Source organism: Arthrobacter sp. THG-b23, from assembly GCF_059091265.1.
Map to the genome: position 1 here is coordinate 336,898 of NZ_JBNHGM010000001.1, position 112,250 is coordinate 449,147.

The following is a 112,250-nucleotide window of genomic DNA, read 5'->3' on the forward strand; positions in this document are numbered from 1 at the left end:
GTCTCATGCCGTGAGCGTAACTCACTTCACATAACCGGCCGGACGGTACAAGATGGGAAGCGGAGACGGCCGCGCCGCCGTCCCGCTGCTATGTCATTATCTGAAGGAGATCAGGGCTGTGACCACCACTTCCCACGCCGCTTCATCCACCCAGCCGGGCTACCGGGTCCAAAACCCGTCCACCGGCGAGGTGGTCGAGGAGTTCCCCACCGCCACCGACGCCGAGGTCAAGGACGCCCTCGCGAGGTCCCAGGCCGCCTACACAGCGTGGAAGGCCACGCCGATCACGGACCGCGCCAAGGTGGTGTCCCGCATCGCGGAACTGTTCACCGAACGGGCCGACGAGCTGGCCGCGATCATCACCGAGGAAATGGGCAAGCCGTTGTCCGAGTCCAAGGGCGAGGCCGAGTTCTGCACCGACATTTTCAGCTACTTCGCCACTGAAGGCCCCGAGCTGGTGGCGGACCAGGAAATCAAGGCCATCGGCGGCGGCCGCGCCATGATCCAGAAGCTGCCGGTCGGCCCGTTGCTGGGCATCATGCCGTGGAACTACCCCTACTACCAGGTGGCCCGCTTCGCCGCGCCGAACCTGATGCTGGGCAACACCATCATCCTCAAGCACGCCGAGACCTGCCCCCGCTCGGCCCTGGCCATCCAGAAGATCATGGACGACGCCGGTGTGCCCGACGGCGTCTACATCAACCTCTTCGCCAGCCACGAGCAGATCGCGGACATCATTGCCGACCCGCGCGTTCAGGGCGTCTCGCTGACCGGCTCCGAACGGGCCGGCGCCATCATCGGCGAGCTCGCCGGCAAGAACCTGAAGAAGGCCGTGCTGGAACTGGGCGGTTCCGACCCCTATGTGGTGCTGGACACCGACGACGTCAAGGCGGCTGCCGCCCAGGCGTGGGCCACCCGCATCGAGAACACCGGGCAGGCCTGCAACTCCAACAAGCGCATGATCGTCATGGAGGACATCTACGACGACTTCGTGGCGGAGCTGACCAACCTGGCGAAGGATCTCAAGCCTGGCAACCCGGCCGAAGAAGCCGAGGGCACCTTCGCTCCGCTCTCCTCCCGGGCCGCGGCCGAAGGGCTGGCCGAGCAGCTCAAGGACGCCGTCAACAAGGGCGCCACCCTGCACGCCGGCGGCACCCTGCACGATGGCCCCGGCGCCTACCTGGCCCCTGCCGTCCTGACCGGCGTCACTCCGGAAATGCGCGCTTACCGCGAAGAGCTCTTCGGCCCGGTGGCCGTGGTCTACAAGGTCAGCAGCGACGAGGAAGCCCTGGAACTGGCCAACGACACCGATTACGGCCTGGGCGGCGCTGTCTTCTCCACCGATGAGGAGCGCGCCCGCAAGATCGCCCAGCAGCTGGAGGTGGGCATGGCCAACGTCAACGGAGTCGGTGAAGGCGCCGACATTCCGTTCGGCGGCGTGAAGCGCTCCGGCTTCGGCCGCGAGCTCGGGCCGCTGGGCATGGACGAGTTCGTCAACAAGCGCCTGTTCTACATCGCCGACTAACCGGTCCGGCATCGACTAATCAGCGGGCCCCTTCCCACGCGTGGGAAGGGGCCCGCTGATTTGTGATCGTCTAAAGTCCACCGACGCTTGCGACAACGCCCCGAGAAGCGCGGCAGCGGTCGCTTGCGGCGAAGCAATAAAAAACTTTGGCCCCGGATGGCGGCCCGGACGGCACTCAGCGGTGACATCCTGGCGCAGCGGCGGTAAGTTCACAAGACTGGTGCTGAAGCTTTACGGCCGGCTGCACCGACGTTATCAACCCGCCGGACGCAAGGCATGTCATGGACTTTCAGCCCAAGCCCCAGACCAATACGGCTCCCCAGCCCAATTTCGCTCGCGAACCAGCTCGCCCGTCCCGCGCGCCCAACAGTATCGCGGCCGGGTACCTGGCACTCATGGCCCGCATGAAGTCCGCCGGCCTGCTGACCCGCCGCAGGGGCTACTACATCACCCTCTTCGCAGTGCTCACGTTGCTGCTGGCCGCGGCCTGGACGGGATTCTCGTTGCTCGGGAACAGCTGGTTCCAGCTTCTGATCGCGGCCGGCATGGGAATACTGTTCACACAGTTCGCCTTTATTGCCCATGAAGCGGCCCATTGGCAGGTTTTCAAGACAAAGCGGGTCAACGAGTGGGCTGCCCGCCTAGTTGGCACCTGCCTGGTGGGCATTAGCTACGCCATGTGGATGCGCAAACACACCAAGCACCATGGATTTCCCAACACCGTGGACAAGGACCCGGACATCAGGACGGGGTCTATCGCCTTCCATCCGGATGCTGCTGCCGGCCGCCGCGGCGCCATGGTCCGTGTCACGCGGCTGCAGGGCTACCTGTTGTTCCCGCTGCTGCCGTTCCTGGGCTTTAGCCTCTATGCGGATTCCTTCAAGTACCTGATCCGGCAGGGCAAGGTGGAGCACCGCTGGCTGGAGTTGGGCATCCTCGTGGCCCGCGCCGCGGTGCTGCTCACGGTTGTCTTCTGGTTGCTCCCCTTGGGGCAGGCGTTCGCGTTCATCGGCGTGCAGATGGCGGTGTTCGGCTTCTACATGGGCGCGTCGTTTGCGCCGAACCACAAGGGCATGCCGATCTATTCCAAATCCAGCCGGCCGGACTTCGTCACCCGCCAGGTGACGTCCTCCCGCAACATCCGCGGCGGCTGGATCATGGACCTGCTGATGGGCGGCCTGAACCGTCAGGTCGAACACCACCTATTCCCCGACATGCCCCGTCCCTGCTTGAGCAAGGCGGCGCCGATGGTTCGCGAATACTGCCGCGAGCACTCGATCCCGTACACGGAGACCAGCCTGCTGGCATCCTATGCGGCCATAGTCCGCTATCTGGGCGCGGTAGGCATAGCCGCTTCCGATCCCTTCCAGTGTCCGGTGGCGGACATCTACCGCCGGGTTTAAAGCTCCACAGGCACGTCTCCCGCCGGGTCTCCAGCCGTCAGCACACCCATCGCCGGCCAGCGGCCTGCAGGCGGGTGAACCAGCCGAGTTCCGCATGCCGGCAGGGTTTCCTTCCCGTTTCCGCGTCCTCCGTGTCCGCGGGGTCATGGACACTGGCTGGGACAGCACCGAGAATGGGCGCATGGACCTGCCCGTAATGCCGCCCGTTCCCCCCATGCTGGCCAAAAGCGTGGCCAAGATCCCCGACGGCGGAATGACGTACGAGCCGAAGTGGGACGGCTTCCGTTCGATCATCTTCCGCGACGGCGACGAAGTTGAGATCGGCAGCCGAAACGAGAAGCCCATGACGCGTTACTTCCCCGAACTGGTGGACGCGTTCCGCGAGCAGTTGCCGGAGCGTTGCGTGGTGGACGGCGAAATCATCCTGGTGGGCGAAGGCGGGGACCGGCTGGACTTCGAGATGCTGCAGCAGCGCATCCATCCGGCGGCCAGCCGGGTCAAGCTCCTCGCGGCGGAGACACCGGCCCGGTTCGTGGCCTTCGACCTGCTGGCCCTCGGCGACGACGATCTGACCTCCCGTCCCTTCGAGGAAAGGCGGGCCGCGCTGGAGAAGGCGCTCTCCGCCGTCGTCAATCCCATCCACCTGACCCGGGCCACCACCGACCCGGCGGTGGCCGAGAAGTGGTTCGGGGAGTTCGAGGGCGCCGGGCTGGACGGTGTGGTGGCCAAGCCGCTGGACGGAAAGTACCAGCCGGACAAGCGGAGCATGTTCAAGATCAAGCACGAGCGCACCGCCGACTGCGTGGTCGCGGGCTACCGGGTGCACAAGAGCGGGCCCGGCCTGGTGGGCTCGCTGCTGCTGGGCCTGTACAACGACGGAGGAACCCTGGTGCACGTGGGGGTGGCGGGGGCGTTCAGCATGAAACGCCGCCAGGAGCTGTTCGAGGAGCTGCAGCCGCTGATTGCCGATTCGGACGGCCATCCCTGGAACCGTGAGCAGCACGAGGCCGGCAAGCGCACACCCCTGACGACAGAGGGCAGCCGCTGGAGCGGCGGCAAGGACCTGTCCTTCGTGCCGCTGCGGCCGGAGAGGGTGCTGGAGGTCAAGTACGACCACATGGAGGGCGAGCGCTTCCGGCACACCGCGCAGTTCGTCCGCTGGCGACCGGACCGCGACCCGGAGTCGTGCACCTACGGGCAACTGGACGAGCCGGTCTCCTACGACCTGAACGACGTGCTGCTGTAGCGCGTGGGGCCGGGTCCCAGCGCCAGCCGGCCCGGATGACGTCGCCCGGGTCTCAGCGCCAGCCGGCGGCCGGTGCCACGTGCCGGACGATGTTGTCCAACAGCTTGGTGTTGTACGCAACGCCCAGATAGTTCGGCACCGTCAACAGCACCGTATCTGCCGCCTGCACGGCTTGGTCCTTGGCCAGGTCTGCGCCTATCTTGTCCGGCTCCCCGATGTAGCTCTTGCCGAACCGCGAGCGGGTGCCGTCCAGCATGCCGACCTGGTCGTGCTGGTCGGCCTGGCCGCGCAGCCCGAAGTAGCGGCGGTCTTCGTCGTCGACAATTGGCATCACGCTTCGGCTGACCGACACCCGCGGAGCATGGGCGTGGCCGGCCTTCTGCCACGCCTCGTGGAACAGGTGGATCTGCTCGGCCTGCAGTTGGTCGAAGGAAACGCCGGTGTCCTCGATCAGCAGGGTGGAGCTCATCAGGTTCATGCCCTGCTCGGCGGTCCACACCGCAGTGGCTCGGGACCCGGCACCCCACCAGATGCGCTCCGGCAGCCCGGGAGAGGTGGGCTCCACCGGAAGCATGCCGGCATGCCTGCCCTGGAGGTGGTTCGGGTCGGCGGGAACCATGCCCGCACCCGTGATGGCCCGACGGAACACCGCGGTGTGGCGCCGGGCCATGTCCGCCTCGGTCTCGCCCTCGGCCGGCCGGTACCCGAAGGCTGCCGCACCGTTCAGCGCCGGCTCGGGCGACCCGCGGCTGATGCCCAACTGCAGCCGGCCGCCGCTGATCAGGTCCGTGGCCGCGGCCTCTTCCGCCATGTAGAGCGGATTTTCATAGCGCATGTCGATAACGCCGGTGCCGATCTCGATCCGGCTGGTCCGTGCGGCGATCGCAGCCAGCAGCGGAAACGGCGAGGACTGCTGCCGCGCGAAGTGGTGCACGCGGAAATACGCGCCGTCCACTCCAACCTCCTCAGCCGCAACGGCAAGGTCGATGCTCTGCAGCAGCCCTTCGCCGGCGGTGGGAACCGGCGAGCCGACGGCGGGGCTCCAGTGGCCGAAGGACAGGAAACCGATTCGCTTCATATCCGCCACAACCCCGCCGCCGGTACTTCAATTCCCTAGCTCCCGTGCGGGACCACCACGGCGCGGCCGCTGAGTTCGCCGGCCTGCAGCTTGCGGTAGGCCTCCAGCGCATCGTCCATGCTGTAGCGCTCGATCTCCGGAACGATCTGCCCGGCCTTGTACATGTCCACCACCTCATGCAGGTCCTCGATGGTGCCCCAGTAGGTGTTCGTGATGACGGACTCGTACGGGTTGGTGAAGAAGCTCCACTCCAACGTGCCGCCGGCGATCCCCACCACCGTCAGCCTGGACAGCCGGGCCATGGAAGCGTGGGCAGTCTTAACGGTCGGGCCCACGCCCACGAAGTCGAACGCGGCATCGACGCCGCGACCGCCGGTGATTTCACGGATCCGCTCAGCCTGTCCCTCGCCGCCGGGAACGGTCACGGCGCCGGCCTCTTCGGCCTTGCGCATCGCCTCTTCCTTCATGTCGGTGGCGATGACGGTGGCGCCGGTCAGCGCCTTGAGGATCTGCACGGCGATCTGGCCCAAGCCGCCCAGCCCGATGACCAACGCGTACTTGCCGCCACCGGCCAGGTGCGGCAGCGACTGCTTGATGGCGTGGTACGGAGTCAGCGCAGCATCGGCCAGCGGCGCCGCTGCCACCGGATCGGCGTCGCCCAGCGGCACGAGGTTCCGCGCCGGCACGCTGACGTACTCGGCCATCCCGCCGTCGCGCCCCAGTCCCACGCCGAGGTAGGGCATCTTGGCCGCGTTTTCGCAGTACGTGTCCTGGCCGCGCGAACACGCCTTGCAGTGCCCGCAGCCGATCGGCCCGTACACCAGGTAGGCGTCGCCGGCGTTGAAGCCTTCCACGCCCTCCCCGAGCTCCTCGACCCACCCGGAGTTTTCATGGCCGAGCGTGAACGGCGGCGGCACCGCTCCCGGCCCGCCGGCCTCGAAGTCGTTGTAGATCGCCACATCGGAGTGGCACGCTCCGGCGCCGGCGACCTTCAGCAGCACCTCCCCGGCCCGGGGCTTTGGCCGCTCCACATCCTTGATGGTGGGGAAAGTCTTGAAGTCCTCGAACACTACAGCGCGCATGATTCACTCCTGCCGGTTGACTCTGCGATAGCTACACACGCCACCCTACGCACTGCCGAAAATGGTCAGCAAGCTGTCTATCAAGTTGTCACCTTTCACCAGCGTGTGTAGCGTAGGCAACGAGGCCACCTCGAGGGGCGCAACAGCGGCCCTGGCCCGATTCCAAAGGAGGCAACTGATGCAAACCGTGGAAGAAACCATTGATGTAGCCGTTCCGGTCCGCACAGCGTACGACCAGTGGACGCAGTTCGAATCCTTTCCGAACTTCATGTCCGGCGTTGAGTCCGTGACCCAGCTGACCGACACCACCAACCATTGGAGGACCAAGGTCGGCGGCGTGGAGCGCGAGTTCGACACCGAGATCGTGGAGCAGCAGCCGGACGAGCGCATCGCCTGGCGCAGCGTCGACGGCAAGTCCCACGCCGGCGTCGTCACGTTCAGCCCGCTGGGTGCCGACAGCACCAAGGTCTCGGTGCGCTTCGAGTGGGATCCCGAAACCTTCACCGAGAAGGTCGGCGCCGCCCTGAATATCGACGACAAGCAAGTGAAGTCGGACATGCGCAAGTTCAAGGAGTTCATCGAAACCCGCGGCACCGAGACCGGCGCCTGGCGCGGAGAAGTGAATGACAGCGGCCCCATCGGCACGCAGCTCTAAACCCCCAAAACCACAATCACGACGGCGGTGGGCCAGCTCTTGGAGCCGGCCCACCGCCGTCGTCATAGCCTCACGGCTCCAGGTTGAAGAAACCGGCCCGCCCCCAAGACCACGGCGGCGTTCCGGCCTCCTGCTTGATGCCCGTTCCCCGGGCTCCTTCAGCCGACAGCGGGCCGGCGGCGCCGGGAAGGCATTTCAGCACTTCCCCGACCAGGATGACGTGGTCGCCGCCGTCGTATATGTTCCATGGCGAGCACACAATCGTGGCTGCGTTTCCGCTCAGGACGGGAACGCCGTCGGCGTAGCGCCAGCCGGTAGTGAGAGCGGCTCCCCCGGCAAAGTCGTGCGACGCGTCGGCCGGCACGGTGGGGAGTACATTGACCGCGAACTTGGCTTCGTCCGCCAGTCTTCTGGCGCCGGGACTGCGCCACAGGGTCACTTGAAGCAACGGAGGATCCTGAGAGACGGGTCCAGCAGCGCTGGCCCCGATCCCGCAGGGTATCCCCTCGCGGTCGACGGCGGTGACCACCGATCTCGCAGCGCCCAGCCGGGCGAACAGGTCCGTTACCACCCCGGCGTCCGGACCGGACAGGGAAGAGTGCGGCGACACGCCATCCTCCTGACCGTCAGCCGGCCGGGCTAGGACTCGGGGTCCAGAACGAAGTCGTACGTGGTCTGCACGCTTTGGCCGTCTGCGGTTGGCTGGATGTCGAGCATCAACTCCGGCTTGGTCGCCGTGGCAATATCGTCCTCATTGTGCGGGTCGCCCGGGAAGTACAGCTGGGCGGTGAGCAGTTCATAACCCGGGGCCGAGACCTTCAAGTGCAGGTGGGCCGGGCGCCATGCGTGCCACCCCGCCGCGGCGATCAGCTGGCCGCAAGCCCCGTCGGTCGGGATCTGGTAGGGCGCCGGCTGCATGGTGTCGATGTGGAAGTTGCCCTGCTCGTCGGCAATGAAGGTGCCGCGCAGGTTCCACTCCGGAATACCCGGTGCGAACTGCGAGTAGAAGCCTTCCTCGTCCGCGTGCCACAGCTCGATTTTGGCGTTCGGCAGCGGAGAACCGTCGGTGGAGCGGACCTGGCCCTGGAAGAGCAGCGGGGTGCCCTTCTCGTCCGGACGCATGGAAATCTTGGCCGGCGACTTCTGCTCCGGGGAATTGGGGATGTAATACGGACCTTCAATGGAGCCCTTGTTGCCTTTGCGGTGGCTGGTGGCGACCTCCTCGACGGAGTGTTCGACCCAGACGTCGAGGAAGAGCGGCCATTCGCCGTCTTCGCCCACCTTGATCAGCCACGCCTTGAAGGCGTTGTACTCGTCGTAGGTCACGTGCTCTTCTAGCACGATGTCATTGACGGCCTTGACCAGCTTGCTGGCGAGCAGGTCAACCCGCTCCTGGGATGCCTCGACAGCGGCGGTCTTGCCGGACTGGCGAAAACGGTCGGTGGCGGCGTTGCCGGAGGCAGCCGCGGTGGCATTGGTTTCGGTGGACATGGCGCTCCTTTGTGCGATGTACGGTCGGCTGGGCCTACTGCCCGAAGCCAGTGGTTGAAGTGGCGGAACCATTCAGGCGGAGGTGATGTGCCTCCCAATCTAGAGGCCGGTACAACCCCGAGGGAAATACCTAAATGGCCCCTATTGAGAGGGCAGAGGTCTCAATGGCGTCGCATTCATTTGATTGAGTTCGGGTGCTTCGCCAGCGGGGTGACCTTGATCTTCATGTACGGATACATCGGAAAGCCGCTGAGGATTTCGTGCAGTTCGTCGTTTGAGGCGACGTCAAACAACGAATAGTTGGCGTACTCGCCCACCACGCGCCAGATGCCCGCGAACCGGCCATCCCGCTGCAGTGCTTGCGAGTACTCTTTTTCCAGTCCTTGGAGCCGGGATATTTCTTCCGGTTCCAGATGTGCCGGAAACTCGACTTCCATGCGGGCCAGGAACAGCATGTGATTTCTCCTCTATTCGTGGGTCATATCCGGCGGGCCGGACGGCCGGGCTGCGGCTAGGACAGGCGGTACCTGTTGAGCTTCTCCTCGTCGATCTCCGCGCCGACGCCCGGCATGTCACGGACGGTGATGGTTCCGTCTTTGATGCGGATCGGCTCTGCCAGCAGGTCGTCGGACATGTCGAGGAAATTGGACAGCTCTCCGGCACGCCGGCTGGTCGCCTCGTGGGCAGCACCGAAGGTCACCGTTGCCAAGGAGCCAATCTGGGTATCAATCTGGTTTCCCATCGTCACGTCGACACCCAGTCCGGTGCAGAGGCCCAAGATCTGCTGTGCCTCGGTGAAGCCGCTGCGGGCAGTCTTGATGCAAATGGCGTTGCAGCCTCCCGAAAGCAACTCCCTCGAGACGTCACCCGCCGTCGGAACCGACTCGTCGCCCACGACCGGGATGGGGGACTTTTCCACCAGGCGGCGTCGGCTCATGGTTTCTTTGGCGTCGCATGGTTCCTCCAGCAAGGTCAACCCGAGGCCGTCGGTCCGGCGCAGGACCTCCAGCGCTTCATTCGCGGTCCAGCCACGGTTGGCGTCTAGGTAGATCTCAACGTCGTCCCCCAAGCCTTCCCGCAGCACATGACAGGCTTCCACATCCAAGGCGAGCGGCCGCCGCCCCACTTTCAGCTTGAACGTGGTGACGCCGTACTCCTCGCCAAACCGGAGTGCCTCATCCAGCAGCTCCCGTGCCGGCCTGAAGCCGAGCATGTGGCTGACACGCATGTGGTCGGTGTAACCGCCGAGCAGCTTGTGCACAGGCGTGGACAGTGCCTTGCCCATGAGGTCCCACAGCGCAATGTCCAAGGCTCCCTTGGCCACCTGGTTGTGGATCGTGCGGTTCAGCACCGCATGGATCTTGCCGCGGTCAAGCACGTCCAGGCCCGTCACTTGTGGGCTGAAGACCTGTTCCACGATGGAGACAATGGACGTCTGCGTTTCACCATACGTATAGGGGCGCGGGGGCGCGTCCGCGATCCCGACCAGCCCGTTGTCCGCATGGACCCGCAGCAGGACGTGGTCCGCCGTGGCCACTTCGCCGCTGGCAAACTTAAGCGGGTGCGTGTAGGGGATCGCGTAGGGAATGGCTTCAATCCGCTCAATCTTCACGGGCGGTTCCTTCCGGGGCAGTGGATGTATCGAATAGGTCGAGGAAATTGTTGATCAGCTGCGACGTGTTCCCCTTGCGCCAGGCGAGGGCGAGATCGACCGCGGGGGCATCGCGCAGCGGCCGCAGCACGGTCCCCTGCAGCGCAAAGACACGGCGCGTCATCGGCACCAGCGCCAGCCCCATGCCGGCGGCCACGAATGCGAGCAGGGTGGAGGTCTCGCGTGCCTCCTGCACGATGCGCGGCCGAAAGCCGACGTGGCGGCAAGCATCCATGAAAATGCCGCACACTGCAGAATTACGTGGATAGGAAACAAACTTCTCAGCGGCAAGGTCGGACAGGTCCAAGAAGCTTTGGGAAGCCAGCGGGTGGTCTTCGGGAAGCGCGACGACCAGTTCGTCCTGCTCCAGGAACTTGAGCTCGAGGTCGCCGGAGCGGACCGGCGGCCTCAGCACTGCCACGTCGATCCGGTTTTCTTCCAGCGCCTCTTCCAGTTGCGGCGTAAGCATCTCACCCAGCACGTGGAGCTTCAGCCCCGGCAGCCGGCGTCCGGCCGCATCTACAATGCGCGGCATCAGGCGGTAGGTGGCGGAGCCGACGACGCCAACGCGCAGCACGCCGCTGGCGCCTTGCCCCACCAGCTTCACATCCTCGCCCAACTGCTCAATCTCCGCCAGCAGGCCGCGGGCGCGGTCCAGCAGTAACTCGCCCGCGGGCGTCAGCTCCACCTTGCGCGTGGTGCGGACCAGCAGTTGCGTGCCGAGTTGCTCTTCGAGCTGCCTGATCTGGTGCGAAAGCGGCGGCTGGGCCATGTGCAGGCGCTGCGCCGCGCGGCCGAAGTGGCGTTCTTCAGCAACGGCCACGAAGTAGCGCAGCTGGCGCGTCTCCACACTGGCCTCCTGTCCGTGTCCGGACGCAGCCATTGCGGCGTGCGCTCGCACCCACTTTAGGCGCCGTCATTAGTGAGAGGAAATACTTGATTTCAACCTATTGAGACTTCCCGTGTATCAATTGGGTCGACGCTGCCGCTGCCATCCCTGCTACGGGCCACGCCGGCAAGCATCCGCGTGCCGGCTCGCAGAACGCTACCGGGGACCCTTGACACCTCGTCCCATCGGCGTATGTTTAAGGAACTACTTACATAAGGAGTTGCTTACATGGCAGGGGCCGCGGACGAGCTGAGCCTGGTCTTCGCCGCACTGGCCGACCCTACCCGCCGGGCCATCCTGTCCCGGCTGCGGCAGGGTTCCGCGACGGTCGGCGAACTGGCAGAGCCGTTCCGGATCAGCCGGCCCGCTATTTCGCAGCACCTGCGGGTGTTGCAGAATGCCGGGCTGATCGAGCGCACAGCCACCGCACAGTGGCGCACCTGTACTTTGCGCACCGAGCCCCTGGACGACGTTTCGGCCTGGATCGACCACCACAGAGGTCTCTGGAACGAGCGCTTTGACCTATTGGACGAGCGGCTCCGCCAACTCAAGGAAGAAGCCGGAAATGACTGAGCAAACCACGACTCAGGACAAGCAATTCACCATCACCCGCATCTTCGACGCCCCGCGCGAAACCATCTGGCGCGCGTGGACCGATCCGGACGAAGCCGCCCGCTGGTGGCACCCGCGCGAAGTGGACAGCCCGCGCGAGTTCGTCAGGATCGACGCCCGCGTCGGCGGCACCTACGAGTACAAGATGATCGCGCCGGACGCCAGCGAGTACCCCACCGCCGGCGAGTACCTCGAAGTTGTCGAACCGGAGCGGCTGGTCTTCACCTGGGCCTCACCCGGCGACCGCCGCGAAGACTCGCCGGTGATCACGGTGGAGCTGGCCGAACTGGAGGGCGGCCGCACCGAGATGACCTTCCACCTGCGCGGCATCGAAGGTTTCGCCGGCGACAACAACGTCCACGATGGCTGGAGCGAAGCCTTCGACATTCTCGCGGAGCAGCTCCGCTAGCAGCGAGTTTCCCCATAACGGCGGCGGGGCGCGGCTTGTCGGGCCGCTCCCCGCCGTTCGCCGCACGTACGGGCCCGCGGCCGAACCAGCCAGCGCTCCTAACGCGTCGCCGCTATTGACACTCCCCCGCAGGACAGCATGATTGGACACCATCAGCTTCCGCGTCCCAGCGAAGGAGTCCGCCATGGCCCGCCCCGTGCACTTTGAGATCCAGGCAGAAGACCTGGAACGAGCGAAAAACTTCTACGCAACCGTGTTCGGCTGGACGTTCGAGGACTATTCACAGGTCACCGGCACTCCCTACTACGGCGTCGTGACCGGCCCGGAGGACCAGCCCGGCATCAACGGGGGCCTCATGCAGCGCCCCGCCCCGACCCCGGGCACCGGCCAAGGCACGAACGCCTGGGTGGTCACCATGGAGGTGGATGACTACGACGCGACCGAACGGAAGATCCTGGATGCGGGCGGCCAAACGGCCCTGCCGAAGTACGCGTTGCCGGGAATGGCGTGGCAGGGCTATTACCTGGACACGGAAAACAACACCATCGGCATCCATCAGCCCGACGAACAAGCCGGGATGTCGTAACCAAACCCGAACCAGCGGCGAGGACAGCTATCGTCCGACTCCGGCCGCGACCGACTCTAGGACAGCACGTCCTTGGTGCTGAAACGGCCGTAGGCGAGGGCGCAGGACACGGCGATGTAGCCGCCCTGCAGGAGGGCGTTGGCGCCGAAGGCGTCCCAGGAGATGGGCTGGCGCAGCAAGTCGGCGAAGCTGAGCCAGTGGTGGGTGAACAGCCACGGGTGCAGCCATTCCAGCTGCGGCAGGGCGCCGACAATCTGGGCGACGACGGCGATCACGGCGGTCGCCGCCATGGCGCCGACGGGGACCTCGGTGAGGGTGGAAATGAAGAGCCCGATGGCCGCCAGCCCGGCCAGCGACAAGGCTACATAGGCCGCCACCAGCAGCAGCCGAGCGAAGGACTCGCCGACGCCGATCGTGTCGCCGGACAGCAGAGTCACCGGCCCGATGCCAAAGAGCAGGCCGCCAATCAGCGCACCCGTGACCGCGATGGCAAGCGCCGCCGCAGCACAGAAGGCTACCGCCGCACCGTACTTGACGGCCAGCAGCCGCAGCCGGCCGGCCGGCGCGCTGAGCAGGTAGCGCAGGGTGCCGTGGCCCGCCTCCCCGGCGATCGTGTCCCCGGAAACGACGCTGACTGTCAGCGGCAGGAACAACGGGATGGACACCACCAGCCCGGTCAGCGCCACGAACAGCCCGTTCTCCGTGATCCGGTTGAGGAACGGCGGCCCGCCGCCTGGCCCGTCCTCGTCCGCAGCGAACCGGACCACCACCGCGATGAGCGTCGGGACAGCGGCCAGGGCCAGCAGCATGGCCCACGTCCGACCGCGGCGGAAGAGCACGCTGAGCTCGGAACCGAAAAGGGCCCAACCGGCGGACTTACCGCCTTCGCGTCCCTCGGCCGGAGGTGCCGCCGAAGCGCCGGGGCTTTCCTCGGCGGGGTCCTCGACTTCCACAATCTCGGGCCCCACCCGGCGGTGGCCGCCCGTGCCGGGCTGCTGCTCACTGGACAACGTCGAAGCCCTCCCCCGTCAGCTCCACGTACCGGTCCTCGAGGCTGCTTGCCTCCACGGAGAACCCGCGGATCCGCACGCCGTCCGCCACGAGGGCGGCGGCGATGTGCTCGGGCAGCAGTCCGCCCTGGTTCATCGGGGCGTTCACGTGTCCGTCGAGTGCGGCGCTCGGGACCTCGGGTTCCAGGCCCAACCGGCGCAGCACGCCGCGCGCCGCCACGACGTCCGGGGTCTGGACGCTCACGTGGGTGAGGCCCGCCCTGCGCACTTCATCCAGGGCCCCCTGCGCAACCAGCTTGCCGGCGCGCATGACGGCCGCATGCGTGCAGATCTGCTCCACCTCGGAGAGCAAGTGGCTCGAGACGAAAACCGTGGTGCCCTCCCCCGCCAGCGAACGGACCAGGCTGCGGACTTCGCGGGTGCCCTGCGGGTCGAGCCCGTTGGTGGGCTCGTCCAGCACCAGGAGCTGGCGCGGCATCATCAGGGCGTTGGCGATGCCCAGCCGCTGCTTCATGCCCAGCGAGTAGGCGCGCACCTTCTTGTCCGCGGCGTGGGTCAGGCCGACACGCTCCAGCGCCCTGCCGATCCTCTCCCGCCGGGTGTTTGACGGTGCATGGCGGTCCGCGGTGTCCAGCCGGTGCAGGTTCGCGGCGCCGGACAGGAAGGGGTAGAACGCCGGGCCTTCGATCAGGGCTCCGACCCGCGGAAGCACGTCCCGCAAAGAGCCGGGCATGTCCTGGCCGAAGATCCGGACGCTCCCGCTGGTGGCTGCGGCCAGCCCGAGCATGACCCGGATGGTGGTGGTTTTCCCCGAGCCGTTGGGTCCCAGGAAGCCGAAGACGGAACCGTGCGGGACGGCCAGGTCAAGGGAGTCGACGGCGGTTTGCCGGCCGAAGCGTTTGGTCAGTCCGGAGGTCTCGATGACCAGCGCGGCAGGGTTGCCGCTGCCGCTCACCGGGCCTCCGCGGCTGCCTGCAACGACTCGAACGGGACGGACCCGGCCAGAACGCGGCCATCGTCGGTCAGGTACACGTTGACCAGGGCGGTAGAGATCAGCCGGCCGCCGTCCACCGCTTCGGTGGCTTGGGCGAGCAACGGCGAGTCCTCCCAGCCCTCCGGCAAGGCCCCTGCGGGGGCTTCCGCCACGGTCTCCCAACCGGAGCCGTGCAGGGTGACGTCATCGCTCAGCGCGGCAGCGCCGTCGTCGTGCTGGCCATGGCGGCCGGACGGTGGCTGTTTTCCGTGCCGCGGCACGGCTTTTTCGGTTACGCTGGCACCGGCCGGCGGGGTGAACTCGAACAGGCCCTGGTCCGGGGCCTCGAGGCTTAGCTTGCTGAAGCCCAACTGGAACGCCGGATCCTGCTGTCCCCGCGCGTTGACCCGGAGGCTGAGCGGCAGGCCGGTCTCGGCGTCGACGGCGACGGTCACGGATCCCACCAGCGTGGCAGTGCTGTTCGGCTCCACCAGCAGCTGATAGGCGCTGCGGCCGGCGACCTCGGTATCGGCGCCGACGGACACCTTCGTTTCCGGGCCGATCTTGGCCAGCAGGTGATCGGCGAGTTGTTCGGGGGTGTAGGCGCCACCCGGGTGGTGTGCACCGCCGTCGCGTTTCTCACCGGCGTCCGCGCAGGCGGGCAACGTCAGGTGGATCGCCTCGTTCTCCTTGGAACTGTAGACCCAGGCCTCGGTGCCATTGCGGATCACGTCGCGCTCCGCAAAGCGGTCGAAGAGCTGCAGGCGGGCCTGATCCGGCCCGTCCAGGTAGACGCGGGCGGTGCGGGAACCGGTCAGCAGCTCCAGCGCCGCGGCCACGTCGCCGCCTTCGTCGGCGGGCAGGTCCTCGGGAAGTTCCGGAAGCCCCAGCGCGGAGTCCTGTTCCAGCGTGCCGGAGAGTGCGCGGACGTCGCTGTCCGCCACCAGTTCCAGCAGCTGCTGCGGGGTCTTGTCCGGCAAATCGGTTGCGGCGTTGGCCTGCAGGGAACCGGTGAGCACTCCGCCGGCAATCACCGCGGGTACGACGGCGGCGGGCAGCCAGCGCTTCCACGTCCGGTCCATGGCACATCACCTTTTTTCTGCTGCTGCAGGACTCGCTTCCCAGCCTACGCTTCCCGCCTCCCGCGGTCACCCGTCAAAGCACACTGCCCTGGAGGATCCCGACCGTCGCCGATGTCCAGCGGCTGCTCCTGCTGCCTGGCAGCGCCGTCCGACCGGCCCGGACACCCGCTGGAGACCCGCCCGCACACTCGCCGGGGATCATGCTTGTCAGGCCCCTGTTGCCGTGTTGTAGTTGACTCACGCAATGACATGGACGCACCGCAGCGTCCCGGCGAACCCGGCCTGGCTGCGGCAATCCAGGCGCCGGTCCGCACCCAGGCCGGTAGCCGGAGGAGTGAGTGGCGATGGTTGTGCAACGGTTGTTGCCGACGGAGGAAGCACAGGACCTGATCGAGCTGGTCCGCGACATCGCGGACCGCGAGCTGCTGCCGCAGGCGGCCGAGGCCGAGGCCGCCGAGCGGTTCCCGCGCGAGGTCTTCCGGATGCTGGGGGAAACCGGGCTGCTCAGCCTGCCGTACCCGGAGGAGTTTGGCGGCGGCGGCCAGCCGGCCGAGGTCTACCTGCAGGTCCTGGAGGAACTCGGCGCCGCATGGGGCAGCGTGGCGGTGGGCGTCAGCGTCCATGCCCTCTCCTGCTTCCCTCTGGTGCATTTCGGCAGCGATGCGCAGCGCAAAACATGGCTGCCGGACATGCTTTCGGGCGACACCTTGGGGGCCTACTGCCTCTCCGAATCGCACGCGGGCTCCGACCCGGCGGCGATGCGTACCCGCGCCATCCGGAAGGGCGACGGCTATCTGATCCGCGGTGCGAAGGCCTGGACCACGCACGCCGGCGAAGCCGATTTCTACACGGTCATGGCCAGGACGTCCGACGATCCGCGGCACGGTGTTTCCTGCTTCCTGGTTCCGGCCAACACCGAAGGCCTGAGTGCGGCCCCGCCGGAGCACAAAATGGGGCTGACCGCCTCCACCACGGCGACGATGAACTTCGACGACGTGTACGTTCCGGCCAACCGCCTGATCGGCGAGGAAGGCCAGGGCCTGGCGATCGCCTTCGCGGCGCTGGACTCTGGCAGGCTGGGCATTGCGGCGGTGGCTGCCGGGCTGGGCCAGGCCGCGCTGGACCTGGCCGCCTCCTACGCCAACGAGCGCGAGGCCTTCGGCAAGCGGTTGATCGAGCACGAGGGGCTGGCCTTCCTGATCGCCGACATGGCGGTGGAGGTGGAAACCGCGCGCGCCATGTACCTGGCGGCGGCCCGGCTGAAGGACGCCGGCCTCCCCTACGGCCGGGAGGCCTCGATCGCCAAGCTGGTGGCCACCGACAACGCGATGAGCGTGACGACCAACGCCGTACAGGTGCTGGGCGGGGCCGGCTACACCCGGGACTTCCCGGCCGAGCGGTACATGCGCGAGGCCAAGGTCATGCAAATCTTCGAGGGGACCAACCAGATCCAGCGGCTGCTCATCTCCCGCCACTTCATCCGCTGACTGGACGGGGCGGACGAGACCCGCTGACCCGTCCGCCCGGCCGCGGCACGCGCCGGACGGTGCCTAACGGCCGGGGCGGCACGGTCCGGACGTTACCTCCGGTGCTTGGTCCGCGCGGTGGCCGGCGCGGTCCACGGATCCTCCGGCCACGGGTGCTTCGGGTAGCGGCCGCGCATCTCGGCGCGGACCTGCGCGTAGGGACCGGACCAGAAAGACGCCAGGTCATCGGTCACCGCCAGCGGCCTGCCCGCGGGCGAGAGCAGGTGGAACAGCACGGGGACGCGCCCGCCCACCAGTCGGGGCGTGTCCGCCCAGCCGAAGCACTCCTGCAGTTTGACCGCCACCACCGGGCGCTCTCCCCCGTCTCGTTCCGGGTAGTCAATCCGCACCCGTGAGCCGCTGGGAACCTCCAGCCGCTCCGGCACGAGCTCATCGAACCTGGCCGCTTCCGGCCAGGGCAACAGCCGGCGCAGCGGCTCGGCCAGGTCCACTGCGGCGGCCGGCTTCCCGCCGGCCAGTGCCTCCAGTTCCGGCGCCAGCCAATCGGCCAGCCGTCCCAGCAAGGCTGCGTCGGCGACGTCCGGCCAGGGCGCGCCCAGTTCGCGGTGCAGCAAGGCCAGCCGGCGGCGCAGCCCCTGGGCTGCCTCCGACCAGCCAAGAATGCCCAGCCCGCCGTCTTCCAGGGCCCGCGCTACCGCCTCCCGGCCCTCATACCGCGACGGCCGGACCGGGGCCGAGGAGAGCACGATGGCGCCAAGCCTGCGTTCCCGGCGGGCCGCAAGTTTGCCCGACTCGAAGCGCGCCTCCACCCGGTCGGTCATCAGGTGCTGGGCCGCCGTTGCCGCCGTGTCCCCCGCCAACGGTGCGGCGGCTCGGATCACCGCTCCGGTGCCTGCCGCGTCGCGGCCCTGCGCCCGGGACACCTCGGCCACAGCCAGCCACTCCTGCCCGGCCAGGGGACTGCAGGACGGCAGCCCGGCCCGGGTGCCGGACGCCAGCAGGTAGGTTTGCCCGGGACCGGGCACGCGGCGAGCGACCCGTTCAGGGAAGGCCAGCGCCACCACGAAGCCCGGATGCTCCGACCCGCCCACATCGCCGGTGGAAGGGACGACGGCGGTGCCCTCCTGCCGTACGATGCCCTCCAGCCGCCGCGCCTCCTCCCGCCAGCGCCGGGCGGCCGGGTCGCTGCGGCCTGCCGAACGCAGCCGGGACTGCAGCACCGTGAGGTCGGCCCCGGGCGCCCGCTCCTCGCCGGAGACCATGGCGACTACTTCGGCGGCAACCTGCTCACCCACTACCGCCGCGCCGTCCAGCAGCGCCCGGCCCAGCCGGGGGTCGGCCGGGACCCGGGAGAGAACACGCCCCAGATCGGTGGCGCGGCCGCCGTCGTCAACAGCCCCGAGCTCATGCAAAGTGCGCACGGCGTCCGCCATGGCCGACGCCGGCGGCGCGTCCGGAAGCTGCAGCCCCTCGCCGCCCGGGGCACCCCAGCAGGCCAGGACCAGGGCGGCACTGGTGAGGTCGGCGACCGCGATCTCCGGGGTGGGATGGGCGGGCGCGGCGCCAAGGGTTTTCGGCTCGTAGCAGCGCACCACGGTGCCCGGGCCCTGGCGGGCGGCGCGGCCGGCGCGCTGGTCGGCGGAAGCGCGGGAGGCTGACACCGTCACCAGCCCGGACATGCCGCGGGCCGCGTCCCGGCGGGGTTCGCGCGACAGCCCGGAGTCGACGACCAACCGCACGCCCGGCACGGTAAGCGAGGACTCGGCCAGCGAGGTGGAGACGATGATGCGCGGCGCCCCGCCGGGCTCCCGGCCGGAAACGGCGCGGTCCTGTGTGGCCGTGTCGGCCTGGCCGTGAAGTTCCAGCACCTCGGTGCCGGTGCCGCCACCGCCGGTGCCGCCGCGGACCCTGTCCCGGATCAGCGCGGCCACCTGCTGCACTTCCCAGGCTCCCGGCACGAAGACCAGGGCGTCCACCGAGGGGTCGTCCGCGAGCGCCGCGGCATGTGCGGCCGCCGCGGTGGAGGCAACGTGGTCCAAAAAACCGCGGGCAACTCCCCGCCCGTCCAGCCGTGGCACGGAGGCAGGAGCCCACCGCACCTCCAAGGGATGCAGCGCCGAAGGGCAGTCGACCACCGGGGCCGGCCCGGCGCCGTCGTCCCCGCCGATCAAGGCGGCAAAGCGCGGCGCGTCCAGGGTGGCCGACATCGCCACCAACGTAAGATCCCCGCGCAGCTGGCGCACCTCGCCGAGCATGCCGACCAGCAGGTCGGTCTCCAGGCCGCGCTCATGCACTTCGTCCAGGATCACCGCGTCCGTCCCGTCCAGGCCGGGATCGGTCAGCAGCCTGCCCAGCAGGATTCCCGGCGTGACGAATTCGATCAGGGTCTGCGGACCCGTCCGGCGTTCCCCGCGCACCGTATGGCCGACGCGGCCGCCAAGCTGGCAGCCATCCAGCGCTGCCAGGCGCCTGGCGGCTGAACGGGCCGCGACCCGGCGGGGCTGGGTGACCACGATGCGCGGCCGGCGGTCCGGTGCGCTGCCGGCCACCAGGTTGGCCACCAGCGGCGGGACCAGGGTCGTCTTGCCCGTGCCCGGCGGAGCCTGCACGACGGCGGTGCCGGCCCGGGTGCCGGTGGTTGCCGGCCCGCCGGCCGCCCCAACCGGGCCGCCCGTCAGGGCAGCGGCCAGGTCGTCCAGGGAATCGGCGAAGACCAGGCCCGCACCCATCGCGGCCAGGTCGAAAAGGACGTGGCGGTGCGCGGGTTCCTGCGGGGCTGACTGGCTCACCCTTCCATTGTGCCGGTGCCTGTTGCGTCCTCCGGCATCGCGAAGGTTCGCCGACGGCAGGCGGCTGCTCCGCCGTCGTTGTTCCCATTTCCACAGGCGCCGCATCTCCCTTGGCAGCGTCGGGGAACTGTGCCACGTTGGAGGTGGAGTGGCGAACAATCCTTTCTGAAGGGACGTGGTCCAGATGCCGAAGACGACGAAGAGCGGCAAGCCGAAGCAGAGCGAATTGCCCAGCACACTGCGGCGGTCGGGCAAGAAGGCCCAGGACACTTTCGCGGAGGCCCACGATTCCGCGGCCGAAACGTACGGCGACGAGGAACGTGCCCACCGCGTGGCCTACAGCGCGCTTAAGCACACGCACGAGAAGGTGGGCGACCACTGGGAGCCGAAGGAAAAGAAGGGCCCCTCCGACCCGCAAGCGGAGGGCGGCGCCGGCACTTCGCGGGAGACCAAGGGCGGGGTGGACGCAAACGCCTCCAAGCAGCACCTCTACGATCTGGCCAAGAAGCTCGATGTCCCCGGCCGGTCGAAGATGGACAAGTCAGAGCTGGTCGAGGCGCTGCGCAAGGCCAACGACAGGGAGACCAGAAAGTCGCGGTAGCCGTTGACGGCTACCGCTCCTGCCGCTAGCGTCTTGGCTCCGTCTTCCAGTATCCATCCGTGATCGAGGAGCACTCCATGGCACACGTCAGCGTTATCGGTACCGGAAAGATGGGCCAGGCCATTTCCGGGGTCGTCACCAAGGGCGGCAACACCGTCGAGATGCTCGGCCACTCCGACGAGGACAAGCCGGTCACCGGTGACATCGTCGTCTTGGCCGTGCCCTATCCCGCCCTGGCCGACATCCTCGGCAAGCGCCCCGCGCAGCTATCCGGCAAGGTGGTCGTGGACATCACCAACCCGCTGAACTTCGAGACCTTCGACTCCCTCACCGTGGCGGCGGACAGCTCCGCGGCCGCGGAACTGGCCGCCGCGCTGCCGGACTCGGCGGTGCTCAAGGCCTTCAACACCACCTTGGCCGCCACGCTGGCTGCCGGGACGGTCGGCGGGTTGACCACCACCGTGCTGGTGGCCGGCGACGACGCAGAGGCCAAAACCATGCTGGCCGAGGTCGTCGCCGCCGCCGGACTCCGTGTTATCGACGCCGGTGCCTTGTCCCGGGCCCGGGAACTGGAAGCCATGGGCTTCCTGCAGATCACCTTGGCCGCCAGCGAGAAGATCGCTTGGAGCGGCGGCTTCGGCGTGGTGCCCTGACCTCAGCTGGCGCCGGCTCCATGGCTGGGGGTGGCCCGCGGACAGCTGCCGCCCGCCCGGGGTTTGGATCGTCACTGCCCCGCCAACTGTGGCCGAAAACAACCGCGGACGGCCGCTCCTATTAGGCTGGGGCACATGGACCTGGAGAGCGCGGCACGGGAGCTGTACGCGCTGTTGCCCGGCGAATTCACCGCGGCCCGCAACGCGAGGGCCAAGGAGGCAGCCCAGGACGGCCACAAGGAACTCGCCGGGCAGATCAAAGCGCTGGCGAAACCGTCGGCCGCGGCCTGGTTGGTCAATCTCCTGAACCGGCACCGGAGCGCGGACATCGCCGGGATCGTGGAACTGGGCCACGCCATGAGCGAAGCCCAGGAGCAGCTCGATCCGCAACAACTGCGCCGGCTGGGCGACCAGCGCCGGGAACTGCTGGCCGCCGTGGCGGCAGAGGGCCGGAAACTGGCCGATGAGCTCGGGCAAAAGGTGAGTGCCGCGGCAGTCGCCGAGGCGGAGCAGACGCTGCATGCGGCGATGGCAGATGCCGCAGCGGCGGCGGCCGTAACCAGCGGCCTGCTGACCGAGTCGCTCTCATCGAACGGGATTGACCCGGTGGACCTGGACGGCCGCGTGGCGCTGCCCGGGGCGGGCGCTCCCCCGGAGGCAGGTGCCGAGCCGGCGCCACCGCGCCAGCCGAAGCGGTCCTCGCGGGACGAACTCGCCGAGCGCCGGGCCGCCAAGGCCGAACGGGCCGCCACGCAGGAAGCCGAAGAGGCCGAACGACGGCGCCGGCAGGCGCAGGCGGCGCTGGACAAGGCGGAGCAGCGCAAGCAAGACGCCGAAGCATCGGAACAGAAGGTGCTGGACAAGCTGGACCAACTGCAGAACCGACGGGACGAACTCGTGGGCGAGCTCGCCGAACTGAAGCGGCGTATCGAGGACCTGGAACGTGAGGTCGCCTCGACGGACCGCAAGATGGAAGCTGCCGAGGAAGACCTGGTTTCCGCGGCCAAGACCGCCGACCGGACGCGCAAGGCCGCCGCCGCCGCCCGCCGCGAGCTCGACGGCCAGGACTAGCCGCCCGGTGGTCACCGCGGGGCCGGCATCGGCGTGAACATGTAGCCTAGGTCTCAGGTCCGGCGGGCAGAATGCCCGGACCGGCCGGAGCCGACAGGGGGGGCCAACATGTGGCGCATTGATGCGGCCAGGACCGCGCTGCTGATGATCGACATGCAGAACGATTTCGTGCTGGAAGGCGCGCCGATGGAAGTGCCGATGGCCCGCCACCGACTGCCGGAAATGGTGACCGCCGCCGCGGCTTGCCGGCAGGCAGGCATCCCGGTCATCTATACCCGACACGTGCTGCTGGAAACGTTCGACGTTTCGCCGCTGGAGACCACCTACAACCAGCGGCTGCGGACGGCCGGCATGCGCCGCGGAACCAGCGGAGTTGAGATCGTCGAGGAACTCAAGCCCGAAGCCGACGACTACGTGCTGGACAAGCACCGCTACGACGCCTTCCACAACACGCAGCTGAAGAGCGTCCTGGCTACCATCCGCGGGCTGAACACCGTGGACACCGTGATCATCGCCGGCACGTTGACCGAGGTCTGCTGTGAATCGACCGCGCGCAGTGCCTACGTGAACGACTACAAAGTGGTGTTCCTGTCGGACGCAACCGGCGGCCGGTCGGAGGCAGCGCAGTCCGCCTCCCTGGACGCCATCGGCACCTTCTTCGGCCGGGTGATGAGCTCGGTCGAGATGGAACGGGAGATCGGCACCACGGCGTAGGGACTTTTCCTCCGCAGTGAAACGTTGAACAAGTGACACATCAACATAGCCGGCAAGACCGTAAGGAGCATGGCAATGAAGATCAATGCGCTGGTAGTCGAAGAAAAGGACGCGCCGTTCGTCCCCGAGCAGCTGGAGCTGGACGAGCCCGGGCCGGGCGAAGTGCTGGTTAAGGTCGCCGCCGTCGGCCTCTGCCACACCGACCTGATCACCCAGGCCGGCGACATGCCGCTGCCGCTGCCCGGCGTGCTGGGCCATGAAGGCTCCGGCGTGGTGGAGGCCGTCGGGGACGGCGTGACGAATGTTGCCGTGGGCGACCACGTGATCATGGGCTGGGCTTACTGCGGCGAGTGCAAGAACTGCCTGCGCGGCGAGCACCGCTACTGCCTGCGGCTGGGCGAGGCGCTGGTGAGCGGCGCACGGTTCAAGGGGCCGGACGCGGGGAAGTCCGCATACACCCGGGCCGACGGCAGCAAGGTCTCCGGCCACTTCTTCGGCCAGTCATCCTTCGCCGACTACTCGCTCGCACTGGCGTCGTCGCTGGTGAAGGTGGACAAGGACATCCCGCTGGAACTGCTCGGGCCGCTGGCCTGCGGTATTACGACGGGTGCAGGCGCGGTGTTCAACACCGCAAAGCCCGAACCGGGCCAGTCGCTGGTGGTGTACGGAGCCGGCGCCGTGGGTCTGGCCGCGATCATGGCCGCGAAGAACACGCCCGCGGCCACCATCATTGCCATCGACCTGCATGATTCGCGGCTGAAACTGGCGCGCGAACTGGGTGCCACCCACACCATCAACTCCGGCAACACCAGCGCCCTCGAGGAGATCCAGCGCATCTGCGGCGGCCCGGCCGACTACGTGCTGGAATGCACCGGCAACATCAAGGTGGTTGAAGAAGCTGCGGACGCCGTGGGCTTGCTGGGCACACTGGTGCTGATCGGCGGGGCGCCGGCTCAGGCGCGGTTCTCGGTGGACCACCTGCGCACGCTCTGGGGCAAGCGGATCATCGGCACCCTCGGCGGTTCCAGCACCTCCGCCCAACTGATCCCCGGGCTCATCGCCCTGTACAAGGCCGGACGGTTCCCCTTCGACAAGCTGGTGAAGTACTACGGGTTCGACCAGATCGACGCGGCCATCGCCGATTCAGCCGCCGGCGGGACCATCAAGGCCGTCTTGAAAACCGCCGGCTGAAACCCTTCTCGCACGGCCGCGCCGCTGCGGCCGGTACAACCATGCAATCAACCTGAAAGGACGGGATATGTCCCTGCTTGATGCCTCCCTGTGGGAGGGCAAGATTTATGTCAACGGCTGGCGCGACGGCGGTGCCGGCACCGCCGCTTCGGTGGAGCCGGCCACCGGCGAGACCCTGGGCACCTACGGCCTGGCCTCGGTCGAGGACGTGCACGAGGCGGCAACCGTTGCCGCCGCCGCGCAGAAGGAATGGGCCGCCCGCAAGCCGGAAGAACGCGCCGCCGTGCTGCGCCGCGCCGGCGCGCTGTGGGAAGAACACGCCGAGGAAATCCAGTCCTGGATCGTCCGCGAATCCGGCGGCATCGGCCCCAAGGCCGGCCTGGAAACCCACATCGCCGCCAACGAATGCTACGAAGCCGCAGCGCTGCCCTCGCTGCCGGCCGGCGACGTGCTCACCTCCAACGAGGACCGCTGGTCCTTCGCCCGCCGCCGCCCGGTCGGCGTCGTGTCCGTGATTGCACCGTTCAACTTCCCGCTGATCCTCTCCATCCGCGCCGTCGCCCCCGCCCTCGCGCTGGGCAACGCGGTGCTGCTCAAACCGGACCCGCGCACCGCTGTGTGCGGCGGCGTGACCCTGATGCGCGTCTTCGAAGAAGCAGGCCTGCCCGCCGGGCTGCTGTCCCTGCTGCCCGGCGGCGCGGACATCGGCGCCGCCGTGGTCGAAGCCCCCGAGGTCCGGGTCATCTCCTTCACCGGCTCCACCGCCGCCGGCCGCAAGATCGGCGAATCCGCCGCCCGGAACCTCAAGCGCGCGCACCTGGAACTCGGCGGCAACAACGCCATGATCGTGCTGCCCGGCGCGGACCTGGCTAAGGCCGCATCCGCCGCCGCGTTCGGCTCGTTCATGCACCAGGGCCAGATCTGCATGACCACCGGCCGGCACATCGTCCACGAGGACATCTACGAGGACTACGTCGCCGCGCTGGCCGAAAAGGCCAGGAACCTGCCGGTCGGCGACCCCAAGACCGGCACCGTCGCGCTCGGCCCGATCATCGACGAGAACCAGCTCAAGCGCATCGACTCGATCGTGCAGGACGCCGTCGCCGCCGGCGCCCGGCTCGCCGCCGGCGGCACCAACGACGGCCCGTTCTACTCCCCCACCGTGCTGGCCGACCTCGACCCGGCCAACACCGCGTGGAAGGACGAGATCTTCGGCCCGGTCGCCCCGGTGATGAAGTTCTCCACCATCGACCAGGCCGTGGAACTGGCCAACGCCAACGAGTACGGACTCTCGCTGTCCATCCTGGGCGAGGTCGGCCTGGCCATGCAGATCGCTGACCGCGTCGACTCGGGCAAGGTCCACATCAACGAACAAACCGTCTCCGACGAAGCCAACTCCCCGTTCGGCGGCACCAAGAACTCCGGCAACGGCTCCCGCATCGGCGGCCACCAAGCCAACATGGACTCCTTCACCGAGACCCAGTGGCTCACCGTCCGCCCGGACATCGCACAGTACCCGTTCTAAACCCCGCGGGTACCAACGACGGCGAGCGGCTGGCAGCCAGCCGCTCGCCGTCGCGTGGATTCAACTCCCAGACCAGGCTGCAACGTGCCGCCCGTAGGCGTGGGGAAGGCGCCGCGGTCACCCGGCGGAGAACCGCCCGTACCGGGTTCACTGAAGGCGTAGCGGCAGCAGGATCAAACCTGCCCATTCTGCGGTTCCATGGAGAGCAAGCAAAGCTCCCGGAGGTGGGCCGTGAACACAATCCCGGAACCGCATGCCGAACCACAGCCCGCGGACACCATGCAGGACCCGCTGGACTCGTATTCGGCGTCCGTGGTGCGCGTAGCCGAGACCGTCACGCCGCACGTGGCGGGTATCCAGATGGAAGTACGACGCCGGGACAGGACCTTCCCGTCCGGCGGCGGCTCCGCTGTGGTCTTCACCGAAGACGGCTACCTGCTCACCAACGCGCATGTGGTGGCCAACTCCGACGGCGGCCGTGCGGCCTTCGCGGACGGGTCACGCACGGACGTTGACGTGGTCGGCGCAGATCCACTCTCCGACCTGGCCGTGCTGCGCGGCCGGCTCACGGTGCCGCGCCCGGTCGAGCTGGGCGATGCTTCCAAGCTGCGCGTGGGCCAGTTGGTCGTCGCCGTGGGCAGCCCGCTGGGCCTGTCCGGCTCGGTGACGGCAGGGGTGGTCAGCGCGCTGGGGCGCTCAATCCCGGTCGCCGCGGGCAGGAACCGGAGGGTGATTGAGGACGTCATCCAGACGGACGCCGCGCTGAACCCGGGCAATTCCGGCGGCGCCCTGGCCGACGCCTCCGGACGGGTTATCGGGATCAACACCGCCGTCGCCGGGATCGGGCTAGGCCTGGCCGTGCCGATCAACGCCACGACCCGCCGGATCATCTCCGCGTTGCTGGCCGACGGGCGCGTGCGGCGCGCCTACCTTGGCCTGGTGAGCACGCCGGTGCCGCTGTCCCCGCGGGACATCATGCGTACCGGCGAGCGAAACGCGCTGCGGGTGGTCGAAGTGCTGCCCGGCTCCCCCGCCGAGCAGGCCGGACTGCGACCCGGCGACCTGGTGATCCGGGCCGCCGGCCAGCCGGTGGCAAACGCGCAAAGCCTGCAGCGGCTGCTCTTCGCAGACGCCATCGGCGTGGAGTTTCCGCTGGCCGTGCTGCGCAGCGGGTCCGTGCTGGAGCTGATCGCCTGGCCGGTGGAAATGTCAGCCGGTTAGATTCGGGGCACCGCCGGCTCTTGCCCCGCCGGCACGGTGCCTGGGTGAGGATAACCCGGACCCGAGACACCGCCGTCGTTGTATCTGAATGGGCCCAGGTCCTACGGTTGGAGAAACCGCGCCGAACCAGCCGGCCCTCACGTCGGGCCGGCGGACCAGGAGGGGTAAAACATGGCGATCACGGACGGCCTCGCCGGCTCACTGGAGCAAGAGCTGGGCTGGCAACGGGACCTGTACAAGGACCTGCACCGGAACCCCGAGCTCAGCATGGAAGAACATAACACCGCCGATCGGATCGCATCAGAGCTGACCGGCTTCGGCTACGGGGTCCAGCGGATCGGCGGGACGGGCGTCGTCGGGGTCCTGGCCAACGGTTCCGGCAGCACCGTGCTGGCTCGGGCGGACATCGATGCGCTGCCGGTCGCCGAGGCCACCGGCCTGGACTACGCCGCGGAGACCACCACGAAGCTTCCCGGCGGCGGTACCACCGGCGTCATGCACGCCTGCGGCCACGACATGCACATCGTGTCCCTGCTGGGCGCGGCGAAGCTGATGGCCGCGCACCGGGACGGCTGGGCAGGCACCTATGTGGCACTCTTCCAGCCGGGAGAGGAGACTGCCGCGGGGGCCCAGGCAATGGTCGACGACGGCCTTGCCACCAAGGTTCCCAAACCCGACGTCGCCTTCGCCCAGCATGTGATGCCCACCGAGGCCGGAAAGATCGGCACCACGGCCGGCCCCATCCTCTCTGCCGGCGACTCCCTGAAAATTACGGTCTACGGGCGCGGCGCCCACGGCTCCATGCCGCACAACGCCGTGGACCCGGTGGTGCTGGCCGCGTCGATCGTGCTGCGGCTGCAGACCATCGTGTCCCGCGAGACCAAGCCGGGCGAATTCGCAGTAGTGACCGTCGGCGCCTCCAATGCGGGCACCAAGTCCAACATCATCCCGGACCGTGCGGAGCTGCTGCTGAACCTGCGCACGTACGATCTGGCCCTGCGGGAACGGATCATGGCATCGATCGAACGGATTGTCCGCGGCGAGTGTGCGGCCGCCGGATCGCCCCGCGACCCGGAGTTCGAGTACTACGACCAGTTCCCGTTGACCAGCAACGACGCCGAAACCACCGAACGCATCACGGCGGCCTTCACGCGGCACTTCGGGGAAGACCAGGTCTACCACGCCGAACCGGCCACGGCCTCCGAGGACTTCAGCCGGATTCCGGATGCCCTCGGGGTGCCCTATACCTATTGGACGGTCGGCTCCGTTCCGGCCGACGTCTACCGGAAAGCCGTGGAGAACGGAACGGTCTCCGAAGACATTCCGGCCAACCACTCACCCTTCTTCGCTCCCGCCATCGACCCGACGCTCTCGGTCGCCACCCAAGCGCACGTCTTTGCAGCGCTGGAGTACCTGGCAAAGTAAGGGGTCGTTTGCCATGACCGAATCCACCACGGCCACCGTCCGCACGGACTGGAAACCTACCGACAAGTGGCTGCTGGGCATCGTCCTGGCCGTCATCAATTTCTGGCTCTTCGCCCAGACTCTGCTCAACGTCATCCCGGGCATCAGGGACGAGTTGGGCGTTGAACAAACGCTGGCCAACCTGGCAGTCTCGATCACGTCGCTGTTTTCGGGCATCTTCATCGTCGTCGCGGGCGGACTCGCCGACCGGCTGGGCCGGGCCAAGGTCATGTACGCCGGGATCTACCTCAGCATTCTCGGCTCCCTGCTGATCGCGCTGACACCCGAAAACCTCGGCGGCCTCACCGACTTTATGCTGCTGGGCGGCCGCGCGATCCAAGGCCTGTCCGCCGCGTGCATCATGCCTTCGACCATGGCGCTGATCAAGAGTTACTACGAGGGCAAGGACCGGCAGCGGGCACTCTCGTATTGGTCCATCGGTTCCTGGGGCGGCTCGGGCTTCTGCGCGCTGTTCGGCGGGCTGATGGCCACCTCCTTCCTGGGCTGGCGGTCCATCTTCTGGATCTCGATCGTGCTGTCAGTGCTGGCGCTGTTCCTGCTCCGGGGCACGCCCGAGTCGCGGGCGGCCGCCGATCCGGAGGCCGCCGGGCACCGCTTCGACTGGGGCGGGCTGGCCTGCTTCATCGTCATGCTGGTGGCCATCAACGTGTACATCTCCCAGGGGCCGGCCATCGGCTGGTTCAGCTGGCCGGGGGTCGCGCTGGTGGCCGCTTTCGTGGTGTTCGGCCTGCTGTTCCTGCAGATCGAAAGCCGTCGCCACTTCGCGTTTGTGGACCTGAAGCTCTTCAGAAACGGCACCTTCACCGGCGCCACCCTGTCCAACTTCCTGCTCAACGGCGCCGCGGGAACGCTGATCGTTTCGCTGGGACTGGTGCAGGTGGCCGCCGGGTTGAGTTCGCTGCAATCGGGCCTGCTGACGCTCGGCTACCTGATCGCCATCCTCGCCACCATCCGGGTGGGCGAGAAGCTGCTGCAGCGCTTCGGTCCAAAGAAGCCCATGCTGTGGGGCAGCATGATCACCGGTGTTGGCATCCTGTTGTGCTCCGCGACCTTCCTGCACATCGAAGAGTACATAGTGCTCACCGTCATCGGGTTCACCCTGTTCGGCGTCGGCCTGGGGTTCTACGCCACCCCGTCCACCGATGCCGCCCTGTCCAACGTCCCGGACGCCCAGGTGGGTGCGGCGTCCGGCATCTACAAGATGGCGTCCTCGCTGGGCAATGCCATCGGCGTGGCCATCTCCGCGGCACTGTACGTGGCCGCGCAGGCGGTGAACCCAGAGCTCATCCAGTCCTGGGGCCTGTTTATCGGCCGCCAGGACAACGTGGCGCTGCGCTTCGGCGGGGCGGTCGGGCTGTTGTTCAACGTCTTCATGGTCGTGGTCGCAATCGCCTCGATTATCGTCACGGTCCCCGCCACCAGGAGCAAGGATGAGGAGGAGGCCAGGCCGGACGAAGTCGCGCCGCCGGCCTTCGGGAACTAGAGCGTCGTTGACCGCAGCCGTGACCCGGAGTATAAATGGCCGTTCAGGTCGCCGTTCGCCAATCCTTCAGTGGAGGCACTGCCATGTCGGTCCATGCATCCAGCGGTTCAAGCATTCCAGGCTACGGGTACGGCACGGTGGCCCACTCACCGGTTACTCTGGCCGAGCTCGAGGAGCTCAAGGCAAGCGCCATGTTCGGCGAGGAGGACGCCGCCGTGCTGCGCCGTGCCGGCGAGGTCCTCGACGGCCAGGTGGAGGACGTGCTCGACGTCTGGTACGGCTTTATAGCCGGGCAGCCGCATCTCGTGGCCCACTTTTCCCGGCCCGACGGCCCGCCGATCGAGGACTACCTGGGGGCAGTCCGCCTGCGGTTCGGCCAGTGGATCCGGGACACCTGCACCAAGCCCTACGACCAGGAGTGGCTGGACTATCAGAATGAGATTGCCCTGCGCCATACTCCCGAGCACAAGAACGACACGGACCATGTCGGGTCGACGCAGGTGGTCCCGCTGCGGCATCTCATCGCGCTGATCGGGCCCGTAGTCACCACGATGCGGCCGTTCCTGGCACGCGGCGGAGCTTCGGCCGAGGACGTGGACGCCATGATGCAGTCCTGGCTGAAGGCCGTGGTCCTGCAGATTGCGTTGTGGTCCCGGCCCTACACGCTCCCTGGCGAGTGGTAACGGCCCCGGGCAGAAGGCTCAGCGCCGGGGCCGCTCCGGTACGGCGTCGGCCGCTGGCAGCCAGCGCCGTGCTGCGGCGATAAGCATCAGGACCAGCAGGATGAGCAAGGCACCGTCGGCCGCGATATAGAAATAATGCAGCGCGGAACCACCGTCGTCCGTGCCTGCCAGCACCATGTCGGTCCGGCGGTTAAGCAGCGGCCGGACCACTATCACCTTGGCCAGCAGCACGACGACGGCGCCGCCCACCAGCGCCCAAAACCGACGGTCTACGCGCTGTCCCACCAGCGACAGCACCAGCAGCGCGGCCAGGACGAGTTCCGCGATGTTCATCGCGGTGAAAACCAACCGGCCGATACCCAGCCCCAGCGGAATGGTGATGCCGGGCGCCTGAAACTTCAGCGGCGCCTCGATCAGCGAAATGCCGACAATGAGGCCCAACCAAAGGGCCGGCAGCACCAGCCGCGCCGCCATGCGCAGGCGAACCATGTTGTACCTCCAAGTCCACCCTCCATCCTACGTTTCCGCGCGAGCGGCACGGGCGCGCGCGCACGTTTCCTCAGGATTTGCTCAAGGATGCGTGCCCGCGACAAATTGCTATCGACAAGGCCCAGCGGTGTCCATACACTCCAAACTCTAGTGACTTACTAGAGTTTCGAGGAAAGGCACACAAGATGCGCAATCTGTTCCTCATGGCCATCGTCGGCCTACTCGCCCAAATGGTCGACGGCTCGCTCGGCATGGGATACGGCGTGACCTCCTCCAGCCTGATGATTGCCGTAGGCATCGCTCCCGCTGCGGCCAGCGCAGCAGTCCACCTCTCCGAGGTCGGCACAGCGCTGATTTCCGGTTTCGCCCATCACAAGTTCGGCAACGTCGACTGGCGCATCGTCGGGATCATGGCTGTCCCCGGGGGCATCGGCGCCTTCATGGGAGCCAACTTCCTGGTCAGCCTGCCGGCCGACGCCGCCAAGCCATGGGTTGCTCTGCTGCTCTGCCTGCTCGGTGGTTACGTCCTGTTCCGGTTCCTGATCCTGTCCGGCCGGAGGCCGCAGTTCAAGGGTCGGGTCAAGGCCGCCTTCCTGATGCCGCTTGGCCTCGTCGCCGGAACGATGGACGCCATCGGCGGTGGCGGCTGGGGGCCTATCGGCACCACCTCGCTGCTGTCCACCGGCAAGATTGAACCCCGCAAGGTTATCGGCTCGATCTCCGCCACCGAATTCATCGTTGCGGTCAGTGCGTCATTGGGCTTCCTGCTCGCACTCGGACGGGAGGGCATCAACTTCGCTTGGGTTCTGGCCCTTCTGGCCGGCGGCGTCATCGCGGCCCCCGTCTCGGCGTGGCTGGTACGGCACCTGGCCGCAGCGGTCCTCGGCGTAGCAGCCGGAAGCCTCATTATTCTGACCAACGCCAAGACCATGATGGAGACTTGGGGCGGGGCGGAAAAGAACTCCGACCCGGTCTGGCTCACGCTGGCCGTCCTGGGGGTCGCGGCCGGCCTGTTGATCACGCAGGCCGTCCGCAAGGAGTCGCGCCGCCGCCATGAGGAGGAGCCCGAGCGGGAGCTCGCCGGCGCCTGAGACAATGGGGTGGTGCACATCACCGCCAAATCCGACTACGCCCTGCGCGCCCTGATCGTCATCGCCCGGTCGTCCGAGGCGCAGACCGGAACGCTGGCGGCCGAGGCCGTAGCGGCCGCCCAAGACATCCCGCACAACTACTTGCTGTCGATCCTTGCCGACCTGCGGCGCAGCGGCATTGTGCGCAGCCGTCGCGGCCAAGGCGGCGGCTGGCACCTGGCCCGCACGGCAGCTGAGATCACCGTCGCGGACATCATCCGTGCGGTCGACGGGCCCCTGGTGAGCGTGCACGGAGTGCGGCCCGAAGCGGTGCAATACGAGGATGCGGCAGCGGTTCTCCAGCCGGTCTGGATCGCCGCGCGCAGCAGCCTGCGCGAAGTGCTGGAGTCGGTTACCCTGGACCAGCTCGCCTCCGGTCAGCTGCCGGCTGAAGTCACCGAGCGCAGTGCGCGCGACGACGCGTGGGAGCCCAGGTAGCCACGCCTCGGCGGCCTCCCCCTCGCTGCGGGTCACCGACCGACGGCTGGGCTCCCGGCTTGCAATCGGGCCCGGCGAAGTCGGCCGCTCTCTATCTCGCCAACCCAGTACCCTCGGTGCCGGCTGAAGGAGTCTTCGACGGCACCGTGGTGTCCACGCGGTAGAGCGGTTTCCTGCGCCGGCCACCGGCCCCGGGCGGGTCCTCGATGTTCCTGGGCCCGTTGATCATGACGGCGCCGACCAGCATCACCACAATGCAGGCGCCCAGCATGGCGAAGGAAGCGTTCCAGGACCCGGTGGCTTCGTGCACCACGCCGAACAGCAGCGGGGCGATGCCTGCGCCGGCGTAGCCGATGCCTTGGCTGAAGCCGGACAGGACCGCCGAGCCGTGCGTGGTGCGCGAGCGCAGGTTCACCATCAGCAGCGCGGTGGCGAAGGTGCCCTGGCCCAGCCCGGAGAGGGTCATCCACCACCATGTGCCGCTCTCCGGCGAGAGCAGCAGGCCCAGATGCCCGCCGATCCAGCAGGCGGTGAAGACCAGGATGGCGGCGATGGGGTGCTTCAGCCGGGGCACGATCAGTGGCACGAGCAGGCTGGCGGGCAGGCCGAGGATGGCGAAGTACGCCAGGGCCGAACCCGCGGTCGCAGAGTCGATGCCGTGTTCGGTCAGGTAAGGCGGCAGCCAGGAGAAGTACACATACGTCTGCGCGGAGTTGCCGGCCAGGAAGATTGCCAGGCCCCAGGCGACCGGTGAGCGCCACGGGTTCAGCTTCGCCGGCACCGCCGGAGGTTCCGGAGCGCGAACGGCAGGCCCCTTGCGGCGGATCGGCCCGAGGGCGTCCTCGTCCGCACGCTGTTTGGGCGAGGCAGCCGCCGGAGCATGCCCCCCGGCGTCGTCCGTCCTGCCCTTGCGGCGATCCCCTACCGCCTGGACCGCCCACGGGATCAGCACCACGGCGCTGACCGAGGCCCAGAGCGAGATCGAGGTCCGCCAGCCCGCGGCGTCCGCCACCGGGACAGCAAGTTGCGGACTCATCGCCGTGCTGACCGCAAGCAGGGTCACATAGCCTGCGGTCACCACGCCCACCCGGTCCGGGAAGTATTTCCGGACCAGCGGCGGCAGCACGACGTTGCCGATTCCGTACCCCGCCATCACCACCGCGCTGAGGGTAAGGAACGGCCACACGCCGCCGGCGGCGGCGCGGCCCAACTGGCCGACGACCGCCAGCAGCACGGCGGCCACCAGCACCTTTTCCAGCCCGAGCCAGCGGATCAGCGCCGGGGTGCCCAGGCCGGCGGCGGCGAACACCAACGGCGGCAGCATCGCCAACACTCCGATGGTGGTGGCGTCGAAGCCGAGTTCGGGGCCGAGCTCGCCCAGCAGCGGCCCGACGGCGGAGACCGCGGCGCGCAGGCTCAGCGCCATCAGCAGGATGCCCAGCAGCGCGCCGATCCGCCCGGTCCACGGCCTGCGGAGAAAGTAGTTCACCCGCCCACCCTAGCGGCGGCAGGCCCGCTTACCCGGCCGGATACGGTTCGCGGCGCAGCAGCCGGGCCAGATGAACGGCGTTGCGCGCCGCGGTCGCCGTCGTCGTCACCGTCACTTCCGGGGTTTCCGGCAGGTCCTGGAAGTCGGTACCGTGCATCGCCTCGCCCACCCAATAGGTGGACCCCTGCGCTGGCAGGCTGAAACCGACGTCTCCCAGGCCCTGGTACAGCTCGGCCGTGACATGGTGGGCGCCGTCCTCATTGCCGACGACGGCCACCAGCGCGACTTTGTCGAACATGCTGGGCCGCCCCTGCTCGTCGGTTTCGGATAGCTCGGCGTCCAGGCGTTCGAGCACGAGTTGCGCCAGGCTCGCGGGGTGGCCCAGCCAGATCGGTGTCGCAAGCACCAGGATGTCCGCGGCCAGGATCTTGGTGCGAATGGACGGCCAGGCGTCGCCGTCGCCCATGTCGGTCTGCACGCCGGGTTTGACGTCGTGGTCCACGACCCGCATGAGGTCACACGTGACGCCGTGTGCCGATAATTGCGTGATCACCTGCCGGGCCAGCAGTTCGCTGCTGGACGGTTTGGGCGACGGCGTCAGGGTGCAGACCAGTGCCAGTGCGTTGAGTTTCGTCTCCTCCATAGCGCCATTCTGCGGCTTCGCCATGCCGTCGGGAAGGGGAGGCAATGAGTGGTGCAGCTGTGACTGCCGAATCTGGTGTTCGGGAAGGCGGTGTTCCGCACCTCGAGCATCGACGCCCGGAAAGGAGACGGTCGCCGTCGTTGTTCGCTTCCGTTGTAACCGACTTCCGGGCGGTGACGCGAGCCACCGTAAGATGGTGCTGGCGCCCTTCCCGTGCGGCGCCGCGACCGCAAAACCGCCCGCCAGGGGCGGCTGCGACCTCGCGAAGAACTAGGAAGTGGTGCCAAGGATGCTTGACCCGTCAACGATCGAGTCCATCGCCGACGAGCTGGTGGAAGCCGGACGGACCCGGACGCCGGTGAAACGGCTGACCGCCCGCTACCCGGAGATGACCATTGAGGACTCCTACAAAGTGCAGAACCTCTGGCGCGAGCGCAGCGAGGCCGCCGGACGCACGCTGGCAGGCCGGAAGATCGGCTTGACGTCCAAGGCGATGCAATACGCCACCGGCATCAGCGAACCGGACTACGGGATCATCTTTGACGACATGATCCTGGAGAACGGCTGCACGGTGAAGTGGGACCAGTACACCCACCCGCGCATCGAAGTCGAACTCGCCTTCGTGCTCAACCGCGACGTCAAGGGACCCAACGCCACCATTTTCGACGTCCTGAATGCCACCGAGTACGTGGTTCCCGCGCTCGAAATCCTGGACTCGCGGATCGAGATGGAGGGCCGCACCATCGTGGACACCATCTCGGACAACGCCGCCATGGGCGCCATGGTGATCGGCGGCAACCCGGTCCGCCCGCAGGACGTGGACCTGCGCTGGATCTCCGCCATCCTGTACAAGAACCAGACCGTGGAGGAAACCGGCGTCGCCGCCGGCGTGCTCAACCACCCGGCCGCGGGCGTGTACTGGCTGGCCAACAAGATCGCCCCGCACGGCGACCACCTCAAGGCCGGCGAAACCATCCTCGCCGGCTCCTTCACCCGCCCCATGTGGGTCCACGAGGGAGACACCGTCTTCGCCGACTACGGGCAGCTGGGAACCATCACATGCCGTTTCGAGTAGAGCCCGATCGGTCCTTCAAGGACGCCCTGTCCGCCGCCGACCGCCCGTTGGCCGGCATCTGGGTCTGCTCCGGCTCGCCGCTGGTGGCCGAACTGTGCGCCGGGGCCGGCTTCGACTGGATCTTCATCGACGCCGAGCACTCCCCCAACGGGCTGGAGTCGGTGCTGGCCCAACTGCAGGCCGTGCGCGGCTACCCCGGCATCCCGGTGGTCCGCCCGCCGGTCAACGACACCGTGCTGATCAAGCAGTACCTGGACCTGGGCGCGCAGTCACTGATCATCCCGATGGTGCACACCGCCGAACAGGCCCGCGCCGCCGTCGCGGCCACCCGCTACCCGCCGGCCGGCGTGCGGGGGGTCGGTTCCGCGCTCGCCAGGTCGGCCCGGTGGAACCGCATCCCGGACTACCTCACCCGCGCGGAGGAGACGCTCACGCTCGTTGTCCAAATCGAGTCCGCCGAGGCCGTAGAGAACGCCGCGGAAATTGCCGCGGTGGACGGCGTGGACGGCGTATTCATCGGCCCGTCCGACCTGGCCGCCTCGATGGGCGTGATTGGCCAGCAGGAGCACCCGGACGTGGTCGCCGGCGTGGAGAAGGCGTTAAAGGCGGCCAAGGCGGCCGGCAAGTTCGTGGGGGTTAACGCCTTCGCCGAAGCCTCCGCCCGCCGCTACATGGAGTGGGGCGCCGATTTTGTCGGCGTCGGGGCCGACGTGGCGCTGCTGGCCCGCGGCTCCGAGGCCCTGGTGGCCAAGTACATCCCCTCGGACGGGGACGGCACGGCCGGCACCCCGGCCAGTTACTGATCCTCCGTAGAACGACGGCGGTGCTTGGGTGGGTTTCGCAGCCCACCCGAAGCGCCGCCGTCCTGCGCGGCGAGGTGGAGCAACTGCGGGTTGGGGAAGCGTCCTTCGGCTAAAAATGCTAAGACTTGACCATGGCTGGTTCTTTCAAGGTTGGCGATAGAGTGCGCTGGAACTCAGAGGCCGGCGAAATCCACGGCAGAGTCACCAAGGTCCACACCAAGGACTTCGAATTCCGGGGCCGCACGAGGCGCTGCTCCGAGGATGAGCCCCAGTACGAAGTCCAGAGCGACAAGACGGACAACTTGGCTGTCCACAAGGGCTCGGCGCTGCGCAAAGCGGGCTAATCGGCGACGCCGCCGAAGGCTCTCGGGCCTGGGACTCCACCGACGTTTGAGGCTCCGCACCGGTTCCAGGAGGTTGAGACGTGGCAGCTGCAGCTAACCGGACTACCGGCCCGCTGCACCGGGCTCCCGCCCTGGCCCGCGTCACCCAAGAACCGGGCGGCGTCGGGTTGATCGAGCACACGCTCCGCGCTCCGGGTGCGGACGAGCTGGAGCTGCAGATCGGCCTGTGCGGGCTGTCCGGCTCGGACGTGATCGTCTACCGTGCGGATCCGGCAGCGGCTTCGGTACCCAACGGCATGGTGCTGGGACACGAATCGGTCGGGACCGTGACCTCCGCCGGGCTGCTGGCCCCGGAGGGCCTCTCCCCCGGCACAAGGGTGGTACCGATGTCCACCGTTGGCTGCGGCCACTGCGACGCCTGCCGGGCGAACCAGCCGCACCTGTGCCGCCGGCGCTCGATCCTGGGCCTGACCCAACACGGTCAGGCGGCCGCCAGCGCCCTTGTTCCGTGGCGCAACGTGGTTCCCGTACCGGATGCCGTTCCGGATGCAACGGCGGTGCTCACCGAGCCCGCGTCGGTCGCTTGGCGTGCCGTGACGACCGTGGGCCAGATCAGGCCCGGGGAACGCGTGGGGATATCCACCACCCGCAGCATCGGCCTGCTCGCCGGCCTGATCGCGCAAGGCGCAGGTGCCGAGGTCACCATGATCGGGCGCGAGGGGCCGGGGCATGCCGCCCGGGTCCGGCTGGCCGACAGCCTCGGGCTGCCCAGCTCCACCCGGGAGCGTCCCGACGGCTACGACGTATGGATCGAAGCCACAGGCGCGGGCACTCACCTGGCACGGGCCGTGCAGGAGCTGCGTCCGGGCGGTCGGCTGGTCATGGTGGCCATGTACGCCACCGGTTCCGCCGCTCCGGCGGTCCGGACGCGCAAGAACCTGGCTGTCCTGGACAGCTTCATCTCCACCCGCCCGGACTTCGAGCAGGCCCTCGAATTCCTCGCCGGCTTCCCCGATCTGGGCCAGCGGCTCATCACGACCTATCCCCTGGACCAGGCCGTCGAAGCGCTGCGGCTGACAGCCGAAGCCAGCACTGACGCCGCGGGGCGGCCGCTGGTCAAAGCCGTCCTGGACCCCAACGGCTGAGCGGAACCCTCGACATGTGACCGATTGGTCACCTATGATGCTTGCATGGATGCCGTGTTCAAGGCCTTGGCGGATCCCACCCGGCGCGGGCTGCTGGATGAACTGTTCCGCGAGGACGGGCAGACCCTCACCGCACTCGAAGCGCGGTTCGGCATCACGCGCTTCGGCGTCATGAAGCACCTGAAGCAACTGGAAGAGGCCGGCCTGGTGGTTACCCGCCGCCGTGGCCGCGAGAAACTCCACTTCCTGAATCCGGTGCCCATTCGGCTCATCCACGACCGCTGGGTGAGCAAATATGCACAACCATGGGCCGCTGCCCTCAGCGACCTCAAATCCCGATTGGAAAGTCCCATGGAAAAAATCTTCGAGATCTACATCCGCACCACTCCGGAACAGCTTTGGGAAGCCATCACGGACAGCGAGATCAGAAGCAAGTACCAGTTCGGCAACCGGATCGAGACCGACTGGACGCCGGGTTCCGGGTACGCGGTGACCAACCCAAAGGCCGATGCGCCGCTGAGCGAAGGCGAGAACCTGGAAGTCGATCCGCCCCGCAGGCTGGTCCAGACCATGCGCGCGCTGTGGGGCGAGGACGTTGTGGCCGAAGGCACGTCCCGGGTGACGTGGGAGATCGAGCAGGTGGAGGATTCCTGCCGCCTCACCGTCACGCACGACCAGCTGCGCGAGGGGGCCAACGAGCAGGTTTACGGCGGCTGGCCAATGGTCCTGTCTGGCCTCAAGACGTGGCTGGAGACCGGGGAGAAACTCACCACCCCCGGCTCGCTGATGTACACCTGATACCGGCCAGGCGGAACCCTGGCGCTTCGTGCGGGCGCAGCCACGCGAAGCCCAACCGCCCGCGGAAACAGAACAGCAGGTGCCCTCGTGAGGGCACCTGCTGGCTTAGGTGGACGACGGGTCCGAAACCTGCGGAATCAGGACAGCTTGGACGCCACCAGGGAGGTCAGGTCCACCAGGCGGTTGGAGTAGCCCCACTCGTTGTCGTACCAGCCCACGACCTTGACCTGATTGCCCATGACTTTGGTGAGCCCGGAGTCGAAGATGGCCGAGGCTGGGTCCGTGACGATGTCCGAGGAGACGATGGGGTCCTCGGTGTAGGTCAGGATGCCGGCCAGGCGGGGATCTTCGGCGGCCGCCTTGAACGCGTCGTTGACTTCCTCGACCGTCACGTCGCGGCCGACCGTGACCGTCAGGTCCGTGGCCGAACCGGTGGGCACCGGCACACGGATGGCAAACCCGTCCAGCCGGCCCTTAAGCTCCGGCAGCACCTGCCCGATCGCCTTCGCGGCCCCGGTCGAGGTGGGGACCATGTTGATCGCAGCGGCCCGGGCCCGGCGCAGGTCGCGGTGCGGTCCGTCCTGGAGATTTTGGTCCGCGGTGTAGGCGTGGATGGTGGTCATCAGGCCCTGCTCGATCCCGAAGTTCTCGTGCAGCACCTTCGCCAGCGGTGCCAGGCAGTTGGTGGTGCAGGAGGCGTTGGAGACGAGGTGGTGTGTGCCGTCGTCGTACTCGCCGTCGTTGACGCCCATCACGACGCTGAGCACATCGCCCTTGGCGGGTGCGGAGATGAGGACCTTGCGGGCGCCGGCGACCAGATGCTTTTCGGCATCCGCAGAGCTCGTGAAGAGCCCGGTGGATTCGATCACGATGTCGACGCCGAGCTCTCGCCAGGGGAGGTTTCCGGGATCGCGTTCGGCAAGCACCTTGATGGTCCTGCCGTCGACCACCAGGTTGCCGTCGGCGACCGTGACGTCCGCGCCAAGCCGGCCGACGACGGAGTCGTACTTGAGCAGGTGCGCCAGGGTCTCCGGCGAGCCGAGGTCGTTGATGGCCACGATCTCGAGGCCTGAGCCAATCTTTCCCTGTGCCATGGCCGCCCGGAAGTAGTTGCGGCCAATGCGCCCGAAACCGTTGATGCCAATCCGTACTGCCATGGGAACTCCTTTTATTTAGCCTCTAAATTTATGTTCCATTATTATTATCCTGATACTGCCGGACAAGGTCAAGGGGATCGATGTGAGCACCACAGCCACCACTCCGCAGGTCCTGCGGCTGACCAACCTGAAAGCCGTGCTGTCCGTGATGCGGGAGAACGGCGCGGTGACCGGGAGCGACCTGATCGAGGCGACCGGGCTGACCCGTGCCACGGTCATCGCGGTCTGCGACGACCTGGTGGCCCGCGGCTGGGCCCGGGAGGTGGCCGGCGAACGCGTTGTCGGCACGGCGAAGGGCCGGCCGGCCCGGCGGTTCCAATTCAACCCCGGTGCGGGCTGCGTGCTGGGGTTGGACGTCGGCATGGCCACCGCCACCGTGCTGGTGGCGGACTTGAACGGCCTGGTGCTGGCCCGCATCTCCGAGCGGTTCGAGAAGCCGCCGGCCACGGCGGAGTCACGCCGCTCCACCATCAAGCAAGCAGTCGCGTCAGCCCTGGCCGAGGCCGGACTCCAGCCGGCCTCGGTACTGGCCACGGCCATCGGCGTATCCACCGTCGTCGACCGCCACGGCAACGTGGCACCCGGACATGAACTCTCCGAGCACTTCGACATCGGCCTGCAGACCGAGGTCTTTGCCCGCTACGGCTGGCCGGTGCTGCTGGAGAACGACGCGAATCTGGCGGCCCTGGCGGAGCGCTGGAGCGGCGCCGGCAAGGGCGTCGACGACCTGGCCGTCATGCTGGCCGGCGAACGGCTGGGCACCGGCCTGATTGAATCGGGCCGGCTGCTGCACGGCTGCAACGGCGGCGCCGGCGAAGTGGGCACCCTGGAACTGGTGGACGGGGTGGGCAGCCAGGACGGCATCGCGCGGCTGGCCCGCTATTGGGGCAACGAGGCCCTGGCGTCCGGCCGGCCCACCGTGATCCGGGAGCTGGTGGGACCGGGCACCACGCGCGTGTCGGCCCGCTTCGTCTTCGAAGCCGCCGCCAGAGGCGACGGGGTGGCGCAGGAAATCCTGGAGCGCATCGGCCGGCGGATGGCCCGCGTGGTCGCGATACTGGGCACCTTCCTCAACCCGGAGCTCGTGGTGATCGGTGGCGCGGTGGCAGCCTCGGCGTCGGCCCTGCTGCCCACCATCACCCGGGAGCTTCCCCTCCTCACCGCGACGCCTCCGCGGGTGGCGGTCTCCGGCTTCGGCGACGCGATCGTGGCCACGGGGGCCGTCCGGCTGGCGCTGGACTACGTGGAGGAGCATGCCATGGAACTTGCCCCGGCCGGGATGCCGGCGAGGTAGGCGGGATCCCGTGGGGCACCTTTACGAAGCCCGTCGGAAAGGACGACGGCGGGGCGCGCCGCCGCCGGTCAGGTGAGGGTGTTGATCGGCGCCCCGTCGAGGTAGGCCAGGATGCCCTCGAGCATCTGCGTGTACCCCAGCCTGTGGGCCTCCTCGGTGACGAAGCCGACGTGCGGGCTAAGGATCAGGTTGGGCACGCTGCGCAGCGGGCTGTCCTGCGGCAGCGGCTCCACGTCGTAGACGTCGAGCGCTGCGCCGGCGATCCGCCGCCCGGCGAGCGCTGCCACCAAGGCGGCCTCGTCCACCAGCGGTCCCCGCGAGGTGTTGACCAGCCGGCCGCCGGGACCGAGGAGGTCCAGCTCGGCGGCGCCGACGATCCCGCGGGTGGACTCCGCCAGCCTCAGGTGGACGCTGACGATGTCCGAGCGCCGGAACAGGTCCTCCTTGGACACTAGCTCCACCCCGTGGCCGGCGGCGCGCTCCCGGGTCAGGTGCGGACTCCACGCCAGCACGTCCATCCCGAAGGCCTGCGCGTAGCGGGCCATCAGCTGGCCCAGTCGGCCCAGGCCCAGTAGCCCGAGGGTGGAACCGGCCAGGTCGACGCCCATCCGTGCCTGCCAGATTCCGGCCCGCACGTCCCGGTCGTTCTGCGGGATCTCCCGGGCCACGGCCATCACCAGCGCCCAGGCCAGTTCGGCCGGAGCCTGCGTGCTTTTCCGGGTTCCGCAGACGGTCACCCCGCGGGCGCGCGCGGCGTCCAGATCGATCGAGGCGTTGTGCATGCCGGTAGTGGTCACCAACTTAAGGCCGGGCAGCAGGTCCATCAGCTCGGCGGTGATGGGAGTCCGCTCGCGCATGGTGACCACCACGTCCGCCCCTTTCAAGCGCTCGGCGAGTGCACCGACGTCGTCAACATGGTCAGTGAAACGCTCGACGGCGATGCCCGGCGGCAACTGCTCCCACGGGGCGCTGGACAGTGCTACGTCCTGGTAGTCATCGAGGATGGCGATCTTCACGATGCCAGCGTATCCGCCCGGAACACGGGAACCCGGCCCCACGGGCGGGGCCGCCGCCGGCTCCGAGCAGTTCCGGATCAGCGCCGTTGCCCCACGGCGTTAACGCAGCAGGCAGGGCCCGGAGAGGATCCGGGCCCTGCCTGTGTGGCGCGTGGCTAGTTGGCCGGCAGCACGAAGGCCGAGTCGACCGTGATGGTGACCTTGTCGCCCACCAGCACGCCGCCGGCTTCCAGGGCGGCGTTCCAGGTGATGCCGAATTCCTTGCGGGAGATCTGCGTGGTGGCGGAGAAGCCGGCGCGGGTGGCACCGAACGGGTCAACCGCCATGCCGCCGAATTCGACGTCGAAGACCACCGGCTTGGTGGTGTCCTTGATGGTCAGCTCGCCGGCCAGCTGGAACTCTTCCGGAGTGCCTTCGACGCTGGTGGCCTTGAAGGTCATCTCCGGGTACTGCTCCACATTGAAGAAGTCTTCGCCCTTCACGTGGGCGTCGCGGTTGTCATCGTTGGAGTCGAACGAGGCGGTCTTCACGACGGCCTCGACGGAGGAAGTGGCCAGGCTGTCGCCGACCACGAGGGTGGCATCGGCCTCGGTGAACTGGCCGCGCACCTTGCTGATGCCGGCGTGGCGGACGACGAAGCCGACCTCGGTGTGGGACTGGTCGAGATTCCAAGTTCCTGGAGTGAGCTGAACGGCCATTAAGTGCCTCCTGGTTGAAGTTAGGATGTGAAGCTCGGGTGAACTCCATGCTTATGCATTTATCGTAGCACGCTGATAGTTGAAGAGTCAACCAATAGCCGGTGAACGGCGGGGCAACAACTATCAGCCCCGCGCGGCGCGGCTCGAGGCGGTCAGGCGTGGTTGTCCTACGGCCTGCTTCAGGTAGATGATCGGACCAAGGGCACAGTGCCATCCTCCGGAGACACATAGCCCGTCGTCTAGCGAAGGACAAGGTCGGCATGGCAGCACCGCCAGCCACGAAGGCCGCGTTGACCGGGTGGATGCCGGCCATGCTGGCGGGCGTCGTGTCGGCAGCCGCCCTCTTTGCAACAGCGGAACTGGCGGCCGCGTTTTTCGGCCCGGCCGCCTCCCCCTTCGGCTCGGTAGGTGCCGCCGTCGTGGAGCTCTCGCCGATCTGGCTGACCGAATTCGCCATTTCCACATTCGGGACAGCGGACAAACTGGTGCTGTACATCGCCATGGGGATTGTTGCGGCGCTGATCGCCGCCGCGGCCGGCCTGCTCGCCGCCCGGCGCTGGACCGCCGGCGCGCTTCTGGTGGTGCTGCTCGCGGCGGGCATGGCGGCCTGCGTGCTCACCCGCGCCGGGGCGGTGCCGGCCGATGCCATTCCGACGGCGTTGGGAACCGCGGCAGGCCTGCTCGGCCTGCGCCGGCTGATCAGGCTCTTGCCCCGGCCCGCGGCCTTGTCCGTTGGCGGCGCGGCCGTCTTGCCGGGGGATCCGGGCCGCCGCCGCTTTCTGGCGAACGCCGCAGCAATGGCGGGTGTCGCCGTCGTCATGGGGATCGCCGCCGGCGCCGTTTCTGCCGCGCGGAACACCGCACGGCAGGTGCGGCAGGCACTGGGGCTGCCTGCGCCCGCGCGGCCGGCCGGGCCGTTGCCGGAGGACGTGCAGGCACCGGTGGACGGGGTGGTTCCCTTCGTGACCCCTAACGATGAGTTCTATCGCATCGACACCGCACTGATCGTCCCGTCGGTGGATCCGGGGCAATGGCAGCTGCGCGTTCACGGACTGGTAGAGGAAGAATTCAGCATTAACTTCCAGGAGCTGCTGGAGGCCAAACTTGTGGAGAGCTACACCACGCTGACGTGCGTTTCGAATCAGGTGGGCGGGGAACTGGCCGGCAACGCCCGCTGGCTCGGCTATCCGCTGCGGGACTTGCTGGCCCGTGCACGGCCGCTTCCGGAGGCGGACATGGTCCTGTCCACCAGCGTCGACGGCTTCACTGCTTCAACCCCTTTGGAGGTGCTCACCGACGGGAGGGACGCGCTGCTCGCGATCGGGATGAACGGGGAGCCCCTGCCGCTGCAGCACGGGTTCCCCGTGCGGATGGTGGTGCCGGGACTGTACGGATACGTGTCCGCGACCAAGTGGGTGGTTGACCTGGAGCTCACGCGCTTTGTGGACAAGGCGGCCTATTGGACCACCCGAGGCTGGTCGGACCGTGGCCCGATCAAGACGGCCTCAAGAATCGAGGTGCCTCGGCCCGGAGCCCGCCTGCCCGCAGGGCCCATGGCCTTTGGGGGAACGGCATGGGCCCAGCACCGGGGCCTCTCGAAAGTCCAGGTGCAGTTGGACGACGGCGACTGGGTGGACGCGCAACTGGCGGCGGAGGCTTCCGTGGATACCTGGCGCCAGTGGTACTTCGTGCAGGACAATGTTCCGGCCGGGCAGCACCGGCTCCGGGTGCGTGCCTGGGAGGCGGACGGCACGCTGCAGACCGAGGCCGCGGCGCCGCCTGCTCCGGATGGCTCCACCGGCTGGCACAGCGTTGAATTCACCGTTGATTAACCGCCGGGTCATCTTCGTCACAGGGCCTGGGCATCAAGCCCGGGATTCCGCCACCGACCTGCAGGAGGCGCCCAGCTTCGGTTGCTATGCTCAACACCCCGCCTCCCGCAGCCGCAGGCGGCTGCCCGTTCCCAAGGCGGCACCGCCGTCGTTCCCGGCGGCCCCATTTCCCTACCGTTCACCTTCCCTTCCCTCCAGGAGACCCGCACCCCGATGACCAGCCCGGCAGTATCCGATCAGCACAAGGACCTCATGGACCGCAGGTACGATTCCGGCGTCGCCGACATTAACCGCCTCTGCGACGAACTGCGGGACCTGAAGCCGGGTACCGAGGTCCCTTACGTGGATCCGATCCACGACGCCGACGAATGCCGGATCGTGTCGCTCTACTCCAACATTGGGCAGGCATCCGACACCGGTTTCATCTGGCCCGGGGACCAGGAGGCAGCGACGCGGATGCTCGGACTGCAGTGGCAGCTCGGCCTGCGGCCCCAATATGTCATGCCCTGGAATGTGCACCCCTGGTTCACGCCGGGCCAGGCGAACGGCAAGCTCACCCCGGACCAAATCAGTGCCGGCCTCAAGCCGCTGCTGAAGATGTTGGCACTGGTGCCGCGGGCCTCGGTGCTCGTGGCCCACGGAACCGAAGCCCAGCGGCTGGCCGGGTTGCTGCTGAAGACCGAGAACCCGCTGCTCTGGCGGCGTGGCTTCAAGACGTACAAGGTCAGGGCACTCAGCGGCCGGGCGTTCGCGGGTTCGCCGGCCCGCCAGCAGGAATGGCTGGATGCCATGCATGAGGCCTACGCAGACGCGATGGCGCGCACCGGGTTGGGCCGGCCCGCCAAGTAGCCCTTCGGCACCCAGGCATCACCGACGCCCCCAGCGTCCATCATTGGCGCATCAGCGCCTCTCCCGCCATGGCAGCTGCGCCTCCCCGCGGCTAGCCTGAGCCTGGACGGGAGGAACAGCCATGCCGTTGTGGATGACCGCGTTTACCGTAGGGGCGATGGGCGGTGCCGCGCTGGTGCTGGGATGTGCCATCGCCTGGAAATGGGCCATTCCCGTCAAGGTTGTCTCGACGGTCATGGCCTTCGGCGCCGGCGTCCTTATCTCGGCGCTCGCCTTCGAACTCGTCGACGAAGCGGTAATGACCGGCGGGATCGGAGCGACCGTCGGAGGTTTCCTCGTCGGTGCCTCTCTCTTTGTGGGCACCAACGCGCTGCTGGCCAGAAGAGGTGCCAAACACCGCAAACGGTCGGGCAATCAACAGCCGGCCGAAGGAGATACCCCGGGCAGCGGCCTGGCGATCGCCGCAGGCGCCCTGCTGGACGGTATTCCTGAGTCCCTCGTGCTGGGCCTCGGCCTCGTAGCCGGGGGAACAGTCAGCCCTGCGATGTTGGGCGCGGTGTTTATATCGAACATTCCCGAAGGGCTCTCCAGCAGCGCCGGCATGAAGAAGGCCGGGCGGGGCGCGGGCTACGTTTTCGGCGTGTGGGGCACTATCGCTGTGCTCTCCGGAGTCAGCGCCCTGATCGGTTACGTAGCGCTGCAAGACGCACCGGAAGAACTCGTGGCCTTCATCAACGCGCTGGCGGCAGGCGCCATCCTGGCCATGATCGCCGACACCATGATCCCTGAGGCCTTCGAAGAGCATCACATCCTCACCGGCCTCACTGCAGCGCTCGGATTCGTCACGGCCCTGAGCCTCGATTCGCTGTAACCCGGCCACTGCAACAATCCCCCAGCCCGCCGACAACCAGGACCAATCGTGGTAATAAACCGCCCGTCAGTCGTCGCGGACTGAATCCGGAATTCGGCAAAACAGCGCTCGTTCCCGGTCAATGACGGATCTATACTGTGGAAGCGCCCCACGACAGGGCCCCGGGCAACGGGGCCCGCCCGGCCGGGGCGACAGGAGAAATCGGTGCGCTGGTCGCTCGAACATACGGTCCCGGCTGTTGTCCCGAGGCCGGCTCCCCCGCCGCCGCTTCGCAGTGCGCTTAACCGCTGGCTGTTGATGGACAAAGTTCCGCCGGTGGGCCGCGAAAGCGCCCCGCGCGGCACGCCCCATCCCTGGTGGAAAGTCGTATGCCTGACCGGCGTTGACTACTTCTCGACGCTCTCCTACCTGCCAGGAATTGCCCTGATCGCTGTGGGACCGCTGTCGCCGCTGGCAACGCTGCTCATTGTGGGGCTCACCTTGCTGGGCATGCTCCCGCTGTACCGGCACGTAGCGGCGGAGAGCCCGCACGGCGAAGGCTCGGTAGCCATGCTCGACCGGCTCCTGCCGTTTTGGAAGGGGAAGGTTGTTATCCTCGTCCTGCTCGGTTTCGTTGCCACCTCGTGGATTATCACCATCACGCTCTCGGCCGCCGATGCAACGGTGCATTTGCTCGACAATCCCTACGCTCCCGGCTTCTTGCAGGGCCATTCGGTCCCTGTCACCGTCGTGCTGCTGTTGGTCCTCGGCGGTATTTTCCTGATCGGATTCGGCGAGGCTGTAGCCATTGCCGTGCCCTTGGTGGCCGCGTTTTTGGTCCTGAATTCGGCCGTCATCATGGCCGGCCTGTCGCTCATCGCACAGGACCCCGGCCGCATCGGCGACTGGGCCCAGGCCATGGCCGCTGCCAGCCCCGGCCCGGGCAACCTGGCCTTGTCCCTGCTGCTGGCTTTTCCTCTGCTGATCCTGGGCCTGTCTGGATTCGAAACGGGCGTGAGCATGATGCCGCTCGTGGCGTCCGAGGGGCACACTCCCGCGCAACGGCTGGCGTCACGGGTCCGCAACAGCAAGAAGATGCTGACGTGTGCTGCGGCTGTCATGAGCGGTTTCCTCATGGGCAGCAGCTTCGTTACGGCTGTCCTCATCCCGCCCGAGGCCTACGCCGCGGGCGGCCCCGCGGATGGCCGGGCCCTCTCCTATCTTGCGCATGGACTGTTTGGCGAGGGGTTCGGCACGATCTACGACGCGGCAACGGTCTTGATCCTGTGGTTCGCAGGTGCCTCGGCGATGGCCGGGCTGATCAACATCGTCCCGCGTTACCTGCCCCGCTTTGGGATGGCCCCCGAATGGACCACTGCGATCCGGCCCGTCGTTCTGGTCTACACTGGCGTCAGCATCCTGCTCACCGTGGGTTTCGGAGCCGACGTCAACGCCCAGGCCGGAGCCTATGCCACAGGCATCCTGGCCATGATGGTGTCGGCGGCCGTCGCTGCCACCTTCACGACTGCCCGCCGTCACAAACACCGGACCGCTGCCGGGTACGGCGCACTCAGCCTGGTGCTGCTTTATGCACTGCTGGCCAACGTTCTGGAAAAACCCGACGGCATCAGCATCTGCGGGCTGTTCATCCTCGGCATGGTCGGTGTCTCGCTCGTCTCCCGCGTCGCCCGGACCATAGAACTCCGCGCCGAACGTATCGAATTCGATCACACTGCCCGGCGGTTCATCAGCGATTCCTTGGACAACGACGGCTCGCTGAACATCATCGCCAAGCGCCGCCCCGGCAACCACGACGATTACAGTGCCAAGGAAGACGCCCAGCGGCACATGAATCCGGTCCCGGGGACAGCGGACGTCCTGTTCCTCGAAATCGACATCGTGGATCCGTCGGCCTTCGCCAAGGTGCTTCGCGTCCGCGGTATCGACGTCGGCGGGTACCGGGTGCTTCGCGCGGAAAGCCCCGCGGCCCCGAACGCGATTGCCGCCATCCTCTTGGCCGTGCGGGACGCAACCGGTGTCCGTCCCCATGCCTATTTCGAATGGTCCGAGGGCAATCCGCTCGGCCACCTCTTCCGCTACCTGCTGCTGGGACAGGGAGACACGGCTCCGGTGGTGCGCGAAATCATCAGGCAGAATGAGCCCGATCCCGGCCGCCGGCCCGGGATCCATGTGGGCGGATAGCGGCGGCGGAAGCCCGCTTCGACGGCGGGGACACCGCCCGCCGCCGTCGTTGTGCGCACGGTAGCCGGAGGGCCGCTACGCCTGCGGACGAGCATTGCGGTGCCGCCGGGGTGCGACTACATTACTTGCATGTCTCATGAACCAGGGATGGGGGCGCCTGGAGCTCAGGGAACCGGGGGGATGTCCGGCGAACCGGACCGTCCTGCGCCGCCGCGTCCGCAGATGTCCGACCGTACGCCCCCGCCGATCGCAGGCATCCTGGTGCCTCCGCCTGCAGTCAAGAGGGTCCGCTTCTTGTGGATCCTCAGTTTTGTTTCAGGGCTGATTGCAGGGATATTCGCGTACTTCGCCCAGGACGAGATCCTCGAGCACCTGCGCGGGCTCATCAACGGCTTGGAGCAGGGCGCCGACGAGGAGACCGTGGAAGCCATGGCGATGCTGGTTTTCTGGGGGACCTTGGGCATGCTGGCGCTGGTCATTCTGATCGAGGCCCTGCTGCTGCGGGCCCTCATGCGCCGCCATGGCAAGGTGCGCTTCGCGCTGCTGGCCATGCTGTTCGTCCACGGGGCAGTGACCCTGTTGGCCGACGAATTTTTGGCCGCCCCCGGTGATCAGGCATTGGGCATCAGGATCATGCTGGTTCTGCAGCTGGTGCTAGCCGGCGCGGCGGTAGTCGCCAGCGTCCTGCGCGGGGCCAACCGATGGTTCCGCGCCGAGCACCAGGGGCGACGAGGCCGGACCGCCTGAAGCTAGCTGCATGCCGGCCAGTAGTTCCTCGCAGCTGCGAATGACGGTCTGGCAGACCTCGGCAACGGCCCGGCCGCGCAGCGGATCGCCCGCCACGGCGTGCCAACGTCGCAGGCACGCCACGGCGGTCTCCCGCAGGACCTCGTCGGGTGTGTCACGGGGCAGTCCCAGGCGTTCGGGTGCCGAGACGCCGTCGCCGCCAATCATCCGTTCAGCTTCGGTGGCCAGCTCCGGTTCCAGCGGCAGGCCGGTGGTGCGGGCAGCCGCCAGCAAGCGCAATTCGCGGAAGGCGTGCGCGCTGGCGAGCAGCCGTTCCAAGCCGGCCGCGACTCCGGCGGTGCCCGGGCGGGGATGGTCGTTCAGCAGCTTTTCGATGCCGACCAGGGCCGTGCGGGCTTTGAGCTGTCCGGCCCGGGCTTGGAACTGCCCGGTCATCACGGCCAGCAATTCGTCCAGCCCGCTGCGGCGGGCCAGTTCGTGGGCCAGCACGGTCGGTTCGGAGATTCCTCCACGGAGCAGCGCCGCTGCCAGCCGGAGCCCGAAGAGCCCGAACCGGTCCAGCAACCTCGCCCGCGCTTCCGGCGGGGCGGACAGCGGCCCCCCGGGCCGGACGAAGCGGTCGGCGGACAGCAGGAGCCGCTCCCGTTCCCGCCTGTCCAAGGAAGAGAGCTCGGCGAGGACGGAGTATTCCCCCTGCCGCAGGCTGCGCGCCGACTGGGCCAGCAGGCCCGCGATCGGCACTACCCCGAGGGCCAGTGAACGCAACGCGCCGTCATGGCGGTAACGCGCCGCGATTTCCCGGGCGGAGAGCATGGCGTCGATCCGACCGGACCCGACTTCGTCCGCGCGGGACAGCACCGCCAGCGCGTTGACGGTACCGCTCTGGCCGGCCGCGGTATCACGGAAGGACTCCAAAAAGCCCAGGTCGGACGCGTGCAGGTGCCGCAGCAGGTAGAGGATCGCGTCGGCCTCCGAGGGTGCGTCTGCCGGCGTCAGGAAATCGGTGGAGCGGGCCGACACGTCCCGGGAGAGCGAGGCGATGCCCGGCGTGTCGATCAACGTCATGTCGCGCAGGGTTCGGGACGGCCAGTCCACCACGAGCCTGTCGACTTCCTCTGCCTTGATCCCGCCGAACTCGAAGACCAACCGGCCGTCGGTGCGCTTGGTCGGAAGGTCCCGGGGCGCTCCGGCGCGCGGGTACAGGGTGATGCGCGGAGTGTCGCCGTAGCGGTACCAGGTAACCACCCGGGTGCACTCTCCCGTGTCGGTCGGGGCAATCTCCTCGCCGATAATGGCGTTGAGCAGTGTCGACTTGCCGGCTTTGATCATCCCCGCAATGGCTACCCGCAGCGGCTCGTCGAGCCGGCGCGCATACTCCTCCAACACCCGACGCACCGCCGGGTCGTCGCGGTAGGCCTCGATCGCTTCCCGGACCAGCCCGCGCGCCGCTTCGACGTCCGCTCCGGCTGCCGCGGGGTTCATGCCTGTCCCGCCGGTTGCGGTGCAGCAGCGTCCAGCGCCAGCGCCTGCTTGCGCAGCGACTCGACAAGCGCGAGGGACGCCTTGAGCTCCTTGATCCGCAGGTCGCGTTCCTGGTGGAAGCGGCTCGCCGCCTTCTGTGCCGCCAGCACCGAATCCGCCAGCGAACGATGGTGCTCCTCGGCCAGCTCAGTGAAATGGTCGCGCGTGGCCCGCTGCACGATCCTGAGCCGGTCCTTGAGCTGCTTGCCCACTTGGAACACCACCTCGTCAACTTGTTTCCGGACCAGGGCCTTGGCCTCCGACTGGCGGCGCTTCAACCGGGCCTCCTTGTCTTCGCGGTAAGCCTTGCCGCCAAGCAGCAGGCCGGCTCCGACCGAGATCGGGTTGATCAGCGCCATGCCCACGATCCCGGTGAGGAGGCCGAACATCAGGACACCGCCATACGAGCCACGCATGCCGATCAGTATTTTCTGGACCGGTCCCAGGCGGCCCGCATCCAGGCCCGGGATCTCCTCGACCGGGTCGAGCACGTTCTCCGTGGAATCGACCTGCAGCAACGGCAAGGTGACGTCGTCCTGGTTGAAATGCTCGGCGACCTTTTCCGCCAGCCACAGCGACCGTTCGTTCGTCCACACGAAGGTGTCGGACACGGCAGCGGCCACCCGCTGTTCAAGCCAGTGCACGAACTGCTCCCACTGCGGACCGGGGTCCCCGGCATCGATGGACTGTTCCGCATCCCGCAAAATGCTGCGCAGCCGGTCGCGCAAGTCGTGTTCCATGTCGGAGATGAGATCGCTCATGCCGTCATTGAGCGTGACCTGCCAACGGGAAGAACGACGGCGGAGCTCGTCGGCGCGTTCCTTGGCCGCCTCCAGCTCGGCCAGCATCTCGGGTGTGCCGTCCGGATTCTCCAGCGCGCTGAGTTCCGACTTCAGCGACAGCCGCAAATGGTCCACGGCCGAAATGAGGTCCTGCGCCACGGAGCGCCGCTGGAGCCGCTCGGTCTGGCCCAGGATCTCGTGCCGGAGGTAAGCCACCAGCTCCGGAAATCCTGATTCGGCGTTCAGTTCGCTGTCACGCATTTCGGCCGCCCGCAGGCGAAGTTCCGAGGAGATTGGAATCAGCGGCATATCTGCCCCGATCCGCTTCAAATGACTTCTGTCCAGTTCGGCCACCTGCCGCCACTGCGGGTACAAATCCGTCTTGGACAGGACGCCGGCCACATTAGGGCAGATGCGTTGCGCCTGCCGCAGGAACCGGATCTCCGGTTCGGTGAATTCCTGGGACGCGTCCGAGACCAACAGCATGGCGTCCGCCGTAGGCAACGCTGTCAGCGTGGTGAGAGTATGGGCCGAGTCCAGCCCCCCGACCCCCGGCGAGTCCACCAAAGCAAGCCCGCCGTGCAGAACCTTCCGGGGCAGGGAGACTTCCGCGGCAGCGAGCCGGCGCTCGTTACCCGGATTTCCCCGTTCCGAAACGTGCTCGGCAAGTTCGTCCAAGGCGATCGGGCGACGCTCCAGTTCAACTTCCCCGTCGTTGGAGTCGGCGCCTTCCTTCGGCACCAGGATCACGGCTGAGGCAGGCTCTCCGTGCTTCACCACCGTCGGCACCGAGGTGGCGACGTCGTCGTCAATGGGACAAACCGGCGCATTCACCAGCGCATTGATGAGCTGACTCTTGCCCTGCTTGAATTCACCGACGACGATCACTCGGGTAGTCGGGTCCTGCAATCGCTTGCGGGTCTGCTCCAGGCGCCGCTGCAAGTCTGCGCGCTCACCCTTCTTGGCCAATTCCAGGCCCTGATCCACCAGCTTGACGAGCTCGACCACCGTATCCCCTTGTGACTTCCGGCCCAGCGGCCGGACCGTGACACTGTCCAGCAGGAGGTCCCCCGGCCTCCTGCTGGACAGCTGATCTGTCGTGATTCAGTTATCAGATCGGTTAGAGGTTGACCTCTTCGGCAACAACGCTGTCTTCGATTTCCACTTCGTTCTCCGCGATGATGACGGAGTCGTTCACCGAGTTGTCCGTGAATTCGGCATCGATGTCGGCGTCCACCTGCACGTCCGTGTTCGTGGAGTTGTCGTTGAACGAATCCTCGACCTCGACCTCGTTGAACGAATCCTCGATCTCGACCTCCTCGTTGAACGAATCCTCCACGTTGATGTCGGTGGTGGAGTTGTCCTCGTTGAACGAATCCTCGACCTCGATCTCGGTGGTGTTGCCGTTGTACGAGTCCTCGATTTCCACCGAGTTGTCGGTCGAGTTATCCGTCGAGTGGTCGGAGTTGTCGTTGAAGGAGTCTTCCACCTCGACGTCCAAATCGACATCTGTGTTGTAGGAATCCTCGTTGTAAGAGTCCTCGTTGTAGGAATCCTCGTTGTAGGAATCCTCAACGTTGAAGGAGTCCTCCACGGAGATGTCGGTGGTATTCCCGACTGCCACATCGCCCTCAATGTCACCGGTGGTTACGGTTGTGGAATTATCGGTGGAGTAATCCTTGGAGTTGTCCGTCGAGTTATCCAGGGTGGCGTCGCCGCCGGCTGCAACAGAGCCGTCGCCCGAGGCAATCACGGCGTCATTGTCGAACCACTGGTTGACGTCGCCGTCGGCCCAGATGTTCTGGTTGACGGACTGGTCCGTGATGGTGTCCCGATCGTCGATCGTCGAGGTGTACGAGTAGTTGTTCACGATGTGCGTCAGCTGCTGAACAGCATGGGCGTGGTCATCGTGGTCGTGGTCCCTGCCGCCGCCGTGACCGTGGTCATCGTCGTCATGACCGCCACCGTGACCTCCGCCGTGACCGTGGCCGCCGTCACCGTGGCCACCGCCGCCGCCCCAGCCACCGCCATTGTTGCCGGAGTTATCGCTGGACCAGTCGCCGGTGTCGCCGCCGGAGTGGTTGCCGCCGGTGTTGTACTCGCGGTCGAAGGACGAGCTGGCATCCACGGGAGCGTAGTCGAGGATGACCGGCATGATGGCGTCCACATCATCGGAGCACACGTCGCCCAGGCCGGCCTCGGCGAGCGCGGCCTCCGGGTCCGCTTGGAATTCCGCGGCGGCGCGCGGATCACGGAGCAGGTTCATGATGAATTCGAGAAGAGAGCTTGCGAGCGTAGGCATTATATGAATCCCCATTCTTTTCCTACTGGATCTGGCCAAATTATGGATGGTGGCCCGCCGAGCTGAGCTGCTTGGCTTGATTCAAAACTACGGTCGGGCTGCTCCGCCCGCATCGGGGCTTCCTCCCCCGCCTCCCGGCCCCTGAAGGGGGATCGCGGTATCCGGGGACTAGGTAGGGAGGGGTCCCAAGGCCGGAAGTCCGCGGAATTACTGCCCTTGGGAACCGTCTTCGCCGAGCGCAAGCCGCAACTGGGTCAGCAGTTCGGAGCGGTTCGAAGCCCCTAACCGGCGGCGGATACGCGCAATGTGGTGCTCGGCGGTACGCGGCGAAATAAAAATTGCGGCACCGATCTCCCGGTACGTCTTGCCCTCTAAAACCAACCGGGCAACTTCGCGCTCCCGCTCGCTCAAGACAGCCCCCTCCTGACCGTGTGCTGCTCCGGCGGGGACTGGTTTCTGCCCTTCGTGCTCCACGGCAGCTGTCTCGGCCGGCGCGTCCATGGTCCCGCGCGTACCGGGATGAAGGTCCCTGGCGCAGGCCAGGAGGCGGCTCATGTCCTTGCGCTCGTCCGCGTGCGCTGCCGCGTGCCCGGCGAGCCGCGCCCCGTCCCACGTGAGGCCGACGGATGCGAGCGCGCGGGCGGACTCCTCCACCAACCGCGGATCAATCCGGCCGGCCAGCACCGTCACCCACGCCCGGCCCGCCGCCGCAAGCACGCCCGCCAGCCGGTACGTCCCCGAGGCGCGCACCAGCGCCGAGGCATGCGGGGCGAGCTCATTGGGGCTATCCGCCAAGAGGGCTGCCTGGACCGCGTACCAATGCAGCGACGTAGACCACAGCGCCGGTTCGCCCAACCTCCCCAGCAGCGCCCACGCCTCGGTCAAGTGCGGCTGTAGCCGCGCGGAATCCCGCAGGCGGGCAGCGGCTACTGCCAGTTCCCCCAGGGGCAACAGACTGTAGAGATCGACGGCGACGTGCAGCAACCGGCCCCGCGCGCGGTCCCAGGCGCGCACCAAGGCGGCCGTGTCATCGGTTCGGCGCGCCAGCCCGACCCGTAGTGCGTCCAGCAACAATCCATCACGTGGGGTGGGAGGGATTCCGCTGGCGGTCGCCTCTGCAATGGCTGCTCCTGCGCTGTCCGGGTGGTCCTGCAGCATGGAGACCCAGGCCCGCAGGAGCAGCAGCCTCAACCGGGCCGCCGGACCTCCCTGCCCTCCGCGCAGTGCATCGTCGAGGATGGATTCCGCTACTGAAAGCTCACCGCTGTGCAGGGCCACCAATGCCGCAAGGGCAGCCGGGCTGTCCGGCAGCGGAATCGCGGCGCCCGAGGCGGTCAGCATGTCGGAGGCCCGTACCAAGGCGGGCAGCGCCTGCTCGGCGTGCTCGCCGATGGACTCGGCAATGCCTTGTCCCATCAGCGAGACGGCCACGTTCGTCAGTGTTGGCGAGTTGTCGGAACGGCCGCCTGCGAGCAGGCTCCGGGCCGCGTCGGGCTCGCCCGTACCGATCATGACGACGGCGGCCAGCGCCCTGGACGCCTCCGTGGCGGGAGATCCGAGCCACCGGTAGACCTGTGCGCTGCGCGCCAGCATGCCGCGCTGCGCCCACAGCGACGCCGCCACGTCCGCTCCGCGGAGCCTGTCGGGCGCGTCCGGGTGAGCCAGCACCCGGTCAAGGATGCGGCCGGCTGTTTCGAGGTCTCCGGAGGCCAGGGCCGCTTGGGCCCGGCGTGCCGCTGTTGCCACCCCGTCGGCTCCGGCTGCCGCCGCTTCGTTGTAGAGTGTCGCGGCCACTAGAGGCTCGGAAGCCAGGGCGCCGTCGCCTGCATCTTCGAGGACGCGGGCGACGCGTGGGTCCTGGAACCCGCCCCGAACCAGGCCGCGGGCCACGTCCAGGGGCGCCTGTGCGCTGTTGTTGGCTAAACAGTCCGCCAAGGCCCGCTGGACCGCCCGCACATCATGCAGCGGCGTGACGTGAAGCAGGACGCTGCGCATGAGGGGAGCCAGGATTCCCTCGGGCAGGATCAGCCCTGCGGCCGCTGCCTGCGACATCAGCGGCCCGATTCCGCCAGGCAGTTCCCGCAGTCCGGAAGGCAACGGCCCGGTTGGATCAAACCCGACCGCTAGAGCCAGCAGCAGCTCCCGAAGGTTTGGTTCCAGCCGTTCGAGTTCGTAGCCCACATGGTTGACCAACCCACCGAACTTAACCGGATCTGATGGTATTTGGCGGGCGTCATCCGTCGCTTCCAACACATGCTGGACCAGCCAGGGCAGGCCCCCGGTGAGCCGGAAAATTTGATCAATAGCCGGCGCAGGAAGCCGTTCCGGGCGGGCAGCCGCTGCATGGCGGGCGATATCGTGACGGGTCCAGGGCCCCAACAAGACCGGCCGCCGGTGCGCCTCCAACACCGCGGTCAGCCGCTGCAGGGCCGGCAACTGCGGCCACGTCCGATACGCGACCACAAGATTCACGTTCTGCTCGTCGGCCAATCGGTGGACGCGCTCCAGTTCGGCGTCGTCCAATTGGTGGGCATCGTCGATCAGTACCGTGGTGCCTTCGTCCACCGGATCTTGCCCCAGTGCTTGCCTGCCCGAGCTGACCGGGACTCCTGCTTCGTCATATGCTGCCGCCAAGTTCTCCAGCAGAAGGCTCTTCCCCGAACCTCCCGGACCGGACACGGTAGCCAGTAAACGCGACGTGGGCTCCGCCGCGGCTTCCGTCAGCAGTTGCGCGGCATCCCGGTTCACCAAACGACGTGCCGCCGGCTGCGCCGGTGTCGCACCTGTCATGCCGGCCCCGGAGCAGGCGCATCGGTGGGGTCACCCGACGGAGCTGGCGGCTGCGTCGGATCCATCAAGGCCGGCGCGGTCGGCGGAGGATCGACAACAGCCGTCTCTGACGGTGCCGATGAAGGCTCCGGCGCTGGCTCCGGGTCAGGTTCCGGCGCGGGCGCGGGCGCGGGAGACGGAGGCGTCTGCACCGGATCCGGTTCCGGTGCCGTTGTCGGTGCAGTTGGAACACTCGGTTCCGGCTCCGGGACGGGAGGTTGGGGAGTCGTGCCTGGCTGTGGCGTCGCGGGCGGCACGGGCGCTCCGGTGGTTCCCGGAGCAGGAGTGTTGGTGCCGTTGTCCGGGTTCGATCCCGACCCCTGCCCGGAATCGCCGGCCGGCGTAGACGCGCGGCCTGTGCCCGTGGACGGGGTGCCGTCCGGCGCCGTCGTCGCCGTTCCCGTTGCCTGATCCTGCGCGAAGCCCAAGTCGCCGCCAAACCCTGGTGAGCCTTCCGGGCTGGGAGTCACCGCACCCGGGGACGTCGCAGCCGGGTTTTCCCAGAAAACCACAGGACTCATGCCAGGCTGCGACGGCTCAGCAGCCATCACGGAATTGGCCGGTCCGGCCCCTTTACTCCCCTGCGGCGCTCCCCCCGGTACGTAGCCGTTCCGTTCCGCTGCGCTGCCCTGGGCAACTCCAGGCTGGGAGCCGAAGAGGCCGAATTCGTGGGGGCTCTGCGCGGCGGTTGCCGTCAAGGCCGTGAGGGCCGCGACCGCCACCGTAACGGCGGCGGCGCGCATGGCCAGCACGGGTTTCCGCGCGCCGCCGGCGCCTTCCACCGCGGACGCCGCATGGGCGTGGAAGTGGGGTGGCGGAAATGCGCGACCTTCGGCGGGGACCGATTCCGGCTTCGGCTCCGCTGCATCTTCAGGTGCCAGGGCGAGCCGGTTTCGCGCAGCGAAGTACGCGGCGCCCAAGCTGATCGAGGCCTTCGGATCCGCATCCACGGCGAGGGGACGGTTCAGTTCGGCGGACAGCAATTGGGCGACCAGAGGGATGCGGGAGGAACCGCCAGTCAAGAGGACCGCGGTGAGGTCCTCGGCAGCTACTTCCGCAGTTTCGAGGGACCGGCGCAGGGAGTGGATCGTATCGCGCACCAGTGGGTCAATCATGCCCTCAAACTCGGACCGCACCAGGCGGACGCCTGTCTGCAGATCCGGCAGCAACACAGGGATCGTTGCCTCTGAATCGGCCGAAAGAGCTTCTTTGGCTTCAACGCACTCCCGGCGGATGCGGTCCAGTGCCACGCGCGTTTGCATCGAGCCGGGGTCCACGGCGCTGAGCCCGCCGTCCAAGCTGTCGACGACGTGGGCGAAGACAATGTCGTCCACATCCGCTCCCCCCAACCGCTCCAAACCTTCCGGTTTGGCCAGCAGCGTGAACGTGGACGTGTCGTTCTTGTGCAGAACTGCCGCGTCGAAGGTACCGCCGCCAAAGTCATAGACCGCGACCAGGCTGCCCGTGCTGACGCGGGTCTGGGAGGCGTAATGGAGCGCGGCTGCTTCCGGCTCGCTCAACAGGATGACGTCGGCCAGCTCGACGCCGGCCATGGCATCACGGATCAGGCCGGTTTTGTAGTCACCCCAGCCGGCCGGATGCGACACCACTATGCCTTCCGGAGCTTCGCCTTCACGTTCGTGGGCGCGGTCTACGACCCACCGCACCACGGTGGCGAATATGTCCTCAGGCGTGACGAACAGGTCTCCGACCATGATCGGCACCGAGTCGCCGATCCGCCGTTTGAATTCACGAACCACCCGGTCAGGAGAAGTCGTGCCGCGGCGTTCGGCTGCCTCGCCGACCAGGACTGCGCCGTCGTCGCCTATATAGATCACCGACGGCACGGCCGCCGCACGCGAACCCAAGTGGACGGCCTGCGGCTGCTGAGGCTTTCGGTCCCCGCTCCCGTATCGCGCTATCGCTGCTGCCGTGAAACTTGTGCCGACATCGACACTCAGTACATAAGCCATGAATCCCCTCAGGTACGCCCAGCAAGGAACGTCCCCCACCGCTTCTTTATACTGTCTCCAGAGTCATGCTCTGCTCCCCGCTAGGCGGGCGGTATCCATCCGCCCGTGTCCCCATGAAGCCGCTGCGAATGACGCCCTCAGCCGCCGCCAGCCGCAGTTCCCCATACATGGATCCGGCGTTCTTCAGAAGCCGGTCCGTTACATTCAGCCTAGGAGGGGTTAGGGGGTTAGACAAGGGAACGTATCCCCCGGTTTCGAGGAACGCGCTCCACCAAAATCTGGTTAATGGTTTACTCCCAGAGGCGCCTCCGCCCTTGATTTTGCGGCCCTCGAGTAATACATATGCAAAGGCGCGCATTTTCTTTTGCCTAGCGCCTGAATGGGTGGGACCACCAAGCGATTACGGCCGGCGCATACAATGATTTCTCCGCCAATATGACCCGGGAGCTCAATGAAAAATAAACGCGGCGAACCCGATTCCTTGCGGTCTTATGCCGTCTTTTTACGCGGCATCAACGTTGGGGGCATCCGGATTGCCATGAAGGACCTGCAGCGGGTCCTCAGCGAAGCCGGCTTCAGGCAGGTGGAGACGGTCCTCGCCTCGGGCAACGTCGTGCTGTGCGCAGAGACCGATGACCCAGGTGCGGTCAAGGAAAGGGTCGAAGCGAGCTTACGGACGGCATTCGGCTACGACGCGTGGGTCATCGTCAAGACGCCGCAGGAACTGGCCGCCATCGTCGACGGCTACCCGTACATCCCACCCGACGACGGTGTTCCCCGGCACGCCTACGCGGTGCTCACCACGGGTGCGGCGGTTGTGGAACGACTGCTCGGGGACTGCCCGGAACTTTCGCCCGAAGAACGTGCGACCCCAATTGGCGACGTCTTGTACTGGGAGGTGCCGAAAGGCAGCACGCTGGAGTCGAAGCTGTCCAAGCAAATGGCCAAAACCATGTACAAGCCGGTGACCACCACCAGGAACCTCAACACCCTGCATAAGGTACTGGCCAAGTTCCAGACGGAGGACTAAGGCCCCGGGCCCCTGCTACCGAGGGAGGAGCAAAACCGCTCCGAACTCATCCTCTCGGGGGATAGCCGCAGCACCGCTGCGATTCTAGACTCGTCATGTTGCGGTCTTTGGTGCGGGCCGGCGGCCGAGTACGGCCAAGGAGGGGGATCCTATGCTGTTCGACTCGGTCACGTGGATATCAGCTGTCGTCTGTGCCGGACCGTTTGCCCTTTTCCTGGCGGTCGGAGCGCTGGTCAGCATAGGGCGGAGCAAACGGCAGCGGCAGGCGAAAGCAGTCTGGTCGCTGGTGGTGCTCGTGTTGCCCATCCTTGGCCCCCTGGCATGGTTCCGGACCGCATCTCGCCGGGCCGCCGCTGCTGGGCCCCAGCCAGATCCCGGTCGGGCGACGCAGGCGGAATCCTCTGTCCGATGAGCCCGCTCCCGAAAAGGTGCAGGCCGTTCGGGGAATGTGATGGCCCATGTCCCGCGGGTATCGATCCATGCAATATCCGTGTTGGACGCGCTTTCGTGAAGGTCCCTACTCTTCTGGCATGACCAACCGCACAGCCGCGCCCGACGAGACCACCGCAGCCATCAACGGCAAGCAGATCCTTCAGGTTGGACCGGTGAACCCTGCTGTGGCAGCCGCCTTGGCCGATGAGTTCGGCGCCCTGTTGCTCCCGGACGGCCCGGAACGCGGGGAATTTTTGCAGCGGCACGCCCACGGTATTCGCGTGGCGGTGTGTTCCGGCCGCCGCGGGGTGGACTCCGACCTGATGCGCCAACTGCCGAGCCTCGAAGCTATCGTGAACTTTGGCGTCGGCTACGACGCAATCGACGTCGACCAGGCAAACGAACGCGGCATCCGCATCAGCAACACCCCGGATGTGCTCACCGATTGCGTGGCCGACACCGCACTGGCCCTCTACCTGGATGTACTGCGTCAAACCAGCGCGGCCGACCGGTTCGTCCGCCGCGGCGCCTGGGAATCAACCCCGTCATACCCGCTGACCACGCGCGCCTCGGGCAAACGGGTCGGCATCGTCGGCCTCGGCCGTATCGGCCAGGCCATCGCCAAGCGGTTGGAAGCCTTCGACTGCGAGATCCACTACCACAGCCGCCGCCCCCTCAAGGGCTCGGGCTACACGTTCCATTCCTCCCCCGCAAAACTGGCCGAAGCCGTCGAGGTGCTGATCGTCGCCGCGGCCGGAGGCCCGGAGACGGTCAACCTCGTCGACGCGGGGGTGCTGGCCAAACTCGGCCCTCGAGGCTATCTGGTCAACATCGCCCGCGGAACCGTTGTGGACGAGCACGCATTGGTCTCCGCCTTGGCCGAGGGCCTCCTGGCGGGCGCAGGGCTGGACGTGTTTGCCTCCGAACCGCATGTTCCTGCCGGACTGATGGAACTGGAGAACGTCGTGCTGTTGCCACATGTGGGCAGCGGAACCCGCGAGACGCGGGCCGACATGGCCGCTTTGACGCTGGAGAACCTGCGCGGCTTCCTGCGCGACGCCTCGCTGGTGACCCCGGTCTGCTAACCCGCCATGCCTACACTTGTATAACAAGTAGGCGGCTTGTACGATCAGTGCACCAGCACCTCCCGCGTAAGGACCGCCATGCCCTACACCCCCGATTCCATCCGGCACGTCAAACTCTCCACCGCAACGCTGCCGCTGGCCACCCCCATTTCCGACGCCAAGGTTTTCACCGGCCGTCAGAAGCCGATGACGGAAGTGGTCTTCCTGTTTGCCGAAATCGCCACCGCACAGGGACACGAGGGCTTGGGCTTCAGCTACTCGAAGCGGGCCGGCGGCCCGGCGCAATACGCCCATGCCAAGGAAGTCGCCGAGACGATGATCGGCGAGGACCCAAACGACATCGCCAAGCTGTACAACAAGCTGCTGTGGGCGGGCGCGTCGGTGGGTCGCTCCGGCGTCGCCACCCAGGCCCTGGCCGCACTGGACATAGCGCTCTACGACCTCAAGGCCAAGCGGGCCGCGCTGCCGCTGGCCAAGTTCCTGGGCGCCCACCGGGATTCCGTCCGCACCTACAACACCTCCGGCGGCTTCCTCAACGCCTCCATCGACGAGGTCAAGGACCGTGCCAGCCGATCGCTCGCCGAAGGCATTGGCGGAATCAAGATCAAGGTCGGCCTGCCTGACTCGGCCGAGGACCTGCGCCGGGTCGCCGCGGTCCGCGAGCACATTGGCGACGGCGTGCCGCTCATGGTGGACGCGAACCAGCAGTGGGACCGCGCCACCGCACTCCGGATGGGCCGCCGTCTGGAGCAGTTCGACCTGGGCTGGATCGAGGAACCGCTGGATGCCTACGACGCCGAAGGCCACGCCGCGCTGGCCGCCGCGCTGGACACGCCGATTGCCACCGGCGAAATGCTGGCCTCGGTGGCCGAGCACGAACGCCTGATCGCCGCCCGCGCGTGCGACATCATCCAGCCCGACGCTCCACGGGTCGGCGGCATCACCCAGTTCCTGCGCCTCGCCACGCTGGCGGACCAGGCCGGACTGGATCTGGCACCGCACTTCGCGATGGAGATCCACCTCCACCTGGCCGCGGCCTATCCGCGTGAGCCGTGGGTAGAGCATTTCGATTGGCTGGATCCGCTGTTCAACGAGCGCCTCGAGACCCGCGACGGCCGCATGATCGTGCCTGACCGCCCGGGCCTTGGGTTCACGTTCAGTGACCAGGCCCGCGCCTGGACGACGGACAGCGTCGAGTTCGGCCTCGCCTAGCCGCGCCGCGCATTTGGTCCCATGACGACGGCGGTGCCGCGCACCGCCGTCGTTCCCCCCTCCACCTGCCCCAGAGAAAACGGGAGCGATGAAACCGAACCTGACGGCCACCCTGGTTGACGACCTGCGCCGGCGCATTGTCGACGGCGATATCGCTCCCGGCGACAAGCTGCCCAGCGAGAACGCGCTGATCGCAGAGCACGGCGTGAGCCGCACCGTGGTGCGCGAGGCCATCACACGGCTGCAGGCCGAGGGACTGGTGCATACCCGGCGCGGCAGCGGGAGCTTTGCCCTCACCCCGCCGGCGGAAGCGGAGGCCCCCCGGGGCCTCCGGCCCGTGCGGACGCTCGAGGACCGGAGGGCGCTGGTGGAATTCCGCACCGGAGTCGAAAGTGAAGCCGCGGGCCTGGCCGCCGCGCGCCGAACCGACCGGCAGCTAATCGCCCTGCGTACTGCACTCGACGACTTCTCCCGCTCGGACGCCAACCCTGCCGCGGCCCTGGCCCACGACTTCGAGTTCCACCGCACCATCGCCGAAGCCAGCGGCAACCCGTTCCTGCTGGATGCGATTGCCGCCCTCGGCCCGGCCATGATCGCCATGCCGCGCTACCGGCTGGAGGCGAGCGGGGCAGCAGCCGAAACCTCCCGCCTCTCTGCCGTGGCGGCCGAACATGCGGCGGTGCTGGCTGCAGTGGAAACCGGCGATGCCATGGCCGCGGCCGCTGCCATGCGCACCCACCTGGTCAATTCGCGGCACCGGCTGGATCGCGAATCCGGCCACTGATCCGCAGCACCGCCCTTCGACACACCCTGCCATCACCCTCATCCGTCGCTGAAAGGCCGCCCTGGCGGCATCGTCCCGCTAAACAAAAAAGCGGCAGCAGACCGTGTCTGCTGCCGCTTCCATTCATGCGCGGTTAGATCTGCCGTGGTCGGCGGGCTCTACTCCGTTGCCTTGACGGCCAGCACCGGCCGGTCGGCCTGCAGCAGGATGCGCTGGGCGTGGGAGCCCATAATGAACTTGCCCACCTGCGTGCGCTGGCGAAGGCCGATGACAATCAGCGAGACCGCGCGTTCGCTGGCCAGTTCAAGAATCTCGTCGGCCAGGTCGTCGCGGTGCGTCGGCCGCAGCACCTCCGCGGTCACGCCTGCCTCATCGGCCGCCGATTTCAGGCGCAGGAGGTCGCCCTCGGACGCCACGGTCTTGTCCACCAGCGCCCCTTCGCGGGTGGAGTTGACGATCAGCAGGTCTTCACCGCGGAGCTTGGCCTCCGCGATGGCGGCGGACACGGCCGCTTCTCCCACGGGGGTGGGTACATAGCCGACGAGGATGCTCATGCGTTCTCCTTGGTTTCGGTAAGAGCTTCGGTACGGGAGTTTTTCCGGCGATCAATCCCAGACTTGACCATCGGCCAGACGGCGACCACCACGAAGATCACCAGCAACGTGGCGGAGATCGGTCGGGTCATGAATCCCGCGACGTCCCCTTGGAGCACCAGCAGCGAGCGGCGCAGACTTGATTCAAGCAGTGAACCCAGCACGAAGGCCAGCACCAGCGGTCCCGGCTCGAACCCGAACTTCTTCATCAAGTAGCCGACCGCGCCGAAGAGAACCACCAGCAGCACATCGAACATCGAGTTGCGGATGGTGTACGCGCCCAACAAGGTGATCAGCGCGGTGATGGGAGCCAGGATGGCGGCGCGCACCCGCAGGATGCGGACGAACAATCCCACCAGCGGGATCGACATGATCAACAGCAGGATGTTGCCGATGTACATGGAGTTGACCACGCCCCAGAACAGCTCGGGGTTTTCGGTCATCAGCTGCGGCCCCGGGGTCACGCCCTGGATGAGCAGGGCGCCGAAGATGATGGCCATGGTGGCGTTGGCGGGAATGCCCAGGGTCAGCAGCGGGATGAAGGAACTGGTTGCCGCCGCGTTGTTGGCTGTCTCCGGACCGGCGACGCCTTCAATGGCACCCCTGCCGAAGCGCTCCGGGTTCTTCGCACGCTTCTTCTCCACGGCGTAGGCGGCCAGGGAGGAAATCGTGGCGCCGCCGCCGGGCAAAATGCCGAGGAAAAAGCCGAGCACGGAGCCCCGTCCGATGGCACCGGACGACTGCTTAAGGTCCTTCTTGGACGGCCACACGTTGGCCACGGCTGCCGGCGCTTGGGCCGCCCGGTGCCGTTCTTCCAAGTTGTAGAGGATCTCGCCGACACCGAACAGGCCCATGGCCACCGGGACAAAGTCAATGCCGTCGGCCAGGCTCAGGTTGCCGAAGGTAAAGCGTTCCGCACCGGTGAAGATGTCGCGGCCCACGGTTGCGAGCAGCAGGCCGAACGCGGCTGCGATCAGGGCCTTGATCTTGGCACCGTTGCTGATGGTGGCCACCAGCAGGATTCCGACCAGGGCCAACGCCGTGTACTCCGGCGGGCCAAAGTCGAGGGCGAAGCCGGCCACGAGCGGCGCCAGGAAGGTCAGCCCGACGATGGCGACGGTGCCGCCGATGAATGAACCGATGGCCGCAATGCCCAGGGCGGTTCCGGCCTTGCCCCGCCTTGCGAGCTGGTAGCCGTCGAAGACGGTGACCACGGAACTGGCCTCGCCCGGCAGCCGCAGCAGCACCGATGTGATGGTGCCGCCGTACTGTGCACCGTAGAAGATGCCGGCCAGCATGATGATCGCCGTGACGGGCTCGATCCCATAGGTCAGCGGCAGCAGGATGGCGATGGTGGCTGCCGGGCCGAGGCCAGGCAAGACACCGATAAGCATGCCGATGACGACGCCCAGCAGGCAGTAGAGCAGGTTTGAAGGGTCAAGGACAACGCCGAAGCCGTTGATGACCGGTTGCAGGAAATCCATGCGGGAACCTTTGGATCAGTGGGCAAGGGTGGGGCGCGAGGCTCCCACGGTGGGGCGAAGCCGACTGTGGGAGCGCACAACCTGCTGGAACAGGTGGCTGCTAGAACAGGTGGGGAATCGAGGTTCCCAGGGCCAGGATGAAGATGCCGTAGAAGGCGGCAACAATCAGCAACGAGTAGAGGATGGCCCCGCGCCAGGATTCACCGCCGAGGAACTTCATCCAGACCAGGCACAGGAGCAGCGCGGGAACCTCAAAGCCGATCAGCGGCATCAGCCACACCATGACCAGCAGCGTCGCGAAACCGCTGGCGGCCAACAAGGAAAGCTTGGAGAACTTTTCGCCGTCCTTGCCCCCGCGCCGCCCAACGACAAGCTGGGCGAGCGCGAGGACAGCGATGATCAAGCTGACCAGGAACGGCCACATTCCGGGCCGGGGCTGAGAAGGTGTGCCCAGCCCCAGCCCGATCGAGAGGACGAGTCCGGTCACGCCCAGCACAAGCACCACGATGGATGATGCGAGGTTCGCTACCGGCCCGGCCGGTGGCGGAGCCTCGGCCTCCCATTGGGCAGCCAATTGCTCCGGCGTCAGATCGTCTTCGACGATGTCGACTGACTCGGGGCCCTCGGCGGGCGTGTCGCGGTGGGACGTCATGGTTTACTCGATTCGCTGTGACGGCCGAACGGGGCCGTGCGGGGGTGTTGCTACTCGCCGGCCAGGGAGATGTCGTACTTGTCGGTGAGCTCCTTGTACTTGGCGGCCAAGTCGTTCCATTGCTGGACGACTTCCTCACCGGAGATCTCCTTGGGGGTCAGCATGTTCTTCTCGTTGAAAGCCTTGTAGCTGTCGGCCGACTGGGCTGCCTCGACGGACGCCACGAGCTTGGCCTTCACGTCCTCGGGGAGGCCCTTCGGAGCGGCCAGGGCACGGTACTGGGAGACCGGAACCTCGTACCCTTCTTCGATGGCGGTGGGAACGTCCGGCAGGTAGGTGTTGCGCTCGTCGGAGAAGACGACGATCGGCTTGACGGTGCCGGCGTCGATCTGCGGCTTGGCCTCACCCAACTGGATGGTGGCCAGCTGCACCTGGTTGCCCATGACCGCGGTCAGCGCCGGCGAACCCGAGTCGAAGGGAACCTCGGTGCCCTTGATGTCGGCCTGGGCGAACAGGATGGCCTGGGCCAGCTGCGAGCCGGTGCCCACGCCGGTAGTGCCGAAGGTCAGCTTCTTGGAGCTGTCCTTGACGTCGTCCAGCGTTTCGATGCCGGAGTCGGCGCTGGCTACCAGGACGTAGTCGTCCTGGGACAGGCCCTTGATGACGTCCAAGTCGTCCAGGGTAACGGCTTCACCCTCGGAGACGGCGAGCGGAGTGATGGTGATCAGCGAGGCGTTCAGCAGGATGAGGTTCTGGCCATCGGGCTTCATGGCCGCGACTTCCTGGGTGGCCAGGGCGCCGTTGGCGCCCGGCTTGTTCACCACGGGAACAGCTACGCCGAGCTCGTCCGCCATGCCTTCGGCAGTGGTGCGTGCGATCAGGTCGGTCGAGCCGCCGGCGGCCTGCCCGACGGTGAGGGTGATGGGGCCGGCGGGGAAGGCTTCCCCTTCGGACGCGGTGCTGCCGACGTTGCCGCCGCAGGCGGTCAGCGCCAGGGCGGCGGAGGCGGCGGTCAGACCGATAATGGTCCGGCGGACGGGGAATGCTTTCACTTCGGGCTCCTTGCTCGATGAACAGCGGTGTTCGAACGGGTGGGCCGTGACCCGGTTCATATGAAGCAGATCACTCGTGGCTCGGTCACTGAGCTTAGAAACAGACTATGATGCATGTCCAAGCCCATTACTGCATTGAATGATACTTGGAAGGCATCATGTTCACTCTGGACCAGGCCCGCAGTTTCATCGCTGTGGCCGAGGAACTTCACTTCGGCCGCGCCGCGGAACGCCTGAGCATGACCCAGCCCCCGCTCAGCCGGCAGATCCAGAAACTGGAGCGCAGCATCGGGGTTGAACTTTTGGTTCGCGACAACCGCAAGGTGGCGCTGACCGCGGCAGGACATGCCTTTCTCGCCGAGGCGCGCAAACTGGTGGTCTCGGCCGACCGGGCGCCCCGGACGGCGCGCCGCATTGCCGCGGGACGGGCGGGTGAGATTCGGATCGGCTTCACCGCCACGTCCGCGTTCAGCCTGCTGGGTCCGCTGCTGACCGAGATCTCCCAAGAACTGCCGGATGTGGACGTCGACCTTCAGGAAATGGTGACCAGCGAGCAGGTGCAGGCCATCGTGGACGGCGATCTCGACCTGGGCCTGGCCCGCCCGCCCTTCGACACAGACCTGTTCGAGTCACATCTGCTGTTCTCCGAGAACCTGATGCTCGCTGTTCCGAGCGGGCACCCGCTGGATCGGCCGTCCCCGCCGCTTGCCATTGCCGACTTGAAGGACGTGCCGTTGATCATGCACTCGCCCATCAAGGCACGCTATTTTTACGATCTGGTGGTCCGCCAGATCCCGATCGAACACCGCAACGTCGTCCATACCGTCGACCAGATCCTGACGATGGTGGGACTGGTCGCCGCAAACCGCGGCGTCGCCTTCGTCCCGGAGTCGGCCCAATTGCTGGGAATCGACGGCGTCACCTACCTCCACCTGCCCGGGCTGGCGCCGGACTCGGTGGAACTCCATGCAATTTGGAACCGGAACTCGCATAATCCGGCGTTGCGCCGGATGCTGGACACCGTCTGGGCCAAAGCCGCCTAAATGCAGGCCAACCCTCTGCAGCAATACTCTTCGGGCATCAATCCATACAAAAGAGGGCTTGGACAGGCATCAACTGGCCTTCCTAGGGTGGAAGCAACGCATTCACCCCCGCCGCCCGCGGCACCATCGCAAAGGAAGACGCACGTGGCCCAGTACACGCCCCATGAACTCGCAGACAAGCTCAAGGACGGGCTGCTGTCCTTCCCGGTGACGGCGTTTGATGCGGAGTTGAACATCGATGAAGCCGCCTACCGCAACCACCTGGACTGGCAGTCCAGCTTCGAGGTCGCCGGCCTGTTCGCCGCCGGCGGCACCGGTGAAGGCTTCAGCCTGACCCCGGCCGAGTCCGCCCGCGTGGTGCGGATGGCCGTCGAGGAAGCCGGCAGCCGGGTTCCGGTACTTGCTTCGGCCGGCGGCTCCACCGCCCAGGCCATCCAGAACGCCAAGGACGCGGAGGCCGCGGGAGCCGAGGGCCTGCTGCTGCTGCCGCCGTACCTGACCGAATGCGACCAGGCCGGCCTGCTGGCGCACGTCTCGGCCGTGTGCGCCGCCACCAACATCGGCGTCATCGTCTATAACCGGGCGAACGCCATCTACGCCGCGGACACCGTGGCGGCACTGGCCGACCGGCACGCGAACTTCATCGGCTTCAAGGACGCCCTGGGCGACATCGAGCACCTCACCAAGGTCTACGCCAAGAACGGCGACCGGTTGTTCTACCTCGGGGGCCTGCCGACGGCGGAGACCTTTGCCCTGCCGCTGCTGCAGCTGGGCATGAGCACTTACTCCTCCGCCATGTACAACTTCGTGCCGGAGTTCGCCCTGGACTTCTACCGCGACGTCCGCAACCAGGACCGCGATGCCGTGACCGAGAAGCTCAACCGCTTCGTCCTCCCCTACCTGGACATCCGCGACCGGGTTAAGGGATACGGTGTTTCCATCGTCAAGGGCGGCCTGAAGGCCGTCGGCCGCGACGCAGGCTACGTCCGCCCGCCGCTGCAGGACCTGACCGAGAAGGACATCTCCGACCTGTCGGCCCTGATTGACGCCGCCGGCATCCGACCGGCGGACGTCCGGCAGAACGCCTAGGTTCCACGCCCGGAAGCGGCCGCCCTGACAGGGGCGGCCGCTTTCCGCCCATCAGCCACAGCAGACCATCCGCAGTCCAGAAGGAGCATCCGATGCCCAGCACGCAGACAACTCTGACAGGCCACTCGATCATCGCCGGCGAAGCCGTGACCGGCACCGGCGGCACGGTCAACGGTTTCGATCCTGCGACCAACAACGTCCTCGAACCGGCCTACAGCCTGATCGACGCAGCCCAGCTGGCTACCGCCACCGCCGCCGCCGAGGAAGCTTTCGATTCCTTCAGCACGCTGGATCCGGAAGCGCACGCTGCCTTCCTGGAGAAGATTGCCGAGAACATCGAGGCGGTCGGTGAAGAGCTGGTGGAACGCGCGATGGCCGAAACCGGCCTGCCCGCCGCGCGGCTGAACGGCGAACGCGGCCGCACCACCGGCCAGCTCCGCCTGTTCGCCGCGGTGGTGCGCCAGGGCGACCACCGCGGCGTCCGCATCGACCCGGCGCAGCCGGGCCGCCAGCCGATGCCCCGGGCCGACATCCGTCAGCGCAAGGTTCCGCTGGGTCCGGTCGCCGTGTTCGGCGCCAGCAACTTCCCGCTGGCTTTCTCCACCGCCGGCGGAGACACCGCCTCCGCGCTGGCCGCGGGCTGCCCGGTGGTGTTCAAGGCCCACAACGCCCACCCGGGCACCAGCGAAATCGTCGGCCACGCGATCGCCCGCGCGGTGGCCGAGGCCGGCCTGCACCCGGGCGTGTTCTCGCTGGTCTACGGCCCCGGCGCCAGCATCGGGCAGGCGCTGGTCGCCGATCCGGCCATCAAGGCCGTCGGCTTCACCGGTTCCCGCTCCGGCGGCACCGCCCTGGTGGCCACGGCCGCGGCACGGCCGGAACCCATTCCGGTCTACGCCGAAATGAGCTCCATCAACCCGGTCTTCTTCTTCGACGGCGCGCTCAAGGGCGACCTGGACGCCCTGGCCGCGGCCTACGTCGGCTCGGTCACCGGTTCCAGCGGCCAGCTCTGCACCGCCCCCGGGCTTGCCTTCGTGCCGGCCGGCGAGGCCGGGGACGCGTTCGCGGCCGCCGTGGGCCGTGCCCTGGCTCCGGCCGCCGGCCAGACCATGCTGACCCGCGGCATCGCCGACTCCTGGACCGCCGGCGTCGATTCCCTCGGCCGGCAGGACGGGGTGGAGCTGGTGGCCCGCGGCCAGGAAGGCAGCACGCAGAACGCCCCCGCCCCGGCGGTGTTCGGCACCGATGTCCGCACCTTCCTGACCAATGACGTGCTGCACGAGGAAATTTTCGGCGCCGCTTCGCTGCTGGTCCGCTACACCTCCGCCGAGGACCTGGTCACCGCCGCCAAGCGGCTCGAAGGGCAGCTGACCGCCACCCTGCACATGAGCGACGAGGACCACGCCACCGTGGCCCCGCTGCTGCCCGTCCTGGAGCGCAAGGCAGGCCGCATCCTGGCCAACGGCTGGCCGACCGGCGTCGAGGTCGGACACGCGATGGTCCACGGCGGGCCCTTCCCGGCCACCTCGGATACCCGCACCACGTCGGTGGGCACGCTGGCGATCGAGCGGTTCCTGCGCCCGGTGGCCTACCAGAACATCCCCGACTCCCTGCTGCCGGCACCGCTGCAGCAGGACAACCCCTGGAAGCTGAACCGCCGCATCGACGGCGCGCTGGAACTCGCAGGAGAGTAACGCATGAGCAACCAACCCACCATTGCCGCCGTCGAGGTGGTCCCGGTCGCCGGGCACGACTCGATGCTGCTGAACCTCTCCGGCGCGCACGGGCCGTTCTTCACCCGCAACGTGGCCATCGTGACCGATTCCGACGGCCGCACCGGCCTGGGCGAGGTCCCCGGCGGGGAGAAAATCCGCACCACCATCGAGGACGCCGGCGCCTTGGTCATCGGCCGCCCGGTGGCACGCTTCCGCAGCCTGCTGCGGGAGATCGCCGCCGCGTTCGCCGACCGCGACGCCGGCGGCCGCGGGCTGCAGACCTTCGACCTGCGCACCACCGTGCATGCCGTGACCGCCATCGAGTCGGCGTTGCTGGACCTGCACGGCCAGTTCCTGGGTGTTCCCGTGGCCGAACTGCTGGGCGACGGCCAGCAGCGCGAAGCGGTGCCGATGCTCGGCTACCTCTTCTACGTGGGCAACCCGGACGCCACCGACCTGGCGTACCTGCGCGAGCCCAACGGCGCGGACGACTGGGAGCGCGTGCGCCGGGAAGAAGCCATGACGCCCGAGGCCGTGGTCCGCCTGGCCGAAGCCGCGCAGGCCCGCTACGGCTTCCAGGACTTCAAGCTCAAGGGCGGGGTGCAGGCCGGCGACCTGGAAGTCGACGCCGTGACCGCACTCAAAAAGCGCTTCCCCAACGCCCGCATCACCCTGGACCCGAACGGCGGCTGGCTGCTGCAGGACGCCATCCGGCTGGGCCAGCGCATGCAGGGCGTGGTCGCGTATGCCGAGGACCCCTGCGGCGCCGAAGGCAAGTTCTCCGGCCGCGAGGTGATGTCCGAGTTCCGCCGCGCCACCGGACTGCAGACCGCCACCAACATGATCGCCACCGACTGGCGCGAGATGGCGCACGCCGTCCGCACCAACGCCGTCGACATCCCGCTGGCCGATCCGCACTTCTGGACCATGGCCGGTTCCGTCCGCGTGGCGCAACTGTGCAACGAGTTCGGGCTGACCTGGGGCTCGCACTCGAACAACCACTTCGACATCTCGCTGGCCATGTTCACCCAGGTCGGCGCGGCCGCTCCCGGCGAGATCACCGCCCTGGACACGCACTGGATCTGGCAGGACGGCCAGGGCCTGACCAAGGAACCGCTGCTGATCCGCGACGGCGAGATCAAGGTCCCGCAGGCCCCCGGCCTCGGCGTTGAACTGGACCGCGAGCGACTGGCCGAGGCCAACGCCCTGTACCTGGAACACGGCCTCGGCGCCCGCGACGACGCCGTCTCCATGCAGTACCTGGTGCCCGGCTGGGAATTCGATCCCAAACGCCCCTGCCTGGTCCGCTAGGACCTCCCGCCCGCCCCGCATCCTGCGGGGCGGGCGGTTTTTCTGTTCCGCCGTTTGACTCTGTTCGGCCGCCCGTCCCGGGCCGGCCGGACAGAGCCGTGACTTCTGGAGGTCCCGTGGAAGGTGTGCTGCTCGGCTTCGGCGTGGTGCTGGTGATCGTTGCCGTCGGTTTTGCCGCCGCAGCCATCGTGCCGCAGAAGGCGCCGGAGATGCAGAGCGGACTCACGCCGGTGATCTACTACATCACCAACCCGGCGCTGATGCTGGTGCTGCTGTCCGGCACGGATCTCGCGTCGGTCGTCGGCGTCTACACGCCGATCGCCTTGATTACCGCCGCCCTCGCGGGTGCTGTTTACGCGCTGTTCAGCCGCTTCGTGCTGCGCCGCCCGGCAGCACAAACGGCCGGCGGCGCAATGGCCTCCACCTATGTCAACGCGGGAAACATCGGGGTGCCGATCGCCCTCTACGCCGTGGGCAGCGCCGACCCGGTGGTGTCGGTGCTGCTGGCGCAGCTCCTGATCATCGCGCCCGTGTACCTGACCGTCTTCGCCTGGTGCCAGCGGAAGGCGGCGGCGGGAAAGCCCTTGAAGCACGACGGCGGTGCTGCCGCGGCTGTCCCGTTGTGGCGCACCGTGGTGAAGTCCATCCTCAATCCGGTCACCGTCGCTACCGCCGTCGGCGCGCTCATCTCCGTGACCGGGCTGCACCTGCCGGAGGTGGTCTGGACGCCGGTGGAAATGCTCGGCAACGCGTCCATTCCGCTGCTGCTGATGCTGTTCGGCATGAGCCTGCACGGGCAGAAACCGCTGACCCAACGCGCCCTGCGGGCCGACGTCGCGCTGGGCTCCGTGGTGAAGCTGGCCCTGATGCCGGCCATCGCCTGGGCGGTGGCGCACTTCGTGTTCAATGTGGGCGGCATCCCGCTGCTGGGCGTGGTGGTCATGGCGGCCTTGCCGACGGCGCAGAACGTCTTCCTGTTCACCAGCCAGTTCCGGATGCAGTCCACGCTGGTGCGGGACATCATCTTCCTGAGTTCGCTGCTCTCGCTGCCCGCCGTCCTGCTGGTCGCCCTGCTGCTGGGCTAGGTCGGGCCTGCAGACGTGTTGCTGCCGGCGGTGCCCGCGACGCTGGTCCCGGCGTTCACCGGCGGGACCTGTGACAGAATCGACTGCTGTTGACGTGGGTGACCGTGTTGCCTGTGCAGCAGTGCCGTGGCGTGAGCAGGACTTGGCAATGATTGGATGGCAGGCATGACGTTCGCGTTGATACTGGACCTCTTCGGCACCTTCTTTTTTGCCATGTCCGGCTGCATCCTGGCGGCCCGACGGAAGTTCGACATCATCGGCTCGCTGTTCCTGGGTTCGCTGGCCGGGCTGGGCGGCGGAGTCATCCGCGATTTGATCCTGGACACCGTCCCCAGCGCTTTCAATAATCCGCTGTATTTTGTCCCGCCCGTCCTGGCCGCCCTGGTGGTCTTCTTCCTGTTCCGCAGCGTGGAACGGTTCCAGCGTCCGCTGCTGATCTTCGACGCCGGCGGGCTGGCATTGTTCTGCATCACCGGGACGGTCAAGGCCTTGAGCCTTGGCATGAACCCTGTTGCCTCGGCGCTGCTGGGCCTGACCACGGCCGTAGGGGGCGGAATACTGCGCGACGTCGTGGCCAACCGGGTTCCCCAACTGTTTAGCCCGGACGATCTGTATGCCGTGCCTGCCATGTTGGGTTCTGCCTTGGTGGTCGTGCTGTGGTTTGCCGGCGTCTACGGGACGCTGGCCGCCGTGGGCGTGGCCGCTGTGGTGTTCGGACTGCGGGTGGTCTCGCTGCACTTTGGCTGGCACATTCCGCACGCCGCCCCGGTGTCGCGCCTGCCGCAGGACGAGGACTGACGGGGAACGCCGCGCCCGGACGGCCCGCGGCTGGCGGCCCCGCGTCGCCAGGGGCAGCTTCTGTGAGCGCGCTGCCGGCCCTTATGCCCGGTTTTGCCGGTGGATTTCCTCGATGATGCGGATGGCCGCCACCGCGTCCCCGGGCTCCACGGGAACCGGGGCGCCGTCGATGATGGCCGCGGCCAGCTGCCGGTAGAACTCCGGGTAGGCTCCGGCCAGGGAGGGAACCTTGCGGACATGGCCCGGCGTGCCGAGGGTCCCCCACCGCTCTGCGGGTTCCTCGCCGTATCCGGCTGCCCCGGGAACTGCACCGGCCCCGAGCGCGGCCTCCTGGCGGTCCGTCCCCCAGGAGGTGAAGGCGGCGGCCGAGCCGAGCACATGGAAGCGCGGCGCGGGCAGCGCGGAGATAAGGTTCATCGACAGCCGGGAACGCACGCCTGACTCGTGCAGCAGGGAGACGAAGGCGTCCTCGTCGGCGGCGGATGCTTCGGGGACGGTGTGGCGGGCGGTCTCGCCGTAGACCGTGGCGGCCGGCCCGAAGAGCGTGAGCGCCTGGTCGATCAGGTGCACGCCGAGGTCGAAGAGGATGCCGCCGCCCCCGGTGGCGCCGGCCGTCGCTTTCCACGCCCGCAGTCCCTCCGGCTTCCAGCGCTCGAAGCGTGACTCGAAGGTGTGCACCCGGCCGAGTTCGCCGTCCTCGATCAGCTTCTGCAGGGTCAGGAAATCCGAATCCCAGCGGCGGTTATGGAAGACGGAGAGCACCACGCCGGCCCGCCCGGCCTTGGCCATCAAGGCCTCGCCGTGGGCGGAGTCCGGGACGAAGGGCTTGTCCACCACCACGTGCAGGGCGCGGTCGATCGCGGCGTCGGCGAGCGCGTAGTGGCTGGCCGGCGGGGTGCCCACCACCACGAGGTCGAGAGACTCCGGCGCCGCAAAGAGTTCGTCCGCGGATGCCACGATCCTGGCGCGGGGGTGCGCGGCCGCTGCTTGTGCCGCCCGCTCGGGGTTGGCCGTCACGATGGCGTCCAGCGAATAGTCGTTCGAGGCCTCCAGCAACGGCGTGTGAAAGACCCGCCCGGAGAGTCCGTAGCCGATCACGGCGGTGCGCAACGGGTGGTGCCCGGCCATGGTTGCTCCTAGCGTGCTCTGGTGCCGGCCGGAGGTGGCGGCTGCCCCGAGCTTACCGGCGGTTCTGCGGTTGCTCGCGCAGCTGCTGCGTGAGTAGGTGAGCTTCCTCCAGCAGCAGCTTGCCCAGGAACTCCTGCCGGTCGGGCCGGAACCGCTGCTCGATGCCGGTCAGTGACAGCGCCCAGGCCGGCTGGCCCTGCCGGTCGAAGACGGCCGCGCCCATCCCCCAACTGCCCTCCAGGATCAGCCCGGGGTTGACCGTATAGCCCCGCTCCCGGGTTTCGGCCAGGTTGGCGCGGATCTTGTCCGGCGTATGGGCCGGGCCGAAGCGCTCGACCCGGGCACCGCCGTCGTCGAGCAGCCGGTCAATTTCTGCAGGCTCCAAAAAGGCCATGATGGCCAGCCCGGCGGAAGCGATGCCCAGCGGGAAGCGGACCCCTTCGTGCAGCACGAAGGAGCGCACCGGGAAGCTGCCTTCCACCCGGACCAGGCAGACGGTTTCGTCGCCCCGCCGAATGGACAGAAAGGCGCTCTCGCCGGTCTCGTCCGCCAACCGCTGCAGGCGCGGCCGGGCCAGGTCCTCAATCGCGAAGCGGCCTGCGGCCACCGAGCCGAGTACGTAGAGCTCCGGGCCCAAATGCCAGGTGCCGGTCTCGGCATGCTGGTCCAGCAGGCCCTCGGCAGCCAGCGAATTCAGCAGCCGGTAGACCGTTGGCCGCGTCAGGCCCGACGCCCGTACGATGTCGGCCAGGGCCGCGCCGGCCTCCGGTGCTCGCCCGACGATCCGCAGCAGCCGGGCCACCCGGCCGACCACTTGGGCACCCTGCACCTGTTTGTCCGGCAACTGTCCTCCTGGCGGGTCCTGGCCGGCGGACGGCTCAGTTTCGCCGCCAACCGATCCACAATGTGGACAGTCTACCTCCCGCTGTCCACAGTGTGAATGCTGCATCTGACCTGCCGTTGACGATTCCGCTGAAACGGCACTAGTCTGCCGGATAACAGCTGTCCACAAGATGGACAAATTCCCCGCGCCCCCCTGTGCAGACGAGCGGGTGGGGACGGCACTCAACGAGGAGGAAGCAATGTCCAAACTGACGGCAGGACCCGCCGCCGCACTGGCCGGCGTGCTGCATGACGGCATGACGATCGCGGTGGGTGGATTCGGGCTCTCCGGCATCCCCGCGGACCTGATCGACGCCGTGCGCGATTCCGGCGTCAAGGACCTGACGGTGGTCTCCAACAACATGGGCGTGGACGGCAAAGGCCTGGGCGTGCTGATCGAGGCCGGGCAGGTCCGCAAGGTGCTGGCCTCCTACGTGGGCGAGAACAAGCTGTTCGCCCAGCAGTTCCTGGCCGGCACGCTGGAGGTCGAATTCAACCCGCAGGGCACGCTCGCCGAGCGCCTCCGCGCCGGTGGGGCGGGCATCGCGGCCTTCTATACGAAGACCGGGGTGGGCACCGTCATCGCCGAGGGCAAGCCGCACGAGGAGTTCGACGGCGAGCTCTACGTGCAGGAGCGCGGGATCGTGGCCGACCTGGCCCTCGTCCACGCGCACACCGCTGACACGGACGGCAACCTGATCTACCGCTACACGGCCCGCAACTTCAACCCGGTGGTGGCAACCGCCGGCCGCGTCACCATCGCCGAGGCCGAGGTGATCGTGGAGCCGGGCCAGCTGGACCCGAACCACATCGTCACCCCGGGCGTGTACGTCCAGCGCCTCGTGCAGGCCTCGGACCGTGCCAAGGACATCGAGCAGCGTACCGTCCGCCCCCGCCCCGCCGCCGTCGGCGCCTGAGATTTTAGACCAGAAGGAGTACATCATGGCTTGGACCCGAGACGAGATGGCGGCCATCGCGGCCGCCGAACTGAACGACGGCGACTACGTCAACCTGGGCATCGGCATCCCCACGCTGGTGGCCAACAACCTGCCGGACGGCGTGCGCGTGGTGCTGCAGAGCGAAAACGGCCTGCTGGGCATGGGCCCGTTCCCGTACGACGGCGACGAAGACGCCGACCTGATCAACGCCGGCAAGCAGACCGTGACGGTGCTGCCCGGCGGGTCCATCTTCGATTCGGCCACCAGTTTCGGCATGATCCGCGGCGGCCACGTGAAGACCGCCGTCCTGGGCGCCATGCAGGTCTCCGCCGCGGGCGACCTGGCCAACTGGACCATCCCCGGGAAGATGGTCAAGGGCATGGGCGGTGCGATGGACCTGGTGGCCGGCACCCCGCGCGTGGTGGTGCTGACCGAGCACGTGGCCAAGGACGGCACACCCAAGATCGTCAACGAATGCTCGCTGCCGCTGACCGGCGTGAAGGTGGTCAACCGGATCATCACGGATCTCGCCGTCTTCGACATTGACGACGACGGCGGCGCCCTCCCGCTGCGGCTGGTCCGCCTGGCGCCGGGGGTCACCGTGGCCGAGGTGCGGGAGAAGACCGAGCCGGACTTCGCGGTCGCCCCTGAACTGGACGAAGACGCCGCCGCACCGGCCGGCGCACGGGAAACAGCCCTGGAAGGAACTCACTGATGAGCCTGAAGCAACATTTCGGCCGGGACATCCTGCTGACCGGCTGGGGGCATTCCCCGTTCGGCAAGCTGGCCGACGAGACGCTGGAGTCGCTGATTGTCGGGGTGGCCCGTGACGCCATCTCGAATGCCGGGCTGGAGCCCGGACAGATCGACGAGGTCTACCTGGGCCAGTTCAACTCGGGCATGGTGCCGCTGGGCTTCGCGTCCTCGCTGGCCCTGCAGGTCTCCGACGACCTGGCAAACGTGCCGGCCACCCGGGTGGAGAACGCCTGCGCCTCCGGTTCGGCCGCCGTGCAGCAGGGGGCCAAATCGCTGCTGGCCGGCACGGCGCGGAACGTGCTGGTGATCGGCGCGGAGAAGATGACCCATGCCGGCGCGGACGTGGTCGGTGCTGCCCTGCTCGGCGCCGACTATGAGGCCGCCGGCAAGCCGAGCTCCACCGGGTTCGCCGGCCTCTTTGCGGAAACGGCCAAGCACTACCAGAAGCGATACGGCGAGGTGGGCGACGTCCTCGGCTCGATCGCGGCGAAGAACCACCGCAACGGGGTGGCCAATCCCTACGCGCAGCTGCGCAAGGATCTGGGCGAGGAGTTCTGCCGGACGGTCTCGGACAAGAACCCGGTAGTTGCCGACCCGCTGCGCCGCACGGACTGCTCGCCGGTCTCCGACGGTGCCGCCGCGGTGGTGCTCAGCACGGAGGCGCCGCGCCCCGGTGCCGCCGCCGCAGTCCGGCTGGCAGGCTTCGGCCACGCCAACGACTTCATGCCGGCCGAAAAGCGCGATCCCACCGCCTTCGCGGGCAGCCGTGCCGCCTGGCAGCGCGCCCTGGACATGGCCGGGGTGGGGCTGGATGACCTGGACCTGGCGGAGGTGCACGACTGCTTCACCATTGCCGAGCTGATCATGTACGAGGTCATGGGGCTGGTGCCGGCCGGCGAGGGCCGCCGGGCCATCGAGGAAGGCTGGGTGTACCGCGACGGCAAGCTGCCGGTGAACCTGTCCGGCGGGCTGAAGGCCAAGGGCCACCCCGTCGGCGCCACCGGCGTCTCGCAGCACGTGGTGGCCGCCATGCAGCTGTCCGGCACGGCCGGTGACATGCAACTCGCGGGCGCCCGGCGCGCGGCCGTGCACAACATGGGCGGCCTGGCGATCGCCAACTACGTCAGCGTGCTCGAAGCGGTGTAGTTCGCTTGCGTCCTCGCGGCAACGGGCGCCCGTTCGCGTCCCTGCCCCTGCCGAACTACGTCGCCGCGGACTGGTTGATGCCGGCCTCCAGCAACTCCTGCAGTCCCCGGCGGAACAGCTCCTTGCCGCCATGGGCCGGGTGGCGGACCTTCGGCACGTTGAGCCCGGCTGCAGCGACGCTTCGGTGCCCTATGTTCCCCACGGCAACAACCGTGCCGATGCCGAAAATCCGGGCCAACTCCTGCCAGAGCGGCAATCCGTCTTGGATTTCGGCGCTTGAGGGTGTCCGGTTGGAGTGCAGCCGGCCGGGCTGGTGTGGGTGGAACGGGTACGCGCTCCAGAGCAGCGGCAGGAAGTCCAGGTCGGCCAGCACGTTCCACATGACCGTTGCCGTCGGCTCGGCCGGGACGGTGAGGACTTCCGGCGGAACCACGTAACCGTTGTCCGGGCCGAACATACCGAACGGGTCACTCCCCGAAATCAGCGCCTTGTTGGTGAAGGGGACTCCGGTCACGGTCATGCCGCGGTAGCCGGGGGCCTCCCCGACCAGCAAGACCTGTGGCCGGCATTCCAACATCTGTTCAAAGTATCTGGTGATATTGTGCCGGCGCGCAGCGTTCTCCGGCGCCGCCGCCGAGAAGAAGTTGCGGCTCGCCGGGCCCGTCTCGAACTCCCCCAGCCGCACCACAAAGTCCCTGATTTCCTGCTGCGCCGTCACCATCCCAACCTATGCGATCTGTGCGGCAGACGGCGGAACCTGAACCCCCGAACCCCTGCCACCGAATTGCTAACAATCCAGTGGCGGGAAGATGCAGCGAAAGGGCCCTGTTCGCTGCCTCTTCTCTCCACTCGAGTGGCGCAGGGGAACACATGTCAGTGAACTGCTTGGGGGAACAGGAAGGCGCCGGGGAGCCAACCCGGGGCTGCGTCCAACCGGCCCACAGACAACGACGCCGGCGCCCGGGTGGGGAACGAATCCCCAGCCGGGCACCGGCGTCGTGCTATGAAGTTGTCCGGCTGCGGCGGGCGCGAAGCCTGCCGCCCCACACGCTAGGCGCGGGCAGAGTCCTTGGGCAGGCGGGCCGCCAGCTTCCACGCAGCCGGCATGGCGGCTGCCGCGATCAGCGACTTCACGATGCCGCCGATGATGAACGGGTACAGGCCCCACTCGAGGGTCTGCTGCAGGTCGGCGCCCAGCGAAATGGCCAGCCAGGCCATGCCGAAGACGAAGGTGACCACGGTGCCCGCGAGGAAGGAGACGGTGGCGCCCAGGAACTTTTTGTCCCAGTTGCGCTTGGCCAGCCATCCGGTCAGCCCCGCGGCGGCGATGAAGCCCACCAGGTAGCCGCCGGTCGGGCCAACGGCGGCGGCCAGGCCGGAGGATGCGTCGCTGAACACCGGCATGCCGGCCACGCCCGCCACCCAGTACAGTGCCATCGACAGCATGCCGCGGACCGGGCCCAGGGTGCTGCCGACCAGCAGGACGGCCAGGGTCTGGCCGGTGATCGGAACCGGCCACAGCGGCACGGCCAGCTGCGCCATCACAGCGGTCAGGCCGGCCCCGCCGACAACCAGTGCGGTGTTGGCCAGGGCGGTGCTGGGGACGAGGGCGTCGGCCAGTACACCCTGGCGCGCGACGGCGGCTGAACTCATGATTGCTCCTTCTCGGGGACATTTCCCTGCGGAAACTGTGGTCCGGTTTCGGCACCACTGTACCGGCTGCCCTCCGCGGCGGAACCGTTTATGGCGATGATTACGCGGTTCCCTGCAGGCTGCAGGAGGACTACCCTGAAATGCAGGAGCGCTATGGAGCCAATCGAAACACTGCTGGCTACTGCACGCGATGCCTACGCGCGCGGAGAATGGCGCCCAGCCTATGACGGATTCGAGAAGGCCCGTAGCCTCTCGCCGCTGGACGTGGAGGATCTGGCCCGGCTGGGCGATGCCGCCTGGTGGGTGGGGGATGTCCGCGAATCGGTAGTGGACTCCGAGGAGGTCTTCCACCGCTACGAGAACGACGGCGAGAAGCTCGCCGCCGCCATGAAGGCCCTGGATCTGGGGCTGCTGTGGACACTGCGCGGGGACCTGATGATCGCCTCCGGCTGGATCAACCGGGCCAGGCGCATGCTGCTGGATGCCCCGGAGAGCCCGGTCCACGGCTACCTGCTGTATCTGGACACCGTCAACGCGCTGCTGTTTGCCGAAGACCCGGAGCCGGCCTTGGCCGCGGTCGCTGAACTGCAGCAGATGGGGCGGAGGTTCAACGCACCCGTGCTGCATTCCTTCAGTCTCACCCTGGTAGGGCTGGCCGATCTGCGAGCGGGGCGGACAACTTCGGGGTTCGCGGCGTTGGACGAGGCGATGCTCCCGGTCCTGGCAGGGCAGGTGCCACCCACCTGGGCGGGAGACATCTACTGCACAGTACTCCACGCCTGCTACCAGCTGGCCGACCTGCCGCGGATGCGGGCATGGACGGAAGCCACCGAGCGCTGGTGCGAGCAACTGGCGGGCGGCATGGTCTATTCCGGCGTGTGCCATATCCACCGGCTCCAAATCCGCAGCATAGAAGGCAATTGGGACGGAGTGGAACGCGAGATAGCCCAAAGCAGCCTGGAGTTGGCAGACCGAAACGTGTGGGCCGCCGGGGAAGGTTACTACCAACTCGGCGAGCTGCGCCGACTGCGCGGCGACCTGCAAGGTGCCACCGAGTCCTACGCCAAGGCGCGCGACCTGGGTGTTGAACCACAGCCCGGCGAGGCCAAAATGCTGGCGGCTCGCGGACATGTCGACGCCGCGTGGGCCGGCCTGGCAGCGGCTCTGGAATCCAGTGATCGGCTGACCCGGGCGCCGATGCTGCTCCCCGCCGTAGAACTCGCGGTGCAGATGCATTCGCTGGCGGAAGCCGAGGAATACTGCCGCGAACTGGAGCAATCGGCCAGTGACTTCAACAGCCCCGGTTTCCTGGCCTGGGCGCGGCATGCCCGCGGCGTCCTGCTGTTTTCCGGCGGCCAGGCCGCGCAGGCCCTCTCGGTGCTGAGGTCGGCGCTGCAGGGTTATCGTTCCCTGCACCACCGGCACGACACCGCCCGCGTCTACGAACTGCTCGCTGCCGTACGCCGGGAACTGAACCAGCCGGACGCCGCCGCCTCCGAGGCAGCCATTGCCCTGGCCATCTACCGGGAGCTCGGCGCGGAACCCGATGTGCGCCGCTTGGACGGGCAAAAGTCCCCGGGCGGATTGACCGACCGCGAAGCCGAGGTGCTGGCCTGCATCGCCCGCGGCGCCACCAACAAGGAAACCGCGGCGGAGCTGTTCATCAGCCAAAAGACGGTCGGCCGGCACCTGGCCAACATCTTCCTCAAGATCGGTGTCTCGTCGCGCACCGCGGCCGCCGCGTGGGCCCACGAGCACGGCATTACGGCCCGCCTGGTGCGGCACTGACGCCTACACCCTCGGCGCGGCACCGACGCCTGCATCTTTTGCCCCATCCGCGCCGCCCGGACCCACAGAACTTGCCCGATGTTCCGGGTGCCGCCAGCTCCCTACCGTGGGATTCAGCAGGCAACAGGTGCCTGCTCCCAGACCGCAGGAGAAGCCATGACCACCATCCATGAAACTGCCGGGCACCTCGACACCCAGGCCGCCGAAGCCTTTGCGCAGCGCTGCCTGACCATCCTGAACGACGGCGCACTGGCCATGCTGGCCAGCATCGGACACCAGACCGGACTGTTCGACACCCTGGCGGCGTTGCCGCCGACCACCAGCCAGCAGATCGCGGACGCCGCGGAGCTGGACGAACGCTACGTGCGCGAATGGCTCAACGGCCTGGCCGCGTCGCAAGTGGTGGTCTACGACCCGGTTGCCCGCACCTACCGGCTGCCGGCCGAACACGCCGCCTCGCTGACCAGGGCCGCCGGCCCGGACAACCTGGCGCGGCTGCTTCAGTACATCCCGCTGCTCGGCGGCGTGGAGGAAGGGGTCGTCGCCGCATTCCGCCAGGGCGGCGGGCTGTCCTATGCCGACTATCCGCGCTTCCACCAGCTGATGTCGGAGGAAAGCTCGGCGGTGTTCGACGCCGGCCTGATCGAGGAAATCCTGCCGCTGGCCGACGGGCTGGTTGAACGCCTGCGCGAGGGCATCGGCGTGGCCGACGTAGGCTGCGGCAGCGGGCACGCCATCAACCTGATGGCGCAGGCGTTTCCCGCCAGCCGGTTCACCGGCTACGACTTCTCGTCAGAGGGAATCGCCCGGGCACGGCAGGAAGCGGCGCGCATGGGCCTGCAGAATGCCTCGTTCGAGGTCCGGGACGTCGCCGAGCTGAATGAACCGGGACGGTTCGACCTGGTCACCGCCTTCGACACCATCCACGACCAGGCCCAGCCGGCGCGCGTGCTCGGCGAAGTCCACGCGGCCCTGCGGCCCGGCGGAACCTTCCTGATGGTGGACATGAAGGCCTCCAGCAATGTGGAGGACAACGTGTCGCTGCCCTGGGCGGGCTTCCTCTACACCATTTCGGTCATGCACTGCATGAGCGTTTCGCTGGGCCAGGGTGGCGCGGGACTCGGCACCGTCTGGGGCCAGCAGCTCGCCCTGTCCATGCTGGCGGATGCGGGCTTTTCCGGGACGGTCGTCAAGGACGTCGAGCAGGACCCGTTCAATGCCTATTACGTCGCGTCCAAGTAGCCGCGACCGTGCGGAGAGCGGCTAGAGCGGGCGGGCGGAACTCAGCCCGCAGCCCGCGCGGCTCAGGCAGCCAGCTCGGCGGCTTGGGCCGTCAGCTCCAGCGAGCGCAGCCGCTCCGCAACGGTCGGCGACTGGAAAGCCACGATCAATTCGTCCGCGCCGGCATGCTTGGCGAAGCCTTCCAGGTACTCCGCGACGGCCTCGGGCGTCCCGACGGCCGAGTACTTGACCATCTGTTCCACGTGCTGGCCCTGCGGCGAGTCCAGGATGAGGTCCGCTTCCTCGTCGGTGAACGTCCGGTCGCGCCCGAACAGCAGCGAGACCCGGCTGCGCCGGACAATCCGGAACTGCTCCTGCGCTTCCTCGTTGCTGTCCGCGGCGATCGCGTTCACGCCGGCGATCACGTAGGGCTCCGCGAGTTGTTCCGAGGGCTGGAACTCGCGGCGGTAGACGGACACGGCGTCCTGCAGCGCATTGGGCGCGAAGTGCGAGGCGAACGAGTACGGCAGCCCCAGCGCCGCGGCCAGCTTGGCACCAAACAGCGAGGAGCCCAGGATGTACAGCGGCACGTTGGTGCCCTTGCCCGGTGTCGCATCCACGCCCTTGATGCGCGTCTGCCCGGTCAGGTAGCCCTGCAGCTCCAGCACGTCCTGCGGGAAGGACTCGGCGCTCATCGGATCACGGCGCAGCGCCCGCAGGGTGTTCTGGTCGCTGCCCGGCGCGCGGCCCAGGCCAAGATCGATCCGTCCCGGGTGGAGCGCCTCCAGCGTTCCGAACTGCTCGGCGATGGTCAGCGGGGCATGGTTTGGAAGCATGATGCCGCCGGCGCCGAGCCGGATGCTGTTGGTGTGCGCTGCCACGTGGGCAATCAGCACGCTGGTGGCCGAGGACGCGATCGACGCCATGTTGTGGTGCTCGGCGTACCACACGCGCCGGTAGCCCAGTTCCTCCGCCCGCTGCGCCAGGGACACGCTGCCGGCAAGGCTTTCACCCACGGTTTCATTGCTGCCGATGGTTGCCAGGTCAAGGATGGACAGGGGTACGTTCACGTCGGCGGAGCCTTTCGTTGCGGGACGCCCACGGTGGTTGCCGCGGGCACACATCCTGCACAACGACGGCGGTGCCCATCTTTATTTCTTCCCTCCCGGCCTGCGGGGGCTGGCTACCAGCCCGTCGCCGCCGTTATACCGCCGTCGGCACCGGCTCCTGCTCCTGCTCCTGCTCTTGGTGAAGCACGTCAGGACTTCTGCGCCGAAACCGCACGGGCGTAGAGTCTGCAGGCATGGAGCATCATCACGACCGCCTGGAAGAGCCCGACCAGTTCTGGGAGTCCTTCTACAGTCAACGGGACCAGGTCTGGAGCGGCCGGCCCAACGCCATGCTGGTCCGCGAGGTCTCCGGCCTGCGGCCCGGCACCGCCCTGGAACTGGGTTGCGGGGAGGGCGCGGACGCCATCTGGCTCGCCGGCAAGGGGTGGGTGGTCACCGGCCTCGACATGTCCGGGCTCGCGCTGCAACGGGCGGCCAAGCACGCCGAGGAAGCCGGAGTTGCGGACCGCATCCGGTGGCTCCGGCAGGACCTGGCCCGCTGGGAACCGCAGGAGAACTACGATCTGGTCTGCGCCCAGTTCCTGCACTCGCCGGTCGAGCTGCCCCGGAACGCCATTCTCACCACGGCGGCCCGCGCGGTAGCACCCGGCGGCACGTTGCTGGTCGTCGGCCACGAATCGTTTCCGCCCTGGTCGGGACATCCGGAGCCCGAGGAACCGCTGCCAACCGCCGGGGAGCTGGCCGATGGGCTGGGCCTAGGTTCCCCGGCCTGGGCCCTCGACACCCTCGACTCCGTCCCCCGCGAGGTCACGGGCCCGGACGGGCAGACCGCCACGATCACGGACAGCGTCCTGCGCGCCCGGCGGCTGGCGGGCTAACCTGCAGCCGGCTCGATGCTGCAGTCGGTGCCCGGGAAGACGATACTTTCATGGCCGTCGTCGAACCTCACGAAGTAGGGCGGGGCACCGTCGTCGCCCCTGACCTCGATGACTTCACCGTGACGGTCCGCCGTTTCCACGGTCCTGCCCCTGATGACGATGCGGTCTCCGGGTGCTGCGATCATGACCGCTCACCTCCTTTCCCATAGCCTAGGGGAACGGGCTGTCGCCGACCAGAGTCAGCGGACCCAGCGGTGCGGGGCGGGACGGCGGGTGCTGGGCAGGGCGTTGTTCTCCCGCCACTCATGCAGCCATTCGGGCAGGACCAGGTCGGCCGTCGGCCGCTGGCCGACGGCCGCGAAGATCTCTTCATTGGCGACCGGCCCCAGCTTCGAAACCAGCCTGGTGGCGATATAGGCGCGGGCATAGATCTCGCCGGCGGACACCATGCGCTGCTCGAAGAAGATGGCGCGGTCGTCGAAACCGATGATCCGGGTTTCTATGCTGTACCGCTGGCCGAGCGTGAGCGATTTACGGAAGGCAATGGTCTCCGCGCCGACCACCGGCGACCAGCCGCTGCGGCGGAAGATGTTCCACACCCCGGCGCGCACCATCAGCTCAAAGCGGCCCAGGTCCATCAGCGAGAAATACATCCCGTTGTTGACGTGCATGGCGATGTCGATGTCGGTGGGCAGCACGCGGAGGGACAGCGTGGCTGAATCCCAGATGCCGAGGGCGGGCCGGCGGCGGGCCGTCAACAGCAGCAGGAGGGTCCGGAAGATCAGGTGCATGCCGCCATGTTACCCGCAGGTAACATGGCGGCGCCGCAACTCAGCCCGTCAGGCCGCGACGCTGCTGACAATGACGCCCACGGCGCCCACGGTTCGGCACCCCACATCTGGCCTAAGCTTCTGCTGTGCAGAACATGAGCATTGTGAAGAGGCCCGGATACGCCGTCGATTCCGTGGACCGGGCCCTGCAGCTGATCATCTTGCTGCAGGAGCGCGAGTGGCTGCGGATAGCCGAGGCGGCCAGGGCACTGAACGTCGCACCATCCACGGCCCACCGGCTCATGTCCATGCTGGTCTACCGGGGCTTCGCCCTGCAGGATGACCAGCGGCGCTATTGCGCCGGCCCCCTCCTGCGTGGCGAGGCCTCCGCGGGCCCCAGGCGTACCCTCGTCGCCGTTGCCCGCCCCCACCTTGAGGCCTTGGCCCTCGCGGTCCGCGAAACGGTGAACCTCGTGGAACGGGTGGGTGTCACCGCCCGCTACCTGTTCACCGCCGAGGGGCCGCAGTTGCTGCGCGTGGGCAACCGCACCGGCACTGTCCTGCCCGCCCATATCTCCTCCGCGGGCAAGGCCGCCCTGGCCACGCTGCCCGAGCCGGCCGTCGCGCAGTTGTACAGCGGCAGGCAAGCGCAGCAGAAAGGCAGCAGCCTCGGGGCCACGGAACTGCGGGCGCTGCAGCACGAACTTGCGGAAGCACGGGCGAGGGGTTTCGCGATCAACCTCGGACGCAGCGAGGCCGACCTCGCGGCCGTCGGGGCGCCCCTGGCGCGCGCGGGCGGGCCGGCAACACTGGCGTTGTCCGTCAGTTCACCCCTGTCCCGCGCCGGCGACATCCAACGCCCCTCGGTCATCGGCGCCCTCCACGCCACCTGTGACGCGGTGCTGAAGGATCTGGAGAGCGAGGGGCTCCTGCCGGCTTCCTGACATTCTGTGCAGCAGAATGCCTTGGCCGAAGCGTGGCGCCGGTCACTACGATGTGATGCACCGCGACCACTTCCTTCAGCCCGGGCTGCCGCCCGGCGGACGACCAGGAGCATCATGCAGTTTTATCTCGACGGCTACCACCCCGGCGATCCGGAGCTCCGCCCGGCGGCTCCCGGCCGGCCCGACGAACAGGGCAACCTGCCGGAAGAGGTCGATGTCCTGGTCGTCGGCACCGGCCCGGCCGGGGTCGTACTGGCAGCACAGTTGGCCGAGTTCCCGGGAATCACCACCCGCGTGGTGGAGCGCCGGGAGGGCCCGTTGGCCCAGGGGCAGGCCGACGGCGTGGCCTGCCGCACCGTCGAAATGTTCAACGCGTTTGGCCTCGCCGAGCGTTTGGTCCGCGAGGGCTACTGGGTCAACGAAACCGTGTTCTGGCGTCCGGACGAGCAGGACCGTTCCAGCATCGTGCGCAGCGGGCGGGTCCAGGACGTTGCCGATGGGCTGTCCGAGTATCCGCACGTGATCGTCAACCAGGCCCGGATGCAGGGCTACCTGCTCGAGCACATGCGCAAGTCCCCCAGTCGGCTCGAGCCGGACTACGGCCTGGAGGTCGCTCACGTCGAGGTTGAGTCCTCCGGCGATTATCCCGTCCGGGTGACGATGCGCCGCACCGGCGCCGAAGCCGGTGCCGAAGAAGTGACCGTCCGCGCGAAATACGTGGTGGGATGTGACGGCGCCCGCAGCGCGGTGCGCAGGTCGATCGGCGCCGAACTGCGCGGCGACGCGCGCAACCACGCCTGGGGTGTCATGGACGTTTTGGCGGTCACGGATTTCCCGGATGTCCGCTTCAAGGCGGCCATCCAGTCCGCCCACGACGGCAACATTCTGCTGATCCCGCGGGAAGGCGGCTACCTGATCCGGCTCTATGTCGACCTGGGCGACCTGGACCCGGCCGACCGCGAGGCCCGGAAGCGGTTCACGTCCGAGATGATCATCGAGGCGGCCCAGCGGATCCTGCACCCGTACACGCTGGACGTGAAGGACATTGCCTGGTGGTCGGTCTACGAAGTGGGCCAGCGCATCGCCGACCATTTCGACGACGTGCTGCCGGAGGAACGTGGTCAGCGCACGCCCCGCGTCTTCATCGCGGGCGACGCCTGCCATACGCACAGCGCGAAGGCCGGCCAGGGGATGAACGTCTCCATGCAGGACGGCTTCAATCTCGGCTGGAAGCTCGCGGCGGTCCTGGAGGGCCGCAGCCCGGAGGCCCTGCTGGATACGTACTCCGGCGAGCGCCGGGCCGTGGCCCAGGAGTTGATCGATTTCGACACCCGCTGGTCCAAGACCGTGAGCGCCCGCCCGAAAGACCCGAACCAGCCCGGCGGCGAAGGCCTGGACCCGGAGGAAGTGGAACGGCAGTTCGTTGCGGCGGGGCGCTTTACCGCCGGCTTCGCCACCGACTATGCGCCGTCGATGATTACCGGGCGCGATACCTACGAGCATCTGGCCAAGGGCTTCCCCATCGGCGAGAGGTTCCATTCCGCCCCGGTCGTCCGCCTGGCCGATGCGAAGCCGGTCGGCCTGGGCCATGCGGCGCGGGCGGACGGCCGCTGGCGGATTTACGTCTTCGCCGATTCCGCGCATCCGAAGGCCGCAGATTCCCGCCTTGCCGGCCTGTGCCGCTTCCTGGCCGGTTCGGAAGATTCGCCGGTCCGCCGCTACACACCGGCCGGAGCCGACGCCGACGCCGTCTTCGACGTCCGCGCCGTCGTCCAGCAGGGCCACCGGGATCTGGACACCAACGCCGTGCCGGCCTTCCTGTTTCCGCGGAAAGGGCCGTTCGGCCTGAAGGACTACGAAAAGGTCTTCTCGCCCGACCTGGCGTCCGGGGAAGACATCTTCGACCTGCGCGGGATCGACCGGCAGCAGGGCGCCATGGTGGTGGTCCGCCCGGACCAGTATGTGGCCCATGTGCTGCCACTGGACGCTTACGGCGAACTGTCGGAATTCTTCGCCGGCATCATGGTCTAGTTCTCACGGGCCGCACGGAACAAAGCAGGGGGCGGGACCGGCGTCGCTGCGCCGGTCCCGCATCCTGGCTTGTTCGGCTACGCGTGGTGTCCGTGTTTCTTGCCGTCGCCGAGGTCCTCCGGCAGTCCCCCCGCGGGATGGTCGGGGCCGCCGGAACCATTGATGCGCTCCGGCTGTCCCGCCTGGACGACCGGCGTCTCGGACGTCACAGGCACCGCGAACGGCACGTTGCTGGGAACGCTGACGGCTCCGCGCACCGGGCCCATGCGCCGCTGCCGCAGCGGATCCCGGCGCAAGTCCACGTACAGCGAGAGGCAAAGCCCGACCATGATCAGCACGAAGGGCGTTGACGCCAGGATGGTGAACGTCTGCAGCGCGTCAAGCCCGCCGACGAACAACAGCACGGCCGCGACGGTACCGGTGAGAACGCCCCAGAGGATGACCAGCGGTTTCCACGGTTCCTTGCGGCCACGGGAGGAAAGCGTTCCCAGCACGACGGCGCCGGCGTCGGCGCCGCTGACGAAAAACACCGCAGTCAGCACCATCACCACGATGGCTGCGCCGATAAAGAACGGATAGTTCTGCAGGGTTGCGAAGAAGCCGGCCGCCTCGTTTCCGGCCCCGGCAATGTCTTCACCGCCCAGCTGCAGGTGGATACCCGCACCGCCGAACACGGAAAACCAGACCACGCTCACCGCGGTGGGGACCAGCAGCACGCCCAGGACGAACTCCTTGATCGTCCGCCCGCGGGAAATCTTGGCGATGAACGTGCCCACGAAGGGGGTCCAGGAGATCCACCAGGCCCAGTAGAAGATGGTCCAGTTGGCCAGCCACTCGGTGCCGCCGAAGACGGCCGAGTGGAAGCTCATGGGGACGAGGTTGGCCAGGTAGTCGCCGATCGCGGCTGGGACCAGGTCAAGGATGAAGACGGTGGGGCCCAGCACGAAGACGAACAGCAGCAGCACCGCGGCCAGCACCATGTTCGTGTTGCTCAGCCACTTGATGCCGCGGGCAACGCCGCTGGCCGCCGAAATCACCACGCCCACGGTCAGCACGCAGATGATCAGGATCGGAGCCGCGACTCCGGGGTTCTCCTCGAACTGGCCGGTCCGCAGCAGGGCCAGCCCGGCGGCAATCTGCAGCGCCCCCAGGCCCAGCGAGGTGGCTGAGCCGAATTTGGTACAGATGATCGCCAGGATGTCGATCGGCTTGCCCCAGCCCTTTTTCTCGATCCGTTCCTTGCCGAAGATCGCCTGGAAGGGCGAACTCATCAGGTTGCCGCGGCCCATCCGGTACGTCGAATAGGCCAGTGCCAGGCCAACCACCGAGTAGATGGCCCACGGGTGCAGGCCCCAGTGGAAGAGCGTGTAGGCCATCGCGCTGTTCGCAGCCTCCGGGGATCCCGGTGCGGCATCCACGAAGGGTGGCGGCGAGGCCAGATGGGTGACCGGTTCATAGACGCCGAAGAACATCAGGCCGATGCCCATGCCTGCGCTGAACATCATGGCGATCCACGACAACGTGGAGAATTCGGTCGTCTCGCCCTCCCGCGCGAGCGGAATGTTGCCATACCGGCCGAAAGCCAGCACCAGCGAAAAAACCACGAAGCCGGTGGCGCCGAGTATGAACAACCAGCCGAAGGAGTTGGTCACCCAGCCAAGAATGGATCCGGTTACTTCGGTCACCTGCTCGGTAAAGAAAACGCCCAGCAGGCAGATGGCAACAATAATGCCGCCCGAAACGAAGAAAACCGTCTTGTCGACGGTATTCCAGCCCCGCTGCCCGTCGTCACCCGTATCCTGGGCGACCGTCGGCAAGGGGCCGGTAAATTCGCTGCTCATCATGATCCTCACTGTTGTCACCGGCTGTGCGCATGCTGCGCCCCGGGCTTCCTGCGGCTCTTCGATGTCAAACGTCCCGTCAGTATGATGGCAGGCATGAGTGGAGATCGCGACTTTCAAAGGGATGACCAAACCCGGATGGACCACTATGGAGACACCGGGTATACCGACTTCGGCAGCCACGGCGAGGTGTCCAAGAACGACCCGAGGGTTGTCGGGCATGCCGAAGTGGATGCCGCCAACGCCGCGGTGGCCGTGGCCATGGCGAGCGGCGGGGTGTCCCCGGAGGTCAGCGCCATGCTGGTCAGCGTCCAGAACGATTTGTTCGACCTGATGGCGGACCTGCTGGTGCCGTATCGTGGCAATTATCCTGCGGACGCCCGCATCATCCCCGAGCATGTGGAGCGGCTGGAACGCGCCATCGAGCACTTCAAGCAGGAAGCCCAAGACCTCAGCGGCATGCTGCTGCCGGGCGGAACCCTCTCCGCGGCGCTGCTGTACCAGGCCCGCACGGCCGTGCGCCGCGCCGAACGCGCGGTCTGGGCAGCACTGGACGAGTACGGCGACGTGGTTAATTCCGAGGCCGGCCGTTACCTCAACCGGCTCTCCGGACTGCTCTTCGTGATGGCCCGGGTGGCCAACGCCGAGCACGGGGACGTGATGTGGGTCCCGGAATCCTCCGTTCGCGGCGTCCTCGAGGACCAGTCCGGCACCGAGTAGCGCTACGCGGGGTGTAGCCGCCGTCGCGAGGCACGGGCCCGGGGGTATCCTCGACGGTGATGAGCATCACCTCCGCCCAGCCCGCAACCGGGGCCAAGACCGGGCCGTCCGTGCGTGCGTTGGCGCGCGGCCTGTCCGTCTTGAGTGTCTTCGATGACGGGCATCCGCAGATGCGGGCCGCCGAGATTGCAGCCCGTGCCGGCCTCAACCGGGCCGCTACCGCGCGAGTGCTGCGGACACTGGTCTACCTCGGTTATTTGCGCTGCCGCGACGACCGGTACTCGTTGACCCATCAAGCGCTGGAGCTGGGCCACGGCTACCTCTCCGGTTCTCCGCTGGTCCGCGCCTCCCGGAGGGCCGTCCAGTGGCTGACGGAGGAATTTAACGAGCCGTGCACTGCGGGCGTGCTGGCCGGCGGCGACGTCATCTGCATCGCGGCCACCCGCGTTCCCGGAATGATCCGCGCCGGGCTGACGGTCGGCATCCAAATTCCCGCACACGCCTCTTCAATGGGCAAGGTGCTGGTGGCCGGACTGCGCGGGGAAGACTTCCGGTCCGCCGTCGACGGCAGCCTCAGCAGGCTGACCGAGCAGACCATCGACAGCACCTGGCGTTTCCGGCAGGAGATTGAGCGGGTCCGGCGGCAGGGCTACGCGGTCAACGACAGCGAGCTGCAGCCGGGCCACCGCACCGTGTCCGTGCCCATCCGCGACACCGCCGGAGCGGTGGTCGCCGCCGTCGGGGTCAACATGCTGGCCACCCCGGACACCCTGGAGACGGCTACCGCCACCCACCTCCCGCTGCTGCGCCGTGCCGCGGAGCAGATCACCGAAAGCCTCACGCGCTAAAATCCCGACGGCGGGGGCCCGCGCGCGGTGCCGATCCGCCCGAACGGGCACCGCCGTCGTCGTCCTCCGGTTCAGGGGATCAGGACACCGGGTCCGCGGCCGCCGCGAACTGCGACATGTACAGCCGGTAGTACGGGCCTTCGGCCGCCAGCAGCGCCGTGTGGTTGCCCTGCTCCACGATCTTTCCGTCCTCCATCACCAGGATCACGTCGGCGTCCCGGATGGTGGAGAGCCGGTGCGCGATGACAAAGCTGGTGCGGTCCGTGCGCAGCGCGGCCATGGCGTGCTGGACGAGCAGTTCGGTGCGGGTGTCCACCGAGCTGGTGGCTTCATCCAGGATCAGCAGCGACGGGTTCGCCAGGAACGCGCGCGCGATGGTGATCAGCTGCTTCTCACCGGCGGAGACGTTGTTGCCCTCTTCGTCGATCACCGTGTCGTAGCCGTCCGGGAGCGCCCGCACGAAGCGGTCCACGTAGGTGGCCTTGGCCGCCGCCATCACTTCTTCCTCGGTGGCGTCCAGGTTGCCGTAGCGGATGTTCTCGTAGATGGAGCCGCCGAACAGCCAGGCGTCCTGCAGCACCATGCCCACCTTGGAGCGCAGTTCGGCGCGGCTGAGGGCGGTGATGTCCACCCCGTCGAGGGTGATGCGGCCGGCATCCAGTTCGTAGAAGCGCATCACCAGGTTCACCAACGTGGTCTTGCCCGCGCCCGTCGGCCCCACGATCGCCACCGTTTCGCCCGGCCGCGCGGCGAAGGAGAGGTCCTCGATCAGCGGCTTGTCCGGGCTGTAGCTGAAGCTGACGTTGTGGAACTGGACCTGCCCTTCGGTTTGGGCAGGCAGCGATGCGGTGGCCGTGTCCGGGGCCTGCTCATCGGCGTCGAGCAGCTCGAAGACGCGCTCGGCCGAGGCGACGCCGGACTGCAGCATGTTGGCCATGCCCGCCATCTGGCTCAGCGGCTGATTGAATTCACGCGAGTACTGGATGAACGCCGTGGCATCGCCCAGGGTCATGGAACCGGACGCCACGCGCAGGCCGCCCACCACGGCGATGCCCACGTAGCTCAGGTAGGAGATGAACTGCATGACCGGCATGATCATGCCGGAGACGAACTGCGCGCCGAACGAGGCCTTGTAGAGTTCCTCGTTCTTCTCGTCGAACTGTTCCACCGACTGCTGCTCGCGGCCGAAGGCGCGGACCAGATCATGGCCGCTGAACGATTCCTCGATGTGTCCGTTGAGCGCTCCGGTGTTCTTCCACTGCGCGGTGAACAGCTTCTGGCTGCGGGTGCCGATGAGGCCGGCCCCCACGGCGGAAAGCGGCAGGGCGATCAGGGCGATCAGGGCCAGCTGCCAGGAGACAATGAACATCATGATCGTGATGCCGAGCAGGCTCAGCGCGGACATGATCAGCTGCGCGAAAGCCTGCTGCAGCGCCTGCTGGATGTTGTCGACGTCGTTGGTCACCCGGGAGAGCATGTCGCCGCGCTGGCGTGTGTCGAAGTAGTTCAGCGGCAGCCGGTTCAGCTTGGCTTCCACGTCGCGGCGGAGCCCGAAGACCACCCGCATGACGATTTGGTTCAGCAGCCAACCCTGCAGCCACATGAACAGCGACGCGACGACGTACATGCCCAGCACCAGCAGGATCAGGTTGCCCAGCAGCTGGAAGTCGATGCCCACGCCGGGGATCAGTTCCATGCCGCTGAGCATGTCGGCAAACTGGTCCTGGCCCTGCGCGCGGAGCCCGGTGATGACTTCTGCCTGGCTGGCGCCGGCGGGCAGGTTCGCGCCGATCGCGCCGCTGAAAATGACGTCCATCGCGTTGCCCAGCACCTTGGGCGCAATCACGTTGAGCACAACGGCCACCAGCACCATCGCCAGCACCAGGATGATCCCGGCCTTCTCCGGCCTCAGCAGCCCGAACAGGCGCTTGGCGGACGGCCAGAAGTGCTGGGCCTTGCGGGCCGGCGTCCCGGTCATAAAATCCTGGTCGGCCTCGCCCGGCTGGAACTGTTCTTCCAGGACTTCTGCCTCGGCTTCAGCGGCGGCTCCCGGCGTTGGCGCCGTCACGGGGTCCGGCCCGGTGGCGACCTCGGCCGGGCTTTCCTTATCCGGCGTCATGCCGCTTCCTCCACCGCAGTCTGGGAATGAACAATTTCCTGGTACGTTTCCGAGCTTTCCAGCAGCTGCTCGTGGGTGCCGCGGGCCACGATTTGTCCGTGCTCCATCACCAGGATCTGGTCCGCGTCGATGATGGTGGCCACGCGCTGGGCGACGATGATGACCGTCGCATCCCTGGTGGTACCCTTCAGCGCCGCCCGCAGCCTGGCGTCGGTTGCCACATCGAGCGCGGAGAACGAGTCGTCGAACAGGTAGACCTTGGGCTTGGCCACGAGCGCGCGGGCAATGCACAGCCGCTGGCGCTGGCCGCCCGAAACGTTGGTGCCGCCCTGCGAGAGCGCGGACTCCAGGCCCTTGTCCTTGGCGCGGACGAAGTCCTCTCCCTGGGCAACCCGCAGCGCCTCCCAGAGTTCTTCATCCGTGGCGTGCGGGTCGCCGAAGCGCAGGTTGTGCGCCACCGTGCCGGAGAACAGGTACGGCCGCTGCGGCACCAGTGCCACGCGGTCCGTGATGTCGGTGCGCTCCATCGAGGTGACCGGAACGCCGTCGATGAGCACCTCACCGCTGTCGGCGTCGAACAGCCGCGGCAGCATGCTGATCAGCGTGGTCTTGCCCGCGCCGGTGCTGCCGATGATCGCCGTGGTCTGCCCCGGCCGGGCGGTGAAGCTGACGTTGCGCAACACCGGCTCTTCGGCGCCCGGATAGGCGTAGGTGACGTCGCGGAACTCGACGACGCCGGCCGGTTCCCGGGCTTTCTGCGGCTCGTCGGGTTCATGCACGGAGGGCTCGACGTCGAGCACTTCGCCAATGCGTTCGGCACAGACCGAGGCCCGCGGGATCATCATCGCCATGAAGGTGCCCATCATTACCGCCATGAGGATCTGCAGCAGGTACTGCAGGAAAGCGGTCAGGGCGCCCACCTGCATCTCGCCCGCGTCCACGCGCAGGCCGCCGAACCACAGGACCGCCGCCGTGGCCAGGTGCAGGATCATGCCGATCGAGGGGAACATCAGCACGAACAGGTTGCCGACCGAGAGCGAGACATCGGTCAGTTCGCGGTTGGCCTTCTCGAAGCGCTTGGCCTCGTAGGGCTCGCGGACAAACGCCCGGACCACGCGGATGCCGGTAATCTGCTCGCGGAGCACGCCGTTGATGTTGTCGATCTTCGTTTGCATCATGCGGAAGAGCGGCATCAGCTTCCATACCAGCACACCGACGACGACGAACAGCAGCGGCACCGACGCCCACACCAACCAGGACAGCTGGAGGTCCTCGCGCAGCGCCATGATGATGCCGCCGACGCACATGATGGGTGCCATCACCATGAAGTTCAGGCCCATCAGCACGAGCATCTGCACCTGCTGCACGTCGTTGGTGCCGCGAGTGATCAGGCTCGGCGCGCCGAATCGTCCTACCTCGCGGGCGGAGAACCCGGTCACCTTATGGAAAATGCCGCGGCGGAGGTCACGGCCCATGGCCATTGCTGCCTTGGAGCCGAAATAGACCCCGGCGATCGCGGCGGCCACCTGGATAAAGCTGACGACCAGCATGAGGCCGCCGGTGCCCCAGATGTAGTCGGTGTCGCCGCGGGCCACGCCCTCATCAATGATCTGGGCGTTCAAGCTGGGCAGGTACAGCGCGGCGATGGTCGCTATCAGCTGCAGCACCACCACGGCGAACACGTAGGGAAGGTAGGGGCGGCCGTAATGGCGGATGAGGCGGAGCAGCATCGGGACGTGACGCAACTTTCGGCGAAAAGGGTGGATTGAGGCCAGATAGAGGCTACACCTTGGCCGGAGCGGCTGTAACCCACCGCGAGCCTTGGTGCCCGACGGGACCGCACAGGTGCCCTTCCCGACGTCGGGAAGGGCACCTTTTGCCTGGTGGACCACGCGCGCCGGGCCGCGCACCCTCCCCCGCCAGCGCCCATTCTCGGCCGGTACCGGACGACGAACGTCGGCCAAAATCGCCCGCCTCAAACCATCGACATAACTATCTCCATAGGTATAGAGTCTGAGTATCTTGGAAATGTGCACTGCGTCACACTCCGGCCCGCCATCGAGGAGGACAAGAACCCATGAGCGCCAAGAATCTTCAGGAAGTTTTGGACCAATCCGGCAACACCGTCGAGATGCTGCGCAACTCGCAGATCGGCGCCTACATTTACCCCGTCGTCGCCCCTGAATTCACCAACTGGCGCAGCGAGCAGCGCGCCTGGCGCGAATCCGCGGTGCTGTTCGACCAGTCGCACCACATGGACAATCTCTTCATTAGGGGCAAGGACGCCCTGAAGCTGATTTCGGATACCGCCATCAACTCGGTCGCCAGCTTCCCCGTGAACAAGGCCAAGCAGTACGTTCCCACCACCCCGGCCGGGCACGTCATTGGCGACGGCATCCTGTTCCACGAAACCGAGGACCAGTACGTCTACGTGGGCCGCTCCCCCGCCGCCAACTGGCTGATCTACCACGGTGAAACCGGTGGCTACGATGTGGACATCGAGGTGGACCGGCGCTCCCCGTCGCGGCCCATGGGGCAGCCGGTGAAGCGCAAGTACTGGCGCTTCCAGATCCAGGGCCCGAACGCCTGGAAGATCATCGAAAAGGTCAACGGCGGTCAGGTTGAACAGCTGAAGTTCTTCAACATGGACCAGATGCAGGTCGCCGGCCAGCAGGTCCAGACCCTGCGCCACGGCATGGCCGGCGCACCGGGGCTGGAGATCTGGGGGCCGTACGAGACGTATGACCAGGTGCGGGACACCATCCTGGAAGCCGGCCAGGAGTACGGCCTGCTGGCCGTCGGTTCGCGCGCCTACCCGTCCAACACCCTGGAATCGGGCTGGATCCCCTCCCCGCTGCCGGCCATCTACACCGGCGAGGAGCTGCGCCCCTACCGCGAATGGCTCGGCGCCGACAGTTACGAGGCGGTCAACGCGGTCGCCGGCAGCTTCGTCTCCGACAAGATCGAGGACTACTACCTCAACCCCTGGGAGCTTGGGTACGGCCACATGGTGAAGTTCGACCACGACTTCATCGGCCGGGAGGCCCTGGAGAAGATCGACCCTGCCGCCCAGCGGAAGAAGGTCACCCTCGAGTGGCATGCCGAGGACATGGCGAAGCTCTTCGCCTCGCTCTTCGATACCGAGGGCACGCCGTACAAGTATTTCGATCTGCCGCTGGCCAACTACGGTTCGTCCAACTACGACGCGGTGCTCGACGCCGCCGGTGAGACGATCGGCTTGTCCATGTTCACCGGCTACTCCGCCAACGAGAACCGGGCGCTGTCCCTGGCCACGGTGGACGCCGATGTACCGGAAGGCACGGAGGTCACGGTGGTCTGGGGCGAGCCGGACGGCGGGACCCGCAAGACCACCGTGGAGCCGCACCAGCAGTTGAACGTGCGGGCCATTGTCAGTCCCGTGCCGTACTCCCAGGCAGTGCGCCAGGAGTACCCCGGCGGCTGGCGCTCCGGCCAGAAGGCCTGAGCCACGCCGCGTTAGGCAGCACGACGACGGACGGCGGGGAAAGTGCCTGTGGCACTTTCCCCGCCGCTTGCGTTGCTGTGCCGATGCCGACTGGACGCCGGCCTGCGAACCCGCCCGGAGGCCGACCCGCTTCAGGCGTCCATCTGCCTCAGGCACGGACCGACGTCGGCCGCCGTTTTCCGGTGCTGCTCAGGCGGGACCTGCCTCAGGTGCCGTTGTCCTGGCCGCCGGTCTCTTCGATGTACCGCTCGCCCGATTCGGTCTCCCCGACGCGGTAGTGCTGTTCCATGTGCTCGATGGCTGCGGCGTCTTCGGGGCCGGGCGCACTGACTGGATCGTCAATAGCCGTCCGGTCGGCATCGCCGTAGACGTTCGCCAGGCCCTTCTTGGCGTCCGCGGGCAACTCGCCCGGCGGGAGCAACTCCTCGTCCCGGGAGGTTTCGCTGCCCTGGCTCTCCCGGCGATCCGTACGGTCGTAGCGGTCCGGGTTGTTGATTTCCTCGCTCATGAATCTCCTTCCCTCAAGCGCTGGTGCGCCCTGCCTTCACCTAATCACAGAGCGGCGGCACGCAACAGGGCCGGGAACTGCGCACCACGCCCTCTGGAGCTCGATCAGCCGACCTGGGCGGGGCCATGGGGTGGCCCAATCCAGCCCTGACTCCGGCAAGCGCCGCTTAGAGCGGCGCTGTCCAAGTAATAAAGGCTGCTCAAGCATCGTCCCTTGTCAGGGCGCCATGGCGCACCAAGAGATGGACAATTCCGTCTGAACGTGGACAGCGCAGCCCCAGGAAGCCCGCTACCATCGCCGCGGCGCGGAGTCACCGTCCCCGATGAGCTTCCGTTCGCGCGCCGCTACCGTCCGGCCCGGAAGTCCTTGACCCAGTCGGCCGTGGCCTTCATCCCGCCAAAGGTGTAGAAGTGCAGCTTCACGGTGCCGTGCACAGCGGGGTCATAACGGTTGGCGAATTCCTCCAGGAACTTGTCCGGCCCGGCGGTCCCCAGCAGGTTGGTCAGGGAGAACCCGTACTTGTGCACGATCCCGGCCGACGACGCCACTCCGAACCGCTTGGCATAGTTCAGCAGCCTCTTGACTCCGGCCGGCCCGGGAATGCCGATGCGCACCGGCGCGTGGATCCCACGCCGGCGAGCCTCGGCCAGCCACTCGAAAACGGGATCGGCGTCAAAGCCGAATTGGGTGATGATGACCGCTTCAAGGTTTTGCCGCTGCAGTTCGGCGTGCTTGTCTTCCAGCGCCTTCCACAACACCTCGCCGGAAATGTCCGGATGCCCCTCCGGGTAGCCGCTGATGCCGACCCGGCGGATTCCGTACCGGGGCAGGAGCCCGCTGCGGATGACCTCCAGCGAGTCCGGATAGGGCCCCATCGGCTCGACCGGGTCGCCGCCGACCACGAAGACGTCCTCGGGTGCCGCGTCGGCGGACAACGCCCGCAGGAAGTCTTCCAGCTCGGCCCGTGACGCCAGCCGGCGGGCGGAGACATGCGGCACCGGGACGAAGCCGTGCCGCTTGACGGCGGCGGCCGCCGCCACCCGCGTCGGCAGGTCCTCGTTCCCCAGGAAGGTGACGTTGATCCGCGTCCCCGCCGGGATGGTGCCGGCGGCGTCTTCCAGCGCGGGGACATCCTTGCCGGTCATCTCGAGCGAGAAGTCGTCAAGCAAGGTCCGGGCTGCCTGCGACGGTGCGTGTTTGGGGTCGGCCATAGTCGGAAGTCCTTCCACGTGTGGTGCCGGTCACCCTTGACCGACCTGCAGCGAGTCTAGCCGTAAAACCACTACGGATATAGGGGTTTGCGAGTGATTTGCTTTTCTCAATCACTGGGTGGATACTATGGGAGCCTTCCCTTCTAATCCCAGGAACCACATGTCCACGCCCCGCGCGCTGCGGCCGTTCGCCCATCGCAACTATCGGATCCTCATCTCGGCCCTGGCCATCTCGGTCTTTGGCGCCGGCATGTGGGCCGTGGCCATGGTCTATCAGGTCATCGCCCTGGGCGGCGGTCCCATCCAACTCTCGCTCGTCGCAACCTGCGCCAGCATCGGTTTGTTGGCGTTCGTACTGCTCGGCGGCATCGCGGCCGACCGGCTTCCGCGGCGCCGCCTGATCGTCAGCGTGGAGGCGGCCAATCTGGTAGCCATCGGCTCTGTGGCCCTGCTGGCCATGACCGGGCTGCTGCAGCTGTGGCACCTGGCCGCTGCCGCTTTCCTGCTGGGGGTGGGAGCCGCGTTCTTCTTCCCTGCCTACTCGGCCATCCTGCCGAGGATCCTGCCAGCCGAGGACCTGCTGGCGGCCAACGGCATGGAGGGCACCATGCGGCCGCTGCTGCAGCAGGCCGCCGGCCCGGCGGCAGCCGGCATGATCGTCGCCTCCTTCTCCCCCGGTGCGGCCATCGGGTGGATCACGCTGTGCCATCTGGCCGCGCTGATCATCCTGAACTTCCTCGGCCAGGAACTGGTTTCGGATGCAGGGACGACGGCGTCGGTAGCCGCTGCAGACGAGCCCACGGCCAAGCGGGGCTCCGTGCTGGCGGATTTGCGCGAGGGCGTGGCCTACACGCTGAAGACTCCCTGGTTGCTCTGGACGCTGCTGTGGGCCGTCGTGAGCGTACTCATCTTCATCGGCCCCATCGAGGTACTGCTGCCGTTTGCGGTTGCGGACCAGCTGGGCGGGGACTCACGCACGTTCGGCTTCCTGCTGGGCATCTTCGGCATCGGCGGCGCCACGGGGGCGATGGTCACCGCATCGCTGCGGCTGCCACGGCGCTACCTGACGGTGATGCTGCTGTTCTGGGGTGCCGGCGCCCTGCCGATCGCCGTCATCGGCTTCACCGGCAGCTTTTGGGCGATGGCCGCCGCGCTGTTCGTGGTCGGTGCGACCGGCAGCGCGGGCCAGGTCATCTGGGGCACGCTGCTGCAGCGCCGGGTGCCGCCGCACCTGCTCGGCCGGATCTCCAGCCTGGACTTCTTCGTTTCGCTGGCCCTGATGCCGGTCTCCATGGCGCTGGCCGGCCCGCTGGGCGAAGTGGTGCCCATCTGGCTGATCTTCCTGCTGATCGGCCTCGCCCTGCCGCTTCTGGCGGTGCTGGCGCTCATTTTCGGCGGAATGCTGAAGGACGAGCTTGAGCACCCGCTGGACCGGACCCTCGAACCGACGGGACAGGCGCGCACTTAGCCCGGCCGGCCGCAGTGCCCGGAGGGGGCACATCCCGAAAACGGCCCGATTCGAAGCGGCCGTCTCAGGATCCACATCGATTTTTGCGTGGCCATCCGACTATCGATGGATATAGTGATTGGCAACACAACACTGAAAAGGAAGTTGAATCAGTGAGTCTCCGCTATGCCTTATTGGCGCTGCTCAGCGTCGAACCAATGACCGGTTACGACCTCTACAAGGAATTCGAGGCGTCCGTCGGGAATGTGTGGCACGCGCCCGACTCCCAGATCTATCCGGAGCTGCGACGGATGGAGCAGGAAGGCCTGCTCGACGGGGAGGAGGTCGTCTGGGGCCAGCGCGGCAAGAAGCGCCGCTACCACATCACTACCGCCGGCCTGCAGGCCTTCCGGGACTGGATGAACACCACCCTGGACTACACCCGGGTGCGGGATCCCGCCCACCTGAAGGCGGCCTACCTGGAGTGGGCCGAACCGGACGCTGCGCGGGAGCAGATGCGCGCGCACATTGAGCACCACACCGCGCTCCGGCAGCAATGGGAGCAGCGGATCCGCGAGATCGACGGCGACAGCAGCGAGATGCTCAATCGCCGGCTGGCCGGCACCCCGGACAGCGAACGGACGCGGGTGAAGGCCTTCAAGCGCTTCACCTATGAAGGGCTGGTTGACCGCGCGGAACAGGAAATTACCTGGGCCCGCCGCGGCCTCGCCCTCATCGACCGCCTTTACGTCGACCAGCCGGACGCCGGTCAGCCGAAGGCCCCGCAGCCGGCCGGCGCCCGCAAGTAGGCCCGCTCAAGAGGGAAGCCGGGGGCTAGTTCGAGTATTCCTTCCGCAGGTCGGCCTTGCGGATCTTTCCGCTGGCCGTCCGCGGCAGGTCCTGAACGAACACCACGGACTTGGGAATCTTGTAGCGGGCCAGCCGCCCGTCCAGGTGCTGCTGGATCTCCTCGGCGGACACCGAGAAACCGTCACGGACCGTGACCACCGCGCGTGGCACCTCCCCCCACTTCTCGTCCGGGATGCCGATGACGGCGGCACTGCTGACGGCTTCCAGCTCCAGGATGACCTGCTCCACCTCGGCCGGGTAGATGTTCTCGCCGCCGGAGATGATCATGTCCTTGAGCCGGTCGGAGATGAACAGGAAACCGTCGTCGTCCACATAACCCATGTCGCCGGACTTGAACCAGACGCCGTCGGCATAGCTCTCGGCCGTGGCATCGGGCCGGTTCCAGTACTCGCGGATGACGTTGGGACCCGAAATCTGGATTTCGCCGACCTCGCGCGCCGGGAGGACCTCGCCCATCGGATCGGTGATCCGGATGTCGGTGAAAAAGTGCGGAAGCCCGGCCGATCCGGCCTTCGGGCGGGACTTTTCCGCCGCCAGCGTGGTGGCGCCGGGCGCTGTTTCGGTCATCCCGTAGCCGTTGGTGAAGGAGAGCCCGCGGGCCTCGTAGGCCTCCAGCACCCGCATGGGCACGGCCGATCCGCCGCAGGTCAGCTTGTTCAGCGAGCTGATGTCCGTCCTGTCCCAGTCCGGGTGCTCGCACAGCAGCTGGTAGGTGGTCGGCACGCCGCTGATGCTGGTCGCCTTGTACTTCTCGATCAGCATCAGGGTCCGCCCCGGATCGAACTTCGGCTCCAGCACCACGGTGGCGCCCTTGAGCAGGGCCGGCAGCACGCCCATGCCCAGGGATGCCACGTGGAACATCGGGGCGATCATCAGGGCGACGTCGGTGCTGGCCATGTCGAAGTCCACCAGCACATTAATGCTGTTCCAGGTCATGTTGCCGTGCGTGAGCAGCGCGCCCTTGGGCCGGCCCGTGGTGCCGGACGTGTAGAGGATCATGGCCGGGTCATCCAGCGACACTGCTTCATCGCGACGTTCCGCACTGCCGGAGGCTATGACCTCCTCCAGAAGTTCGACGGCGGTGTCCCGCTCCCCTGCCTCGGCAACGGTTCCCGCCGGGGCGTCTTCCACCACTATCCGGTGGCTCAACCCCAGGAGCGAACTGCCCCGGGCAGCCAGCGCTTCCAGGCTGCGTGCGTGCACCAGGATGCGGCTGCCGGAATCCTGCAGGGCGAACTGGACCTCGGGCGGCGCCAGCCGGGTGTTCAGCGGGACAAAAATGGCGCCCAGGGTCCCGCAGGCAAAGAAGGTTTCAAGGAACGCCGGGTGATTCTCCCCCAGGTAGGCCACCCGCTCGCCGCGGGTGACGCCGCGGTCCGCCAGGGCGTTGGCCAGCCGGTCCACCCGCTCGGCGAACGCGCCGTAGCTCAGTCCGCCCGCACCGCTGATGATCGCGGTCTTCTCCGCAGACTTCATGCGGCGCTTGTGGATCCAGGCACCGAGCCCTTGGTTCTGCATCGTGACACACCCTTCCGACGTACCCGGCGAGCTGGTCTGGGCAGCCCCGGCACGCCCAACTCATAGCCCGCCGGGGCCGAACTCACGGCTCCGCGGTGAACCACATCACAGCGGACACCTCCAACCTAGGGCTTATTAGTTGAGAAAGTCAATAGTTGAGGATGCAGGGCTAATAGCGGGTTCGGCCCGCCCCGGGAACAGTGAAACGCCCCTCCGCTAGCGCGGAGAGGCGTTTCTGCTCAGGGCCCGCCCGTAGCCCCACCGCCAGGCCCCTCAGCAACACGTCGGCCAACGCAGGCCGGTGGACGCTTATTGCTGCGGCAGGAGCGCCTCCATGTCCGGGATCTCCTCGATCAGGCCGTTCTTCAGCGAGATGTCGGCGATCTCCTGGATGGATTCGGCATTGACCTCCTGCGGGAATTTCGGCAGGGTCAGCTGCTCAATGACCGCCGGGTCCAGCTGGGTGTACTCGGGCAGGATCTCGCGCACCCGGTCCGGGTTCTCGTCGGCGAACGCCAACGACTTCTTCATCGCCCGAACGAAGGCCTGGGTGACATCCGGCTTCTCCCCGGCGATGTCGTCCGAGGTGAAGTAGGTCGCCACGGTGAGATTTTCCACGGGATAGGCGTAGTTGGAGAACACCGGCACCGCACCATCACCTTCGACGATCGTCACGAACGGCTCGACCGCGGCGATTGCGTCAACGTTGCCGTTGGCAAGTGCCGCGGGCATGTCCGGGAAGGGCATCTCAACGAAATTCAAGTCGGACGAGTCCGCACCGGCCTGCTCCACCGCCTCACGGATCGTGGAGTCACTGATGTTGTTCAGCGTATTGACGCCGATGCGCTTGCCGGTCAGGTCCCCAATCTCCTTGATCCCGCTGTCCGGCTTGACCATCACGGCAGCAAAATCCTCATCCTGGTTGCCGGTGGTCGAAGCGCCGTTGGCCACCATCTGCATGTTCAGCCCCTTGGAGCGGGCAATCACCAGTGACGTGACATTGCTGAAGCCGAAATCCATCTGGCCGCTGGTGATGGCAGGAATGATGGCCGCGCCGCCCTGGGCCGGAACAAGCTCGAGATCCAGCCCCTCCTCTTCGAAGAATCCCTCCTGGTCGCCCAGGTAGATGGGAGCCACGTCAACGATCGGGATGACCCCAACGCTGATCGGAGTCAGTCCACCGCCGGGCTCGGTGCCGCCGGTCGGCGCCGCACCGCCGTCACCGGATGGACTGCCGCCACCGCAGGCTGTTGCCGCCAGCACTGCCGCCAGCGCGGCTACCGTTCTGATTCTCTTCATGGGTCCCTCTCCCACTCACCGCCCCATGCAGCAAGAGTGTGCCTTAGGTCACAGTATCTACGGACATAGTGGAGGCAGTCAACGATCCTGGGCCGCCGCGCTTCCGCCCGGGCGACGGCCGGCCGCCGGGCCGCCCCGAGGCGCCACGACACGTGGGCCGAAGAACCTTGCGGCCCGGCGCCCGCCCGGAACGGGCACAGACACGGTGCAGGGCGGCTGCCGCATCACCGGAAACCGCCCTGCCGCTCGCGAAGAACGAAGTTACTGCACGATCATGGCCGGCACGTCGGGCGCCTTGTCCACGTACTCGTACTTGACCATCAGCTCGCCCATGTCACTGAGCACCTGGGTGCGGACCTCGCCGTCGAAGACCTCCATCTTCAGGTTCTTGGCGACCTCCTCCGGCATGCCCATGAATTCCGGCAGCACCGCGCGGACGCCGTCGGTGTCACCCTCGGCGGCCTCCAGGGTTTCCGTCACCGCGGCCTTGAAGTCGGCCACAATGTCCGGGTTCTGCTCGGCGTAGCTGCCGCTGGTGAACGTAACCATGGTGGGCAGGCCCGGCAGCGTCTTCTGGTTCGGGTAGCCCAGCAGCTTGTAGGCGTCATTGGAGAGCGCCTTGGACTGGAACGGCTCCGGCACCCAGATGGCGTCCACGTTGCCGCGCTCCAACTGCGCTTCCATGTCCGGGAACGGCATTTCGCTGAACTTCAGCGCGGAGGGGTCGGCCCCGTCCATCTCCGCAGATTCCATGATGGTCAGGTCGCCCTGGGTTTTGAGCGTATTGACGGCAGTCGTCTTGCCGGCCAGGTCGGCAAAGGTCTCGATTCCCGAGTCGGCCTTGACGATGACGGCATTGTTATCCTCGCCCTCGGCGCGCGAGGCGCTGAAGCCGGAGACAATCTTCATGTCCAGGCCCTTGTCCACCGCCGTCATCACCGACAGCGGGTTGCCGACGGCGAAGTTCATGGTGCCGGTGGAAACGGCGGGCAGCATGGCAGCGCCGCCCTGCCCGGTCTGCAACTCCAGCTCCAGGCCGTGCTTCTCGAAGATGCCCTCATCGATGCCGTACTGCATGGCTCCCGACGGGGCGATCGGCAGCACGCCCACGGTGAGTTTGGTGAGCCCGGAGCCGGCGGCGCCGGACTGTTCTGCCGGCGCTTCGTTCGTCCCGGAGGGGGAGCCGGAGCCGCAGCCGGTCAATGCCATCGCTGCAATCGCGCCACCGGCCAGTAACTTCGCCAAGTGCTTCTTCATGAATTGCTCCTCGCGGTCCTCGGCGCCGCCGCCCCCGCCGTCGGGAGACCGACTGTGATCGGCGCCACACCTAAATACAATGTAGATACAATAGTTGAATAAATCAACAGTTAGGCAGGATTAGTAGAACTGCCTTCCATTGCGACCGGGAGCGGCCCGGCGTCAGGCGTAAAAACGGGCCAAGAACTCCGCGATGACCGCGGGGCGCTCCTCGCCTTCGATTTCGATGGTGTTGTTGGTCTTGATCTGGACGCCGCCTTTGACCTCGGTGACCTCGGATATCACCGAATGCATGCGGACCTTGGAGCCGACTTTCACCGGGCTGGTGAAGCGGACGCGGTCCAGGCCGTAGTTGACCTTGGTCGTGACGCCTTCCACGTCGAACAGTTCACTCCAGAGCGGAATGATCAGCGACAGGGTCAGGAAGCCGTGGGCGATCGGTGCGCCGAACGGGCCTTCCTTGGCCTTTTCCGGGTCGGTGTGGATCCACTGGTGGTCATCGGTGGCATCGGCAAAGGTGTTGACCTGGTCCTGCGTGATTTCACGGTAGTCCGTGTAGCCCAGGTCCTTGCCGACCAGGTTGGGCAGTTCTTCGAGGCTGACGACGGTGTTGCTCATGGGTGCTCCTTGGGGAATGTGGTGCGGAATGGTTCTAGCGGAATGCGCCGGTGCCGGTGATGGCCCGGCCGACTATCAGGGCGTTGATCTCATGGGTGCCTTCATAGGAATAGACGGCTTCGGCGTCGGCGTGGAAGCGCGCGACGTCGGTGTCCAGGGTGATGCCGTTGCCGCCAACGACTTCCCGGGCCAGCGCAACGGTCTCGCGCATGCGGGCGCTGCAGAACATCTTGGCCAAAGCCGAGTTCTCGTCCTTGTAGATGCCCTCCTCCTGCTGCTGGGTCAGCCGCACCGCCATGCCGAGCGAGGCCGTGAGGTTGCCGAGCATGGTGGCCAGCTTCTCCTGAACCAGCTGGAATCCGGCCAGCGGCTTGCCGAACTGCCGGCGCTCCTTGACGTAGCGCAGCGCGGCTTCGTAGGCGCCGGCCTGAACGCCGGCGGCGATCCAGGCGACGTCGGAGCGCATGTTGCGCAGCAGCGAGGCCACGTCCGCGAACGAATTGACGTTCTGCAGGCGCGCGGACTCCGGTACGCGGACCCCCGCCAGTGTGATGTCCGCGTTCTGCATCATCCGCAGCGAGGTCTTGCGCAGGATCTTGGCGATGCCGACGCCGGGGGCATCGGTGGGGACGAGGAAGCACTTCACCTGTCCGTCCGCCTGGTCGCGGGCAAAAATGGCGAGCACGTCAGCGGTGACGGCCCCGCCGATCCAGCGTTTGGAGCCGTCGATAATCCATTCGTCCCCCTCGCGGCGGGCGCTGGTCTCGAGCCCGCCGGCAATATCAGATCCGTGTTCCGGTTCGGTCAGCGCAAAGACGCCCTTGAGCTCGAAGCTGCGGATCTTCGGGTCCAGCTCTGCAGCCTGCTCGGCGCTGCCGCCCAGGTTGACGGCCGTGCGGAACAGGCCGGACTGGGCGTTGTAGAAGGTGGCGACGGAGGCATCGGTCCGAGCGAGCTCGAAGTTGCGGAAACCCTCGTAGAGTCCGGAGGGCTTCGCGCCGCCGTCGGTCAGTTCGGCCGGCGCCATCAGGTTCAGGCCATAGAGCGGCTGGGCAATCTGGTACGGGAACTCGCCCTGTTCCCAGTAGTCCGCCAGCAGCGGCTGAACCTGCTCCTCAAGCACGCTGCGCAGCCGGCCGAGCACGCTCCGCTCGGCGTCGGTCAGCAGCGTGGCGTAGCCGTACTGGTCGGAGGGATAGAACGGCCCGGCCGCGGTGCCTGCCTTCTCTTCGGCCACGGCGCTCATGCCTGCCCACCGCCCAGCCCGAGCAGGCGCACTGCGTTGTCCTTGAGAATCTTCGGCCGGACCTCGTCCTTCAAGGGCAGGTCCGCGAAGGCGCCCAGCCACTTCTGCGGGGTGATCAGCGGGTAGTCGGTGCCGAACAGCACCTTGTCCTGCAGGACCGAATTGGAGAGTTTAACCAGGGATTCCGGGAAGTACTTCGGAGACCAGCCGGACAGGTCGATGAACACGTTCGACTTGTGCGTGGCAATCGAGTTGGCCTCGTCCTGCCAGGGCACCGAGGGGTGCGCCATAATGATCTGGAATTCCGGGAAGTCAGCGGCGATCTCGTCCAGCAGGAGCGGGTTTGAGTAGCCAAGCTTGATCCCGGAGCCGCCGGGAGTGCCTGCACCCATGCCGTTCTGGCCGGTGTGGAACACCGCAGGCAGGCCCAGCGACTGCAGGGCTTCCCACAGGGGGTAGAACCGCTCGTCGGACGGATTGAAGCCCTGCAGGCTCGGATGGAACTTGAATCCCCGCACCCCGTAGTCCTCGACCAGGGACTTGGCCCGGTCGATGGCCGCCGGACCCGTCAGCGGATCGACGGAGCCGAACGGGATCAGCACGTCGTTGTTGCGGGCGGCGCCCTCGGCGATGTCCTCGATGCTGTTCGGCTCGTGCTTCAGGCGGGTCCGGGCGTCCACGGTGAACACCACGGCCGCCATCTTCAGTTCCCGATACGTTGCGGCAATCGCGTCCAGCGACGGCGTCCGCTCCTCCGCCTTGAAGTACTTGCTCGAGGCGTCCATCAGCTCCTGCGGCAGCGAGACGTGCCCATGGCCGTCGATCTCGATGTGCACATGCATGTCGATCGCGGCCAGCGACGCGACGTCGAGCCCGGGTTCGTAGCGCGTGGGAGCCATGGCTACTTGGCCGCCGGTTCGGGCTGCAGCTCGGCCGGCAGCTCGGGGAACTCCTCGCCCACGCTCTGCAGCCGACCGCCGAACAGGTCGTCGAAGCGCTCGGTCAGCGCCTCGTAGGTCCAGCCGCCGTCCATGAACTCGGTGGCGACGGCCTCCGGGTGGGACCACAGCTGCAGCCGGTCGCCGCCCACGCCGATCGCCTGTCCGGTCACGATGGCTGCCGCGTCCGAGGCGAGGTAGGCAACCAGGCCGGCGACGTCGTCGGCCGTTCCGAAGCCCAGCTCCTTGCGGAAGAACTCCGGCATGGCCTCGCCGCGTTCGTCCGCCTCCACGGCCTTCTGGAAGAACGGCACGGTCTTCGTCATCGCGGTAGCTGCGACCGGGATGACGGCGTTGGCGGTGACGCCGGCCTTCTTCATTTCCAGTGCCCAGGTGCGGACCATGCCGACGATGCCGGCCTTTGCCGCGGCGTAGTTGGTCTGGCCGAAGTTGCCGCGCTGGCCGGTGGGCGAACCGATCGTGATGATCCGGCCCGCGACACCGTTCTCCTTGAAGTAGGCGTAAGCCTCGCGCACGCAGGTGAAGGTGCCGCGCAGGTGCACGTTGATCACCAGGTCGAAGTCCTCGTCGGTCATCTTCAGCAGCGACTTGTCCCGCAGCACCCCGGCATTGGTCACCAGGATGTCGACGCGGCCGAAAGTCTCCACGGCGGCGCCCACCAGCTGCTTGGCTGTTTCGGTGGACCCCACCGGAGCAACGACGGCCGTAGCCTTGCCGCCGGCGGCGGTGATACTGGCAACGGCTTCCTCCGCGACCTGCGCGTCCACATCATTGACTACAACGGAGGCGCCCTGCCGGGCAAGCTCCTGTGCGTAGGCCAGGCCGAGGCCCCGGCCGCTTCCGGTGACGATCGCTACTTTTCCGGCCAAAGACATCTGTTGCTCCTTCGTCCCGCACCGTGGAGGTGCGTTGCGGTTTATGCTGGTCTAAAACCAATGACAACCCATATGATTGAAAAAGTCAATCATTTTTGGCAGCACCGACTTCGAGCGAGGGAACATGTCCGCACCAACCACGGCCGTCCGCCCGTCGGCAACCAACGGCCTCGAACGGCTGTACGGTACCGATCTGGCCAACGAGATCGAGTTCCTCACGGCGCGGGCGCGTTCGCTGGGGTCAGGCCTGGCCAACACCATGCTGGCCGAGCTGGACCTGAAGGTGCGGTCCTACTCGGTGCTGTCGCTGGCGTGCAGCGGGGAGAACCCGTCGCAGCGCGAACTCGCCGACTTCCTGAGCCTGGATCCCAGCCAGATCGTGGCCCTGGTGGACCAGTTGGAGCGGCGCGGTGCCGTCACCCGCGAAGCCGACCCGCGCGACCGCCGCTCCAAGGTCATCGTTGCGACGGCGCCCGGCCGAAAGCTGTACAAGCAGGCCGAAGCAATCATCCGCCAGGCGTCGGACGAGTCCCTGGCCCAGCTGAACGAACAGGAACGGGAGACGCTGCGCGACTTGCTGCGGCGCATGGCCTTCTGAGCGGCGGCACCGGGCCCTGAGCTGCACCGGGCCCTGACCAGCCGATTAAACAGCGGAGCCGGCCGCACCCTCGCGAGGATGCGGCCGGCTCCTGCCTGCCTGGCCTGCTAACTTGCGCTTCCGGCCTGGGTGGCGGCTGCCGGCCGGTGGCCCTGCTTGGCCAGCTGGATTTGTTCGTAGACGTGGTGGCGCAGTTCGGTGAACCGCGGCAGCGCGCGGGTGTTGAGCTGGTCGCGCTCGTCGGGCAGGTCGATCTGGAGGTCTTCCTGGATGACGGTCGGCGAGGAGGACAGGATGATCACGCGCTGGCCCAGGTAGACCGACTCGTCGATGTCGTGGGTGACGAACAGGACGGTGACGCCCAGTTTCTTCCAGACCGTGCGGATCAGGTCCTCCAGGTCGGCGCGGGTCTGCGCGTCGACGGCGGCGAACGGCTCGTCCATCAGCAGCACCTCGGGCTGGTAGGCCACGGCACGGGCGATGGCCACGCGCTGCTGCATGCCGCCGGAGAGCTGCCACGGGTAGGACTGCGGCACGTGGTCCAAGCCCACGGCCTCCAGGGCGTCGTCCACCAGCTTGTCGCGCTCGGCCTTGCCCATGCCGGCGTTCTTCAGCGGCAGCTCCACGTTTTCGCGCACCCGCATCCAGGGGAACAGCGAGCGGCCGTACTCCTGGAACACCACGGCCATCTTCTTCGGCGGGCCGGTCACCCGGGCGCCGTCCAGCAGCACCTCGCCCTCGGTGGGTGCCAGCAGGCCGGAGATGCATTTGAGCAAGGTGGTCTTGCCGGATCCGGACGGACCGACCAGGCAGGCCAGCTCCCCTGCCCTCAGGTCGAAGGTAAGGTTGCGCACCGCCTCGATGTCGCCGCCGTCGGTGTGGTAGACCTTCTTGACGCCGCGGACCGAGAGCATGGCCTGGCCTTCGGGCAGGGTTTTGCCGGTCGGAACCGGGGTGGTTTCAGGCTGCATTTTCTACCTCTCGCAGGCCGTGGTACCAGCGCAGGATCTTGCGCTCGGTCCATTGGAAGATGAATGACATGGCAACACCGATCAGGCCCAGCACCACGATGCCGGACCACATTTCCGGAATCGCGAAGGAGCGCTGGAACTGCACGATGGTAAAGCCCAGCCCCGACGACGAGGCGAACATTTCGGAGATGACCATCAGGATCAGGCCGATGGACAGGCACTGGCGGACACCGGCCATGATCTGCGGCCCCGCCGAGGGCAGCACGAGGTGGCGCACGCGGGCCACACCG

At 67.4% G+C, this 112,250-nt stretch carries 103 protein-coding genes (1 of these 103 running past the window's edge); 56 read left to right on the forward strand and 47 right to left on the reverse strand.

Annotation, left to right across the window (positions count from 1 at the left end):
- Nucleotides 1-118 precede the first annotated feature (118 nt).
- From AC5RVD_RS01630 to AC5RVD_RS01640, 3 genes are all read left to right on the forward strand, one after another.
- Complete coding sequence (locus tag AC5RVD_RS01630) at nt 119-1,525, forward strand: NAD-dependent succinate-semialdehyde dehydrogenase (protein ID WP_494125742.1); 1,407 nt, start codon at nt 119-121, stop codon at nt 1,523-1,525.
- A 281-nt stretch (nt 1,526-1,806) separates the two neighbouring features.
- Nucleotides 1,807-2,928 (forward strand): fatty acid desaturase family protein, encoded by a 1,122-nt coding sequence (locus tag AC5RVD_RS01635; RefSeq protein ID WP_494125743.1) that lies wholly within the window; start codon nt 1,807-1,809, stop codon nt 2,926-2,928.
- Between the two features lie 181 nt (nt 2,929-3,109).
- Nucleotides 3,110-4,174, forward strand: coding sequence for an ATP-dependent DNA ligase (locus tag AC5RVD_RS01640; protein ID WP_494125744.1), 1,065 nt, complete (start codon nt 3,110-3,112; stop codon nt 4,172-4,174).
- Nucleotides 4,175-4,226: 52 nt separating this feature from the next.
- Here AC5RVD_RS01640 and AC5RVD_RS01645 read toward each other — a convergent pair whose 3' ends face one another.
- Together AC5RVD_RS01645 and AC5RVD_RS01650 are read right to left on the reverse strand one after the other, a co-directional pair.
- Entirely contained in the window at nt 4,227-5,252 is a 1,026-nt protein-coding gene (locus tag AC5RVD_RS01645) for an LLM class flavin-dependent oxidoreductase (RefSeq protein WP_494125745.1), read from the reverse strand.
- A gap of 35 nt (nt 5,253-5,287) precedes the next feature.
- On the reverse strand, nt 5,288-6,334 hold the full coding sequence (locus AC5RVD_RS01650; protein WP_494113217.1) for an NAD(P)-dependent alcohol dehydrogenase: 1,047 nt from the start codon (nt 6,332-6,334) through the stop codon (nt 5,288-5,290).
- A gap of 178 nt (nt 6,335-6,512) precedes the next feature.
- On the opposite strand from AC5RVD_RS01650, the gene AC5RVD_RS01655 reads away from it, so the two are divergent.
- A complete protein-coding gene (locus AC5RVD_RS01655) occupies nt 6,513-6,989 on the forward strand; it encodes an SRPBCC family protein (RefSeq protein WP_494125746.1) in 477 nt (158 codons plus the stop codon).
- Between the two features lie 70 nt (nt 6,990-7,059).
- Here the strand turns inward: AC5RVD_RS01655 and AC5RVD_RS01660 are convergent, their stop codons facing one another.
- The 5 genes from AC5RVD_RS01660 to AC5RVD_RS01680 all read right to left on the reverse strand — a co-directional run bounded on the left by AC5RVD_RS01660 (nt 7,060) and on the right by AC5RVD_RS01680 (nt 10,981).
- A complete protein-coding gene (locus AC5RVD_RS01660) occupies nt 7,060-7,599 on the reverse strand; it encodes a flavin reductase family protein (RefSeq protein ID WP_494113218.1) in 540 nt (179 codons plus the stop codon).
- 29 nt (nt 7,600-7,628) lie between these two features.
- On the reverse strand, nt 7,629-8,480 hold the full coding sequence (catA, locus tag AC5RVD_RS01665) for a catechol 1,2-dioxygenase (protein ID WP_494125747.1): 852 nt from the start codon (nt 8,478-8,480) through the stop codon (nt 7,629-7,631).
- A gap of 176 nt (nt 8,481-8,656) precedes the next feature.
- Nucleotides 8,657-8,935: a muconolactone Delta-isomerase gene (gene catC / locus AC5RVD_RS01670; protein ID WP_494113220.1), complete on the reverse strand. Its 279-nt coding sequence runs from the start codon at nt 8,933-8,935 to the stop codon at nt 8,657-8,659.
- A 56-nt stretch (nt 8,936-8,991) separates the two neighbouring features.
- Nucleotides 8,992-10,092: an enolase C-terminal domain-like protein gene (locus AC5RVD_RS01675; RefSeq protein ID WP_494125748.1), complete on the reverse strand. Its 1,101-nt coding sequence runs from the start codon at nt 10,090-10,092 to the stop codon at nt 8,992-8,994.
- Nucleotides 10,082-10,981: a LysR substrate-binding domain-containing protein gene (locus AC5RVD_RS01680; protein ID WP_494113222.1), complete on the reverse strand. Its 900-nt coding sequence runs from the start codon at nt 10,979-10,981 to the stop codon at nt 10,082-10,084. Before AC5RVD_RS01680 ends, AC5RVD_RS01675 begins: the two co-directional genes overlap by 11 nt.
- 267 nt (nt 10,982-11,248) lie before the next feature.
- On the opposite strand from AC5RVD_RS01680, the gene AC5RVD_RS01685 reads away from it, so the two are divergent.
- From AC5RVD_RS01685 to AC5RVD_RS01695, 3 genes are all read left to right on the forward strand, one after another.
- On the forward strand, nt 11,249-11,593 hold the full coding sequence (locus AC5RVD_RS01685) for an ArsR/SmtB family transcription factor (RefSeq protein WP_494125749.1): 345 nt from the start codon (nt 11,249-11,251) through the stop codon (nt 11,591-11,593).
- On the forward strand, nt 11,586-12,041 hold the full coding sequence (locus tag AC5RVD_RS01690) for an SRPBCC family protein (protein WP_494113224.1): 456 nt from the start codon (nt 11,586-11,588) through the stop codon (nt 12,039-12,041). Before AC5RVD_RS01685 ends, AC5RVD_RS01690 begins: the two co-directional genes overlap by 8 nt.
- 184 nt (nt 12,042-12,225) lie before the next feature.
- Nucleotides 12,226-12,627 (forward strand): VOC family protein, encoded by a 402-nt coding sequence (locus tag AC5RVD_RS01695; protein ID WP_494113225.1) that lies wholly within the window; start codon nt 12,226-12,228, stop codon nt 12,625-12,627.
- Nucleotides 12,628-12,683: 56 nt separating this feature from the next.
- Here AC5RVD_RS01695 and AC5RVD_RS01700 read toward each other — a convergent pair whose 3' ends face one another.
- The 3 genes from AC5RVD_RS01700 to AC5RVD_RS01710 are packed head-to-tail and all read right to left on the reverse strand — an operon-like array spanning nt 12,684 to nt 15,692.
- Entirely contained in the window at nt 12,684-13,580 is an 897-nt protein-coding gene (locus AC5RVD_RS01700) for an ABC transporter permease (protein WP_494126047.1), read from the reverse strand.
- Between the two features lie 46 nt (nt 13,581-13,626).
- A complete protein-coding gene (locus AC5RVD_RS01705) occupies nt 13,627-14,592 on the reverse strand; it encodes an ABC transporter ATP-binding protein (RefSeq protein WP_494121241.1) in 966 nt (321 codons plus the stop codon).
- The gene (locus AC5RVD_RS01710) at nt 14,589-15,692 is read right to left on the reverse strand and encodes a LolA family protein (RefSeq protein WP_494125750.1); all 1,104 of its coding nucleotides are present in this window, start codon (nt 15,690-15,692) and stop codon (nt 14,589-14,591) included. Before AC5RVD_RS01710 ends, AC5RVD_RS01705 begins: the two co-directional genes overlap by 4 nt.
- 344 nt (nt 15,693-16,036) lie before the next feature.
- Here AC5RVD_RS01710 and AC5RVD_RS01715 point away from each other — a divergent pair, with 344 nt between their 5' ends.
- The gene (locus AC5RVD_RS01715; protein ID WP_494113236.1) at nt 16,037-17,179 is read left to right on the forward strand and encodes an acyl-CoA dehydrogenase family protein; all 1,143 of its coding nucleotides are present in this window, start codon (nt 16,037-16,039) and stop codon (nt 17,177-17,179) included.
- A gap of 92 nt (nt 17,180-17,271) precedes the next feature.
- Here AC5RVD_RS01715 and hrpB read toward each other — a convergent pair whose 3' ends face one another.
- A complete protein-coding gene (gene hrpB / locus AC5RVD_RS01720; protein ID WP_494126048.1) occupies nt 17,272-19,908 on the reverse strand; it encodes an ATP-dependent helicase HrpB in 2,637 nt (878 codons plus the stop codon).
- A 244-nt stretch (nt 19,909-20,152) separates the two neighbouring features.
- Between hrpB and AC5RVD_RS01725 the strand changes: the two genes are divergently transcribed.
- The 10 genes from AC5RVD_RS01725 (at nt 20,153) to AC5RVD_RS01770 (ending at nt 30,595) form a co-directional block, all read left to right on the forward strand.
- Complete coding sequence (locus tag AC5RVD_RS01725; protein ID WP_494125751.1) at nt 20,153-20,569, forward strand: ChaB family protein; 417 nt, start codon at nt 20,153-20,155, stop codon at nt 20,567-20,569.
- A 77-nt stretch (nt 20,570-20,646) separates the two neighbouring features.
- Nucleotides 20,647-21,222 (forward strand): NADPH-dependent F420 reductase, encoded by a 576-nt coding sequence (locus AC5RVD_RS01730; RefSeq protein WP_494125752.1) that lies wholly within the window; start codon nt 20,647-20,649, stop codon nt 21,220-21,222.
- A gap of 135 nt (nt 21,223-21,357) precedes the next feature.
- Nucleotides 21,358-22,293, forward strand: coding sequence for a transposase (locus AC5RVD_RS01735; RefSeq protein ID WP_494125753.1), 936 nt, complete (start codon nt 21,358-21,360; stop codon nt 22,291-22,293).
- A gap of 108 nt (nt 22,294-22,401) precedes the next feature.
- Entirely contained in the window at nt 22,402-23,007 is a 606-nt protein-coding gene (locus AC5RVD_RS01740; protein ID WP_494125754.1) for an isochorismatase family protein, read from the forward strand.
- Nucleotides 23,008-23,082: 75 nt separating this feature from the next.
- Complete coding sequence (locus AC5RVD_RS01745; RefSeq protein ID WP_494125755.1) at nt 23,083-24,198, forward strand: NAD(P)-dependent alcohol dehydrogenase; 1,116 nt, start codon at nt 23,083-23,085, stop codon at nt 24,196-24,198.
- 67 nt (nt 24,199-24,265) lie between these two features.
- On the forward strand, nt 24,266-25,723 hold the full coding sequence (locus AC5RVD_RS01750) for an aldehyde dehydrogenase family protein (protein ID WP_494125756.1): 1,458 nt from the start codon (nt 24,266-24,268) through the stop codon (nt 25,721-25,723).
- 279 nt (nt 25,724-26,002) lie between these two features.
- A complete protein-coding gene (locus AC5RVD_RS01755; protein WP_494126049.1) occupies nt 26,003-26,944 on the forward strand; it encodes a S1C family serine protease in 942 nt (313 codons plus the stop codon).
- Nucleotides 26,945-27,115: 171 nt separating this feature from the next.
- The gene (locus tag AC5RVD_RS01760) at nt 27,116-28,369 is read left to right on the forward strand and encodes a M20 family metallopeptidase (RefSeq protein WP_494125757.1); all 1,254 of its coding nucleotides are present in this window, start codon (nt 27,116-27,118) and stop codon (nt 28,367-28,369) included.
- A 13-nt stretch (nt 28,370-28,382) separates the two neighbouring features.
- On the forward strand, nt 28,383-29,912 hold the full coding sequence (locus AC5RVD_RS01765; RefSeq protein ID WP_494125758.1) for an MFS transporter: 1,530 nt from the start codon (nt 28,383-28,385) through the stop codon (nt 29,910-29,912).
- Nucleotides 29,913-29,995: 83 nt separating this feature from the next.
- Entirely contained in the window at nt 29,996-30,595 is a 600-nt protein-coding gene (locus AC5RVD_RS01770) for a protoglobin domain-containing protein (protein WP_494125759.1), read from the forward strand.
- Nucleotides 30,596-30,613: 18 nt separating this feature from the next.
- Here the strand turns inward: AC5RVD_RS01770 and AC5RVD_RS01775 are convergent, their stop codons facing one another.
- The gene (locus AC5RVD_RS01775; protein ID WP_494121251.1) at nt 30,614-31,084 is read right to left on the reverse strand and encodes a hypothetical protein; all 471 of its coding nucleotides are present in this window, start codon (nt 31,082-31,084) and stop codon (nt 30,614-30,616) included.
- 185 nt (nt 31,085-31,269) lie between these two features.
- Between AC5RVD_RS01775 and AC5RVD_RS01780 the strand changes: the two genes are divergently transcribed.
- Together AC5RVD_RS01780 and AC5RVD_RS01785 are read left to right on the forward strand one after the other, a co-directional pair.
- On the forward strand, nt 31,270-32,175 hold the full coding sequence (locus AC5RVD_RS01780; protein ID WP_494112686.1) for a sulfite exporter TauE/SafE family protein: 906 nt from the start codon (nt 31,270-31,272) through the stop codon (nt 32,173-32,175).
- Between the two features lie 12 nt (nt 32,176-32,187).
- The gene (locus AC5RVD_RS01785; protein WP_494112685.1) at nt 32,188-32,652 is read left to right on the forward strand and encodes an RrF2 family transcriptional regulator; all 465 of its coding nucleotides are present in this window, start codon (nt 32,188-32,190) and stop codon (nt 32,650-32,652) included.
- Nucleotides 32,653-32,743: 91 nt separating this feature from the next.
- Here the strand turns inward: AC5RVD_RS01785 and AC5RVD_RS01790 are convergent, their stop codons facing one another.
- On the reverse strand, nt 32,744-34,141 hold the full coding sequence (locus AC5RVD_RS01790) for an MFS transporter (RefSeq protein WP_494125760.1): 1,398 nt from the start codon (nt 34,139-34,141) through the stop codon (nt 32,744-32,746).
- 28 nt (nt 34,142-34,169) lie between these two features.
- On the reverse strand, nt 34,170-34,784 hold the full coding sequence (locus tag AC5RVD_RS01795) for a flavodoxin family protein (protein ID WP_494083715.1): 615 nt from the start codon (nt 34,782-34,784) through the stop codon (nt 34,170-34,172).
- 289 nt (nt 34,785-35,073) lie between these two features.
- Here AC5RVD_RS01795 and hpaH point away from each other — a divergent pair, with 289 nt between their 5' ends.
- The 5 genes from hpaH to AC5RVD_RS01820 all read left to right on the forward strand — a co-directional run bounded on the left by hpaH (nt 35,074) and on the right by AC5RVD_RS01820 (nt 38,949).
- Complete coding sequence (gene hpaH, locus AC5RVD_RS01800) at nt 35,074-35,859, forward strand: 2-oxo-hept-4-ene-1,7-dioate hydratase (RefSeq protein ID WP_494107391.1); 786 nt, start codon at nt 35,074-35,076, stop codon at nt 35,857-35,859.
- Complete coding sequence (locus AC5RVD_RS01805) at nt 35,844-36,662, forward strand: HpcH/HpaI aldolase family protein (protein ID WP_494125761.1); 819 nt, start codon at nt 35,844-35,846, stop codon at nt 36,660-36,662. The genes hpaH and AC5RVD_RS01805 overlap by 16 nt, the downstream gene beginning before the upstream one ends.
- Nucleotides 36,663-36,793: 131 nt before the next feature.
- Complete coding sequence (locus tag AC5RVD_RS01810; protein ID WP_494112682.1) at nt 36,794-37,006, forward strand: hypervirulence associated TUDOR domain-containing protein; 213 nt, start codon at nt 36,794-36,796, stop codon at nt 37,004-37,006.
- A gap of 80 nt (nt 37,007-37,086) precedes the next feature.
- The gene (locus AC5RVD_RS01815; protein ID WP_494125762.1) at nt 37,087-38,151 is read left to right on the forward strand and encodes a zinc-dependent alcohol dehydrogenase; all 1,065 of its coding nucleotides are present in this window, start codon (nt 37,087-37,089) and stop codon (nt 38,149-38,151) included.
- 45 nt (nt 38,152-38,196) lie between these two features.
- Entirely contained in the window at nt 38,197-38,949 is a 753-nt protein-coding gene (locus tag AC5RVD_RS01820) for an ArsR/SmtB family transcription factor (RefSeq protein WP_493978964.1), read from the forward strand.
- 137 nt (nt 38,950-39,086) lie between these two features.
- Here the strand turns inward: AC5RVD_RS01820 and gap are convergent, their stop codons facing one another.
- Nucleotides 39,087-40,106, reverse strand: coding sequence for a type I glyceraldehyde-3-phosphate dehydrogenase (gene gap / locus AC5RVD_RS01825; RefSeq protein WP_494112680.1), 1,020 nt, complete (start codon nt 40,104-40,106; stop codon nt 39,087-39,089).
- 82 nt (nt 40,107-40,188) lie between these two features.
- On the opposite strand from gap, the gene AC5RVD_RS01830 reads away from it, so the two are divergent.
- Complete coding sequence (locus tag AC5RVD_RS01830; protein ID WP_494125763.1) at nt 40,189-41,400, forward strand: ROK family protein; 1,212 nt, start codon at nt 40,189-40,191, stop codon at nt 41,398-41,400.
- A 68-nt stretch (nt 41,401-41,468) separates the two neighbouring features.
- Here the strand turns inward: AC5RVD_RS01830 and AC5RVD_RS01835 are convergent, their stop codons facing one another.
- Both AC5RVD_RS01835 and AC5RVD_RS01840 read right to left on the reverse strand, forming a co-directional pair.
- The gene (locus tag AC5RVD_RS01835; RefSeq protein ID WP_494125764.1) at nt 41,469-42,416 is read right to left on the reverse strand and encodes a D-2-hydroxyacid dehydrogenase family protein; all 948 of its coding nucleotides are present in this window, start codon (nt 42,414-42,416) and stop codon (nt 41,469-41,471) included.
- 155 nt (nt 42,417-42,571) lie between these two features.
- Nucleotides 42,572-43,114 carry a YceI family protein gene (locus tag AC5RVD_RS01840; RefSeq protein WP_493989749.1) on the reverse strand — a complete coding sequence of 181 codons (543 nt, stop codon included), beginning with the start codon at nt 43,112-43,114 and terminating at the stop codon, nt 42,572-42,574.
- Nucleotides 43,115-43,374: 260 nt separating this feature from the next.
- Here AC5RVD_RS01840 and AC5RVD_RS01845 point away from each other — a divergent pair, with 260 nt between their 5' ends.
- The 5 genes from AC5RVD_RS01845 to AC5RVD_RS01865 all read left to right on the forward strand — a co-directional run bounded on the left by AC5RVD_RS01845 (nt 43,375) and on the right by AC5RVD_RS01865 (nt 49,594).
- The gene (locus tag AC5RVD_RS01845; RefSeq protein ID WP_494125765.1) at nt 43,375-44,946 is read left to right on the forward strand and encodes a molybdopterin-dependent oxidoreductase; all 1,572 of its coding nucleotides are present in this window, start codon (nt 43,375-43,377) and stop codon (nt 44,944-44,946) included.
- A 213-nt stretch (nt 44,947-45,159) separates the two neighbouring features.
- Nucleotides 45,160-45,795: a uracil-DNA glycosylase family protein gene (locus tag AC5RVD_RS01850; RefSeq protein WP_494112676.1), complete on the forward strand. Its 636-nt coding sequence runs from the start codon at nt 45,160-45,162 to the stop codon at nt 45,793-45,795.
- Between the two features lie 121 nt (nt 45,796-45,916).
- Nucleotides 45,917-46,666 carry a ZIP family metal transporter gene (locus AC5RVD_RS01855; RefSeq protein WP_494125766.1) on the forward strand — a complete coding sequence of 250 codons (750 nt, stop codon included), beginning with the start codon at nt 45,917-45,919 and terminating at the stop codon, nt 46,664-46,666.
- Nucleotides 46,667-46,981: 315 nt separating this feature from the next.
- On the forward strand, nt 46,982-48,847 hold the full coding sequence (locus AC5RVD_RS01860) for an APC family permease (protein ID WP_494125767.1): 1,866 nt from the start codon (nt 46,982-46,984) through the stop codon (nt 48,845-48,847).
- A gap of 180 nt (nt 48,848-49,027) precedes the next feature.
- On the forward strand, nt 49,028-49,594 hold the full coding sequence (locus tag AC5RVD_RS01865; RefSeq protein ID WP_494125768.1) for a hypothetical protein: 567 nt from the start codon (nt 49,028-49,030) through the stop codon (nt 49,592-49,594).
- On the opposite strand, the gene AC5RVD_RS01870 is transcribed toward AC5RVD_RS01865, so the two are convergent.
- The 5 genes from AC5RVD_RS01870 to AC5RVD_RS01890 all read right to left on the reverse strand — a co-directional run bounded on the left by AC5RVD_RS01870 (nt 49,502) and on the right by AC5RVD_RS01890 (nt 58,896).
- Nucleotides 49,502-51,076, reverse strand: a complete 1,575-nt coding sequence (locus AC5RVD_RS01870) for a dynamin family protein (RefSeq protein ID WP_494125769.1) — start codon at nt 51,074-51,076, stop codon at nt 49,502-49,504. The two genes, AC5RVD_RS01865 and AC5RVD_RS01870, sit on opposite strands and share 93 nt — an antisense overlap.
- Entirely contained in the window at nt 51,073-52,905 is a 1,833-nt protein-coding gene (locus tag AC5RVD_RS01875) for a dynamin family protein (RefSeq protein WP_494112671.1), read from the reverse strand. The genes AC5RVD_RS01870 and AC5RVD_RS01875 overlap by 4 nt, the downstream gene beginning before the upstream one ends.
- A 112-nt stretch (nt 52,906-53,017) precedes the next feature.
- Nucleotides 53,018-54,199 carry an IniB N-terminal domain-containing protein gene (locus AC5RVD_RS01880; RefSeq protein ID WP_494125770.1) on the reverse strand — a complete coding sequence of 394 codons (1,182 nt, stop codon included), beginning with the start codon at nt 54,197-54,199 and terminating at the stop codon, nt 53,018-53,020.
- A gap of 207 nt (nt 54,200-54,406) precedes the next feature.
- Nucleotides 54,407-56,833 (reverse strand): LuxR C-terminal-related transcriptional regulator, encoded by a 2,427-nt coding sequence (locus AC5RVD_RS01885; RefSeq protein WP_494125771.1) that lies wholly within the window; start codon nt 56,831-56,833, stop codon nt 54,407-54,409.
- 152 nt (nt 56,834-56,985) lie between these two features.
- On the reverse strand, nt 56,986-58,896 hold the full coding sequence (locus AC5RVD_RS01890; RefSeq protein ID WP_494125772.1) for an Hsp70 family protein: 1,911 nt from the start codon (nt 58,894-58,896) through the stop codon (nt 56,986-56,988).
- A 556-nt stretch (nt 58,897-59,452) separates the two neighbouring features.
- On the opposite strand from AC5RVD_RS01890, the gene AC5RVD_RS01895 reads away from it, so the two are divergent.
- From AC5RVD_RS01895 to AC5RVD_RS01915, 5 genes are all read left to right on the forward strand, one after another.
- Nucleotides 59,453-60,031 carry a DUF1697 domain-containing protein gene (locus tag AC5RVD_RS01895; RefSeq protein WP_494125773.1) on the forward strand — a complete coding sequence of 193 codons (579 nt, stop codon included), beginning with the start codon at nt 59,453-59,455 and terminating at the stop codon, nt 60,029-60,031.
- A 151-nt stretch (nt 60,032-60,182) separates the two neighbouring features.
- Nucleotides 60,183-60,443 carry a PLD nuclease N-terminal domain-containing protein gene (locus AC5RVD_RS01900; protein ID WP_494125774.1) on the forward strand — a complete coding sequence of 87 codons (261 nt, stop codon included), beginning with the start codon at nt 60,183-60,185 and terminating at the stop codon, nt 60,441-60,443.
- A 118-nt stretch (nt 60,444-60,561) separates the two neighbouring features.
- Entirely contained in the window at nt 60,562-61,548 is a 987-nt protein-coding gene (locus AC5RVD_RS01905) for a 2-hydroxyacid dehydrogenase (protein WP_494125775.1), read from the forward strand.
- Between the two features lie 78 nt (nt 61,549-61,626).
- A complete protein-coding gene (locus AC5RVD_RS01910; RefSeq protein WP_494125776.1) occupies nt 61,627-62,760 on the forward strand; it encodes an L-talarate/galactarate dehydratase in 1,134 nt (377 codons plus the stop codon).
- 88 nt (nt 62,761-62,848) lie between these two features.
- Complete coding sequence (locus tag AC5RVD_RS01915) at nt 62,849-63,544, forward strand: FadR/GntR family transcriptional regulator (protein ID WP_494125777.1); 696 nt, start codon at nt 62,849-62,851, stop codon at nt 63,542-63,544.
- Nucleotides 63,545-63,702: 158 nt separating this feature from the next.
- On the opposite strand, the gene AC5RVD_RS01920 is transcribed toward AC5RVD_RS01915, so the two are convergent.
- The 4 genes from AC5RVD_RS01920 to AC5RVD_RS01935 form a co-directional block, all read right to left on the reverse strand.
- Nucleotides 63,703-64,098 (reverse strand): universal stress protein, encoded by a 396-nt coding sequence (locus AC5RVD_RS01920; protein WP_494125778.1) that lies wholly within the window; start codon nt 64,096-64,098, stop codon nt 63,703-63,705.
- The gene (locus AC5RVD_RS01925; protein ID WP_494112661.1) at nt 64,095-65,621 is read right to left on the reverse strand and encodes a tripartite tricarboxylate transporter permease; all 1,527 of its coding nucleotides are present in this window, start codon (nt 65,619-65,621) and stop codon (nt 64,095-64,097) included. Before AC5RVD_RS01925 ends, AC5RVD_RS01920 begins: the two co-directional genes overlap by 4 nt.
- Before the next feature lie 100 nt (nt 65,622-65,721).
- Nucleotides 65,722-66,273 carry a tripartite tricarboxylate transporter TctB family protein gene (locus AC5RVD_RS01930; protein ID WP_493978982.1) on the reverse strand — a complete coding sequence of 184 codons (552 nt, stop codon included), beginning with the start codon at nt 66,271-66,273 and terminating at the stop codon, nt 65,722-65,724.
- A gap of 50 nt (nt 66,274-66,323) precedes the next feature.
- Nucleotides 66,324-67,325, reverse strand: coding sequence for a tripartite tricarboxylate transporter substrate binding protein (locus AC5RVD_RS01935; RefSeq protein WP_494112660.1), 1,002 nt, complete (start codon nt 67,323-67,325; stop codon nt 66,324-66,326).
- A 158-nt stretch (nt 67,326-67,483) separates the two neighbouring features.
- Between AC5RVD_RS01935 and AC5RVD_RS01940 the strand changes: the two genes are divergently transcribed.
- The 6 genes from AC5RVD_RS01940 (at nt 67,484) to AC5RVD_RS01965 (ending at nt 74,366) form a co-directional block, all read left to right on the forward strand.
- On the forward strand, nt 67,484-68,368 hold the full coding sequence (locus AC5RVD_RS01940) for a LysR family transcriptional regulator (protein WP_494112659.1): 885 nt from the start codon (nt 67,484-67,486) through the stop codon (nt 68,366-68,368).
- A gap of 144 nt (nt 68,369-68,512) precedes the next feature.
- Nucleotides 68,513-69,457, forward strand: a complete 945-nt coding sequence (kdgD, locus tag AC5RVD_RS01945; RefSeq protein WP_494125779.1) for a 5-dehydro-4-deoxyglucarate dehydratase — start codon at nt 68,513-68,515, stop codon at nt 69,455-69,457.
- 92 nt (nt 69,458-69,549) lie between these two features.
- Nucleotides 69,550-71,151, forward strand: coding sequence for an aldehyde dehydrogenase (NADP(+)) (locus tag AC5RVD_RS01950; RefSeq protein ID WP_494125780.1), 1,602 nt, complete (start codon nt 69,550-69,552; stop codon nt 71,149-71,151).
- Between the two features lie 3 nt (nt 71,152-71,154).
- Nucleotides 71,155-72,483 (forward strand): enolase C-terminal domain-like protein, encoded by a 1,329-nt coding sequence (locus AC5RVD_RS01955; RefSeq protein WP_494125781.1) that lies wholly within the window; start codon nt 71,155-71,157, stop codon nt 72,481-72,483.
- Between the two features lie 116 nt (nt 72,484-72,599).
- Nucleotides 72,600-73,568, forward strand: a complete 969-nt coding sequence (locus tag AC5RVD_RS01960) for an AEC family transporter (RefSeq protein WP_494125782.1) — start codon at nt 72,600-72,602, stop codon at nt 73,566-73,568.
- Nucleotides 73,569-73,733: 165 nt separating this feature from the next.
- Nucleotides 73,734-74,366, forward strand: coding sequence for a trimeric intracellular cation channel family protein (locus tag AC5RVD_RS01965; RefSeq protein WP_494112693.1), 633 nt, complete (start codon nt 73,734-73,736; stop codon nt 74,364-74,366).
- An 81-nt stretch (nt 74,367-74,447) separates the two neighbouring features.
- On the opposite strand, the gene AC5RVD_RS01970 is transcribed toward AC5RVD_RS01965, so the two are convergent.
- Complete coding sequence (locus AC5RVD_RS01970; RefSeq protein ID WP_494125783.1) at nt 74,448-75,494, reverse strand: Gfo/Idh/MocA family protein; 1,047 nt, start codon at nt 75,492-75,494, stop codon at nt 74,448-74,450.
- Between the two features lie 52 nt (nt 75,495-75,546).
- Nucleotides 75,547-76,338, reverse strand: a complete 792-nt coding sequence (locus AC5RVD_RS01975) for an IclR family transcriptional regulator (RefSeq protein ID WP_494125784.1) — start codon at nt 76,336-76,338, stop codon at nt 75,547-75,549.
- A 238-nt stretch (nt 76,339-76,576) separates the two neighbouring features.
- On the opposite strand from AC5RVD_RS01975, the gene AC5RVD_RS01980 reads away from it, so the two are divergent.
- Genes AC5RVD_RS01980 through AC5RVD_RS01990 form a run of 3 tightly spaced genes read left to right on the forward strand, consistent with a single transcriptional unit; the run spans nt 76,577 to nt 79,216 of the window.
- On the forward strand, nt 76,577-77,293 hold the full coding sequence (locus AC5RVD_RS01980) for a CoA transferase subunit A (RefSeq protein ID WP_494112652.1): 717 nt from the start codon (nt 76,577-76,579) through the stop codon (nt 77,291-77,293).
- A gap of 25 nt (nt 77,294-77,318) precedes the next feature.
- A complete protein-coding gene (locus AC5RVD_RS01985; RefSeq protein ID WP_494112651.1) occupies nt 77,319-78,029 on the forward strand; it encodes a CoA transferase subunit B in 711 nt (236 codons plus the stop codon).
- A complete protein-coding gene (locus AC5RVD_RS01990; RefSeq protein ID WP_494125785.1) occupies nt 78,029-79,216 on the forward strand; it encodes an acetyl-CoA acetyltransferase in 1,188 nt (395 codons plus the stop codon). The genes AC5RVD_RS01985 and AC5RVD_RS01990 overlap by 1 nt, the downstream gene beginning before the upstream one ends.
- A gap of 55 nt (nt 79,217-79,271) precedes the next feature.
- Here the strand turns inward: AC5RVD_RS01990 and AC5RVD_RS01995 are convergent, their stop codons facing one another.
- Entirely contained in the window at nt 79,272-79,934 is a 663-nt protein-coding gene (locus AC5RVD_RS01995; RefSeq protein WP_494125786.1) for a uracil-DNA glycosylase, read from the reverse strand.
- 332 nt (nt 79,935-80,266) lie between these two features.
- On the reverse strand, nt 80,267-80,869 hold the full coding sequence (locus tag AC5RVD_RS02000; RefSeq protein ID WP_494125787.1) for a biotin transporter BioY: 603 nt from the start codon (nt 80,867-80,869) through the stop codon (nt 80,267-80,269).
- A 153-nt stretch (nt 80,870-81,022) separates the two neighbouring features.
- Between AC5RVD_RS02000 and AC5RVD_RS02005 the strand changes: the two genes are divergently transcribed.
- Nucleotides 81,023-82,657: a helix-turn-helix transcriptional regulator gene (locus AC5RVD_RS02005; protein ID WP_494125788.1), complete on the forward strand. Its 1,635-nt coding sequence runs from the start codon at nt 81,023-81,025 to the stop codon at nt 82,655-82,657.
- Nucleotides 82,658-82,813: 156 nt separating this feature from the next.
- Nucleotides 82,814-83,899, forward strand: coding sequence for a class I SAM-dependent methyltransferase (locus AC5RVD_RS02010; RefSeq protein WP_494125789.1), 1,086 nt, complete (start codon nt 82,814-82,816; stop codon nt 83,897-83,899).
- 62 nt (nt 83,900-83,961) lie between these two features.
- Here the strand turns inward: AC5RVD_RS02010 and AC5RVD_RS02015 are convergent, their stop codons facing one another.
- Complete coding sequence (locus AC5RVD_RS02015) at nt 83,962-84,948, reverse strand: LLM class flavin-dependent oxidoreductase (protein WP_494112645.1); 987 nt, start codon at nt 84,946-84,948, stop codon at nt 83,962-83,964.
- Nucleotides 84,949-85,181: 233 nt separating this feature from the next.
- Here AC5RVD_RS02015 and AC5RVD_RS02020 point away from each other — a divergent pair, with 233 nt between their 5' ends.
- Nucleotides 85,182-85,826, forward strand: a complete 645-nt coding sequence (locus tag AC5RVD_RS02020; protein WP_494112644.1) for an SAM-dependent methyltransferase — start codon at nt 85,182-85,184, stop codon at nt 85,824-85,826.
- Here AC5RVD_RS02020 and AC5RVD_RS02025 read toward each other — a convergent pair.
- Both AC5RVD_RS02025 and AC5RVD_RS02030 read right to left on the reverse strand, forming a co-directional pair.
- A complete protein-coding gene (locus tag AC5RVD_RS02025) occupies nt 85,823-86,011 on the reverse strand; it encodes a DUF1918 domain-containing protein (RefSeq protein WP_494112643.1) in 189 nt (62 codons plus the stop codon). The two genes, AC5RVD_RS02020 and AC5RVD_RS02025, sit on opposite strands and share 4 nt — an antisense overlap.
- 54 nt (nt 86,012-86,065) lie before the next feature.
- Nucleotides 86,066-86,617, reverse strand: a complete 552-nt coding sequence (locus AC5RVD_RS02030) for an acyl-CoA thioesterase (protein WP_494125790.1) — start codon at nt 86,615-86,617, stop codon at nt 86,066-86,068.
- A gap of 134 nt (nt 86,618-86,751) precedes the next feature.
- On the opposite strand from AC5RVD_RS02030, the gene AC5RVD_RS02035 reads away from it, so the two are divergent.
- A complete protein-coding gene (locus AC5RVD_RS02035) occupies nt 86,752-87,540 on the forward strand; it encodes an IclR family transcriptional regulator (protein ID WP_494126050.1) in 789 nt (262 codons plus the stop codon).
- A gap of 114 nt (nt 87,541-87,654) precedes the next feature.
- A complete protein-coding gene (locus AC5RVD_RS02040; RefSeq protein WP_494125791.1) occupies nt 87,655-89,571 on the forward strand; it encodes an FAD-binding monooxygenase in 1,917 nt (638 codons plus the stop codon).
- Nucleotides 89,572-89,648: 77 nt separating this feature from the next.
- Here the strand turns inward: AC5RVD_RS02040 and AC5RVD_RS02045 are convergent, their stop codons facing one another.
- Nucleotides 89,649-91,412: a BCCT family transporter gene (locus tag AC5RVD_RS02045; protein WP_494125792.1), complete on the reverse strand. Its 1,764-nt coding sequence runs from the start codon at nt 91,410-91,412 to the stop codon at nt 89,649-89,651.
- A gap of 96 nt (nt 91,413-91,508) precedes the next feature.
- Between AC5RVD_RS02045 and AC5RVD_RS02050 the strand changes: the two genes are divergently transcribed.
- Nucleotides 91,509-92,132 (forward strand): cob(I)yrinic acid a,c-diamide adenosyltransferase, encoded by a 624-nt coding sequence (locus AC5RVD_RS02050; RefSeq protein WP_494112639.1) that lies wholly within the window; start codon nt 91,509-91,511, stop codon nt 92,130-92,132.
- A 59-nt stretch (nt 92,133-92,191) separates the two neighbouring features.
- Nucleotides 92,192-92,980 carry an IclR family transcriptional regulator gene (locus tag AC5RVD_RS02055; RefSeq protein WP_494125793.1) on the forward strand — a complete coding sequence of 263 codons (789 nt, stop codon included), beginning with the start codon at nt 92,192-92,194 and terminating at the stop codon, nt 92,978-92,980.
- Nucleotides 92,981-93,059: 79 nt separating this feature from the next.
- On the opposite strand, the gene AC5RVD_RS02060 is transcribed toward AC5RVD_RS02055, so the two are convergent.
- Nucleotides 93,060-94,958, reverse strand: coding sequence for an ABC transporter ATP-binding protein (locus AC5RVD_RS02060; protein ID WP_494126051.1), 1,899 nt, complete (start codon nt 94,956-94,958; stop codon nt 93,060-93,062).
- 137 nt (nt 94,959-95,095) lie between these two features.
- On the reverse strand, nt 95,096-96,829 hold the full coding sequence (locus AC5RVD_RS02065) for an ABC transporter ATP-binding protein (RefSeq protein ID WP_494125794.1): 1,734 nt from the start codon (nt 96,827-96,829) through the stop codon (nt 95,096-95,098).
- 347 nt (nt 96,830-97,176) lie between these two features.
- On the opposite strand from AC5RVD_RS02065, the gene ligM reads away from it, so the two are divergent.
- Entirely contained in the window at nt 97,177-98,583 is a 1,407-nt protein-coding gene (gene ligM / locus AC5RVD_RS02070) for a vanillate/3-O-methylgallate O-demethylase (protein WP_494125795.1), read from the forward strand.
- A gap of 205 nt (nt 98,584-98,788) precedes the next feature.
- Here ligM and AC5RVD_RS02075 read toward each other — a convergent pair whose 3' ends face one another.
- Together AC5RVD_RS02075 and AC5RVD_RS02080 are read right to left on the reverse strand one after the other, a co-directional pair.
- Entirely contained in the window at nt 98,789-99,091 is a 303-nt protein-coding gene (locus AC5RVD_RS02075) for a hypothetical protein (protein ID WP_494121291.1), read from the reverse strand.
- A gap of 344 nt (nt 99,092-99,435) precedes the next feature.
- Complete coding sequence (locus AC5RVD_RS02080) at nt 99,436-100,302, reverse strand: methylenetetrahydrofolate reductase (protein WP_494112634.1); 867 nt, start codon at nt 100,300-100,302, stop codon at nt 99,436-99,438.
- A gap of 160 nt (nt 100,303-100,462) precedes the next feature.
- Here AC5RVD_RS02080 and AC5RVD_RS02085 point away from each other — a divergent pair, with 160 nt between their 5' ends.
- Nucleotides 100,463-101,770, forward strand: a complete 1,308-nt coding sequence (locus AC5RVD_RS02085; protein ID WP_494125796.1) for an MFS transporter — start codon at nt 100,463-100,465, stop codon at nt 101,768-101,770.
- A gap of 152 nt (nt 101,771-101,922) precedes the next feature.
- Nucleotides 101,923-102,558: a helix-turn-helix transcriptional regulator gene (locus AC5RVD_RS02090; protein ID WP_494112632.1), complete on the forward strand. Its 636-nt coding sequence runs from the start codon at nt 101,923-101,925 to the stop codon at nt 102,556-102,558.
- A gap of 25 nt (nt 102,559-102,583) precedes the next feature.
- On the opposite strand, the gene AC5RVD_RS02095 is transcribed toward AC5RVD_RS02090, so the two are convergent.
- The 7 genes from AC5RVD_RS02095 to AC5RVD_RS02125 all read right to left on the reverse strand — a co-directional run bounded on the left by AC5RVD_RS02095 (nt 102,584) and on the right by AC5RVD_RS02125 (nt 110,391).
- The gene (locus tag AC5RVD_RS02095; RefSeq protein ID WP_494125797.1) at nt 102,584-104,137 is read right to left on the reverse strand and encodes a long-chain-fatty-acid--CoA ligase; all 1,554 of its coding nucleotides are present in this window, start codon (nt 104,135-104,137) and stop codon (nt 102,584-102,586) included.
- 309 nt (nt 104,138-104,446) lie between these two features.
- A complete protein-coding gene (locus AC5RVD_RS02100) occupies nt 104,447-105,436 on the reverse strand; it encodes an ABC transporter substrate-binding protein (RefSeq protein ID WP_494125798.1) in 990 nt (329 codons plus the stop codon).
- A gap of 261 nt (nt 105,437-105,697) precedes the next feature.
- Nucleotides 105,698-106,693 carry an ABC transporter substrate-binding protein gene (locus AC5RVD_RS02105; protein WP_494112629.1) on the reverse strand — a complete coding sequence of 332 codons (996 nt, stop codon included), beginning with the start codon at nt 106,691-106,693 and terminating at the stop codon, nt 105,698-105,700.
- A 162-nt stretch (nt 106,694-106,855) separates the two neighbouring features.
- Nucleotides 106,856-107,311 (reverse strand): MaoC family dehydratase, encoded by a 456-nt coding sequence (locus AC5RVD_RS02110; RefSeq protein ID WP_493989802.1) that lies wholly within the window; start codon nt 107,309-107,311, stop codon nt 106,856-106,858.
- A 34-nt stretch (nt 107,312-107,345) separates the two neighbouring features.
- Nucleotides 107,346-108,557, reverse strand: coding sequence for an acyl-CoA dehydrogenase family protein (locus AC5RVD_RS02115; RefSeq protein WP_494125799.1), 1,212 nt, complete (start codon nt 108,555-108,557; stop codon nt 107,346-107,348).
- Nucleotides 108,554-109,456 (reverse strand): amidohydrolase family protein, encoded by a 903-nt coding sequence (locus tag AC5RVD_RS02120; protein ID WP_493989804.1) that lies wholly within the window; start codon nt 109,454-109,456, stop codon nt 108,554-108,556. The genes AC5RVD_RS02115 and AC5RVD_RS02120 overlap by 4 nt, the downstream gene beginning before the upstream one ends.
- Nucleotides 109,457-109,458: 2 nt before the next feature.
- Nucleotides 109,459-110,391: an SDR family NAD(P)-dependent oxidoreductase gene (locus AC5RVD_RS02125; protein WP_494125800.1), complete on the reverse strand. Its 933-nt coding sequence runs from the start codon at nt 110,389-110,391 to the stop codon at nt 109,459-109,461.
- Nucleotides 110,392-110,515: 124 nt separating this feature from the next.
- On the opposite strand from AC5RVD_RS02125, the gene AC5RVD_RS02130 reads away from it, so the two are divergent.
- Complete coding sequence (locus tag AC5RVD_RS02130) at nt 110,516-110,989, forward strand: MarR family winged helix-turn-helix transcriptional regulator (protein WP_494125801.1); 474 nt, start codon at nt 110,516-110,518, stop codon at nt 110,987-110,989.
- 107 nt (nt 110,990-111,096) lie between these two features.
- On the opposite strand, the gene AC5RVD_RS02135 is transcribed toward AC5RVD_RS02130, so the two are convergent.
- Both AC5RVD_RS02135 and AC5RVD_RS02140 read right to left on the reverse strand, forming a co-directional pair.
- A complete protein-coding gene (locus AC5RVD_RS02135) occupies nt 111,097-111,960 on the reverse strand; it encodes an ABC transporter ATP-binding protein (RefSeq protein ID WP_493989807.1) in 864 nt (287 codons plus the stop codon).
- Nucleotides 111,950-112,250 carry the end of an ABC transporter permease gene (locus AC5RVD_RS02140; RefSeq protein WP_494125802.1) on the reverse strand. It continues 473 nt past the right edge of the window, so the window shows 301 of its 774 coding nt (coding positions 474-774); its start codon lies beyond the right edge, outside the window; the stop codon is at nt 111,950-111,952. The genes AC5RVD_RS02135 and AC5RVD_RS02140 overlap by 11 nt, the downstream gene beginning before the upstream one ends.

What these genes read in the sequence shown, in the direction of transcription:
- AC5RVD_RS01745 (WP_494125755.1), top strand. Translation starts at nt 23,083, where the DNA reads ATGAAGATCAATGCGCTGGTAGTCGAAGAAAAGGACGCGCCGTTCGTC.
- AC5RVD_RS01755 (WP_494126049.1), top strand. Translation starts at nt 26,003, where the DNA reads ATGCAGGACCCGCTGGACTCGTATTCGGCGTCCGTGGTGCGCGTAGCC.
- AC5RVD_RS02080 (WP_494112634.1), bottom strand. Translation starts at nt 100,302, where the DNA reads ATGGCCGACCCCAAACACGCACCGTCGCAGGCAGCCCGGACCTTGCTT.
- AC5RVD_RS01850 (WP_494112676.1), top strand. Translation starts at nt 45,160, where the DNA reads ATGACCAGCCCGGCAGTATCCGATCAGCACAAGGACCTCATGGACCGC.
- AC5RVD_RS02020 (WP_494112644.1), top strand. Translation starts at nt 85,182, where the DNA reads ATGGAGCATCATCACGACCGCCTGGAAGAGCCCGACCAGTTCTGGGAG.
- AC5RVD_RS01635 (WP_494125743.1), top strand. Translation starts at nt 1,807, where the DNA reads ATGGACTTTCAGCCCAAGCCCCAGACCAATACGGCTCCCCAGCCCAAT.
- AC5RVD_RS01750 (WP_494125756.1), top strand. Translation starts at nt 24,266, where the DNA reads ATGTCCCTGCTTGATGCCTCCCTGTGGGAGGGCAAGATTTATGTCAAC.
- AC5RVD_RS02110 (WP_493989802.1), bottom strand. Translation starts at nt 107,311, where the DNA reads ATGAGCAACACCGTCGTCAGCCTCGAAGAACTGCCCAACCTGGTCGGC.
- AC5RVD_RS01930 (WP_493978982.1), bottom strand. Translation starts at nt 66,273, where the DNA reads ATGACGTCCCACCGCGACACGCCCGCCGAGGGCCCCGAGTCAGTCGAC.
- AC5RVD_RS01725 (WP_494125751.1), top strand. Translation starts at nt 20,153, where the DNA reads ATGCCGAAGACGACGAAGAGCGGCAAGCCGAAGCAGAGCGAATTGCCC.
- AC5RVD_RS01760 (WP_494125757.1), top strand. Translation starts at nt 27,116, where the DNA reads ATGGCGATCACGGACGGCCTCGCCGGCTCACTGGAGCAAGAGCTGGGC.
- AC5RVD_RS02125 (WP_494125800.1), bottom strand. Translation starts at nt 110,391, where the DNA reads ATGTCTTTGGCCGGAAAAGTAGCGATCGTCACCGGAAGCGGCCGGGGC.
- AC5RVD_RS01795 (WP_494083715.1), bottom strand. Translation starts at nt 34,784, where the DNA reads ATGGAGGAGACGAAACTCAACGCACTGGCACTGGTCTGCACCCTGACG.
- AC5RVD_RS02105 (WP_494112629.1), bottom strand. Translation starts at nt 106,693, where the DNA reads ATGAAGAAGCACTTGGCGAAGTTACTGGCCGGTGGCGCGATTGCAGCG.
- AC5RVD_RS01925 (WP_494112661.1), bottom strand. Translation starts at nt 65,621, where the DNA reads ATGGATTTCCTGCAACCGGTCATCAACGGCTTCGGCGTTGTCCTTGAC.
- AC5RVD_RS01820 (WP_493978964.1), top strand. Translation starts at nt 38,197, where the DNA reads ATGGATGCCGTGTTCAAGGCCTTGGCGGATCCCACCCGGCGCGGGCTG.
- AC5RVD_RS02040 (WP_494125791.1), top strand. Translation starts at nt 87,655, where the DNA reads ATGCAGTTTTATCTCGACGGCTACCACCCCGGCGATCCGGAGCTCCGC.
- AC5RVD_RS01855 (WP_494125766.1), top strand. Translation starts at nt 45,917, where the DNA reads ATGCCGTTGTGGATGACCGCGTTTACCGTAGGGGCGATGGGCGGTGCC.
- AC5RVD_RS01895 (WP_494125773.1), top strand. Translation starts at nt 59,453, where the DNA reads ATGAAAAATAAACGCGGCGAACCCGATTCCTTGCGGTCTTATGCCGTC.
- AC5RVD_RS01865 (WP_494125768.1), top strand. Translation starts at nt 49,028, where the DNA reads ATGTCCGGCGAACCGGACCGTCCTGCGCCGCCGCGTCCGCAGATGTCC.
- AC5RVD_RS02100 (WP_494125798.1), bottom strand. Translation starts at nt 105,436, where the DNA reads ATGAAGAGAATCAGAACGGTAGCCGCGCTGGCGGCAGTGCTGGCGGCA.
- AC5RVD_RS02030 (WP_494125790.1), bottom strand. Translation starts at nt 86,617, where the DNA reads ATGCACCTGATCTTCCGGACCCTCCTGCTGCTGTTGACGGCCCGCCGC.
- AC5RVD_RS02065 (WP_494125794.1), bottom strand. Translation starts at nt 96,829, where the DNA reads ATGCTGCTCCGCCTCATCCGCCATTACGGCCGCCCCTACCTTCCCTAC.
- AC5RVD_RS01685 (WP_494125749.1), top strand. Translation starts at nt 11,249, where the DNA reads ATGGCAGGGGCCGCGGACGAGCTGAGCCTGGTCTTCGCCGCACTGGCC.
- AC5RVD_RS01780 (WP_494112686.1), top strand. Translation starts at nt 31,270, where the DNA reads ATGCGCAATCTGTTCCTCATGGCCATCGTCGGCCTACTCGCCCAAATG.
- AC5RVD_RS01870 (WP_494125769.1), bottom strand. Translation starts at nt 51,076, where the DNA reads ATGAACCCCGCGGCAGCCGGAGCGGACGTCGAAGCGGCGCGCGGGCTG.
- AC5RVD_RS01840 (WP_493989749.1), bottom strand. Translation starts at nt 43,114, where the DNA reads ATGGCCGTTCAGCTCACTCCAGGAACTTGGAATCTCGACCAGTCCCAC.
- AC5RVD_RS01810 (WP_494112682.1), top strand. Translation starts at nt 36,794, where the DNA reads ATGGCTGGTTCTTTCAAGGTTGGCGATAGAGTGCGCTGGAACTCAGAG.
- AC5RVD_RS01805 (WP_494125761.1), top strand. Translation starts at nt 35,844, where the DNA reads ATGCCGTTTCGAGTAGAGCCCGATCGGTCCTTCAAGGACGCCCTGTCC.
- AC5RVD_RS02000 (WP_494125787.1), bottom strand. Translation starts at nt 80,869, where the DNA reads ATGAGTTCAGCCGCCGTCGCGCGCCAGGGTGTACTGGCCGACGCCCTC.
- AC5RVD_RS01905 (WP_494125775.1), top strand. Translation starts at nt 60,562, where the DNA reads ATGACCAACCGCACAGCCGCGCCCGACGAGACCACCGCAGCCATCAAC.
- AC5RVD_RS01735 (WP_494125753.1), top strand. Translation starts at nt 21,358, where the DNA reads ATGGACCTGGAGAGCGCGGCACGGGAGCTGTACGCGCTGTTGCCCGGC.
- AC5RVD_RS02055 (WP_494125793.1), top strand. Translation starts at nt 92,192, where the DNA reads ATGAGCATCACCTCCGCCCAGCCCGCAACCGGGGCCAAGACCGGGCCG.
- AC5RVD_RS02050 (WP_494112639.1), top strand. Translation starts at nt 91,509, where the DNA reads ATGAGTGGAGATCGCGACTTTCAAAGGGATGACCAAACCCGGATGGAC.
- AC5RVD_RS02095 (WP_494125797.1), bottom strand. Translation starts at nt 104,137, where the DNA reads ATGCAGAACCAAGGGCTCGGTGCCTGGATCCACAAGCGCCGCATGAAG.
- AC5RVD_RS02025 (WP_494112643.1), bottom strand. Translation starts at nt 86,011, where the DNA reads ATGATCGCAGCACCCGGAGACCGCATCGTCATCAGGGGCAGGACCGTG.
- AC5RVD_RS01645 (WP_494125745.1), bottom strand. Translation starts at nt 5,252, where the DNA reads ATGAAGCGAATCGGTTTCCTGTCCTTCGGCCACTGGAGCCCCGCCGTC.
- AC5RVD_RS02045 (WP_494125792.1), bottom strand. Translation starts at nt 91,412, where the DNA reads ATGAGCAGCGAATTTACCGGCCCCTTGCCGACGGTCGCCCAGGATACG.
- AC5RVD_RS01695 (WP_494113225.1), top strand. Translation starts at nt 12,226, where the DNA reads ATGGCCCGCCCCGTGCACTTTGAGATCCAGGCAGAAGACCTGGAACGA.
- AC5RVD_RS01955 (WP_494125781.1), top strand. Translation starts at nt 71,155, where the DNA reads ATGAGCAACCAACCCACCATTGCCGCCGTCGAGGTGGTCCCGGTCGCC.
- AC5RVD_RS01970 (WP_494125783.1), bottom strand. Translation starts at nt 75,494, where the DNA reads ATGGCCGGGCACCACCCGTTGCGCACCGCCGTGATCGGCTACGGACTC.
- AC5RVD_RS02035 (WP_494126050.1), top strand. Translation starts at nt 86,752, where the DNA reads ATGAGCATTGTGAAGAGGCCCGGATACGCCGTCGATTCCGTGGACCGG.
- AC5RVD_RS01880 (WP_494125770.1), bottom strand. Translation starts at nt 54,199, where the DNA reads ATGCCTACGCTCGCAAGCTCTCTTCTCGAATTCATCATGAACCTGCTC.
- hrpB (WP_494126048.1), bottom strand. Translation starts at nt 19,908, where the DNA reads ATGGGTGCGGGCCTGGTCTTCGCCGATTCCCTGGACGACCTGGCCGCT.
- AC5RVD_RS01910 (WP_494125776.1), top strand. Translation starts at nt 61,627, where the DNA reads ATGCCCTACACCCCCGATTCCATCCGGCACGTCAAACTCTCCACCGCA.
- AC5RVD_RS01950 (WP_494125780.1), top strand. Translation starts at nt 69,550, where the DNA reads ATGCCCAGCACGCAGACAACTCTGACAGGCCACTCGATCATCGCCGGC.
- catA (WP_494125747.1), bottom strand. Translation starts at nt 8,480, where the DNA reads ATGTCCACCGAAACCAATGCCACCGCGGCTGCCTCCGGCAACGCCGCC.
- AC5RVD_RS01915 (WP_494125777.1), top strand. Translation starts at nt 62,849, where the DNA reads ATGAAACCGAACCTGACGGCCACCCTGGTTGACGACCTGCGCCGGCGC.
- AC5RVD_RS01655 (WP_494125746.1), top strand. Translation starts at nt 6,513, where the DNA reads ATGCAAACCGTGGAAGAAACCATTGATGTAGCCGTTCCGGTCCGCACA.
- AC5RVD_RS01985 (WP_494112651.1), top strand. Translation starts at nt 77,319, where the DNA reads ATGGCTTGGACCCGAGACGAGATGGCGGCCATCGCGGCCGCCGAACTG.
- AC5RVD_RS01965 (WP_494112693.1), top strand. Translation starts at nt 73,734, where the DNA reads ATGACGTTCGCGTTGATACTGGACCTCTTCGGCACCTTCTTTTTTGCC.
- AC5RVD_RS02010 (WP_494125789.1), top strand. Translation starts at nt 82,814, where the DNA reads ATGACCACCATCCATGAAACTGCCGGGCACCTCGACACCCAGGCCGCC.
- AC5RVD_RS01920 (WP_494125778.1), bottom strand. Translation starts at nt 64,098, where the DNA reads ATGAGCATCCTCGTCGGCTATGTACCCACCCCCGTGGGAGAAGCGGCC.
- AC5RVD_RS02135 (WP_493989807.1), bottom strand. Translation starts at nt 111,960, where the DNA reads ATGCAGCCTGAAACCACCCCGGTTCCGACCGGCAAAACCCTGCCCGAA.
- AC5RVD_RS01940 (WP_494112659.1), top strand. Translation starts at nt 67,484, where the DNA reads ATGTTCACTCTGGACCAGGCCCGCAGTTTCATCGCTGTGGCCGAGGAA.
- AC5RVD_RS02130 (WP_494125801.1), top strand. Translation starts at nt 110,516, where the DNA reads ATGTCCGCACCAACCACGGCCGTCCGCCCGTCGGCAACCAACGGCCTC.
- AC5RVD_RS01640 (WP_494125744.1), top strand. Translation starts at nt 3,110, where the DNA reads ATGGACCTGCCCGTAATGCCGCCCGTTCCCCCCATGCTGGCCAAAAGC.
- AC5RVD_RS01710 (WP_494125750.1), bottom strand. Translation starts at nt 15,692, where the DNA reads ATGGACCGGACGTGGAAGCGCTGGCTGCCCGCCGCCGTCGTACCCGCG.
- AC5RVD_RS02115 (WP_494125799.1), bottom strand. Translation starts at nt 108,557, where the DNA reads ATGAGCGCCGTGGCCGAAGAGAAGGCAGGCACCGCGGCCGGGCCGTTC.
- hpaH (WP_494107391.1), top strand. Translation starts at nt 35,074, where the DNA reads ATGCTTGACCCGTCAACGATCGAGTCCATCGCCGACGAGCTGGTGGAA.
- AC5RVD_RS01775 (WP_494121251.1), bottom strand. Translation starts at nt 31,084, where the DNA reads ATGGTTCGCCTGCGCATGGCGGCGCGGCTGGTGCTGCCGGCCCTTTGG.
- ligM (WP_494125795.1), top strand. Translation starts at nt 97,177, where the DNA reads ATGAGCGCCAAGAATCTTCAGGAAGTTTTGGACCAATCCGGCAACACC.
- AC5RVD_RS01715 (WP_494113236.1), top strand. Translation starts at nt 16,037, where the DNA reads ATGGTTGTGCAACGGTTGTTGCCGACGGAGGAAGCACAGGACCTGATC.
- gap (WP_494112680.1), bottom strand. Translation starts at nt 40,106, where the DNA reads ATGGCAGTACGGATTGGCATCAACGGTTTCGGGCGCATTGGCCGCAAC.
- AC5RVD_RS02120 (WP_493989804.1), bottom strand. Translation starts at nt 109,456, where the DNA reads ATGGCTCCCACGCGCTACGAACCCGGGCTCGACGTCGCGTCGCTGGCC.
- AC5RVD_RS01770 (WP_494125759.1), top strand. Translation starts at nt 29,996, where the DNA reads ATGTCGGTCCATGCATCCAGCGGTTCAAGCATTCCAGGCTACGGGTAC.
- AC5RVD_RS01730 (WP_494125752.1), top strand. Translation starts at nt 20,647, where the DNA reads ATGGCACACGTCAGCGTTATCGGTACCGGAAAGATGGGCCAGGCCATT.
- AC5RVD_RS01980 (WP_494112652.1), top strand. Translation starts at nt 76,577, where the DNA reads ATGTCCAAACTGACGGCAGGACCCGCCGCCGCACTGGCCGGCGTGCTG.
- AC5RVD_RS01765 (WP_494125758.1), top strand. Translation starts at nt 28,383, where the DNA reads ATGACCGAATCCACCACGGCCACCGTCCGCACGGACTGGAAACCTACC.
- AC5RVD_RS01650 (WP_494113217.1), bottom strand. Translation starts at nt 6,334, where the DNA reads ATGCGCGCTGTAGTGTTCGAGGACTTCAAGACTTTCCCCACCATCAAG.
- AC5RVD_RS01990 (WP_494125785.1), top strand. Translation starts at nt 78,029, where the DNA reads ATGAGCCTGAAGCAACATTTCGGCCGGGACATCCTGCTGACCGGCTGG.
- AC5RVD_RS01845 (WP_494125765.1), top strand. Translation starts at nt 43,375, where the DNA reads ATGGCAGCACCGCCAGCCACGAAGGCCGCGTTGACCGGGTGGATGCCG.
- catC (WP_494113220.1), bottom strand. Translation starts at nt 8,935, where the DNA reads ATGCTGTTCCTGGCCCGCATGGAAGTCGAGTTTCCGGCACATCTGGAA.
- AC5RVD_RS02005 (WP_494125788.1), top strand. Translation starts at nt 81,023, where the DNA reads ATGGAGCCAATCGAAACACTGCTGGCTACTGCACGCGATGCCTACGCG.
- AC5RVD_RS02085 (WP_494125796.1), top strand. Translation starts at nt 100,463, where the DNA reads ATGTCCACGCCCCGCGCGCTGCGGCCGTTCGCCCATCGCAACTATCGG.
- AC5RVD_RS02060 (WP_494126051.1), bottom strand. Translation starts at nt 94,958, where the DNA reads ATGACCGGGACGCCGGCCCGCAAGGCCCAGCACTTCTGGCCGTCCGCC.
- AC5RVD_RS01740 (WP_494125754.1), top strand. Translation starts at nt 22,402, where the DNA reads ATGTGGCGCATTGATGCGGCCAGGACCGCGCTGCTGATGATCGACATG.
- AC5RVD_RS02075 (WP_494121291.1), bottom strand. Translation starts at nt 99,091, where the DNA reads ATGAGCGAGGAAATCAACAACCCGGACCGCTACGACCGTACGGATCGC.
- AC5RVD_RS01690 (WP_494113224.1), top strand. Translation starts at nt 11,586, where the DNA reads ATGACTGAGCAAACCACGACTCAGGACAAGCAATTCACCATCACCCGC.
- AC5RVD_RS01900 (WP_494125774.1), top strand. Translation starts at nt 60,183, where the DNA reads ATGCTGTTCGACTCGGTCACGTGGATATCAGCTGTCGTCTGTGCCGGA.